The 97,617-nt window shown below is 73.0% G+C and carries 87 protein-coding genes and 1 riboswitch (1 of these 88 only partly in view); of the genes, 47 read left to right on the top strand and 40 right to left on the bottom strand.

The features are described 5' to 3' along the window. Positions 1-1,161, bottom strand: partial view of a tetratricopeptide repeat protein gene (locus J4709_RS35700; protein ID WP_208247632.1) — the 5' end (the start) only. It extends 1,530 nt beyond the left edge of the window; the window shows 1,161 of its 2,691 coding nt (coding positions 1-1,161); the start codon lies at positions 1,159-1,161; its stop codon lies off the left edge, out of view. After that, positions 1,158-2,942: an HSP90 family protein gene (locus J4709_RS35705; RefSeq protein ID WP_208247634.1), complete on the bottom strand. Its 1,785-nt coding sequence runs from the start codon at positions 2,940-2,942 to the stop codon at positions 1,158-1,160. The genes J4709_RS35700 and J4709_RS35705 overlap by 4 nt, the downstream gene beginning before the upstream one ends. Positions 2,943-3,057: 115 nt before the next feature. Here J4709_RS35705 and J4709_RS35710 point away from each other — a divergent pair, with 115 nt between their 5' ends. Continuing rightward, positions 3,058-3,669: a hypothetical protein gene (locus J4709_RS35710; RefSeq protein WP_208247636.1), complete on the top strand. Its 612-nt coding sequence runs from the start codon at positions 3,058-3,060 to the stop codon at positions 3,667-3,669. A gap of 77 nt (positions 3,670-3,746) precedes the next feature. On the opposite strand, the gene J4709_RS35715 is transcribed toward J4709_RS35710, so the two are convergent. The 3 genes from J4709_RS35715 to J4709_RS35725 all read right to left on the bottom strand — a co-directional run bounded on the left by J4709_RS35715 (position 3,747) and on the right by J4709_RS35725 (position 6,771). Continuing rightward, positions 3,747-4,736 (bottom strand): malate dehydrogenase, encoded by a 990-nt coding sequence (locus J4709_RS35715; RefSeq protein ID WP_208247638.1) that lies wholly within the window; start codon positions 4,734-4,736, stop codon positions 3,747-3,749. A gap of 249 nt (positions 4,737-4,985) precedes the next feature. Then, positions 4,986-6,203 (bottom strand): NADP-dependent isocitrate dehydrogenase, encoded by a 1,218-nt coding sequence (locus tag J4709_RS35720; protein WP_208247641.1) that lies wholly within the window; start codon positions 6,201-6,203, stop codon positions 4,986-4,988. A gap of 139 nt (positions 6,204-6,342) precedes the next feature. Then, positions 6,343-6,771: a DUF3017 domain-containing protein gene (locus J4709_RS35725; RefSeq protein WP_208247643.1), complete on the bottom strand. Its 429-nt coding sequence runs from the start codon at positions 6,769-6,771 to the stop codon at positions 6,343-6,345. Between the two features lie 269 nt (positions 6,772-7,040). Between J4709_RS35725 and J4709_RS35730 the strand changes: the two genes are divergently transcribed. After that, complete coding sequence (locus tag J4709_RS35730) at positions 7,041-7,781, top strand: FHA domain-containing protein (RefSeq protein ID WP_208247645.1); 741 nt, start codon at positions 7,041-7,043, stop codon at positions 7,779-7,781. 167 nt (positions 7,782-7,948) lie between these two features. Here the strand turns inward: J4709_RS35730 and J4709_RS35735 are convergent, their stop codons facing one another. Further along, positions 7,949-8,794, bottom strand: a complete 846-nt coding sequence (locus J4709_RS35735; protein WP_208247647.1) for a bifunctional methylenetetrahydrofolate dehydrogenase/methenyltetrahydrofolate cyclohydrolase — start codon at positions 8,792-8,794, stop codon at positions 7,949-7,951. Positions 8,795-8,840: 46 nt separating this feature from the next. Beyond that, positions 8,841-8,926: riboswitch (ZMP/ZTP riboswitch) on the bottom strand. Positions 8,927-9,032: 106 nt separating this feature from the next. Between J4709_RS35735 and J4709_RS35740 the strand changes: the two genes are divergently transcribed. Further along, a complete protein-coding gene (locus tag J4709_RS35740) occupies positions 9,033-9,626 on the top strand; it encodes a GNAT family N-acetyltransferase (RefSeq protein ID WP_208247649.1) in 594 nt (197 codons plus the stop codon). 28 nt (positions 9,627-9,654) lie between these two features. Here J4709_RS35740 and J4709_RS35745 read toward each other — a convergent pair whose 3' ends face one another. The 3 genes from J4709_RS35745 to purN all read right to left on the bottom strand — a co-directional run bounded on the left by J4709_RS35745 (position 9,655) and on the right by purN (position 12,395). Next, entirely contained in the window at positions 9,655-9,831 is a 177-nt protein-coding gene (locus J4709_RS35745; RefSeq protein ID WP_173098675.1) for a hypothetical protein, read from the bottom strand. Between the two features lie 297 nt (positions 9,832-10,128). Next, positions 10,129-11,694 (bottom strand): bifunctional phosphoribosylaminoimidazolecarboxamide formyltransferase/IMP cyclohydrolase, encoded by a 1,566-nt coding sequence (gene purH / locus J4709_RS35750; RefSeq protein ID WP_208247650.1) that lies wholly within the window; start codon positions 11,692-11,694, stop codon positions 10,129-10,131. Further along, positions 11,691-12,395, bottom strand: a complete 705-nt coding sequence (gene purN / locus J4709_RS35755) for a phosphoribosylglycinamide formyltransferase (RefSeq protein WP_232384549.1) — start codon at positions 12,393-12,395, stop codon at positions 11,691-11,693. Before purN ends, purH begins: the two co-directional genes overlap by 4 nt. Positions 12,396-12,628: 233 nt before the next feature. On the opposite strand from purN, the gene J4709_RS35760 reads away from it, so the two are divergent. After that, positions 12,629-13,012, top strand: a complete 384-nt coding sequence (locus tag J4709_RS35760) for a hypothetical protein (RefSeq protein ID WP_208247654.1) — start codon at positions 12,629-12,631, stop codon at positions 13,010-13,012. A 25-nt stretch (positions 13,013-13,037) separates the two neighbouring features. Here J4709_RS35760 and J4709_RS35765 read toward each other — a convergent pair whose 3' ends face one another. The 3 genes from J4709_RS35765 to sucC form a co-directional block, all read right to left on the bottom strand. Next, positions 13,038-14,846 carry a cell division protein PerM gene (locus J4709_RS35765; RefSeq protein ID WP_307801836.1) on the bottom strand — a complete coding sequence of 603 codons (1,809 nt, stop codon included), beginning with the start codon at positions 14,844-14,846 and terminating at the stop codon, positions 13,038-13,040. A gap of 159 nt (positions 14,847-15,005) precedes the next feature. Further along, complete coding sequence (gene sucD, locus J4709_RS35770; protein ID WP_208247656.1) at positions 15,006-15,893, bottom strand: succinate--CoA ligase subunit alpha; 888 nt, start codon at positions 15,891-15,893, stop codon at positions 15,006-15,008. A gap of 2 nt (positions 15,894-15,895) precedes the next feature. Further along, positions 15,896-17,074, bottom strand: coding sequence for an ADP-forming succinate--CoA ligase subunit beta (gene sucC / locus J4709_RS35775; protein WP_208247658.1), 1,179 nt, complete (start codon positions 17,072-17,074; stop codon positions 15,896-15,898). A 238-nt stretch (positions 17,075-17,312) separates the two neighbouring features. Between sucC and J4709_RS35780 the strand changes: the two genes are divergently transcribed. Then, positions 17,313-18,830, top strand: coding sequence for a glycoside hydrolase family 15 protein (locus J4709_RS35780; RefSeq protein ID WP_232384550.1), 1,518 nt, complete (start codon positions 17,313-17,315; stop codon positions 18,828-18,830). A 16-nt stretch (positions 18,831-18,846) separates the two neighbouring features. Here J4709_RS35780 and J4709_RS35785 read toward each other — a convergent pair whose 3' ends face one another. Then, the gene (locus J4709_RS35785) at positions 18,847-19,590 is read right to left on the bottom strand and encodes a sulfite exporter TauE/SafE family protein (RefSeq protein ID WP_208247788.1); all 744 of its coding nucleotides are present in this window, start codon (positions 19,588-19,590) and stop codon (positions 18,847-18,849) included. 97 nt (positions 19,591-19,687) lie between these two features. Further along, the gene (locus tag J4709_RS35790) at positions 19,688-20,230 is read right to left on the bottom strand and encodes a GNAT family N-acetyltransferase (RefSeq protein ID WP_208247660.1); all 543 of its coding nucleotides are present in this window, start codon (positions 20,228-20,230) and stop codon (positions 19,688-19,690) included. 54 nt (positions 20,231-20,284) lie between these two features. On the opposite strand from J4709_RS35790, the gene J4709_RS35795 reads away from it, so the two are divergent. Together J4709_RS35795 and J4709_RS35800 are read left to right on the top strand one after the other, a co-directional pair. After that, entirely contained in the window at positions 20,285-20,881 is a 597-nt protein-coding gene (locus J4709_RS35795) for a TetR/AcrR family transcriptional regulator (RefSeq protein ID WP_208247663.1), read from the top strand. Between the two features lie 139 nt (positions 20,882-21,020). Next, positions 21,021-21,461, top strand: coding sequence for a hypothetical protein (locus J4709_RS35800; RefSeq protein WP_208247665.1), 441 nt, complete (start codon positions 21,021-21,023; stop codon positions 21,459-21,461). On the opposite strand, the gene J4709_RS35805 is transcribed toward J4709_RS35800, so the two are convergent. Next, a complete protein-coding gene (locus J4709_RS35805; protein WP_208247668.1) occupies positions 21,448-22,824 on the bottom strand; it encodes an MFS transporter in 1,377 nt (458 codons plus the stop codon). The two genes, J4709_RS35800 and J4709_RS35805, sit on opposite strands and share 14 nt — an antisense overlap. A 116-nt stretch (positions 22,825-22,940) precedes the next feature. Here J4709_RS35805 and J4709_RS35810 point away from each other — a divergent pair, with 116 nt between their 5' ends. Then, complete coding sequence (locus tag J4709_RS35810) at positions 22,941-23,951, top strand: Lrp/AsnC family transcriptional regulator (RefSeq protein WP_208247791.1); 1,011 nt, start codon at positions 22,941-22,943, stop codon at positions 23,949-23,951. Here the strand turns inward: J4709_RS35810 and pcrA are convergent. From pcrA to dhaK, 4 genes are all read right to left on the bottom strand, one after another. Continuing rightward, positions 23,908-26,217 (bottom strand): DNA helicase PcrA, encoded by a 2,310-nt coding sequence (gene pcrA / locus J4709_RS35815; protein WP_208247670.1) that lies wholly within the window; start codon positions 26,215-26,217, stop codon positions 23,908-23,910. The two genes, J4709_RS35810 and pcrA, sit on opposite strands and share 44 nt — an antisense overlap. A 64-nt stretch (positions 26,218-26,281) precedes the next feature. Then, positions 26,282-26,665 carry a dihydroxyacetone kinase phosphoryl donor subunit DhaM gene (dhaM, locus tag J4709_RS35820; RefSeq protein ID WP_208247672.1) on the bottom strand — a complete coding sequence of 128 codons (384 nt, stop codon included), beginning with the start codon at positions 26,663-26,665 and terminating at the stop codon, positions 26,282-26,284. A 4-nt stretch (positions 26,666-26,669) separates the two neighbouring features. Continuing rightward, the gene (gene dhaL, locus J4709_RS35825; protein WP_307801839.1) at positions 26,670-27,332 is read right to left on the bottom strand and encodes a dihydroxyacetone kinase subunit DhaL; all 663 of its coding nucleotides are present in this window, start codon (positions 27,330-27,332) and stop codon (positions 26,670-26,672) included. After that, positions 27,329-28,324 carry a dihydroxyacetone kinase subunit DhaK gene (gene dhaK, locus J4709_RS35830; RefSeq protein WP_208247674.1) on the bottom strand — a complete coding sequence of 332 codons (996 nt, stop codon included), beginning with the start codon at positions 28,322-28,324 and terminating at the stop codon, positions 27,329-27,331. The genes dhaL and dhaK overlap by 4 nt, the downstream gene beginning before the upstream one ends. 105 nt (positions 28,325-28,429) lie before the next feature. On the opposite strand from dhaK, the gene J4709_RS35835 reads away from it, so the two are divergent. Further along, a complete protein-coding gene (locus J4709_RS35835; RefSeq protein WP_307801840.1) occupies positions 28,430-29,395 on the top strand; it encodes a nucleoside hydrolase in 966 nt (321 codons plus the stop codon). Between the two features lie 27 nt (positions 29,396-29,422). On the opposite strand, the gene J4709_RS35840 is transcribed toward J4709_RS35835, so the two are convergent. Then, a complete protein-coding gene (locus J4709_RS35840; protein ID WP_208247676.1) occupies positions 29,423-31,165 on the bottom strand; it encodes an outer membrane protein assembly factor BamB family protein in 1,743 nt (580 codons plus the stop codon). 107 nt (positions 31,166-31,272) lie between these two features. Between J4709_RS35840 and J4709_RS35845 the strand changes: the two genes are divergently transcribed. From J4709_RS35845 to J4709_RS35860, 4 genes are all read left to right on the top strand, one after another. Beyond that, positions 31,273-32,016: a PIG-L deacetylase family protein gene (locus J4709_RS35845; RefSeq protein WP_208247678.1), complete on the top strand. Its 744-nt coding sequence runs from the start codon at positions 31,273-31,275 to the stop codon at positions 32,014-32,016. A 103-nt stretch (positions 32,017-32,119) separates the two neighbouring features. Next, positions 32,120-32,509: an SRPBCC family protein gene (locus tag J4709_RS35850; RefSeq protein ID WP_208247680.1), complete on the top strand. Its 390-nt coding sequence runs from the start codon at positions 32,120-32,122 to the stop codon at positions 32,507-32,509. A 140-nt stretch (positions 32,510-32,649) separates the two neighbouring features. After that, positions 32,650-33,549, top strand: coding sequence for a serine hydrolase (locus J4709_RS35855; protein ID WP_208247682.1), 900 nt, complete (start codon positions 32,650-32,652; stop codon positions 33,547-33,549). 108 nt (positions 33,550-33,657) lie between these two features. Further along, the gene (locus J4709_RS35860; protein ID WP_208247684.1) at positions 33,658-34,851 is read left to right on the top strand and encodes an FAD-dependent monooxygenase; all 1,194 of its coding nucleotides are present in this window, start codon (positions 33,658-33,660) and stop codon (positions 34,849-34,851) included. 53 nt (positions 34,852-34,904) lie between these two features. On the opposite strand, the gene J4709_RS35865 is transcribed toward J4709_RS35860, so the two are convergent. Next, positions 34,905-35,600, bottom strand: coding sequence for a DUF4190 domain-containing protein (locus J4709_RS35865; RefSeq protein ID WP_208247686.1), 696 nt, complete (start codon positions 35,598-35,600; stop codon positions 34,905-34,907). A 238-nt stretch (positions 35,601-35,838) separates the two neighbouring features. Between J4709_RS35865 and J4709_RS35870 the strand changes: the two genes are divergently transcribed. Then, positions 35,839-36,174 carry a hypothetical protein gene (locus J4709_RS35870; protein WP_208247688.1) on the top strand — a complete coding sequence of 112 codons (336 nt, stop codon included), beginning with the start codon at positions 35,839-35,841 and terminating at the stop codon, positions 36,172-36,174. Continuing rightward, the gene (locus tag J4709_RS35875; RefSeq protein WP_208247690.1) at positions 36,171-36,605 is read left to right on the top strand and encodes an acyl-CoA thioesterase; all 435 of its coding nucleotides are present in this window, start codon (positions 36,171-36,173) and stop codon (positions 36,603-36,605) included. Before J4709_RS35870 ends, J4709_RS35875 begins: the two co-directional genes overlap by 4 nt. 33 nt (positions 36,606-36,638) lie before the next feature. Here J4709_RS35875 and J4709_RS35880 read toward each other — a convergent pair whose 3' ends face one another. Then, positions 36,639-37,268: a LuxR C-terminal-related transcriptional regulator gene (locus tag J4709_RS35880; RefSeq protein ID WP_232384577.1), complete on the bottom strand. Its 630-nt coding sequence runs from the start codon at positions 37,266-37,268 to the stop codon at positions 36,639-36,641. A gap of 62 nt (positions 37,269-37,330) precedes the next feature. After that, complete coding sequence (locus J4709_RS35885) at positions 37,331-38,509, bottom strand: ATP-binding protein (RefSeq protein WP_372442194.1); 1,179 nt, start codon at positions 38,507-38,509, stop codon at positions 37,331-37,333. A 164-nt stretch (positions 38,510-38,673) separates the two neighbouring features. Here J4709_RS35885 and J4709_RS35890 point away from each other — a divergent pair, with 164 nt between their 5' ends. The 8 genes from J4709_RS35890 to J4709_RS35920 all read left to right on the top strand — a co-directional run bounded on the left by J4709_RS35890 (position 38,674) and on the right by J4709_RS35920 (position 45,832). Then, positions 38,674-39,354, top strand: coding sequence for a tyrosine-protein phosphatase (locus tag J4709_RS35890; protein WP_208247695.1), 681 nt, complete (start codon positions 38,674-38,676; stop codon positions 39,352-39,354). Positions 39,355-39,447: 93 nt separating this feature from the next. Further along, positions 39,448-40,692, top strand: a complete 1,245-nt coding sequence (locus J4709_RS35895; protein WP_208247697.1) for a PspC domain-containing protein — start codon at positions 39,448-39,450, stop codon at positions 40,690-40,692. After that, positions 40,685-40,891, top strand: coding sequence for a hypothetical protein (locus tag J4709_RS35900; RefSeq protein WP_208247699.1), 207 nt, complete (start codon positions 40,685-40,687; stop codon positions 40,889-40,891). The genes J4709_RS35895 and J4709_RS35900 overlap by 8 nt, the downstream gene beginning before the upstream one ends. A 43-nt stretch (positions 40,892-40,934) precedes the next feature. Continuing rightward, a complete protein-coding gene (locus tag J4709_RS56225) occupies positions 40,935-41,036 on the top strand; it encodes a putative leader peptide (protein ID WP_372442188.1) in 102 nt (33 codons plus the stop codon). 68 nt (positions 41,037-41,104) lie between these two features. After that, positions 41,105-42,454 carry a dicarboxylate/amino acid:cation symporter gene (locus J4709_RS35905; protein ID WP_208247701.1) on the top strand — a complete coding sequence of 450 codons (1,350 nt, stop codon included), beginning with the start codon at positions 41,105-41,107 and terminating at the stop codon, positions 42,452-42,454. 143 nt (positions 42,455-42,597) lie between these two features. Next, positions 42,598-43,299, top strand: coding sequence for a TetR/AcrR family transcriptional regulator (locus J4709_RS35910; protein WP_208247703.1), 702 nt, complete (start codon positions 42,598-42,600; stop codon positions 43,297-43,299). Positions 43,300-43,490: 191 nt separating this feature from the next. After that, entirely contained in the window at positions 43,491-45,386 is a 1,896-nt protein-coding gene (locus J4709_RS35915; protein WP_208247705.1) for a Vgb family protein, read from the top strand. Between the two features lie 26 nt (positions 45,387-45,412). After that, positions 45,413-45,832, top strand: coding sequence for a hypothetical protein (locus J4709_RS35920; RefSeq protein WP_208247706.1), 420 nt, complete (start codon positions 45,413-45,415; stop codon positions 45,830-45,832). Between the two features lie 40 nt (positions 45,833-45,872). On the opposite strand, the gene J4709_RS35925 is transcribed toward J4709_RS35920, so the two are convergent. Continuing rightward, on the bottom strand, positions 45,873-46,259 hold the full coding sequence (locus tag J4709_RS35925; RefSeq protein ID WP_232384551.1) for a cupin domain-containing protein: 387 nt from the start codon (positions 46,257-46,259) through the stop codon (positions 45,873-45,875). 289 nt (positions 46,260-46,548) lie between these two features. On the opposite strand from J4709_RS35925, the gene J4709_RS35930 reads away from it, so the two are divergent. From J4709_RS35930 to J4709_RS35945, 4 genes are all read left to right on the top strand, one after another. After that, positions 46,549-48,087, top strand: a complete 1,539-nt coding sequence (locus J4709_RS35930) for an alkaline phosphatase D family protein (RefSeq protein ID WP_208247711.1) — start codon at positions 46,549-46,551, stop codon at positions 48,085-48,087. Between the two features lie 177 nt (positions 48,088-48,264). Next, positions 48,265-48,642, top strand: coding sequence for a hypothetical protein (locus tag J4709_RS35935; protein WP_208247713.1), 378 nt, complete (start codon positions 48,265-48,267; stop codon positions 48,640-48,642). Positions 48,643-48,713: 71 nt separating this feature from the next. Continuing rightward, positions 48,714-49,226, top strand: a complete 513-nt coding sequence (locus tag J4709_RS35940) for an RNA polymerase sigma factor (RefSeq protein WP_208247715.1) — start codon at positions 48,714-48,716, stop codon at positions 49,224-49,226. Continuing rightward, on the top strand, positions 49,223-50,302 hold the full coding sequence (locus tag J4709_RS35945; protein ID WP_208247717.1) for a CU044_5270 family protein: 1,080 nt from the start codon (positions 49,223-49,225) through the stop codon (positions 50,300-50,302). Before J4709_RS35940 ends, J4709_RS35945 begins: the two co-directional genes overlap by 4 nt. Positions 50,303-50,363: 61 nt before the next feature. On the opposite strand, the gene J4709_RS35950 is transcribed toward J4709_RS35945, so the two are convergent. After that, on the bottom strand, positions 50,364-51,089 hold the full coding sequence (locus tag J4709_RS35950) for a TetR/AcrR family transcriptional regulator C-terminal domain-containing protein (RefSeq protein ID WP_208247719.1): 726 nt from the start codon (positions 51,087-51,089) through the stop codon (positions 50,364-50,366). 111 nt (positions 51,090-51,200) lie between these two features. Between J4709_RS35950 and J4709_RS35955 the strand changes: the two genes are divergently transcribed. The 8 genes from J4709_RS35955 to J4709_RS35990 all read left to right on the top strand — a co-directional run bounded on the left by J4709_RS35955 (position 51,201) and on the right by J4709_RS35990 (position 59,614). Continuing rightward, positions 51,201-52,706, top strand: coding sequence for an MFS transporter (locus J4709_RS35955; protein ID WP_208247720.1), 1,506 nt, complete (start codon positions 51,201-51,203; stop codon positions 52,704-52,706). Between the two features lie 197 nt (positions 52,707-52,903). Continuing rightward, entirely contained in the window at positions 52,904-53,071 is a 168-nt protein-coding gene (locus J4709_RS35960; RefSeq protein WP_208247817.1) for a hypothetical protein, read from the top strand. Next, positions 53,068-53,775 carry a peptidoglycan-binding protein gene (locus tag J4709_RS35965; protein WP_208247723.1) on the top strand — a complete coding sequence of 236 codons (708 nt, stop codon included), beginning with the start codon at positions 53,068-53,070 and terminating at the stop codon, positions 53,773-53,775. Before J4709_RS35960 ends, J4709_RS35965 begins: the two co-directional genes overlap by 4 nt. Before the next feature lie 225 nt (positions 53,776-54,000). Continuing rightward, positions 54,001-54,510: a (2Fe-2S)-binding protein gene (locus tag J4709_RS35970; protein WP_208247725.1), complete on the top strand. Its 510-nt coding sequence runs from the start codon at positions 54,001-54,003 to the stop codon at positions 54,508-54,510. Further along, entirely contained in the window at positions 54,507-56,924 is a 2,418-nt protein-coding gene (locus J4709_RS35975) for a xanthine dehydrogenase family protein molybdopterin-binding subunit (RefSeq protein WP_208247727.1), read from the top strand. Before J4709_RS35970 ends, J4709_RS35975 begins: the two co-directional genes overlap by 4 nt. Continuing rightward, positions 56,921-57,778 carry an FAD binding domain-containing protein gene (locus tag J4709_RS35980; protein WP_208247729.1) on the top strand — a complete coding sequence of 286 codons (858 nt, stop codon included), beginning with the start codon at positions 56,921-56,923 and terminating at the stop codon, positions 57,776-57,778. The genes J4709_RS35975 and J4709_RS35980 overlap by 4 nt, the downstream gene beginning before the upstream one ends. A 177-nt stretch (positions 57,779-57,955) precedes the next feature. Beyond that, the gene (locus tag J4709_RS35985) at positions 57,956-58,792 is read left to right on the top strand and encodes an SRPBCC family protein (RefSeq protein WP_232384552.1); all 837 of its coding nucleotides are present in this window, start codon (positions 57,956-57,958) and stop codon (positions 58,790-58,792) included. Between the two features lie 120 nt (positions 58,793-58,912). Beyond that, positions 58,913-59,614 carry a class I SAM-dependent methyltransferase gene (locus tag J4709_RS35990; RefSeq protein WP_307801844.1) on the top strand — a complete coding sequence of 234 codons (702 nt, stop codon included), beginning with the start codon at positions 58,913-58,915 and terminating at the stop codon, positions 59,612-59,614. A gap of 66 nt (positions 59,615-59,680) precedes the next feature. Here the strand turns inward: J4709_RS35990 and J4709_RS55865 are convergent, their stop codons facing one another. The 3 genes from J4709_RS55865 to J4709_RS36005 all read right to left on the bottom strand — a co-directional run bounded on the left by J4709_RS55865 (position 59,681) and on the right by J4709_RS36005 (position 67,969). Next, positions 59,681-63,256, bottom strand: coding sequence for a bifunctional glycosyltransferase/CDP-glycerol:glycerophosphate glycerophosphotransferase (locus J4709_RS55865; RefSeq protein WP_208247734.1), 3,576 nt, complete (start codon positions 63,254-63,256; stop codon positions 59,681-59,683). Between the two features lie 75 nt (positions 63,257-63,331). Further along, positions 63,332-66,778, bottom strand: a complete 3,447-nt coding sequence (locus J4709_RS36000) for a bifunctional glycosyltransferase/CDP-glycerol:glycerophosphate glycerophosphotransferase (RefSeq protein ID WP_208247736.1) — start codon at positions 66,776-66,778, stop codon at positions 63,332-63,334. A gap of 276 nt (positions 66,779-67,054) precedes the next feature. After that, positions 67,055-67,969, bottom strand: coding sequence for a LysR substrate-binding domain-containing protein (locus tag J4709_RS36005; RefSeq protein WP_307801845.1), 915 nt, complete (start codon positions 67,967-67,969; stop codon positions 67,055-67,057). A 142-nt stretch (positions 67,970-68,111) separates the two neighbouring features. Between J4709_RS36005 and J4709_RS36010 the strand changes: the two genes are divergently transcribed. From J4709_RS36010 to ahpD, 5 genes are all read left to right on the top strand, one after another. Continuing rightward, a complete protein-coding gene (locus tag J4709_RS36010) occupies positions 68,112-68,705 on the top strand; it encodes a SigE family RNA polymerase sigma factor (RefSeq protein ID WP_307801846.1) in 594 nt (197 codons plus the stop codon). Beyond that, a complete protein-coding gene (locus tag J4709_RS36015; RefSeq protein ID WP_208247738.1) occupies positions 68,702-69,790 on the top strand; it encodes a TolB-like translocation protein in 1,089 nt (362 codons plus the stop codon). Before J4709_RS36010 ends, J4709_RS36015 begins: the two co-directional genes overlap by 4 nt. Positions 69,791-69,889: 99 nt before the next feature. Further along, positions 69,890-70,378, top strand: coding sequence for an SRPBCC family protein (locus J4709_RS36020; RefSeq protein WP_208247741.1), 489 nt, complete (start codon positions 69,890-69,892; stop codon positions 70,376-70,378). A 308-nt stretch (positions 70,379-70,686) separates the two neighbouring features. After that, positions 70,687-71,241 (top strand): peroxiredoxin, encoded by a 555-nt coding sequence (locus tag J4709_RS36025; protein ID WP_208247743.1) that lies wholly within the window; start codon positions 70,687-70,689, stop codon positions 71,239-71,241. A 124-nt stretch (positions 71,242-71,365) separates the two neighbouring features. Continuing rightward, positions 71,366-71,908 carry an alkylhydroperoxidase, AhpD family gene (gene ahpD / locus J4709_RS36030; RefSeq protein WP_208247744.1) on the top strand — a complete coding sequence of 181 codons (543 nt, stop codon included), beginning with the start codon at positions 71,366-71,368 and terminating at the stop codon, positions 71,906-71,908. A gap of 209 nt (positions 71,909-72,117) precedes the next feature. Here ahpD and guaA read toward each other — a convergent pair whose 3' ends face one another. Beyond that, positions 72,118-73,692: a glutamine-hydrolyzing GMP synthase gene (guaA, locus tag J4709_RS36035; RefSeq protein WP_173098626.1), complete on the bottom strand. Its 1,575-nt coding sequence runs from the start codon at positions 73,690-73,692 to the stop codon at positions 72,118-72,120. Positions 73,693-73,913: 221 nt separating this feature from the next. On the opposite strand from guaA, the gene J4709_RS36040 reads away from it, so the two are divergent. Beyond that, entirely contained in the window at positions 73,914-74,999 is a 1,086-nt protein-coding gene (locus J4709_RS36040; RefSeq protein ID WP_307801848.1) for a zinc metalloprotease, read from the top strand. Positions 75,000-75,068: 69 nt separating this feature from the next. Here J4709_RS36040 and J4709_RS36045 read toward each other — a convergent pair whose 3' ends face one another. Continuing rightward, positions 75,069-75,803, bottom strand: a complete 735-nt coding sequence (locus J4709_RS36045; RefSeq protein WP_208247747.1) for a DNA alkylation repair protein — start codon at positions 75,801-75,803, stop codon at positions 75,069-75,071. A gap of 247 nt (positions 75,804-76,050) precedes the next feature. Between J4709_RS36045 and J4709_RS36050 the strand changes: the two genes are divergently transcribed. Then, positions 76,051-76,959, top strand: coding sequence for a zinc metalloprotease (locus J4709_RS36050; protein ID WP_208247749.1), 909 nt, complete (start codon positions 76,051-76,053; stop codon positions 76,957-76,959). Between the two features lie 325 nt (positions 76,960-77,284). After that, positions 77,285-77,530: a helix-turn-helix domain-containing protein gene (locus J4709_RS56230; RefSeq protein WP_372442195.1), complete on the top strand. Its 246-nt coding sequence runs from the start codon at positions 77,285-77,287 to the stop codon at positions 77,528-77,530. Positions 77,531-77,724: 194 nt separating this feature from the next. Here the strand turns inward: J4709_RS56230 and J4709_RS36060 are convergent, their stop codons facing one another. Both J4709_RS36060 and J4709_RS36065 read right to left on the bottom strand, forming a co-directional pair. Next, positions 77,725-79,482 carry a GMC oxidoreductase gene (locus tag J4709_RS36060; protein WP_232384553.1) on the bottom strand — a complete coding sequence of 586 codons (1,758 nt, stop codon included), beginning with the start codon at positions 79,480-79,482 and terminating at the stop codon, positions 77,725-77,727. Positions 79,483-79,484: 2 nt separating this feature from the next. Next, positions 79,485-81,065 (bottom strand): succinic semialdehyde dehydrogenase, encoded by a 1,581-nt coding sequence (locus J4709_RS36065; RefSeq protein ID WP_208247752.1) that lies wholly within the window; start codon positions 81,063-81,065, stop codon positions 79,485-79,487. Positions 81,066-81,641: 576 nt separating this feature from the next. Here J4709_RS36065 and J4709_RS36070 point away from each other — a divergent pair. Further along, the gene (locus J4709_RS36070) at positions 81,642-82,499 is read left to right on the top strand and encodes a TetR/AcrR family transcriptional regulator (RefSeq protein WP_307801850.1); all 858 of its coding nucleotides are present in this window, start codon (positions 81,642-81,644) and stop codon (positions 82,497-82,499) included. Positions 82,500-83,178: 679 nt separating this feature from the next. Here J4709_RS36070 and glpD read toward each other — a convergent pair. The 3 genes from glpD to guaB form a co-directional block, all read right to left on the bottom strand. Then, the gene (glpD, locus tag J4709_RS36075) at positions 83,179-84,915 is read right to left on the bottom strand and encodes a glycerol-3-phosphate dehydrogenase (protein ID WP_208247753.1); all 1,737 of its coding nucleotides are present in this window, start codon (positions 84,913-84,915) and stop codon (positions 83,179-83,181) included. A gap of 98 nt (positions 84,916-85,013) precedes the next feature. Then, complete coding sequence (locus J4709_RS36080; protein WP_208247808.1) at positions 85,014-86,129, bottom strand: GuaB3 family IMP dehydrogenase-related protein; 1,116 nt, start codon at positions 86,127-86,129, stop codon at positions 85,014-85,016. 154 nt (positions 86,130-86,283) lie between these two features. Then, positions 86,284-87,780: an IMP dehydrogenase gene (gene guaB, locus J4709_RS36085; RefSeq protein WP_173098617.1), complete on the bottom strand. Its 1,497-nt coding sequence runs from the start codon at positions 87,778-87,780 to the stop codon at positions 86,284-86,286. Between the two features lie 275 nt (positions 87,781-88,055). Here guaB and J4709_RS36090 point away from each other — a divergent pair, with 275 nt between their 5' ends. Continuing rightward, on the top strand, positions 88,056-88,445 hold the full coding sequence (locus J4709_RS36090; RefSeq protein WP_151545009.1) for a DUF5319 domain-containing protein: 390 nt from the start codon (positions 88,056-88,058) through the stop codon (positions 88,443-88,445). A gap of 69 nt (positions 88,446-88,514) precedes the next feature. On the opposite strand, the gene speB is transcribed toward J4709_RS36090, so the two are convergent. The 5 genes from speB to groES form a co-directional block, all read right to left on the bottom strand. Continuing rightward, the gene (gene speB, locus J4709_RS36095) at positions 88,515-89,726 is read right to left on the bottom strand and encodes an agmatinase (RefSeq protein WP_208247754.1); all 1,212 of its coding nucleotides are present in this window, start codon (positions 89,724-89,726) and stop codon (positions 88,515-88,517) included. 124 nt (positions 89,727-89,850) lie between these two features. Continuing rightward, positions 89,851-90,783, bottom strand: a complete 933-nt coding sequence (locus J4709_RS36100; protein WP_208247755.1) for a hypothetical protein — start codon at positions 90,781-90,783, stop codon at positions 89,851-89,853. Further along, positions 90,780-91,367: a sigma-70 family RNA polymerase sigma factor gene (locus J4709_RS36105; protein WP_208247810.1), complete on the bottom strand. Its 588-nt coding sequence runs from the start codon at positions 91,365-91,367 to the stop codon at positions 90,780-90,782. The genes J4709_RS36100 and J4709_RS36105 overlap by 4 nt, the downstream gene beginning before the upstream one ends. 402 nt (positions 91,368-91,769) lie before the next feature. Continuing rightward, positions 91,770-93,389 carry a chaperonin GroEL gene (gene groL, locus J4709_RS36110; protein ID WP_208247756.1) on the bottom strand — a complete coding sequence of 540 codons (1,620 nt, stop codon included), beginning with the start codon at positions 93,387-93,389 and terminating at the stop codon, positions 91,770-91,772. Positions 93,390-93,475: 86 nt separating this feature from the next. Beyond that, entirely contained in the window at positions 93,476-93,784 is a 309-nt protein-coding gene (gene groES / locus J4709_RS36115) for a co-chaperone GroES (RefSeq protein WP_151542705.1), read from the bottom strand. Positions 93,785-94,050: 266 nt separating this feature from the next. On the opposite strand from groES, the gene J4709_RS36120 reads away from it, so the two are divergent. Further along, entirely contained in the window at positions 94,051-95,310 is a 1,260-nt protein-coding gene (locus J4709_RS36120) for a DUF8688 domain-containing protein (protein WP_208247758.1), read from the top strand. Between the two features lie 612 nt (positions 95,311-95,922). Further along, on the top strand, positions 95,923-97,572 hold the full coding sequence (locus J4709_RS36125) for a hypothetical protein (protein ID WP_307801851.1): 1,650 nt from the start codon (positions 95,923-95,925) through the stop codon (positions 97,570-97,572). Positions 97,573-97,617 lie beyond the last annotated feature (45 nt).

Here is a 97,617-nt window from a genome sequence, read left to right on the forward strand (position 1 = left end):
CGGCTCCTCCTCCTGCGGGACGGCCGGCGCCGGCGCCGGGGCCTGGGACGGACGGCGGTGGTGCGCGGCCAGCGGGACGAACCCGAAGTCCGGCTCGGCCGCCAGCAGCTCCCGCACCTTCTCGCCCTGGTGGGACGTGCCGTTGCGGGCGTCGAACCGTGCCGCCAGGTCCGTCGCACGGCCCTCCAGCTCGGCGCGCAGCTCCGCGACCGGCACGTCCGCCGCGGGACGCCCGCCCGACGCCGGACGGCGGACCGTCACCCCGTCCCGCCCCGACGCCGCGACCCGGCCCAGCACCGCGGCCGCCGCCGCGGCGAACATCATCTCCGCGTGCGCGTGCGGCGCCCGGTCCAGCCACCCGAGATGCCGCTGCACGATCTCCAGCCCCCGCGCGTCGTTCCCGGTCAGCGCGCAGAACTCCAGATGGTCGGCGATGTCCCCGAGATCGGCGACCTGCCGCCGGTGCGCCCGGTACGCGCGGCGGTGCGCGTCGGCCGCCGCCTCCGGACGGCCCGTGCGCAGGTACACCGGCAGCATCGCCGTCTGGATCCCCTGCGGCTGCTCCTTGCACGACAGCTCGGACGTCAGCACCGGCGCCGCGATCTCCGCGGCCTCCTCGTACCGGCCCGCGTCCGCGAGATGCGCCACCATCCCGGTCGGATCGCAGCCCTCGCAGTCCGACAGCTGATCCCGCTGCGCCGCCCGCCACTTGGCGAACCACTCGTCCGCCGACGGGTCGCCGAGATGCCGCGCCACGATGTGCCGCCGCCGGTACACCGCCTGGAGGCTGTGACCGCCCGCCCGGTAGCGGCGCTCCATGTCGTCCAGCACCGCCCGCGTCCGATCGAGGGGGATCTCCGGGAACTTCGTCAGGGAGCTCACCACCGCCTTCATCTGCCACAGCAGGATCAGCGGCTCGTCGAACCGGCCGGGATCGCGGTCGTGCTCGGCCAGCGTCCGCCCGAACGTCGCGAACGCCTTCGCCGGCTCCCCGCCGAACTGGTACGCGTCGGTCAGCCGGACCCGCACCCGGAACGCCAGGACCTCGTCGGCGGCCTCCTCCGCGCGGCGCAGCGCGTCCTCCGTCAGGACCGTCCGCGCCTCCCCGTACGGAAGCTCCTGCGCGCGCGCCATCAGCGCGTACACGTCGTCAATACTCACTGGCCCGCCTCCGGAGGATGGGTGGCCCACTCCAGCAGGCCAATGAACGAACGGTTCAGCACCGCCGTGTCCGCCGGACGCAGCGGATGGTGCCCGAGCAGCAGCGCCTGCCCGTACAGCGCCTGCACGGCCGGCTCCACAGGCCCGTCCACGCCGAGCGCCGTGACGCGCCGCGTCAGCGGGTTGCGGTAGTTCAGCACCAGCTGCGGACGCTCCACCCCCGCCGACGCGCCCACCGCGCCGAGCACGTCCGCCCACAGCTCGCCGGCCTCCTCCCGCGCCCGCGACAGCTCCTCCCGGAACTGCGCGTCCCGGCTGGTCAGGTACAGCGCCGGCAGCGACGCCGGATCGAAGTCGCGGACGACCACCTCGCAGCCGAGCCGCTCCACCGCCCGCTGCGCCGCCGCCAGGAACGGCCGCAGCGCCAGCTCCGCCGCCGGATCCAGCAGCCCGAACGTCGTCGCCAGCTCCGAGGCGTCCAGCCGGGTCAGCCGGACGTCCGGATCGAGGTCCGGCAGCCGCTCGATGATCTCGGTGTCGTGCACGTAGCCGCCGTTGACCAGCCCGACGCCCTGCGCGCCCGCCACCGCCGACAGCCGCCGGAACTCCTCCACGCTCCCGGTGAACCGGCCGTCCGGATGCCGCCGCCGGAACTCGTGCAGCGTCACCGGGCCCGCCGACGTCTCGAACTCCATCCACCGGTCGACGATCCGCAGCATGTCGTCGTCGTGCAGCGCCATCGCCTTCACGCCGAGCTGGTGCAGCCGCAGGAACGCGCGCAGCCGCGGCGGATCGGTCTCCGCCAGCCGCACCAGCCACTGCCGCAGCACCTCGCCGAGGCCCTGCCGCGCCGACTCCAGCAGCTCGTCCTCGAACAGCGCCTCCCGGCTCGCCGTCGGGCGCAGCTCCCCCGCGTCCACCACGCACCGGACGAAGAACGCCCACTCCGGCAGCAGCCCCTGCACGCTCTCCGCCAGCAGCATCCGCTTCAGGTAGACGCGGTGCGCGCCGCGGGCCGACGGCGACACCGGCTCCGGCAGGACGAACGCGACGCCGGTCAGCCCCGCCTCCGCCACCTCCAGGTCCACCACGTCGAACGGCGTGAACCCGTACAGCCCCTCGCAGTACCGCTCCAGCGCGCGGCGCCGCGCCCCCGGATCGGGGTGGGACGCCCGCCACGGCGGGCCCTCATCCGTGACCGTGACACCGTCCACGACCAGCTCGATCGGAAGCAGCGACCCGTAGGTGCGGGCCAGCTCCGCCACGACCGGCGCGCTCAGCAGCTCCGCCGACCCGGGCCGCGGCCGCAGCGTCACCGTCGTTCCCGGCCCGTCACGCCGTGCCTGATCTTCCGTGACCGGCTCGACCCGGTAGCTGCCCTCCGACCGGCCCGTCCACCGGACCGCGTCGCCGCCCTTCGCCGACCGCGACACCACCTCGATCTCGTCCGCCACCAGGAACCCCGACAGCAGCCCGATCCCGAACTGGCCGAGGAAGTCGTGCCGCGCGAACCCCAGCTCGTCGCGCTTGGACGACCGGCCGATCGTGGCCAGCAGCGTGTGCACCTCGTCCGCCGTCAGCCCGACACCGTCGTCGTGCACCCGCAGCGCCCCGCCGCCGGTCTCGATCACCACCCGGCCGCCGCCCTCGCCCCGCGCCGTGATCGCGTCCACCGCGTTCTGCAGCAGCTCCCGCAGGTACACCCGCGGGCTCGCGTACAGATGGCGGCTGAGCAGATCCACCACCCCGCGCAGATCCACCTGGAAAGCCTGATCCGCCACCCGCGTTCCTCCCCGTCGTCTTCGAAGCGATCACACCTTAACGACCGGTACCGACGCCTTCAGGGGTTTTTCGGGCCGCTACCGTCCAACGAGCACACCCATCCGTGGAGGACGCATGCCCGCCGCCCTCGCCGCCCCGTGGCGCGCCGCCCGCACGCTCGGCATCGCCGTGCTCGGCCTGCTCGCGGCCTCGGCCGCCTACCTGTGGTGGAGCCTGACCGCCGCGGCGCTGCTGGCCATCGCCGGCATCGTCTGCGGAGTCGTCGCGCTGGCGGCGCTGTACGAGTCGCGGCGGCCGCTCCGCTTCAAGGGCGTCCCGCTGGTCCTCGGCTGCCTCGCGCTGATCGCCCTGTACGTGGTCGGCGTCGTCGCCGCGCGGGACGTCGCGCTGACGCTGGCCGGCACCGAGGACAACGCCGTCGTCGCCAAGGTCTGGAAGACCCGCGACCCCAAGCGGACCAGTCCGGAGTACCACTGCACGCTGCACCGCTCCGACGGCACCGCGATCCCGCGCGAGTTCGCGTCGAACTGCGAAGGACTCGAAGCGGGCGACACCCTTCCGGTCGTCCTCGACCCCGGCGGACGGCTCCCGCCCGTCCGCGGCCCCAAGTCCGAGATGAGCACGACCGGAGAACTCCAGGCGATGGCGGTCGCGGGGCTCGTCGTCCTGGTCGCGGTCGCCGCCGGCAGCCCGCCCGCCCGCGAACGAGCGGCCCGCAGAACGTGAGCCCGGACGCGGACGAGCCCCGGACCACGCAGGTCCGGGGCTCGTCCGTGCAGTTGCGGGCGCTCAGATCAGGCCGCTCAGATCAGGCCGAGCTTGCGGACCGCGTCGCGCTCCTCCGCCAGCTCGTTCACCGACGCGTCGATCCGCGCGCGGGAGAAGTCGTCGATCTCCAGGCCCTGGACGATCTCCCACTTCCCGTCCTTGGTGGTGACCGGGAACGAGGAGATCAGGCCCTCCGGCACGCCGTAGGAGCCGTCCGACACGACCGCCATCGACGTCCAGGTGCCCTCGGCGGTGCCGTTCACCCAGGTGTGCACGTGGTCGATCGCCGCGGACGCCGCCGACGCCGCCGACGACGCGCCCCGCGCCTCGATGATCGCGGCGCCGCGCTTGGCGACGGTCGGGATGAAGTCGTTCTCCAGCCAGTTCTGGTCGTTGACCGTCTCGGCCGCGTTCTTGCCGTTGATCTCGGCGTGGAAGATGTCCGGGTACTGGGTGGCGGAGTGGTTGCCCCAGATCGTCATCTTCTTGATGTCGGAGACGGACACGCCCGCCTTCTTCGACAGCTGCGCGAGCGCCCGGTTGTGGTCCAGGCGGGTCATCGCGGTGAACCGCTCGGCCGGGACGTCCGGCGCGTGCGACTGCGCGATCAGCGCGTTGGTGTTGGCCGGGTTGCCGACCACCAGCACCTTGACGTCGTCGGCGGCGCCGGCGTTGATCGCCTCGCCCTGCGGCTTGAAGATGCCGCCGTTGGCCTCCAGCAGGTCGCCGCGCTCCATGCCCTTCGTGCGCGGGCGGGCGCCGACCAGCAGCGCCACGTTCGTCCCCTCGAACGCCTTGGCGGCGTCGTCGAAGATGTCGATGCCGCTCAGCAGCGGGAACGCGCAGTCGTCCAGCTCCATCGCGGTGCCCTCGGCGGCCTTCACCGCCTGCGGGATCTCCAGCAGCCGCAGGCGGACGGGTACGTCCGCGCCGAGCAGGTGCCCGGAGGCGATGCGGAACAGCAGCGCGTAGCCGATCTGGCCCGCGGCGCCGGTAACGGTGACATTGACTGGGGTGCGCGTCATGCGTCCTTCTCCTGCTGTGACCTGACGGGGCTCAGGCGGCCATCCTTCGAACCCGACCGCCGAAGAGCCGCCCATGGAACCGGTCGCCGCACGGGTTCTCTCGCCGTCGAGATATTTCCGACGCCAGGCTATCGCGCGCGGCCCTCCGGTCACCCGGCAGGTGCCCGCCCCGGCATGGCTCACACCCCGCCGATGCGAAAGGCCGCCCCGGTAGACCGGGACGGCCCTGCGACTCGAAGAGGAACGGGATCAGCCGTTGATCTTCTTCTGGAGGTTGGTGTCCAGCGCCTCGAGGAACTGCTCGCTGGTCAGCCAGGGGGTGTCCCCGCCGACGAGCAGGGCGAGGTCCTTGGTCATCTGGCCGCCCTCGACGGTCTCGACGCAGACCTGCTCGATCTTGCGCGCGAAGTCGATGACCTCGGGCTGGTTGTCGAGCTTGCCGCGGTGCTCGAGGCCGCGGGTCCAGGCGAAGATCGACGCGATCGGGTTCGTCGACGTCGGCTTGCCCTGCTGGTGCTGCCGGTAGTGCCGGGTCACCGTGCCGTGCGCGGCCTCGGCCTCGACGGTCCTGCCGTCCGGGGTCATGAGGACGGAGGTCATCAGGCCGAGCGAGCCGAAGCCCTGCGCGAGGGTGTCGGACTGCACGTCGCCGTCGTAGTTCTTGGCGGCCCAGACGAAGCCGCCCTCCCACTTGAGCGCCGCGGCGACCATGTCGTCGATGAGCCGGTGCTCGTAGGTGATGCCCTTGGCCTCGAACTCGGCCTTGAACTCGGTCTCGAAGATCTCCTGGAAGAGGTCCTTGAACCGGCCGTCGTAGGCCTTGAGGATCGTGTTCTTCGTGGAGAGGTACAGCGGCATCTCGCGGTTCAGCGCGTACCGCATGCTCGTCCGGGCGAAGTCACGGATCGAGTCGTCGTAGTTGTACATGCCCATGGCGACTCCGCCGCCGGGGAAGTCGGCGACCTCGATCTCCATGGGCTCGGAGCCGTCCTGCGGGGTGTAGGTGATCGTCACCTTGCCCGGGCCGGGGACCACGAAGTCGGTCGCCTTGTACTGGTCGCCGTGGGCGTGCCGGCCGATGATGATCGGCTTCGTCCAGCCCGGGACCAGGCGGGGGATGTTCGACACCACGATGGGCTCGCGGAAGATCACGCCGCCGAGGATGTTGCGGATCGTTCCATTGGGGGAACGCCACATCTTCTTCAGGCCGAACTCTTCGACGCGCGCCTCGTCGGGGGTGATGGTGGCGCACTTGACGCCGACGCCGTGCTCGGCGATGGCGTTCGCGGCGTCGATGGTGACCTGGTCGTCCGTGGCGTCACGGTGCTCGATTCCCAGGTCGTAGTACTTCAGGTCGACGTCGAGGTAAGGCAGGATCAGCTGGTCCTTGATGAATTTCCAGATGATCCGCGTCATTTCGTCGCCGTCGAGTTCGACGACCGGGCCCGCTACTTTGATCTTGGGCATGCTGTTGCTGTCCCTTTCCTACACCTGGCCAGCAGTCCTTGTAAGGCTCAACTGGCTAGGCTAGCCGAGGCCCGGAAGCGGTCTAGACCTGGCCTCCCGGGGAGAACGGTCATACCCCCGTCGACCTGCGGAAACATCGTTAGCCGGGCGAACCGTCGCGGCGCCGGACGAGCAGCAGCCGCACGCCGCGGCCCACCATGACCAGGGCGATCAGCGCACCGAACGCGCCGGCGCCGATGAGGCCGGTCTTGTTCATCGGCGGGATGCTGAGCGCGACGAACGCGACCATCTCGCCGAGGATGACGAGCGTCCAGCAGTCGATCTGGCGGCTGCGGTTGGCCAGCAGGCCGAGCTGGGACTCCGGGAGCAGCAGCCGCGCCAGCGCGCCGAACAGCAGCGCGGCCGCCATCAGGCCGGATCCCTTGCGGAAGTAGTTGAGGGCGCAGAGCGCCAGGCCGCCGCCCACGCCGCTGAGCACGATGAGGTAGGGCAGCCGCGCGAGCCACTGCGGGGCGGCGCTCTTGCCGCGCGGCGCCCTGCGCCGGCGCCGGTGCACCTGCGTGCTCATGGCTCCACGGTAATGCCGATCGGCGCGCGGTACGACATCGCGGCGCGGCGGGGCGGGCGGTCCGGGGCGGGGTGAGGGGTCCGGTGATCGTTCCGCCGGATCGGCGGCCGGAGTTGTGCTCCGGCGACGGAAACGCACCCGGTCCGGCTGGTGGCGAAGAGCCCCGAATGCCTTGCGCCATCGGTGCTACTCGCCAGTAGGAGGGTGTGACGGGGGTCCGCCCGGGTAACCCGGCAGACAGGGGTCGCTAACTAGCTGGGAGGACTGCCGTGGAGGGGCCGTTCATGCGGATCGAGGACAGCGGGCTGGTGGTGCCGCTGCGCCCCGACGTAACGACGGTCGGGAGAGGGAGAGGAGTCGACATCCGCCTCGACGACCCGAGTGTGTCCCGTTTGCACGCCGAGATCGTGCGGCGCGGCCCGTACGTCTACGTCGTCGACATGGGCCTGTCCCGCAACGGGACCCGTGTCAACGGCCGGCCGATCGCCCGCCGTGTGCTGGAGGACGGTGACGTCGTGAGCTTCGGCACGGCGCGCTGCCGGATGGGGGGCATCCCCCGTGAGGAGGTCGACCCGGACGTCGAGCTGCGGCGTGCCGTCGCCCCCGAGCTCACCCGCCGCGAGGTCGACGTGCTGACCGCGCTGTGCCGTCCCGCCCTGTCCGACGAGGCGTTCGTGGCCCCCGCCACGGCGCGCGACATCGCGGGGGAGCTGGTCGTGACCGAGGCCGCGGTGAAGCAGCACCTGCTGCGGCTCTACCAGAAGTTCCGGATCCCCGAGGGGGCCAACCGGCGCACCCGGCTGGCCAACGAGGTCATCGCGATGGGGCTGGTCCGGCCGCTGCCGCCGGTCCACGTGCCCCAGCAGGGCCGCCCCCCGATCGACGGGCGTCCGCCGGGGATGCGGGGCCCGGCGGAGGCGCGCCGCCCGGGCGCGCCCGGGCACGCCTCCGGGCATCCCGCGGGTCCGGCCCGCGCCGCGCACACCGCGGCGGGCCGCCGGGCCAGCTGAGCGTGCGGTCGCCCTCATCGGCAGCGCGAACGAGGGCGATCGCCAGGCCCGCCCGAGCGGGGCCGCGTTAGTGACGGCGCGGCTCCGCCCGGGAAAGGTCTTCGGCTCGTGCGTGAGGGCCGCCACCGCCGGTGTCGGTGGCGGCCCTCACGCATGTCCGGAACAGGTCAGGACCGCTCGGCGGCCTCGACGACGTTCTGCAGGAGCATCGCGCGGGTCATCGGGCCGACGCCGCCGGGGTTCGGGGCGACCCAGCCGGCGACCTCGCGGACGTCGGCGGCGACGTCGCCGGTGAGCTTGCCGTCGACGCGGGAGACGCCGACGTCCAGCACGGCGGCGCCGGGCTTGACCATGTCGCCGCCGATCAGCCCGGGGACGCCGGCGGCGGCGACCACGATGTCGGCGTTGCGGGTGTGCGCGGCGAGGTCACGGGTGGCGGTGTGGCAGAGGGTCACGGTCGAGTTCTCGGTGCGGCGGGTCAGCAGCAGGCCGAGCGCGCGGCCGACGGTGATGCCGCGGCCGACGACGGTCACCTCGGCGCCCTTGAGCGGGACGTCGTAGTGGCGCAGCAGCTCGATGATGCCCTTCGGGGTGCAGGGCAGCGGGCCGGGCTGCATGAGGACGAGCCGCCCGAGGTTCGTCGGGTGCAGGCCGTCGGCGTCCTTCGCCGGGTCGATCAGCTCCAGGACGCGCTGCTCGTCCAGGCCCTTGGGAAGCGGCAGCTGGACGATGTAGCCGGTGCAGGCCGGGTCGGCGTTGAGCTCGGCGACGGCGCGCTCGACGTCGTCCTGACTGGCGGTCGCCGGCAGGTCGCGGCGGATGCTCTCGATGCCCACCTCGGCGCAGTCGCGGTGCTTCATGTTGACGTAGGAGTGGCTGCCGGGGTCGTCGCCCACCAGGACGGTGCCGAGCCCCACGGACACGCCGCGGTCGCGCAGTGCCTCGACGCGGCGCTTGAGGTCGGAGCGGATCTCGGCGGCCAGGGCCTTGCCGTCCAGAATCTGTGCGGTCATGCATGCCTCCGCGGTGTCTCGCCAGGGACCGAGCCCGGCTCGAGGTCCCGTCCACCCAGGCGCGCGGTGTCCGGACTGTCGTTCGCTCCCCGGTGGTGATCCACCTTGACCGCGCCAGTCGCGTCGAGACCCCATGGTAGCCGTCCGCGCGGCCCGGGCGGCGGCGGCGAGTGGCTCGCGGAAATCGCCGTGAAGTGGCCCTGCCAGGCGCTGAGCGGCCCCGCATAGCGTGGACGCCATGAGCGACGAATGGTTCGACCAACCCGTGCTGACCGGGCGTTACGTGCGACTTGAGCCCCTTTCCCTGGACCATGTGGACGGGCTGTTCGAGGCGTCGAAGGAGCCGTCGATCTGGACGTGGAAGAACGAGCGGCAGCCGGAGACCGTAGACGCGCTGCGTGCCTGGGTCGAGAAGGCGCTGGAGGGGTGCGAGCGCGGGCTGCGGCTGCCGTTCGCGCAGGTCGACGTGGCGACCGGGGAGGTCGCGGGGAGCACGTCGTACTACGAGATCGCGCCGCACGACCGGGGGCTGTGCATCGGGCACACCTGGCTGGGGGCGCGCTGGCAGCGGACGGGGTTCAACACCGAGGCGAAGCTGCTGCTGCTCCAGCGGGCCTTCGACGACCTGGGGGCGATCCGGGTCGGCTGGCACACGCACGTCCGCAACGAGCGGTCGCGGGCGGCGATCGAGCGCCTCGGCGCGTCGTTCGAGGGGATCCACCGCAAGCACCGCGTCCGCGCGGACGGCTCGATCCGGGACACCGCCGTCTATGCGATGACCGACGACGACTGGCCGGAGGCGTCGAAGGCGCTGCGCGCCAAGCTGCACTGAGCGCGCGCCGGCGGCGGGCCGGGCTGCGCTAGTCGTCGGCGCTTTCGCGGCGGGCGAGGAGGCGGTCGGTGCCGTGCCAGCCGAGCTGCCCGGCGAGGATCGCGGCGAGCACCGCGGCCACCAGCCCGACGGCCTGCCGCGACTCCATCAGCAGCGCGTCGGCCTGGCCGATGTGGGCGACCAGGAAGGTCGTCAGCGAGTCCATTCGCGCCTCCCAACGGATGATCGCGCCGGGGTCAAGGAACGGTCATGGGGCGCGGCCAGCCAGAGGCTACCTCCCACCGTCCGATGCAAAAGACGGCCGGTGCGGGACCAACGTCCCGCACCGGCCGTCCTCAAGCCCAGCGGTCGACGGCCTCAACGTTGCGATCGCGAGCGAAGCCGGATTCGAGCTTGCGAGAATCCGATCGCGCAGCGAGCCCCCAGGGCGAGTCGGAGCGATGCAGCGATCGCCGATCATCCGTTGAAGGGAGGGCCTCCAGGGCCCGACCGCCGAGGATGATCAATGAAAGAAGTGCCGCGTGCCGGTGAAGTACATGGTGACGCCGGCCTTGGTGGCGGTCTCGATGGCCAGTTCGTCGCGGATGGAGCCGCCCGGCTGGACGACGGCCTTGACGCCGGCTTCGAGGAGCACCTCCAGCCCGTCCGGGAACGGGAAGAACGCGTCGGACGCGGCGACCGACCCGCGCGCGCGCTCGTCGCCGGCGCGCGCCACCGCGAGGCGGGCGGAGTCGACGCGGTTGACCTGGCCCATGCCGACGCCGACGGTGGCGCCGCCGGAGGCCAGCAGGATCGCGTTGGACTTCACCGCGCGGACGGCCCGCCACGCGAATGCCAGGTCGCGCAGGGTGTCCTCGTCGGCGGCGTCGCCGCACTTGAGCTCCCAGCCGGACGGGTCGTCGCCGGGCGCGTCGACCCGGTCGACGGTCTGCACGAGCAGGCCGCCGTCGATCCGCCGCGACTCGGTGGCGCCGCCGGGGGCGTCCGGGCAGATCAGCAGCCGGGTGTTCTTGAACCGGTTCTTCAGCACGGTGACGGCCTCGTCCTCGAAGGACGGGGCGACGACGACCTCGGCGAAGCTGCCGGTGATCTGCTCCGCCATCGCGGCGGTGACCGGCCGGTTCGCGGCGATCACGCCGCCGTAGGCGGACGCGGGGTCGCATTCGAGGGCGAGCCGGTGGGCGGTGGCGATGTCGGCGCCGACGGCGATGCCGCACGGGTTGGCGTGCTTGATGATCGCGACGCAGGGGTCGGTGAAGTCGTAGGCGGCGCGGCGGGCGGCGTCGGTGTCCACGTAGTTGTTGTAGGACATCTCCTTGCCGTAGATCTGCTCCGCGCCCGCGAGGCCCGTCTCGCCCGGCACCCGGTACAGGGCGGCGCGCTGGTGCGGGTTCTCGCCGTACCGCAGCGCGTTCGACCGCTCCCAGGTGGCGCCGATGAAGTCCGGCCACCGCGTCTCGGCGGCCTGCTCGTCGGGCGCGTACTCGCTCGCGAACCAGGACGCCACGGCGACGTCGTAGGACGCGGTGTGCTTGTAGGCGAGGGCGGCGAGGCGGCGCCGCTGCTCGATCGTGAACCCGCCCGCCTTCACCGCGTCGAGGACGTCGCCGTACGCGGACGGGTCGACGACGACGGCGACGGACGCGTGGTTCTTCGCCGCGGCGCGCACCATCGTCGGCCCGCCGATGTCGATCTGCTCGACGCACTCGTCGGGCCCGGCGCCGGACGCGACGGTCGCCGCGAACGGGTACAGGTTCACCACGGCCAGGTCGAACGGCTCGACGGCCAGGTCGTCGAGCTGCTGGAGGTGGTCCTCCTTGCGCCGGTCGGCGAGCAGGCCCGCGTGCACCTTCGGGTGCAGGGTCTTGACCCGGCCGTCCAGGCACTCGGGGAACCCGGTGAGCTTCTCCACCTTCATCACCGGCACCCCGGCGGCGGAGATCCGGCCCGCCGTGGAGCCGGTGGAGACGATCTCCACCCCGGCCTCGTGCAGTCCCCGGGCCAGCTCCTCCAGCCCGGTCTTGTCGTACACGCTGATCAGCGCCCGCTTGATCGCCACCCGACTCACCGGCCGAGCTCCCCTCGTTCCGTCTGACCTGGACTGCCGGACGGCCCGCCGTCCGGCGCGGCGCCGCCGGTCGTGCCGTCGCCGCAGGTTCTGCATTTCATCGAGACCCGCCGCCCCCGCGTGGTCCAGCCGTCGCGGGCCAGCCGTCCGACGACGTCGACCAGGAGCCGGCGCTCCACCTGCTTGATGCGCTCGTGCAGGGAGTCCTCGTCGTCATGCCAGCCCACGGTGACGGTCTCCTGGGCGATGACGGGTCCGGTGTCCACGCCTTCGTCGACGAAGTGAACCGTACAGCCCGTGACCTTCACCCCGTACGCCAGGGCGTCCCGTACCGCGTGCGCGCCGGGGAAGGAGGGCAGCAGCGCGGGGTGGGTGTTGACGATCCGGCCGCCGAACCGGGCCAGCACCGCCGGGCCGAGGATCTTCATGAACCCGGCGGACACCACCAGGTCGGGCTCGTGCTCGGCGATCGCGGCGGCGAGGGCCTCGTCCCACTGCGCGCGGGACGCGAAGTCGGGGATGCGGAGCGTGAACGCGGGCAGTCCGGCGCTCTCGGCGCGCTCGGTGCCGCCGATCCCGTCGCGGTCGGCGCCCACGGCCACCACTTTCGCCCCGTAGGCTGGATCTGCGCAGGCGTCGAGCAGCGCTTGTAGGTTGGTCCCCGCGCCGGAGACGAGGACGACGAGCCGGGCGGACACCATGACTCCCTTTGCGGACGGTGGGCTGGACGGTGGGGTTGTCGGCATTCGGCACGAAGCCTATCGGCCCTGTTCGGCGCGGTTGAATCCACGGTTGGGAGGAAGCGGACGTGAGCGAGCAGCCGGGAGGACCGGCCCATCCCGTCGAGCAGGGGCGGGATCCGGCGGGGCCGCCCCCGGGCCCTCCCATGGGCTTTCCCCAGGGCCCGATGGGCCCTCCGCCGGGGCAGCGGCCGGTGGAACGGTCGGGACGGCGGGCCCTGTGGCTCGGCATCGTCGCCCTGGTGACCTCGTTCTTCTTCTACCCGCTGGGGCTGGTGCTGGGCGTCGCGGCGCTGGTCATCGGGATCAGGGCGCGGCGGCGGGCGAAGGCGGCGCGGGGCACCGCGCCGGGCGCCGCGCCGGGCATCGCGCTCGGCTCGGTCGGGCTGGCGTTCTCGGCGCTGTCGGTGGCGCTCACGGTGTTCCTGTGGCCGGAGCTGAGCGGCTACCAGGAGTGCCTCGGCGCGTCGAACACGGGCACCGACAAGACGGCCTGCCGGCACGAGTACTACCCGAAGATCGAGAAGAAGCTCGACCTGCCCGCGGGCAGCATGGACAAGTACGGCGACCTGTTCTGACCCCTTGTGGCCCCTCTGCGGGCGGTCAGTCGCGGCGCGGCTCCTCGCGCAGGACATAGATCGCGCCGCCGCGGTTCTCGGTGCGCTCGGGGTCCTCGCGGGGCGGCGGGACGGGCTCCGGCTCGGGCTCGGGGTCCTCGACGATGTGGCCTTCGAGGACGACCTTGCCGTCCCGCTCGTCCGGTTCGGGCTCGCGCGGCTCGGGCTCCGGCTCGGGTTCGGGCTCGGGTTCGGGCGGCGCGGGCTCGTCGGCGATCAGCTCGGGCAGCGGGTCCGGTGCGCGGCGGCCGCGCGGCCTGCGCGGCGCGAGGACCGGCTCGGCCTCCTCGAACTCCAGCGGGCCGGGCGCGTACGGCGAGGGACGCGGCGCCGGCGGCTCCTCGGGCACCGTCCGGGGCTCCTCGGGGACGGGTGGGGGCGGCGGCACCGCGACCTCCGGCGTCCGGGCGGCGGCGGGCTTCGCCTTGCGCTTCCCGCGCCTGCGCCGCCGGACGGGCTCCTCCTCCCCCTCCGGCCGCCGCAGGATCCGCCAGTTGGCCGCCCACGCCGCGATCGCCGCGGAGATCCCGACCTCCAGCGCCGCCATCAGCCCGACCTGCCACGCCGACGGGCCGACCGTCGCCATCCGCCCGCCGCCGAGCGGGCCGCCCGACAGCGCCGCGAGCACCGCCACGACGGCGCCCGTCAGCGTCCCGGACATGAACCCCCACAGCGGCGCGGCCTCCGACGTGGCGCTCGGCATCGTCCGGATCGTCAGCACGCCGCCCACCGCGCCCGCGACGAACGGCGCCGCGAGCGCGAGCAGCGACACCGCGGGCGCGGGACCCGGCTCGGGCAGCGCCGCGAGCGGCGGGAACGCCGGGACCGTGTCGAGGAACACACCGGTCGGCGAGACGCTCGTCCCGGCGCCGACCGCGAACCCGGGGCCGACCGCGTACGCGATCCCCCAGATCACCGCGTTCGGCAGGAACGCCAGCTCCACCAGCAGCAGCAGGACGCCGCCCACGATGCCGGGCGCGAGCAGGTCGTACACGCGGTCGGACTCGGACATGTGCGTCGCCAGGGACCCGCCGACCAGGACCGCGCCCGCCGCCGCCAGCACCGCGACCGACCCGGCGACGCCGATCACCAGCGACCGGGGTCGGTCCGGCAGCAGCCGCAGCAGCGCCCCCAGCCCGGACCGGACGCGCCGTCCGCGCGCCTCCGCCGCGACCTGCGCGGCGACGACGGCCCGCGCGGCGCCGAGGCCGCCCGCGATGACCGCGACGAGGAAGCACGCGAGGAGCGCCTGCCACGCCGACGGGTGCAGCTCCGGCGCGGACACCGCGAGCGCCATCAGCATCGCCAGCAGCGCGTACGGGACGGCCAGCGCCGTCGCGACGTGCGCCACCGCGATCCGCGGCCGGTCCGGGAGGCCGAGCCCGCGGATCATCCAGGCGCCGCCGCGGTACAGCAGCGCGCCCGGCAGCACCAGCACGCCGAGGGGCAGCAGCCCGACCCGTCCGTGCCCGTAGGAGAACCCGGCGTGGTGGGAGACGAGCCAGAAGTTCACGGCCGTGCGGAACACCCCGGGCAGCCCGTGCCCGAGCGCGGTCTTCGGCGCGGCGACCCAGCCGAGCAGCGTCACGGTCGTCAGCACGGTGAGGCCGATCCCGACGCACCACAGCGCCGCGACGAGGCCCGTCACGTACAGCGGGCGGCCGTTGCCCGGGGGCGGCGGCGCCGGCCGCGCGCCGCGCGCCTTCCCCGGCCGCCGCGCGGCCTCGCCGCGCGCCCCCCTCGGGTCCCTGGCCGCCTCGGGGGTCGCGCGCTGTCCCGGCCTCACGTCGCTCACCCGCCCATGCTGGCACCCCGCCCCCGCGCGGCCCGCCCCCCGGCCCGGCGTGTCGCCTTTGTCGCCCGGCCGGGCGTCCCGGCGGCGACGACGAAAGACGCCCGGGCCGCGACAGGCGGCTCGGGCGTCTTTCGGTGCCTGATCAGGCGATCAGAACGCTCAGCGGTTCTTCATGATCTCCCGCATGAGGACGGCGGTCTCGCTCGGGGTCTTGCCCACGCGGACGCCGACCTTCTCCAGGGCCTCCTTCTTCGCCTGCGCGGTGCCGGCGGAGCCGGACACGATCGCGCCGGCGTGGCCCATCGTCTTGCCCTCGGGCGCGGTGAACCCGGCGACGTAGCCGACGACCGGCTTGGTGACGTTCTTCTCGATGTAGGCGGCGGCGCGCTCCTCGGCGTCGCCCCCGATCTCACCGATCATCACGATGGCGTCGGTCTCCGGGTCCTCCTCGAACGCCTTGAGGGCGTCGATGTGGGTGGTCCCGATGATCGGGTCGCCGCCGATGCCGACGCAGGTCGAGAAGCCGATGTCGCGCAGCTCGTACATCATCTGGTAGGTCAGCGTGCCCGACTTCGACACCAGGCCGATGCGGCCCGGCGTGGTGATGTCGGCCGGGATGATGCCGGCGTTGGACTTGCCGGGCGAGGCGATGCCGGGGCAGTTCGGCCCGATGATGCGGGTCTTGTTGCCCTTGGACTCGGCGTACGCCCAGAAGTAGGCGGTGTCGTGCACCGGGATGCCCTCGGTGATGACGACGCAGAGCGGGATCTCGGCGTCGATCGCCTCGACGACGGCGTCCTTGGTGAACTTCGGCGGCACGAACACGACGGACACGTCCGCGCCGGTCTCCCGCATCGCCTCCTTGACGGTGCCGAAGACGGGCAGCTCGGTGCCGTCGAAGTCGACGGTCGTGCCGGCCTTGCGGGCGTTCACGCCGCCGACGACCTGCGCGCCGGCGGCCAGCATGCGGCGGCCGTGCTTGGAGCCCTCGGAGCCGGTGATGCCCTGAACGATGATCTTGCTGTTCTCGGTGAGCCAGATGGCCATTGTCATGCACCTGCCGCGGCGAGTTCGGCGGCACGCTTGGCCGCGTCGTCCATGGTGTCGACCTGCTGCACGCCGCTCAGCGCGGCGTCGGTCAGGATCTTGCGCCCGAGTTCGGCGTTGTTGCCGTCGAGGCGGACCACCAGCGGCCGGTCGACGGCCTCCCCGCGGTCGGCGAGCAGCTTGTAGGCCGAGACGATGCCGTTGGCGACCGCGTCGCAGGCGGTGATGCCGCCGAAGACGTTGACGAACACCGACTTCACGGCCGGGTCCGACAGGACGATCTCCAGGCCGTTGGCCATGACCTCGGCGGAGGCGCCGCCGCCGATGTCGAGGAAGTTGGCGGGCTTCTGGCCGCCGAACTCCTCGCCGGCGTAGGCGACCACGTCCAGGGTGGACATGACCAGGCCGGCGCCGTTGCCGATGATGCCGACGGAGCCGTCGAGCTTGACGTAGTTGAGGTCCTTGGCCTTCGCCGCCGCCTCCAGCGGGTCGGCCGCGGCCTTGTCCTCGAGCTTGTCGTGCTCCTGGCGGAACCCGGCGTTGTCGTCGAGGGAGACCTTGCCGTCGAGGGCCTTCACCTGGCCGTCGGCGGTGAGGATCATCGGGTTGACCTCGACCAGCGTGGCGTCCTCGTCGGTGAACACCGCCCACAGCCGCTCGATGAGCTCGGCGGCGCCGTCGAGGGCCTCCTCGGGCAGCCGGCCCTGCTCGGCGATCGCGCGGGCCTTGGCCCGGTCCACGCCGTCCAGCGGGGAGATCGGCACCAGGCCGAGGCGGTCGTGCGGGACCTCCTCGATCTCCACGCCGCCCTCGACGGAGCAGATGGACAGGAAGGTGCGGTTGGCGCGGTCGAGCAGGAAGGAGAAGTAGTACTCCTGCGCGATCGCGGAGCCCTCCTCCACCAGGACCTTGTGGACCGTGTGGCCCTTGATGTCCATGCCGAGGATCTGGCCGGCGAGGGCCTCGGCCTCGTCGGCCGTGTCGGCGAGCTTCACGCCGCCGGCCTTGCCGCGGCCGCCGGTCTTCACCTGGGCCTTGACCACGACCTTCTTGCTGCCCGCGGAGAACAGTTCCTCCGCGATGGCGCGCGCTTCCTGGGGAGTAGAGGCGACCTTGCCGGTGGGCACCGGTACCCCGTACTCGGCGAAGAGTTCCTTCGCCTGATGTTCGAACAGGTCCACGAGGGCGTCCTTAAACGGATCGACAGCCAGATGACCACGCGAGTGGGGGTACACGGGTGTCCGTGCGGCCGGCACTCCGCGGTCCGCTCCGTCGATGCAGCCTAGTCAACCCCGGTCCGTGCTGCCGCCGCCGGGTCCATTTGTCGCCCCGAGTCCGGAAACCGCAGGTGCGGCCGGTACCGCGGCGGTGCGCGTACCCTCCTCACGACGACGTGCCGATTGGCATAGTTTGATGTACTTGCGCGAGGCCAGGGGGGAGGCGACGCCCGTGGGGCAGCAACTGGACGACGTGCGGACCGCCGCCGCTCCCGCGCCCTCCGGTCCCGCCCCCGTCCGGCGAAGGGGCTCGTCCGCGCGCCACCGCAGGCGCCGGGTGCGCCGCGCCGCCGCGTTCCTCGTCGTCGCCGCCCTCGTCGCCGTGGCCGGCGCGAACGTGCCGGAGCCGTCGGCGCCGGGGTGGGTGAGCCCCGGGCTGGTGGGCGGCGGCGGGTGGCCGTTCGCGGGCGTCCCGCTGGACCCGGACGACGCCGACGGCGCCGCGTACCTGCCGGACAGCTCGGCGGTGCGGCTCGCGGACGGCCGGGTGCGGCTGATCCCGTCGGGCGGGGCCGCGGCGGTCACGGTCGCGGCGGACGATCCGCGGGTGGCGCAGGCGGTGCGGTCCGACAGCGCGTGGCTGGCGTCCGGGACCGTCCCGGAGGGCCCGCCGGACTCCGGTTTCCGCGACATGGCGGCGCGCGCGCTGCTGGACCTGCGGCTGCTGACGCCGCCGAACGGCGCGTCGCTGGCCTCCTGGTACGGGGCGTGGCGGTACTCGTGGCCGCGCGACTCCGCCTTCGCGGCCGCCGCGTTCACGGTGACGGGCCATCCGTCGGAGGCGCGCCGGATCCTGCGGTTCCTCGGCCGCGTCCAGACGGGCGACGGGGTGTGGGCGGCGCGGTACAACGCCGACGGGACGGCCGTGATCGACGGCCGCCCACCGCAGCTCGACTCGCTGGGCTGGGTGCTGTGGTCGAGCTGGCTCTACCGGGCGCGGACCCCGGACCCCGACGACCTGCCCGGCCTGTGGCCGATGGTGCGGCGCGCCGCCGACCACCTCGCCGGCTCGCTGGACGCGGAGGGCCTGCCGCCCGCGTCGTCGGACTACTGGGAACGCGACCACGGCCGCGAGCAGGACCCGCGGCGCCCGACGCTCGGCGTGGTGGGGCCGGTGCTGGCGGGGCTGCGGTCGGCGGCGTCCCTCGCGCAGAGCTACGGCCAGGGCGCGGAGGCGGCGCGGTGGCGGGCGGCGGCGCAGCGGGTGTCGGAGGCGCTGGCGCGCCAGTTCGCGCCGTACGGGTACCCGCGCTCGCCCGTCGAGGACGGGCTGATGGACACCTCCGTGACGTTCATCGCACCGCCGTTCGCCCCCGCCGACCAGGCCGTGGCGGGCGCGATCGCGGACGCCGAGCGCAAGCAGGCGCTGCCGAACGGCGGCGTGCTGCCGGGCGAGAGGTGGGCCGGGGACCAGGACGTGGCGTGGACGCCGGAGACGGCGCTGTTCGGGCTGTCCGCGGCGTCGGCCGGGCGCAGGAGCGACGCGCTCGGCCGTCTCGGCTGGCTGTCGGCGCACCGGTCGTCGCTGGGCGCGCTGCCGGAGAAGGTCGGGGCGACGGGCCGCCAGGCGGGCGTGGCGCCGCTCGGCTGGACGGACGCCCTCGTCCTGCTGACGCTGGCGGCGCTGCGCGACCCGCTGCCGGTCCCGCCCGCGTCCTGAGTGCGGGCCGGCGCCCTCAGGCGAACTGCTCGTAGCCCATCTTGAGGACGAGCGCCGCGACGACGCACAGCAGGACGACCCGGACGAACCCGGCGCCGCGGTTGATCGCCATCCGGGCGCCGAGCTGCGCGCCGGCCGCGTTGCAGGCGGCCATGCCGAGGCCGAGCGCCCACAGCACGTGCCCCTGGGCGGCGAACACGATGAGCGCGCCGAGGTTGGTCCCGGCGTTGATGATCTTCGAGGTGGCGGAGGCGTCGACGAAGTCCAGGCCGAGCAGCGCGGTGAACGCGATGACCAGGAACGTCCCGGTCCCGGGTCCGACGAGCCCGTCGTAGAAGGCGATCGCGACGCCGGGCACGACGATCGCGAGGGCCACCCGGCGCCGCGTCCGCAGCACGAGCCGCGGGGCGCGGCCGAGGTCGGGCCGCAGCACCACGAGCGCGGCGACGGCGAGCAGCACCACCATGATCACGGGCTTGAGCACGTCGGACGAGATCGCCGCCGCGCACAGCGCGCCGCCCGCGGCGCAGCACACGGCGAGGGCGGCCGCAGGCCCCGCGACCCGGACGTCGGGCTTGGCCTTGCGGGAGTAGGCGATGGCGGCGGAGGCGGTGCCCGCGATCGAGCCGAGCTTGTTGGTGGCGAGCGACGTCGCGACCGGCTGGCCGGGGTTGAGGAGCAGCAGCGCGGGCAGCTGGATCAGCCCGCCGCCGCCCACCACCGCGTCGACCCAGCCGGCCGAGGTGGCGGCGGCCAGCATGGCGATCACCTGCGGGGCGTGCACGGAGGACTCCCGGGGGGGTAATGGGTGTTCAGAGTATGACCATAACGCCCCGGGAGTGCCAGGGGTGCGTGCGTCAGCCCTTCCACTCCCCCGCGAGGACCGCCCAGATCTGCTCGTCGCGGCGCTCGCCGGCCAGCACATACGCGTCCCGGAGCACGCCTTCGCAGGTCATCCCGAGCCGCTTCGCGACCGCCGCGCTCGCGGTGTTGCGCGGGTCGCAGATCCACTCCACGCGCGCCATCCCGCGCGCCCCGAAGGCCCAGTCGATCATGTGCCGGACCGCGGCGGTGATCAGTCCGCGGCCCCGGGCCTCCGCGCCGAGCCAGACCCCCGCCTCGCACACGCCGCGCGGCGCGTCGAACGTCCGGAAGACCGTGCCGCCCGCCAGCGCGCCGTCCACCCAGATGCCGTAGACGCGGCCCTCGTCCCGGGCCTGCTTCTCCGCGTAGCCCTGGAGGAACTCGCGCGCGGTCGCCTCGTCGACGACGGTCCGCGCCCACGGGATGTACTCGATGACGTCCTGCCGCACCCGGTCGGCGTGCGCGGCGAACTCGGCGGCCTGCCACGGCTCCAGCGGACGGAGCTCGGCGTCGTCGGCCAGCGTGACGGCGAACATGGGGGGCCTCCTCGGGGAGTACGTACCGAACGTTTGTTATGTACCCTACGGGACATGCCGGCCAGAGGTGATCACGACGCCCGCCGCCGCGACGTCTCCGCGGCCGTGTGGCGGGTCCTCGCCGACCGCGGCTTCGGCGGGCTGACGCTGCGCGCGGTCGCCGCCGAGATGGGCGCGTCGACCGGCCTGCTCACGCACTACTTCCCGAACAAGAAGGCGCTGGTCTCCTACGCCCTGGACGTCGCCGACGAGCGCACCTCGGGCCGCGCCGTGCGCACCACGCACGAGCCGGGCCTCGCCGCCCTGCGCGCCGCGCTGCTGGACGTCCTCCCGCTGACGCCGGAGGCCGCGGTGATGAACCGGGTGTGGGTCGGCTCCTGGGACGGCTCGCTCGCCGACCCCGAGCTGCGCGAACGCGAGATGCGGCGGTACCGGGGGTGGCGGGCCCGGCTGCGCGTCCACGTCGCCGCCGCCGTCGAGCGCGGCGAGCTGCCCGCCACGTCCGGCGCGGACGATGTGGACGACGTCACGGCCGCCGCGGCCGCGTTCGCACACGGGCTCGTCGTGCACGCCCTCTTCGATCCCGACCGGTACCCGCCGGAGCGGCAGGTCCGGATGCTCGACGCCTGGCTCGCCGCCCTCGCCCCCTGACCGCCGCCGCCCTCGCCGCTGACCGCCGCCGGCGAGCGCCCCTCATGCCGCCGTGACCCGAACGTGACGGCCCGTAGGCATGATCGGACGTCCGGCATGATCGGACGATCTGCGGCATCGGGCGAACGGGGGGCACGCCATGGGACGCGCGAAGACCACCGGCTACGGATGGGTCGGTTCGGTACTGCCCCTCCTCGCCCTGGTCCTCGGCGGATCGCTCGGCATCGCCGCCGGCTCCTGGCTGGAGGCCGAGGACGTCTTCGGGCCGCCCGCCATCGGCGTCCTGGTCTGCGAGCTCGCCGCCGCGGCGGTGGTGTTCCTCGTCGGCTTCCGCAAGAACAGCTCGTGGACGCCCGAGGGCCGGGTGTGGACGCGGGAGCACAGCTACGGCGGCCACGGCGTCCAGTGGCTCGGCGTCACCATCGCCCTCGCCATCGCGGTGCTCCCGTTCTCCATCGCGTTCGAGAAGCTGACCGCGCCCGGGCTGAACTGGGTCGGCCTCATGGCGGCGATGGCGCTGACGGCCGGCGTCAGCCGCCTGATCTACGTCAAGACCTGCGCGGACGTCATCGACCGATGAGAGCCGCGGTGCCCAGCGCCGACACCAGCAGGACGGCGGCGGCCCCGAACGCGGCCTCCGCCGCGGCCGCGGGCCCGTGCGGCAGCACACGGAAGAACGCGGTGCCGAGGACGGCGATGCCGAGCGTCCCGCCGAACTGCTGGACGGCGTTGAGCAGCCCCGCCGCCGACCCCGTCTCGTGCGGCCGCACGCGCCCCAGCGCCGCGGTGAAGAACGGCACGGTGAACAGCCCGTTTCCCGCCCCGACCAGGACGAGCGCGCCGAGCAGCGGCCACGGGCAGGCGTGCGGGAACGCGCGGTAGACGGGGATCGCCGCGCAGACACCGGCCAGCATGACCGCGAGCCCGGCGGGCATCAGCCGCGCGCCGAAGCGCGGGACGAGCCGGGTCCCGGCGAGCCAGGACGCCGCCGCCATCGCCGCCGACCAGGGCAGCAGCGTGAACCCGGCGCTCAGCACGTCCCGTCCGAGGCCGATCTGGACCTGCAGGACCACGACGACCATCAGCCCGTTCATCACCGCGAAGAACAGCGTCGAGGTCGCGAGCGCGGCCGGGAAGCCGCGGCCCGCGAACAGGCTCGGCTCGACGAGCGGCGCGGCGGCCAGGCGCTGGTGCAGGACGAACGCGGCGAGCACCGCGGCGCCGCCGGCGAGTACCGCCCACATCCATGACGGCCACCCGGCGGAACCGCCCTGGATCAGCGGGAACACCACCATCGCGGTGCCCGCGACGGCGAGCGCGGTTCCCGCGGCGTCCAGCCGGGGCCGCCGCTGCGCCCGGTCCTCGGCCAGCAGCGGCGCGGCCGCGAGCACGCCGGCGGCGATCGGCAGGTTCACCAGGAACGCGGCCCGCCACGACACCGCGTGCGTGAGGACGGCGCCGAGCACCGGCCCGCAGACCGCCGACAGCCCCATCACCGGCCCGATGCTCCCGAACGCCTTCGCCGTCTCCGGCCCGTCGAACATCGCGCGGATCAGCCCGATCGTCTGCGGGACGATCAGCGCCGCGGCCGCGCCCTGCACGGCCCGCGCCGCGATCAGCGCGCCCGCCGACGGCGCCAGCGCGCAGCACGCCGACGCGGCCGCGAACCCGGCGACGCCGAGCGCGAACACCCGCCGCCGCCCCGCGATGTCGCCGAGCCGCCCGCCGGTGATGAGCAGCACCGCGAACGGCAGCGTGTAGGCGGCGCTGAACCACTGGACGCCGGACTCACCGCCGCCGAGGTCCCGCCCGATCACCGGCGCCGCGACCTGCACGATCGTCGCGTCGAGCAGGTTCATCGCCTCGGCCGCCAGCAGCGCGCCGAGCGCCGCCCACCGCCACCGGTGGACCGCCCTGGCGCGCGTCTCCTCCTGTACCCGCATGGCACGTCTCCTTTCGGTTCCGTGCCTCAGCCTCGAAGGAACACCGCGCCATGTTCCAACCACGGCTCCGAGATAGCGGATACCTTCCATCAGAGCGGCCGAGATGAGGGATCGTGATGCTGGACGAGCTGGACCGCGCCGTCGTCCACGCGCTGCACATCGACGGCCGCGCCCCGTTCAGCCGCATCGCGGACGTCTGCGGCGTCTCCACGCAGACGGTGGCGCGCCGCTACCGGCGGCTGCGCGCCGGGGCGGGGCTGCGGGTCGTCGGCGTCCTGGACCGCGACACCGGCCCCGAGACGCAGTGGACCGTCCGGCTGACCTGCACGCCCGCGGCGGCGCAGCCGCTCGCGCACGCGCTCGCCGCGCGGCCCGACACGTCCTGGGTGAAGCTGACGTCCGGCGGGACGGAGATCTTCGCGATCGTGCACGTCCCGGACGACCCGGGGGACAAGGAGGGCACGGACGCCCCGCACGCGATGCTGCTGCGCGACGTCCCGCGCCGGGCGGGCATCACCGCGGTGTCGGCGCACTGCATGCTGCACACCTACCTCGGCGGCCCGACCGCCTGGCGCGGCATCACCCGCGCGCTCTCCCCCGGGCAGCAGGAACGGCTGAGACCGCCCGCCGCGGGCCCCGGCGACCCGCGGCCGCTGACCGCCGCCGACCGCGCGCTGCTGGAGGTCCTGCGGCACGACGGACGCGCCGGGTACGCCGACCTCGCCGCCGCGACCGGCTGGTCACAGGCGACGGCGGCGCGCCGCCTCGCCGGCCTGCGCGCCCGCGGCACGCTGTTCTTCGACGTCGAGGTCGACTCCGCCCTGCTCGGCGGCACCACGCAGACGCTGATCTGGATGTCGGTCGCGCCGGGCCGGCTCGACGACGTCGCGACCGCCCTCGCGGGGCACGACGAGCTCGCCGTCGTAGCCGCCACCACCGGCCCGACGAACCTGCTGGCGCAGGCGCTCTGCGACGGCCCCGCCGACCTGCACCGCTACCTCACCCGCGAGCTCGGCGCCCTGGACGGCATCCGGACGCTGGAGACCGCGCCCGTGCTGCGCACCCTCAAGCGCGCGGGCGCCGTCAGAGCTTCTCGACCGGGGCGAAGCGCAGGACGAGGCGCTTGACGCCGTACTCGCCGCCGAAGTCGACGCTCGCGGCGGCCTTGTCGCCCGCGCCGTCCACGGACACGACCGTGCCGAGGCCGAAGGAGTCGTGGGTGACCTTGTCGCCCGGCGACAGCGCCGGGACGGCGCGGTTGCCCGGCGACTTCACGCCGGGCCGCGCCGCCATCCGCGACATCGCCGGCGACGACGCCGACGACGCCTCCCGCTCCCAGTCGATCAGGGTCACCGGGACCTCGCCGAGGAACCGGGACGGCGGGTTGACCTGCGGCGCGCCCCACGAGCTGCGCATCGTGGCGCGGGACAGGTAGAGCCGCTGCCGCGCGCGCGTGATGCCGACGTAGGCGAGCCGGCGCTCCTCTTCGAGCTCCTTGGGGTTGCTCATGGCGCGCAGGTGCGGGAAGACCCCGTCCTCCATGCCGGTGAGGAACACGACCGGGAACTCCAGGCCCTTGGCGGTGTGCAGGGTCATCAGCGTGACGACGCCCTGGTCGGTCTCCTCGGGCTGCTCGCCCGGCGGGACGGGCCCGCCCTTCGCGCCGCCGGGGATGGAGTCGGCGTCGGCGACCAGCGCGACCTGCTCCAGGAAGTCGGGCAGCCGCCCCTCGGCGGACTCGCCGTCGAGGCGCTCCTCGAACTCGCGGGCGACGGCCTCAAGCTCGTGGAGGTTCTCGACGCGGGTCTCGTCCTGCGGGTCCTTGGAGGCCTGCAGCTCGGCGAGGTAGCCGGACTTGTCGAGGATCCGGACGACCAGGTCGGCGGGGGTGAGCGACTCGGCGGCGGCGCGCAGCTCGTCCAGCAGCAGGACGAACTCGCGGACCGCGTTGATCGACCGGGTCGCCATCCCGGGGACGTCCTCGGGCACCCGGAGGGCCTGCCAGAACGAGATGCGCTCGCGGGAGGCGTACGCCTCGACGCACGCCTCGGCGCGGTCGCCGATGCCGCGCTTCGGCACGTTCAGGATGCGGCGCAGCGAGACGGTGTCCTCGGGGTTGGCGAGGACGCGCAGGTAGGCGAGGAGGTCGCGGATCTCCTTGCGCTCGTAGAAGCGGACGCCGCCGACGACCTTGTACGGCAGGCCGACGCGGATGAACACTTCCTCGAAGACGCGGGACTGCGCGTTGGTGCGGTAGAAGACGGCGACGTCGCCGGGGCGGGCGTCGCCCGCGTCGGTGAGCCGGTCGACCTCGTGCGCGACGAACGCGGCCTCGTCGTGCTCGTTGTCGGCGACATAGCCGGTGATCTTGGCGCCCTCGCCCTGGTCGGACCAGAGCCGCTTCGGCTTGCGGTCGGCGTTGCGCTCGATGACCGCGTTCGCCGCCGACAGGATCGTCTGCGTGGAGCGGTAGTTCTGCTCCAGCAGGATCGTGGTGGCGTCGGGGTAGTCGCGCTCGAACTCCAGGATGTTGCGGATCGTCGCGCCGCGGAACGCGTAGATCGACTGGTCGGCGTCGCCGACGACGCACAGCTCGGCCGGGCCGACGCCCTCGACCTGCGCCTCCTGGGGGGACGACCCCCCAGACCCCCCGGCAACCGCGATGGGAGCGGTCAGCTCGCGGACCAGCTCGTACTGCGCGTGGTTGGTGTCCTGGTACTCGTCGACGAGGACGTGCCGGAACCGGCGCCGGTAGTGCTCGGCGGCCTCCGGGAACACCTGCAGCAGGTTGACCGTCATCATGATCAGGTCGTCGAAGTCCATCGCGCCGGCCTGCTGGAGGCGCGCCTGGTACATCTCGTACGCCTCGGCGAGCGTCTGCTCCATGTGCGTGGACGCGCGGTTCTTGAACGTCTCGTAGTCGATCAGCTCGTTCTTCAGGTTCGACACCTGGGCGCTGAACGACTTCGGCGGGTACCGCTTGGGGTCGAGGTCCAGCTCGCGGCAGACCAGCGCCATCAGCCGCTGCGCGTCGGCCTGGTCGTAGATCGAGAAGCTGGTGGGGAAGCCGAGCCGCTTGGCCTCGCGGCGCAGGATCCGCACGCAGGCCGAGTGGAACGTCATCACCCACATGGCGCGCGACCGCGGCCCGACGAGGGCGTCGACGCGCTCCTTCATCTCGGCGGCGGCCTTGTTGGTGAAGGTGATCGCGAGGATCTGGCCGGGGTGCGCGTCGCGCTCGCCGAGCAGGTGGGCGATGCGGTGGGTGAGCACGCGGGTCTTCCCCGACCCGGCGCCCGCGACGATGAGCAGGGGTCCGCCGGCGTGCACGACGGCGGCGCGCTGCTGCTCGTTCAGGCCGTCGAGCAGGGGATGGGGTTCGGTCTTCGACATCACGTGCGAGTGTACGGCGCGGGGCGGACGTTTTCGGCTCCGTCGCCGCACAACCCCGCGCCGGTCAGGTCTTGCGGTGCTCGCGGGCGGACTCGGCGGCGGCGTGGACGGCGGGAAGGTCCGCGCCGGCCGCGGCCATGGACGCGGCGGCGACGGCGCCCTCGACCAGCGGCGCGTCGGCGAGCAGGAGCTGCTCGCCCTCGGCGTCCTCGATGAGCATCTTCGCGGTGAGGACGGAGCTGCCGATGTCGGCGAGCAGCAGCACGCCGTCGCCGCCGTCGGCCCGCCGCACGGCGTCCTCGGCGGCGTCGATGCTGGTGCCGAGGCCGCCGTCGAGCGCCCCGCCGGCCGGCTCGACGACGATCTTGCCGACGCCCATCGCGCGGGCCACCTCGGCGACGCCCTCCGCCAGGGCCCGGCTGTGCGAGATGATCACAAGTCCGACCATGGGGTCACTCCCGTCCGGTGACGTCGGCGAGGGCGCGCAGGACGAGCGCGGTGGACGCGGCGCCGGGGTCCAGGTGGCCGGTGCTGCGCGGGCCGAGGTAGCTGGCGCGGCCCTTGCGCGCCTGCATCGGGACGGTCGCGTCGGCGCCCGCCTCGGCGGCGTCGGCGGCGGCGCGGGCGCAGGCGGCGAGGCCGGCGCCGGAGGCGAGCGCGTCCCGGTAGGCGGCGGCGGCCGGGGCCAGCGCGTCGATCATGGTCTTGTCGCCCTCGTTCGCCTGGCCCAGCTCCTGGATGCCGTCCAGGGCGGCCTTCAGCGCCTCGCCGACCGCGGCGGCGTCCGCCTCGGACGCGTCGCCGAACGCCTTGCCGGCGCGGCGCAGCGCCGTCCCGTAGAGGGGGCCGGACGCGCCGCCCGTCTTGGACACGATGGCCCGCCCGGCGGCGATCAGCACCTTGCCGGGCCGCGTGCCGGCGAGCTCCGCCTCGTCCGGGAGCGCGGCGACGGCGGCGGTGAACCCGCGGTCGAGGTTGTGGCCGTGGTCGCCGTCGCCGATGGCCGCGTCGAGCCTGGTCAGCCGCCCGGCGTCGGCGGTCACCAGCTCGGCGGCGTGCCGGATCCACGCCGCGGCGCCCCGCGCGTCCAGGTGCTCCCCCATCGGCGCGCTCACCGGTCCCACCGCAGCGCCGGCGTGTCGACCGGGGCGTCCCACAGCCGGGTCAGGTCGGGCGTCAGCCGGCACACGCTGATCATGCAGCCGGCCATCTCCAGACTGGTGACGTACGGGCCGACCAGCGGCCGGACGACGGTGGCACCGTGCCCTTCGAGCCACCGGGCGGCCGCCGCGTAGGCGATGTACTGCTCCATCAGCGGGGTGCCGCCCATCCCGTTCACCAGCACGAGCACCTCCGACCCGGACAGCGGCATGTCCGCGTCGATCGCGCTGAGGGAGGCGTCCACGATCGCGTCGGCGTCCGCCAGCGGGACGCGCTCGCGGCCGGGCTCGCCGTGGATGCCGATCCCGAGCTCCATCTCGCCGTCCTCGAGCTGGAACGTCGGTTCCCCGGCGGCCGGGACCGTGCACGGCGACAGCGCGACGCCGAACGAGCGGCTGCGCTCGTTGACCTCGCGGGCGATGCTCGCGACCGACGCCAGGTCGGCGCCCTCCTCCGCCAGCGCCCCCGCGATCTTCTCGACGAACAGCGTCGCGCCGGTGCCGCGCCGCCCGGCGGTGAACAGGCTGTCCTCCACCGCGACGTCGTCGTTGACGATCACCGACGCGACCTCGATCTCCTCGTCCTCGGCCAGCTCCGCGGCCATCCGGAAGTTGAGGACGTCGCCGGTGTAGTTCTTGACGATGTGCAGCACGCCCGCGCCGCCGTTCACCGCCATCGTCGCGGCGATGATCTGGTCCGGGACGGGCGAGGTGAACACCTGGCCGCAGCAGGCCGCGTCGAGCATGCCGCGGCCGACGAACCCGGCGTGCAGCGGCTCGTGCCCGGAGCCGCCGCCCGACACCAGGGCGACCCTGCCCGCCCGCGGCGCGTCCGCCCGCACGACCGTGCCGTTCTCGGGGTCGACCCGCAGCGACGGATGCGCGGCGGCCAGGCCGCGCAGCGCGTCGGCGACCACGTTCTCCGGATCGTTGATGAGTTTGCGCATGTCTCAGCTCTACCCCGGCACGGCGCCCCGTCCCAGGCCCAATCACGATCTTCCCGTCGCCCTCCGGGGATGCCGCGCCCGGCCCTCCCGGCATAGGTTGCCTCCGTGACGAAAGATCGCGTGATCCTGTTCGACTGCGACACCGGCATCGACGACGCCCTGACCCTGCTGTACCTGGCCTCCCTCGTCCGGGCGGGCGAGGCGGAGCTCGCCGGGGTCGGCACGGTGCACGGCAACATCGACCCGCTGACCGGGGCCCTGAACACGCTGCGCGTGCTGGAGGCGGCGGGCCTGGAGGCGGGCGAGAAGGGCGTGCCGGTCGCGGTCGGCGCCGCCCGCCCGATGGCGCAGGACGTCCACTACGCGCTCGACTGGCACGGCCGGGACGGCCTCGGCGACACGGACCTGCCCGAGCCGGCGGGGCGGCCGGCGGCCGGATCGGCCGCCGCGCAGATCGTCCGGCTGGCGCGGGAGCGGCCCGGCGAGCTGACCCTGCTCGCGACGGGCCCGCTGACCAACCTCGGCGCGGCGCTGCTGCTGGACGAGGAGCTGCCGTCGCTGGTCCGCGAGGTGGTCGTGATGGGCGGCGCGTTCGGCCACCCCGGCAACATCACCACGCACGCCGAGGCGAACATCTGGCACGACCCGGAGGCCGCCGACCTGGTGTTCGCGGCGGACTGGCCGGTCGTCCTGGTGCCGCTGGACGCCACCCACCCGACCGCCGTCCACGACGGCTGGCTCGACCGGCTCGCGGCGCACGACTCGTCCGTCGCCCGGTTCGCGACGCGGATCCTCGAGTTCTACGCCGACGCGTACACGCCGACGCTGCGGCGGCGGGGGGCCGTCATCCACGACGCGCTCGCCGCGATGCTGGCGGTCGACCCCCGCCTCGGCGAGTACGTGCAGCGGCCGGTGCGGGTGGAGCTGCGCGGCGAGCTGACGCGCGGCACGACGGTCTGGGACGCGCGGTCCCTGCCCGCCGACGACACCCGCCGCCCGGTCAAGGTCGCGGTCGGCAGCGACGTCGAGGCGTTCCAGGAGCGGCTGCTCGCCGCGGTGCTGTCGCTCTGACCCCGGGCCCGCTCAGGCCGGGTCCGCTCAGGCCAGCGCCTTGGCGACGGCGTTCTCCACCGACCGGTCGAACCCGGAGGTGTCGGCGCTCTCGAACGCGACGAGGAACCGGCCGGCCCGCATCAAGAGCTCGTAGCCGAGCTCGCCCTTGACCAGGCGCGCCTCGTCGCCGATGCCGCGGACCGCCGAGCCGCCCACGCCGTCCAGCAGCGTGTGGGCGTCTTCGGTCGTCCGCGCCACCCAGCCGATCCTGAACCTGAGCGCGTCCGGCCCCTCGACCCGGCACCCCCAGTGCGGGATCGAGGTCCGGCCGAGCCGCAGCGGCCGCCCGGCGAGGTCCTCCCGGGACCGGACGCCGGGCGCCTTGGCGGTGAGCGAGCAGGCGTCCGGCCAGTCCCGCGCCGGGACTCCCCCGGTCTCCACGGGCGCCGCGGCCTCGCCGGGCCCGTACGCGGTCAGCCGCAGCCCCGTATCGGACGGCCGGACCCGCAGCACCCGGTCGCCCTCGATCACCACCGGCCGGGGCAGCGCCTCCAGGGCGCGGGAGTCCAGCGCGAACGGCAGCGGGACGGTCGTCACCGCGCCGCGCACCGGGTCGATCACGTCCAGCGCGCCCGGCACGAGGCGGGGATCGTAGGCCGCTCCCCAGGTCTCGTACTCGCCGAGCCACTGCCGAACTCCGTACACGCGGCCGCCGCCGGTGGCGAGCCCGTCGTGCGTGCGCGCGTCGGCGCGGCCTTCCGCCTTGCCGGTGCGCAGGTTCACGAACTCCATCCGCAGGCCGTGGCCGCTGTCGTGGTCGGCGACGCCCACGACGGCGCGGTCCCCGGCCACCGCGATCTCCTCGGCGGCGAGGGGACCGGCGGACAGCTTCCAGAGCTCCCGGCCGTCGGCGCCGACGAGCACCGAGAGGTTTCCCCCGCCCGCGCCGTAGGTCGTCACGATCGTGGCACCGTCCCGTGTCACGACCTTGCTGGCGCCCGTGGCCCGCTTCCACCGGACGGCGCCGGACGCGGGGTCCAGCGCGTACATCCCCGAGCAGTCCGCCTCGACCACCAGCAGGCTGCCGTCGGTGTCCTGCGGCTTGAACGTGCAAGCGGCTCCGGCGGCATCCGAGGGCGCCCACGACCACCGCCGTTCGCCGTTGCGGGCGTTCACCCCGACGAGGCCGGGCTTCTTCTCGTCGGTGCTCGTGAGCACCACCGTGCCGGTCTTCGCGGACGGGAAGACCCGGCGGAGGGCGACCTGCTGCTCCAGCGACATGGTGTCGTCGGACACCCACAGGGTCCGGTCGTCGGTCCACAGCGTCCGGCCGGTGGCCGCGTCGAGCGCCGTCGAGCGCGCGCGCCGCCGCTCGGTGCCGGGCTCAAGCCCCGCGACCGTGCCGCTGGCGGCCGTGGTGAGGACGATCGTGTCGCGCGTGACCGTGTAGTCGGTGAGCGACCTCGACCGCTCCCGGTAGTGCCAGCGCGGCTGCCCGGTGCCCGCGTCGAGCACGTCCAGCCCGCGGTCGGAGAACACGACGACCTGGCCGGCGACGATCTCGACGCGCGTCCCGGCCGGGTTCGGCAGGTCCGGGACGTCCGCGCGCCACTGCTCGCGCAGCGGCCCGGCAGGCAGGCCGCGATCGGCCTCCGGCGCCGCGCCGCCGCTCGCGGTGGTGCGGTCCAGCTCGATGCCCGGCCGCTTCGGTTCCTCCGAGTCCGTACAGCCCGCGGCGAGGACGGCCATGCCGATGGAGGCGATCACAGCGGGACGGCGCAGTCTCATAAGGGGTCCTCCCGGGGGGTATGCGATTCACCCTCGGACGCACGTCCCCGCCGGGCCGTTCACGAAATGGCCGATCTTGGGTGTGCCCGTATCCGTACGGAGACTTTATGGTTGAAGATGTGACCAACGTTCTTGACGACAGCGGGCTGCAGCGGATCCTCGCCGTGATGGCGCATCCGGACGACGTCGACTTCGGCTGCGCCGGGTCGGTGGCGGGCTGGACCGACCAGGGCATCGAGGTCGTCTACCTGATGGTCACCGACGGCGACGCGGGCGGTTTCGACGACGGCGTCACGCGCGCGGAGATGGCGGCGCTGCGGCGCGAGGAGCAGCGCGCGGCGGCCAAGTGCGTCGGCGTCACCGACGTCCGGTTCCTCGGCTACCCCGACGGCCGGGTCGAGGCCACGCTGGACCTGCGCCGCGACATCGCCCGCGTGATCCGGCAGGTCCGCCCGGACCGGGTGCTGATGCCGAGCCCCGAGCGCAACTACGAGCGGATCTACCCGAGCCACCCCGACCACCGCGCGGTCGGCGCGGCGGCGCTCGACGCGGTCTACCCGGACGCGCGCAACCCGTACGCGTTCCCGGAGTTGCTGGCCGACGAGGGCCTGGAGGCGTGGACGGCCCGCGAGGTGTGGCTGAGCGGCGGCCCGGTCGTGAACCACTACGTCGACATCACCGAGCATTTCGACCGGAAGGTGAGCGCGCTGCGGGCGCACGCCAGCCAGACCGCCCACATGGGCGAGGAGCTGCCGAACATGCTGCGCGGATGGCTTTCCGGGAACGCGGCGGCGGCCGGGTTCGGGGACGGCCGGCTCGCCGAGGGCTTCCAGGTCGTCGACACCGCCTGAGCGGCGGCGCCGGGCGGTCACGCTGCAAATTCATTCCGTCACAAGCCGTAATCTCCCCTGAACCGGGCATACACCCTGCGTGTCCTGACTCAGGGGGGATGTCATGCCGCATGAGATCGAGGCCACCGCCACCACCTACGCCGCCCCAGAAGTGATCTTCAAGCATCTCTTCGTGGCGGACTCCTGGGACGAGTGGGCCGCGTTCTGGGCCCGTGCCCGGCACGAGGTCGTCGCCTACGACCCGCCGCGCCACTGCGGCTACGTCGCCCTGGCCGGCCTGCCGCGCGGGTACCGGGCCGACATCACGTTGGAACCGCACGGGGTGAACACGCTGATCCGCTGGCGCGCGTCGTTCGACGGCCGGATCCCGGGCGCCGCGCCGCTGAAGGGGGCGATGCTGCGCCGCCGGTTCGGCTCGTTCGCGCGCCGCGTCGCCTCGCACGCCGAGCGCTGCGAGCCGGGCTGCCCCGCCCGGCTGCCCGTGGAGTTCTGACCGAGTCCTGACCTGCTCGTGACCGGGGACGCGCACGCCACGGCCCGGTGCAGGTGATCTTCCCGTCGCGGCGGGTAGGAGCCGTCATGATCATGGCGGCCACCGGGGACGGGCCGCCGTCGCGCGAATCGGGGGATCGCATGCGACGCAGCCTCACCGTGCTCGGCATCGCCGCCGGCGCCGTGGCCGCCGGAACGGGAATCACCTGGACGATGACGCACGGGCACCCGCCCGGCGCCGCCCACCGGGTGGAGCGCGGGTCCGCGGGAGGACGGGTCGTGACGGTCGCGAAGGCACCGGTGTTCGATCCGCTGCGGCTGCGCGGCAACGTCCTGGCCTACCTGCGCGAGCGGCCGGGCCGCGCCGGCGTGATGGCGGCGGACCTGCGCAGCGGCCTGACGTTCGGGGTGAACGAGACGTCCCAGTTCGTCACCGCCAGCGTCATCAAGGTCGACATCCTCGCGGCGCTGCTGCTGCAGCACCAGCGGCAGGGCGTCGCCATGACCGGCGGCGAGCGGGCCCTCGCCGACCGGATGATCCGGCAGAGCGACAACTCGGCGGCCGACGCGCTGTACGCCGGCATCGGCCGCGACGCCGGGCTGCAGAGCGCCAACGCCGTCCTCGGCCTCGACCACACCGAGCCGTACCCGGTGTCGTGGGGGTCGTCGTGGACGAGCCCGGCCGACCAGGTCCGGCTGGTCCGCACGCTCACCGCCGGCCGCGGCCCGCTCACCCCGGCGAACCGCCGGTACGTCCTGCGGCTGATGGGCTCGGTGACGCCCGAGCAGGCGTGGGGCGTCAGCGCGGCGGCGCGTCCCGGCGAGCGGGTCGCGCTCAAGAACGGGTGGGTTCCGCTGCGGTACGAGGGCAACGGCTGGGCGGTCAACAGCATCGGCCGCGTCACCGGCCCCGGCCACGACTTCGTCGTCGCGGTGTTCAGCGGCGACAGCCCCACGATGAAGGCGGGCGTGACGACCGTCGAGCACGTCGCCGCCATGGTGGTCTCGACCCTGCGCGAAGCGGGCCCGCAGAACGGTTGAGCCGCGGCTCTCAGCCGGATCTCAGGCCGGTGAGCGGAGCGTCAGCGTTCTGTCAGCGCGTCCGGTGAGCCTTCGAGGGTCGGCATCGACCTTCGAAGGAGCGGCTCCATGCGCAACACGAACGTCCTGATCTCCGGTGCGAGCATCGCCGGACCGGCCCTGGCGTACTGGCTCGACCGGTACGGGTTCGCGGTCACGGTCGTCGAGCGGGCGCCCGGGCCGCGCCCGGGCGGGCAGGCGATCGACGTGCGGGGGCCGGCGCTGGACGTCGCCGACCGGATGGGGATCCTGCCCGCGCTCCGGGAGCTGCGCACCGACCTGCGCGGCATGTCGGTCGTCGGCCAGGACGGCACCGAGATCTTCCGCACCACCGAGCGCACCGCCAGCGGCGGCGACCTGGCGGGCCCGGACGTGGAGGTCCTGCGCGACGACCTCGCCGAGCTGATCGCCGGTGCGGGCGGCGACGGCGTCGAGTACCTCTTCGACGACTCGATCGCGGGGCTGCAGCAGCGCGACGACGGCGTCCGGGTGATCTTCCAGGGCGGCGCCACCCGCACGTTCGACCTGGTCATCGGCGCCGACGGGCTGCACTCGGGGGTCCGGCGGCTGGCGTTCGGCCCGGAGCAGGACTACCTGCGCCACCTCGGCGCCCACCTCGGCGTGTGGACGGCCCCGAACCTGCTCGGCCTGGACCGCTGGCAGATGATCTTCCCGGTGCCGGGGAACGCGTGGGGCGCGATGGCGATGAGCGCCCGCGGCAACACCGAGCTGCGCGTCTACATGGGGTTCGACTCCCGCGACCCGGTCGCCTACGACCCGCGCGACGTCCTGGACCAGAAGCGGCTGCTCGCGAGCCGGTTCGCGGACGCGACCGGGGAGATCCCGCGGCTGCTGGCGACGATGCGCGACGCCCCGGACTTCCACTTCGACGCGATGGCGCAGATCCGCATGGACCGCTGGTCGGCGGGGCGCGTCGCGCTGCTCGGCGACGCCGGGTACTGCGGGTCCCCCGCGTCCGGCCAGGGCACCAGCATGGCGATGGTCGGGGCGTACGTGCTGGCCGGCGAGCTGAAGGCCGCGGGCGGCGACCACCGCGCGGCGTTCGCCGCCTACGAGGCCGAGCTCCGCGACTTCGTCACCGCGAACCAGGACCTCGCGATCACCAACAGCGAGAGGCACCGGGAGCGGATCGTCGCCGAGGTGGGCGCGGCCGAGACGGGCGGCACCGAGACGGGCGCGGGCGGGGAGGGGATGGACGGCGTCCACGCCGTCACGAACTCCTACAAGCTGCGCGACTACTGAGGTCCGGGGTCGGGCTGAGCGGCGGGCCGGCCGCCCAGCGGAGACCGCCGGGGTCAGCCGCGGATGGGGCGGCTGAGCTTCTTGCCCTCGGCGGCGTTCACCGCGAGGCAGGTGACGGCCCGGTCGCCGTCCCGCCACGAGTCGGCCGTCGGGTAGTAGAACGACCGGCCGAGGTGCGCGGCGGCCGGGTCGCGGTCGAGTCTGCGCTGGATGCGCAGCTTGCACCCGGTGGAGGCGAGCCGGCTCATCTGCTGGTCGGTCGGCATCACCGCCTGCGTCAGCTTGAAGACGGCCAGCACCTCGCCGTCGTGCGGGCCGGTGCAGGGCACCTTCTTGACGCTCTCCACCTCGACCGGCGGGGCCGACTCGCCGGCGGGGGCGCCGGACGAGGCCGGATCGTTGATGCAGTCGCCGACCTTCATCGTGTACGCGTCGATCTTCTCCGGCTTGGTCGTCTTCGGCTTCGGCGTCCCGTCCGGGCCGGTGGCCGACGACGCGGAGTCCGAGCCGGGGATGACCAGGTAGCCGACCACGCCGCCCACGATCCACAGCGCGGACAGGGCGATACCGGCGATGGCGAGGCCGCGGCCCTTGCCGCCGCGGTCGCCGATCTGGCGGAGCGAGATGAAGCCGAGGACGGCGCCGGCGATGCCGCAGCAGCCGAGCAGTCCGGTCACGAACGCGGCGATGGCCAGGCCGTTCGTCTTGTCCTGTGCCGCCCCGGAGCCGTAGGCGGGCTCGGCCGGCATCGGCGGGGGCGGGGGCGGATAGGCCCCCATGGGATCGGGGCCCGGTCGCCCGGGCCCGGTAGGTGGATGACTCATGGGGAGCGACCCTCCCACACCCCGCGCACCGCTTGATCATGATGCCCGACATTCCGGACATTACATTTTGCTCACGCCCGTCACGGCTTCGTGGGCCCGGCGCGAGGTGGCCGCCACGACCCCGCATAGCTTAGCGATCGGTACCGATTGCTAAGCTATGCCCATGGAGTCGCCCACGACCCCGCCGAACCCGCGCGCGGACCGGATCGCCGCGGCGCTGCGCCAGATCAGCGCCGGGTTCGCCGCCCTGGCCGACGCCGTCGCGGCCGACCCGGCCGAGGCCACGCAGGAGAGCCGCTACCGCGCGATCATGTCCGAATGGGGCCGGCAGGGCCTGACCAGGGCGGAGGCCAGCGCCCTGTTCCGCAAGCACGGCTTCTCCCCGCAGGCCGCGGGCGGCTGGGTCCGCGGCGACTGGCTGGAGGTCCGTGACGACGGCCGCCGCTACCTCACCGAGCGCTCGCTGCGCTGGCGGGCCGAACAGGAGGACCCCGAATGACCCTCACCACCGAACCGTTCAGCGTCCGGATGGACGTCCGCGTCTACGAGATCGACCCGCAGCTGCACCTCAACGGGGGCTTCTACGTCCAGTACGCCGACCACGCCCGGTTCGCGTGCGTGGAGGCCGCCGGGGTGTCCGTCCAGCGGCTCATCGCCGACGGCTACGGGCCCGTCAACCTGGAGACCGTCATCCGGTACCACCACGAGCTGCGCGGCGGCGACCAGGTCGACGTGACCTGCGAATGGGAATGGGGCGACGGCAAGACCTACCGTGTGCGGCACGCGTTCCGGCGCCCCGACGGCACCGTCGCCGCCGAGGTCGCGCACGTCAGCGGCCTGCTCGACCTCGGGGCGCGGCGCCTCGTCGCCGACCCCCGCGAGGCGTGGCGCGCGAGGGCGGACAGGCCGGAGCTGCTCGGCCTCGCCTGAAGCCGCCCGTGAGACCGCCCGTGAGGCCGCCCGCTACACCAGCCGGCGGGCGGCCGCCCACCGCGACAGCTCGTGCCGGTTCGACAGCTGGAGCTTGCGCAGCACGCTGCTGACGTGCGTCTCCACCGTCTTCACCGAGATGAACAGCTCCTTGGCGATCTCCTTGTAGGCGTAGCCGCGCGCGATCAGCCGCAGCACGTCCCGCTCCCGCTGGGTGATCTGGTCCAGCTCCGGGTCGACCGCCGGGACGTCCGTCGCCGCGAACGCGTCCAGCACGAACCCGGCGAGGCGCGGCGAGAACACCGCGTCGCCGTCCGCCACCCGCCCGATCGCGTCCGTCAGCTCCGGACCCGAGATCGTCTTGGTGACGTAGCCGCGCGCGCCGCCGCGGACCACACCGATCACGTCCTCCGCCGCGTCCGACACCGACAGCGCCAGGAACCGCGACGGCACCACCCCGTTCAGCCGCCGCAGCACCTCGATGCCGCCGCCGCCCGGCAGGTGCACGTCCAGCAGCACCACGTCCGGCGTCGTCGCGCGGATCACCGACACCGCCTCGTCGACGTCGCCGGCCTCCCCGACGATCTCGACGCCGCCGCCGAGCTCCGCCTTCACCCCGGTCCGGAACATCTGGTGGTCGTCGACCAGCACGACCCGCTTCAGCTCGCTCACGCCCTGCTCCTTCGAGGGGGGCCGACCCCCCACGCCCCCCGGTTCGCTCTCGCTCACGCCTTCTCCATCTCCAGCCGGACCTCGGTGCCTTCCCCTGGGGCGGTGCGAACGGTGGCCTTGCCGCCGTTGCGCTCCATACGTCCGATGATGGACCCCCGTACGCCCATCCGGTCCTCCGGGACCTGATCCAGGTCGAACCCCTTCCCCCGATCCCGGACGAAGATGGCCACCTTCTTCCCCTCGACCTCCGCGTACACCGACACCGACGGCGACTCCGCGTACTTCGCCGCGTTCACCATCGCCTCCCGCGCCGCCTGCAGCGCCGAGCCGAGCCGGTCGTCCAGCTCGGTGTCGCCCACGCACACCACCTCGATCGGCACGCCGTGGTCGTCCTCGACCTCGCCCGCCGACGCCTTGATCGCCGCGGCGAACGTCTGGTCCGGGTCCGAGCGCGGCTGGTAGAGCCACGACCGCAGCGTCCGCTCCTGCGACCGGGCGAGCCGCTGCACCTCCCGCGCGTCCTGGGCGTTGCGCTGGATCAGCGTCAGCGTGTGCAGCACCGAGTCGTGGATGTGCGCCGCGAGCTCCGCCCGCTCCTGCGAGCGGACGCGCTCGGCCCGCTCGGTGTCGAGATCCTGCCAGAGCCGCACCACCCACGGCGTCACGATCAGCGTCACCCCGGTCAGGATGATCAGCATCGCGATGATCACCGACCGGGCCTGCCCGACGTCCACCCGCTGCGCGACGAACCCGCCGATGCCGCCGACGACCAGCAGCAGCCCGAGCAGGCTGCGCAGCCACCGCTGCCGCAGCGGCAGCACCCACCGCTGCCGCTGGTCCCGGTCGGCCTGCTGCCACAGGATCGCGACGCCGACGCCGCCGAGCACGAACGGCCAGACCGCCCACTGCATCAGCCCGCCCGCCTTGCCCGCCGCCCCCCAGGGCAGCGCCGCGAGGCCGACCGTGACGACGCCGTAGACGGCGAGCTGCCCCCAGTCGCGGCCCCGCCGCCCCGCCGTCCCCTCACGCGCGGGCACCAGGATCCAGAACGCGCCGTACGCGGCGATCCCGAGCCCGCTCGCGATCGTCAGCAGCACGAACGCCGCCCGGACGATCATCACGTCCACGCCCAGGTGCCCGGCGAGGCCGCGCGCCACGCCCGCGACGAGCCGCCCGTCCGGCACCCGTTCGAGCCGCGCCCCCTCGGGCGCGGCCGGCGGCGCGGCCGTCACCCCGCCCGCCGCCCCCGCGTCCTGCGGGCCTTCGCCACGTACTCCCACGTCACCGATCGTCACACGCCCGCGCTCCCGCCGCATCAGGGCCGCACCCCGAATTCCCTCAGGGTCGCCCCGCCGGGCCGCCGAACTCCGGCGCGCGGAGGCGTGTCTCACCGGGCATGGGGATCGACTGGGAAGGCGCCATCAACGTCCGCGACCTCGGCGGCCTGCGGACGCGGGACGGACGGGTCACGCGGACGGGGGCGGTCGTGCGGTCGGGGATGCTCGATCGGCTCACGCCGCGCGGCTGGGACGGGCTGGTCGGGTTCGGGGTCCGGACGGTCGTCGACCTGCGCGAGGAAGCGGAGCGGAGCGTCGTGCCGCCGCACCCGGTGACCTTCGTCAACGTCCCGCTGGACGACAACGCGGACACCGCGCTGTGGGATCACATCAGGGCGAACGATCTGGACGGGACGCCGCTCTACTATCCGGTCTTCCTGGAGCGGAAGGCCGAGCGTTGCGCGGCGGCGATCAGGGCGGTGGCGCAGGCCGAGCCGGGTGGAGTCCTCGTCCACTGCGCGGGCGGGCGCGATCGGACGGGTCTCGTCAGCATGCTGCTGCTCCTGCTCGCGGACGTCCTGCCCGAGGAGATCATCGCCGATTACGAGCTGAGCAACCGGAACGCCGCGAGGACGAATCCGCGCTATTGCACGTTGAGGGTCTTGGAACGGCATGGCACGACGGAGCGGGACGCGTTGATGGCCGTTCTCGCCGGGCTGGACGCCGTCGACTATCTGCGTTCGGCCGGTTCGACGGCCGGCGAGATCGAGGCCGTCCGGGCGCGCCTGCTCGGCGGATAACGCCCCGGGCCGGCCGCGCGGCGGGGCCATATCCGGGACGGGTCAGGGTCGTCCCTGATACCGCGGAGGCCGCCGGGCGGTCACGATGGTGGCATGGCTGAGGAGCGGAACGCCGGCAGGTACCGGCGGCTGGCGCGGAATCCGGAGCGGCGGGTGCTGGCCGGAGTGTGCACGGGGCTCGGGCGGTACACGGGGATCGACCCCGTCGTCTTCCGCGTCGGGTTCGCGCTGCTCGTGCTCGCGCACGGGCAGGGCGTCTTCCTCTACATCGTCGCGGCGCTGCTGATGCCGGCGAGCCCGGACGAGTCGTCGGCGGCGGAGCGGCTGTTCCGGCGCTGGTTCGACGCGCCCGCGGTGCTGACGGCGCTCGGCGCGCTGCTGTGCGTCGGCGTCGCGCTCAGCCTGTTCGGCGGGGTGTCCACGGACGCGATCGCGGTGCTGGTGGTGTTCGGCCTGGTCATGCTGGTCGCGCATGCGCGGGGCGTCGACCTCGTCGGCGCGGCCAGGTCGATGCCGGAGCGGTTCGCCGGGCACCCGCCGGGCCCGTCCGGCGAATGGGCCGGGACCGGGCCCGTCTCGCTGGAGAAGGAGGCGCCGAAGTTCGCGGGCGGCGGCCTCCCCGAGGGAATGATCGACCTCGCGACGTACGGGCGGGCCCGCGCCGCCGCGCCGCCGGTGGAGCCGCGGGACGACGCGCCCCCGCCGCAGCGGCGGCACGAGAGCGGCAAGTCGCCCGCGGCGACGATCACGCTGCTGGCGGCGATGGCCGCGGGAGCCGCGCTGATCCCGGTGGCGCGCGGTTACCCGGGGCCGGAGGCGGCGCTGATCGTGATGGCGCCCGCGCTCGCGGTCGTCGGGCTCGGACTGATCGTCGGCGGCTGGTTCCGGACGCGCGGCCTCGCCGCCGCGGGAACGCTGCTCGCCCTGTCGCTGCTGGCCACCTCGGTCGCGGCGGACCTTCCGGAGAACGTCAAGTACGGCGACATGGAGTGGCGGCCTGTGAACGCGACCAGCTTGCATCAGGAGTACCGGATCGGCCTCGGGCAGGGCACCCTCGACCTGACCGCCCTGCCGCTGGCGACGGGCGGGCGCGTCTCGGTCGAGGCGAGGCTCGGGGTCGGCGGGATGGAGGTCAAGGTGCCGCAGGGCGTGCGGGTCCGGGTGGACGCCCGGATCGCGCTCGGGGACCTGCGCATCGAGCACCGCACGACGAGCGGCCCCAACGCGAAGGTGGTGCGGGTGCTGGAGCCCGAGGGAGCGGCGGCGGCGAAGAACCCGCCCGAGATCGACCTGCGCATCCGCGGCAAGGTCGGGGACGTGGACGTGCACCGTGTCTGAGCGCCGTCGCAGGTTCGATCCGGCGGGGCCGGTCACCGGGATCTTCTTCCTCGCGCTGGCGGGGGTGTTCCTCGCGGACGGTCTGTCGCGCGGGCGGCTGCTGGAGGCGGCGGTGATGGTGCCGGTGGTGCTGATCGGCCTCGGGGTCGTCGGGACCGTCCGGGTGCTGACCCGGTCGCGCCGCCGCACCCTGAGGTGACCGGCATCACCCTCCTTGTCGGGAATGTCCGGTCAGTCGGGTGATGTTCGAAGAGTTCGTGAAGTTCTCCGGGAAGAGCGTCCTGCTCGTGGCACGGCTGCACGTGGACCTGTGCCGCCTCGCCAGCGTGCTGTGTAGCCGCTGAAGCCTCTCCGCGCCCACCGCTCGTCCCCTTCGCACAGCCGGATCCCGGCTGCCCTGGAGAACCCCTCGATGAACCCGCGTGTCTGGAAATGGCAGTTCTGGCAGCAGATCGTGCTGTCGCTGGTGCTCGGCGTCGCCGCCGGCGCCCTGATCAACAACTTCGGCGGCGGCGAGAAGACCGCCGCCGACTGGCTCGACCCGTTCGGCGACGTCTACGTCAGCCTGCTGAAGGTCGTCGTGGTGCCGCTGGTGTTCGCCGCGATCGTGGTGAGCGTCGGGCGGCTGCGGGGCGTCGGCAGCGTCGCGCGGCTGACCGGCAAGACCCTCGGCTGGTTCGTGGTCACCTCGGCGATCGCCACCGCGATCGGGCTGACCGTCGCGCTGCTGATCAAGCCCGGGCAGGGGCTCGGGAAGCTCGCCAGCGAGTCCGCGACGACCGACCCCGTCACCTGGACGCAGGTGCTGCACAACCTGTTCCCGTCCAACATCGTCAAGGCGATGGCGGACGGCAACGTGCTCGGCGTCGTGACGTTCGCGGTGCTGTTCGGCGCGGCGCTGGTCGCGATCGGCGACCGCGGCGCGCGGCTGACGAGCCTCATCGACGACCTGTACGTCGTCATGCAGAAGGTCGTGTGGTGGGTCGTGCGGCTCACCCCGATCGGGTCGTTCTTCCTGATCGGCTCGGTCGTGGCGACCTACGGGCCGAGCTCGCTCGCGCCGCTGGCCAAGTTCACCGGCGCCATCTACCTGGCCGTCGCGATCATGCTGCTGGTCGGGTACCCGGTGCTGCTGCGCGTGTTCGGGCGGGTGAACCCGCTGAAGTTCCTGCGCAACTCCTGGCCGGCGATCCAGTTCGGCTTCGTGTCGTCGTCGTCGCTGGCGACGCTGCCGATCGCGCAGCGGGTGTCGATCGAGCGCAACGGCGTCCAGCGCGAGTACGCCAACTTCGCGCAGCCGCTCGGCGCGACGATCAAGTTCGACGGCTGCGGCGCGATCTACCCGGCGGTCGCGGCGGTGTTCGTCGCCCAGTACACCGGCGTGCACCTCGGCATCGCCGACTACGCGCTGATCGCGCTGGCCGCGGTGATCGGGCAGCTCGGCACGGGTGGCACGCCCGGCCCGGCGCTGGTCGCGCTGACGCTGACCCTCACCACGGTGGGGCTGCCGCTGCAGGCCGTCGGCTACCTGATCGCGATCGACAAGGTCATCGACATGGCTCGGACGGCGCTGAACGTCACCGGCCAGCTGACCGTCCCGGTGCTGGTCGCTCGGTCCGAGGGGCTGCTGGACGAGGCGGTCTTCAACGGGCCGCCGAAGGAGCTGACCTCCGGCCCGGACGAGCCGGCGGAGCAGGGCACGCCGGACGCCTCCGGCGAGGCCCCGGCCCGCGAGCGCGCCGCCGAGCCCGTGCCGGCCTGATCCGATTCGCGCCCAGGACGCCCGTGCCGGGTCCGGCACGGGCGTCCTGCGTGTGACGGGTGCCGCACCGCCAGGGCATCCCCGTCCGGCGGGAACGCGAAGTAGTGTGATCCCAACGGCAGGTGATCGCGGATCGAGGTGTGATGGCAGGGCAGCCGGGCGCTCCGGACGCCGGCGGCACGGACGTGCTGCCGGGCTCGCGGTCCGCCCTGGACCCGGGCCGGGCGATCAAGCCGGGCCGGCACGGCCTGTCCCCGGAGACCGTCGCGGGCATCCAGCGCGAGCGGCTCATCGACGCGTTCGTGCAGGTGGTGTCCGAGCGCGGGTTCGCGCACACGACGATCGGCCGGGTGACCGAGGGCGCCGGCGTCACCAAGAAGACGTTCTACACGCACTTCACCGACCTGGACGACTGCTTCCTCGCCGCCTACCAGCGCGGCATGGACATCCTGCTGCGGCGGATGACGGAGGCGTACGAGGCGGCGCCGTCGTGGCCGGACGGGATCCAGGCGGCGCTGCGGCGCATGCTGGCGATCCTCGCCGCGGAGCCGCGGTTCGCGCGGGCGTCCCTGGTGGAGGTGAACGCGGCGGGCCCGCAGGTGCGGCAGGCGCGGATCGACAACCTCGCCCGGTTCCGCGCGTTCTTCGCCGACCCGTCGCTGCCGCAGGTGCCGGTCGCGGTGATCGACGCGATCGTCGGCGGCATCTACAGCGCGATCCACGTGCAGGTCGAGACGGGCGAGGCGGGAGAGCTGCCGGCACTGCTGCCGGCCCTCACCTACTTCGCGCTGCTGCCCCTGGTCGGCCGCGAGGCGGCCTCCCCTTACCTGACCGGCGAATACTGACACGGTCTCTTTCCGTGCAGGTCGGGACACCCGTCCCGCGTTCCCGGTTGTCCCGATGGCCGGATGAGGACGAAGATCGTCCATCCCGTTGACCTGAAAAACCCGCGGGTTTCTAGTGGCAGTGGATCTTGTCGGTCCGCGAGCACTTCTTCGCCGCGTCGGGGGATTTCTTGTCAAAGGGAGGCGATGGCATGCGCCATCGGCACAGCAGGACCGGGTCGCTGGCGGTGGCCGCGGTCCTCGGCATGGGCGCCCTCACCGCGCTGACGGCGTCCCCGGCCTCGGCCGACACCAGTGGCGTCACCGAGAGCGCGCTGCCCGTCGCGGACGTCACACCCGTCGGCATCACCGCCGGCGCCGACGGCGGCGCCTGGTTCGCCGCGAACGCCGGCGGCATCGGGCACGTGGACGCGAACGGCAAGATCACCGAGTACGCCGTCCCGCAGAACTCGCAGCAGCTGGACGGCATCCCCGACGGGATAGCCACCGGCTCGGACGGCTCGGTCTGGTTCACCGACCTGTCCACCACCGTGCCGCGCGTCGGCCGCGTCGACACCGCCACCGGGAAGTTCACGCTCTACGAGCTCCCCACCACCGGCACCGTGAACTTCGCGAACGCGCAGGTCTCCGGCATCACCGCCGGGCAGAACGGCACGATGTGGTTCACCGGCGGCTACTCCGGCGCCATCGGCAGGATCGACGCGTCCGGGAACGTCACCGCCTACGCCACCGGCCTCTCCCCCTCGACGATCACCCTCGGCCCCGACCAGGCCGTCTGGTTCACCGACAGGAACGGGAGCATCGGCCGGCTCGACCCGGCGACCGGCGCCGTCGACACCTACCTCGCCCCGTCCGCCCCCGGCGGATCGCCGTCCTTCGGCGACATCACCACCGGCCCCGACGGCAAGCTCTGGTTCACCGAGCCCGGCGTGAGCAAGGTCGGCAACATCGACCCCGCCACCAAGGCGGTCACCGAGTACGGCGTCCCCACCACCGACTCCCGCCCCTTCGGCATCGCCAAGGGCAAGGACGGCAAGCTCTGGGTCACCGAGTCCGCGACCAGCAACGTCGCCAGCGTCGACCCGGTGAGCGGCGGCGTCCAGGAGTACGGGCTGCCGAAGACGCTGTCCGCGCCCGCCGTCATCACCGCCGCGCCCGGCGGCGACCTGTGGCTCACCGAGCCCGGCCGCGGCCTCATCGGCCGGTTCGACCCGTCCGCGCCGCCGTCCGCGCCCCCGAACCCGGCCGTCCCCGCGTTCACCCCCGGCGTCTACCCCAACGGCGCCGCCTCGTTCCAGAACCGCTGCCCGGCCGGGCAGATCTGCCAGACGCAGGTCACCACCGGCGGCACCGTCACGATCGGCTCGTTCAAGCAGACGCTCCCGGCCGGCGCGATCCGCATCAGCGGCTACCTCGGCGCCGCCGACGAGACCGGCGACCCGCTGCTCGTCCCGCCGGTCAACGGGAAGCAGCTGGAGTCCGCGCCGGTGGACGTGCCCGGCGGGCTCATCGGCCAGCTGCCGCTGGTCGGCCCGATCCTCGGCAAGTCGCCCGCCGCGATGTGGGAGGTCAACAAGCTCTCGGTCACCCAGACCCTCAACGGGCCGGTGCACGTGACGCTGTCCGGCGGCGGGTTCGGCGCCAAGGCGTCGCTGAACATCCACCTCAACAACCAGCTGCTCGGCTCGTCGTGCGTGATCGGGCCGCTGGACGCCGGCCTGTCCCCCACGTTCACCGCCGGGTCCCCGACCTACGACGACGCGGTCTCCTGGATCGTCGGGAAGGTCTCGATCAGCGCGCCCGTCGCGGTGCCCGCCGCGAAGGGCTGCGGCCCGTTCGGCATCCTCGACGGCGTCATCAACCAGATGATGGCGCTGCCCTCGCCCGCGTCGAAGAACTCGATGGCGCTCACCGGCGTGCTGAGCCTCGCCGGTGGCATCAACCCGAGCAACGTCCCCGAGGGGCTCGCCCCGTCCGCCGCCGCCAAGGCGAAGGCGTCCAAGCTGCTCAAGCGGACCGCGAAGAAGCCCGCGCGGGTCGCCAAGGCCCCGAAGAAGGTCACGCTCCGGCTCAAGGCCCGGCGCTGAGCCGGCGAATCCCCGAAGGAGCGCACATGCGGAGGTACGCCCTCGCCGGCCTGGCCGTGCTGGCCCTGCTGGCGTCCGGCTGCAGCGGCTCGGACGACGGCGCCGCGCCGTCCGGCGGGGGCACCGCCCGCAGCGCTCCGCTCCCGACCAGGCCCGGGGCGGTCGTCACCAACGGCGTCCGCCCCGGCGCGGAGAAGAAGACCACGCTGGACGGCACCTGGACGTCCGCGGCGGGCGGCGAGAAGGTCGCCCTGTACCTCTACCGGGGCGCCGCCGCGCTGAACTCGCCCGGGTTCTGCACCGGCACCATCGACGCGTCCGCGCAGATCAAGCTGACGTGCGCGAAGGGCTCCCGGGCCCGGACGAGCGGCCGTGCGGTGCTGCGTTCCGGCGCCCTGGTCGTCAGCTGGCAGAACGGCCCGAAGGACACCCTGCACCGCCACTGACCCGTGCGTTCTGAGCCGCTCGCGCACCCGCGCGGGCGGCTCAGGCGGCGTGGAGGCTGACGGCGAAGGCGGGGCCGGGGTTGGTGAACGTCTGCGGGCCGGCGTGCACGCGGACCCGGTTGGCCCGCAGCGGCCGCTCCGTGACGCCGTCCGCCCGGATCGCCACCTCCGCCAGCTCGCCGGCGATGAGCGTGCTGACCTGCCCGTGCACGGTGGCACCGTGCCCGGGAGGCCACGTGGTCAGCCACACCTCGGCGCCGTCCGCGGCGTACAGCGGGACGCGGACCGGGCCGGAGCCGTCGAAGACGACGCTGTGCCACCAGTCGGACGGGCGGGCCGCCAGTTCGCGGACGCGGTCGGCGAGCTGCCCGACGGTGGGCGGGCGGGCGGTGACGGTGCGGCCGTGCGGGTCGTCCTGGCCACGCATAGTGAGATCGGGAACCATGTCCTGGATGTCCTGAATGTGAGCCGGATCCGGGTGAACGCCACCCGGGAGCATCTGATGATCAGCGGCTACAGGCAGGACACAGCGCGCTGGCCACGCGGCGGAGGGCCACGGGGCTGTCGGCGGGAACGCGCGCTGGCATGGCATCAAGGAGACACTCCGTGACCGACGGTTGTCAAGCCGAACGCCCGCGTTCACCCGCCGTGCACCTGTGATCCGTCCTGGTCCGTCACGATCCGTCCCGGTAACGGATCAAGGAACGGAGTCTGCGATGGACCGGCGAACCGTGCTGCGCGGTGGTCTCGTGACGACCGCGGGAGCGGCCCTTGCCCTGCTGAACGACGGCCCGGCGCGCGCCGCCGGACTGCTGCGCAGCGGCCGCCCGCGGCTCACCCACGGCGTGCAGAGCGGCGACGTCACCGCGAACGAGGCCGTGATCTGGGCGCGCTCCGACCGGCCCGCGCGGATGCTCGTCGAGCTGAGCGACCGCCCCGACTTCCGGCACGCCCGGACCGTCCGCGGCCCCGTCCTCACCCCGGACACCGACCTGACCGGCAAGGCGTTCCTGCGCGGCCTGCCGCCCGGCCGCGAGCTGCACTACCGCGTCCGGCTCGACGGCCTGGACCGGCACCTGGCGTCCGAGCCCGTCGCCGGCCGCCTCCGCACGGCGCCGCGCACCCGCCGCGACATCCGGTTCGTGTGGTCCGGCGACCTCGCCGGGCAGGGCTGGGGCATCAACCCCGACCTCGGCGGCTACCGGATCTTCAAGGCGATGGCCGCGGTCGACCCCGACTTCTTCCTGTGCAGCGGCGACCTGGTCTATTCGGACGGCCCGCTCTCCGAAACGGTGAAGCTGCCCGACGGCTCCACCTGGCGGAACCTCACCACGCCGGAGAAGTCGGCCGTCGCCCAGACCCTCGCCGAATACCGCGGCCAGTTCCGCTACAACCTCCAGGACGCCAATCTCCGCGCGTTCAACGCGCAGGTCCCGATGCTGTACCAGTGGGACGACCACGAAACGCTCAACAACTGGTACCCGGGCGAGATCCTCGACCTGCCGCAATACACCGAGAAGCGCGTGGACGTACTGTCGGCCCGTGCCCGCCGGGCCGCCTTCGAATACACGCCCATCGCCATTCCCGCGGCCAAGGGCGGGCGCATCTACCGCAAGATCTCCTACGGTCCGCTGCTCGACGTGTTCATGCTGGACATGCGCACCTACAAGTCGCCGAACGACGCCGACGACTCCCCCGCCCAGCGCGACGGCCTGCTCGGCGCCGAGCAGGCCGCCTGGCTCAAGCGCGAGCTCCGCCGTTCCCGCGCCACCTGGAAGATCATCGCGAACGACCTGCCGATCGGCCTCGTCGTCCCCGACGGCACCGCGCAGGAGGCGGCCGCGCAGGGCGACGGCGGCGCGCCGCTGGGCCGCGAACGCGAGATCGCCGGCATCCTCTCCGACATCAAGAAGCACCATGTCCGCAACACCGTCTGGCTGACGGCCGACGTCCATTACACGGCCGCGCATTACTACGACCCGTCCAAGGCCGCGTTCAAGGACTTCGATCCGTTCTGGGAATTCGTCTCCGGGCCCCTGAACGCCGGCGCCTTCGGCCCGAACGCCCTCGACGGCACGTTCGGCCCGGTGGCCAAGTTCGTCCAGGCGCCGCCGCACGCGAACACCTCGCCGGCCGAGGGCTACCAGTTCTTCGGCGAGGTCGACATCGACGCGCATTCCGCGTCCCTCACCGTCCGCCTCCGCGACCTCGACGGGAGGACCCTGCACACCGAGACGCTGACCCCCGTCCGCTGACCGGCGACAGCGCCCGCCGCCGGCGGATCCGCGGTCCGCCCGGCGGGGCGGTCAGCGGGTGATCAGGACGTAGGCGACCAGGGTGAGGAGCGCCGTCACGATCAGGTACCTGGTGAACACGTACCGCACATACCCCGCAGATCGGGACACAGTCCCCGGCCTGGGATGATCGACCGTGTGAACCCTGCGCGCACCCTCGTCCCGCCCGCGGCGGCCCTCGTCCTGTGCCTGCTCGTCCCCGGCTGCTCCGGCGGCGGCAGCGGCGGCGGTGGCGACCACCGCAAGGCCGACTGCGCCGCGATCACCGGGGCCTTGCGCACCCCCGCGAAGTCCGACGACGTCCAGGGGATCATCGACGCCCTCCGCCGCGTCCGCCCGAAGCTGAAGGACGACCACCTGGCGAAGGAGGTCGACGTCGTCCTGGACGTCGGCGACAAGCTGAGGAAGCGCGGCGGCGACGAGAGCGGCAAGAACCTGCTGTCCGACTCCGAGGCGGTCCGCTTCACCAAGGCGACCGACGACATCACGACGACCTGCGGCAGCGCCTCCCCGTGACGGCCGCGGTAACCGGGGCCGCATCTCCGGACCTTTAAGGGTCGGATGCCCACATCTCGGTTGGAGTCGGAGTGGCGGACGATGCGGCGGAGCGGTTCACGGTGCTGTTCAGACGGCACCACGCGCGGGTGCGGGCCTATGTGCTGCGCCGAACGGACGAGGAACGCGCGGACGACGTGGTGGCGGAGGCGTTCACCGCGGTGTGGCGGCACATCGACCGGCTGCCGGACGATCCGCTGCCCTGGCTGTACCGGGCCGCGCACAACTGCCTGAACAACGACCGGCGGTCCCGGGCGCGCCGCGCGCGGCTGGCCGGACGGCTGGCCCAGCACCACCGGGACGCGCCCGACCACGCGGCGGGCGTGGTCGAGGAGGTCCGGCTGCGGGAGGCGCTGTGGCGGCTGCCGGACGCCGACCGCGAGGCGCTGATGCTCGTCGCCTGGGAGGACCTCGACCACCGTTCGGCCGCCTACGTGGCCGGATGCTCGGCGGCGGCCTTCAAGGTTCGGGTGCACCGCGCCCGCAAACGGCTGGCCGCGCTGCTGACCGACGACATCAGCCCGGCAGAGGAGGCCGCACGATGAACGACCTGGACGGCCTGCTGGCCGCCGCGAACCCGGTGCGCGCGGACGACCTGGAGTACGGCGAGCGGGAGGAGGCGGTGCTGCGGAGCATCACCGCCCGGCCGCGCGGCGGCCGGAGCCCGAGGTGGAGGCCAGGATGGGCGCTGCCCGGCGCGGCGGCGGCCCTGGCGGCGGTGGCGGCCGTGGCGCTGGTGGTGTGGAACGCGGTGACGCCCGAGCCCATCCCGAAGCAGCGGTACGTGACGTCCGGGCCGGCGCACGCGGTGCTGATGGCGGCGGCGGAGAAGGCCGACCGCACCGAGCCGAAGCGGTTCTGGCACGCGAAGGGCGAGGTCGGCCAGCTGATCCAGCGCGACCACCGCGGCCACCGGTACACGCTGCTCGCGTCGTTCCCGACGGAGACGTGGCTGCCGCGCGACCGTGCCGACGGTTTCGGCGTGTACTCCAACGACATCGGCGGCGTGCGGCTGCGGCCGCTGACCCCGGCCGACGCCCGGCAGTACCGGCTGGACGGGTCGCCGCAGCCGAACGAGAACGCGGACGCGGGCATCGTCATCCCCGACGTGCCGGAGGGCCCCCGGCCCGAGGACCGGATCTTCGAGGGCGACCCGGCGCGGCTGCCGGCGGACCCGGTCCGGCTGCGGACGGCGATGCTGACGTGGATCCGCGACCACGGCGGCCTGCCGAAGGACCCGGACGCGTGGCTGTTCCGGGAGGCGCCGAAGCTGCTCAGCGACCCCGTCGAGCAGCCGTCGCAGGCGCTGCGGGCCGCGGTGTACCGGATGCTCGCGGGGCTGCCGGGCGTGCGGAACCTCGGCACGGTCCGCGACCCGCTCGGGCGTCCGGCGCTCGGCGTCGCGATGGACGAGACCAGCCGCGACCTCGGCACCCTGCAGTGGCAGCTCATGCTCAGCCCGTCCGAGGACTTCCTGATGGCGAGCCGCGCCGTGGTGGTGCGGCCGGGGACGGCCAACAGCCGGGTGCCCGCCGGGAGCGCCCAGTACTACACGGTGCAGCGGACGGCGGGGTGGACCGACACCCCGCCGGCGCAGAAGCTGCCCGGCGCCCGGCGGTGAGCCGCGGCCACGGCCTGCGCGCCGGTCGGGTTCTCCGCGGCCGTCGGGTTCTCCGCGGCGGTCACGGCCTGCGGTCGATCCAGGACTGCAGGCCGTCGAGGATGCGGTCGAGGGCGAACTCGAAGCCGGCGTCCGGGTCGAGGTGGAGCGGCATGTTCTGCCGCCAGTAGTCGGAGTAGGCGGGAAAGTCGTCGGCCATGCGCTCCACGAACGGGCGGAGCTGCTCGATCAGGTCGGCCGGCGACTTCTCGCCGCCGCGGGTGGCGCGCTTCATCGCGGCGTCGGACGTCGCGTAGCCGATGGCCTGCGACACCAGCAGGGAGCTGGCCCAGCCGATCTCCGCGCCGGACAGGCCGGCGGCGGACAGCAGCGCGATGGTGCGGTCGCTGACGCGCATCGCGTTCGGGCCGAGGGCGGGATGGGTGCCGAACAGCGCGATCACCCAGGAGTGGCGCAGCAGCACCGTCCGGAAGCTGCGGGCGAGCCCGGCCGCCGCCTCCCGCCAGCCGACCTCCCCGGCGTCCGGGATCTCGACCTCGCCGAGGACCTCGTCGACGACGAGTTCGAGCAGCTCGTCCTTGTTCGCGACGTAGAAGTACATCGAGGTCGCGCCCGCGCTGATGCTCGCGCCCAGGCGCCGCATGCTGAAGCCCTCGAGGCCCTCGGCGTCCAGCAGCGCGACGGCGGCGGCGACGATCTCCTCGCGGCTGAGCTGCGGACGGCCCCGCCGCGGACGGCCCGGGCGCATCCAGACCGACTCGGTGAAGGGGTCGTTCTCGCTGGCCATGCGCCGTCCTTGTGACCTGGGATGCTCCGGCGCCCAGATTATCGGTTGACGAACGACGTACCAAAGTTAGTACAGTGTGCGAAAATTCGATCGCCGTACGAACGGGGAGCCATGTCCGCCCGCCATCCGCGCCGCTGGGTGATCCTCGGCGTGCTCTGCCTCAGCCTGCTCGTGGTCGTCATCGACAACACGGTGCTGAACGTCGCGATCCCGTCGCTGGTGAAGGACCTGCACGCGAGCAACGCCGACATCCAGTGGATCCTGGACGCCTACATGCTGGTGTTCGCCGGGCTGCTGCTCACCGCGGGCGCCCTGTCGGACCGGTTCGGGCGCCGCCGCGGCCTCGTCACCGGCCTCGTGCTGTTCGGCGGCGCGTCCGGGCTCGCCGCGCTCGCCGACTCCTCCGGCGAGCTGATCGCCGCACGGGCGCTGATGGGCGTCGGCGGCGCGTTCCTGATGCCGGGCACGCTGTCGATCCTCACCACCGTCTTCGACGACGAGGAGCGCAAGAAGGCCCTCGCCATCTGGAGCTCGGTGCTGATGGTGGGCGCCGTCGCGGGCCCGCTCGTCGGCGGCGCGCTGCTGCGCGACTTCTGGTGGGGGTCGGTGTTCCTGCTGAACGTCCCGATCGCGGTGCTCGGGATCATCGCCGCCCTGCTGATCATCCCCGAGTCGCGCGGCCCGGCCGTCCGCCCGGACGTGCTCGGCGCCGTGCTGTCGACCGCCGGGATGACCGCCCTGGTGTGGGGCGTGATCGAGACGGCGCGGGACGGCTGGGCGTCCGGCCGGACCATCGGCGGGTTCGTCGTCGCGGTCGTCATGATCACCGCGTTCGGGCTGTGGGAGCGGCGCTGCGCGGAGCCGATGCTGCCGATGGGGCTGTTCCGCGACCGCAACTTCAGCGGCGCGAGCCTGTCGGTCGTGCTGATGTCGTTCTCGGCGGGCGGGCTGCTGCTCGCGCTCACCCAGTACCTGCAGTTCGTCCTGGACTACAGCCCGCTGAAGGCGGGCGCCGCGTTCATCCCGCTGATGGTCGCCGCGATGGCGTTCAACGGGATCGGCGTCGTCGTCGACAAGAAGCTCGGCGCCCGCGTCGCGGTGGCCGCGGGCCTGCTGCTGCTCGCGGTCGGCTTCGGCGTGCTGGCCACGCTGTCGCCCGGTGACGGCTACCCCAAGCTCGCGATCGCCCTGGTCATCATGGGGATGGGCAGCGGGACGATGGGCCCGGCGGCCTACGGGACGCTGCTCGGCGCGCTGCCGCCCGAGCGCGCTGGCGTCGGCTCGGCGGTCAACGACACCGTCCAGCAGCTCGGCCAGGCGCTCAGCGTCGCGATCCTCGGCAGCGTCCTGTCGGCGGCGTTCTCCGACCACATGCCCGACGCCGTGACCGGCGAGGCGCGCAAGTCGATCGGCGACGCCCTGGCGGTCGCGGCGGCCAAGGGCGACGCGGGCCTCGCCGCGGCGGCGCGCAACGCGTTCACCGACTCGATGGCGACCATCGCGATCGTCGGCGTCGTCGCCGGCATCGCCGCGGCCGCGCTGGCGTTCCTCGTGCTGCGCCCGACCCCGGCGACGCAGCCGGAGTCCCCGTCCACCCCGGTCGACGTCGCCCCCTGACCGCCCCTCGGACCGGCGCCCGCGTACGGCGCGGGCGCCGTCCGCTTACCCGGGGGCGACGATCGGGCGGCTCTTGGGCCAGGTCAGACGGGGTTGATGTGAATAGGGCGGAAATCCGGAAAAGTAAGGGGCATCCGATTACGGTCGGTTGGTGATCGCCCACGGAACGGGGCGGCCGCGACCGGCGAGGAGTGACAGTGACCCCCGAAGCACGAACCGACGCCACCGAGGCGTCGCATATGGACAGGGTCGACGTGAACCCCGGCGTCGACCGCGCCACGGAACCCGACGAGGAGCAGGTCCTCCGGGAGCTGTACGGAGAGCCGGACCAGAACGGGATCTTCCGTGGGGAGGGCTCGGCATGACCGCGGCGAGCATGCTGGCGGAGGCCCGCAAGTCCCTCGGCATGTCGGGCCGCCCGAACGCGATCACCAAGGAGTACGCCGCCAGGCACGGCGACGAGTTCCTCAAGGCGTCCTGGTGCGACATGGCGATCACCTACTGGGCGCGGCACAGCGGCAACGCCGCCGCCGTCCTGCCCGCCGGCGACCGCGCCTACACGCCGTGGCACGCCGAGGACTTCCAGAAGGCCGGGCGCTGGCACACCGGCACGACCGCGCAGGTCGACGCCGCCGAGCCCGGCGACATCGTGTTCTTCGACTGGGGCTCGTCCAACAGCATCTCCGCGATCGACCACGTCGGCGTGGTCGAGAAGGCGCTGGGCGGCGGACGGGTCCAGACGATCGAGGGCAACACCTCCGACGCCTGCAAGCGCCGGGTGCGGGGCGCGGACGTGATCGCGGGCTACGGACGGCCCGACTACAGCGGGGACGACTGGACGGAGGCCATCGTGAACAAGCTGCCGCAGGTGGGCAAGGGCGACACCGGAGAGGGCGTCGAGACGGTGCAGGGGCTGCTGCTGGCGCGCAGCCACCCGGAGGTCGCCGTCAACGGGCGCTTCGACGACGCCACGGAGGCGGCGGTGAAGGCCGTCCAGAAGTGGGGCGGCGTCACCGCGGACGGGATCGTCGGGCGCGACACCTGGCCGGTCCTGCTGCGGGTGCACTAGCGGCCAGAACTCCCCCAGTCCAGGGTAAATAAGCCACGTCAGGGTCTAGTACGCGATTCAACCGCGGCATACCTTCGTAAGGTCGCATGTCGCGGAGCGGTTCCGGCAGGCACGCCGCGGAGTGCTCCAGAGAGGCGGGGCCCCGATGACGTGGCCGGATCAGCGTGCTCCGCCCAGGGACGTCCCCTCTCCGGATCCACCCCGAGACGTCCCTGGGAGAAACGCATGCCACGTATCCGTGTCGAGGTCGACGGTGCGACGTACGAGGACGACGTCGAACCGCGGCTTCTTCTCGTCCACTATCTGCGCGACCGGCTGGGCAAGGTCGGCACCCCGGTGGGGTGCGACACCAGCAACTGCGGAGCCTGCACCGTCCTGATGGACGGGATGAGCGTGAAGAGCTGCTCCGTGCTCGCCGTCCAGGCCGACGGCCGAGACGTCACCACCGTCGAGGGGCTCGGGATCGGCGGCGACGAGCATCCGATGCAGCGCGCCTTCCACGAGGAGCACGCGCTCCAGTGCGGCTACTGCACCCCCGGCATGATCATGGCGTCGATCGACCTGCTGCGGGAGAACGCCGACCCGTCCGAGGAAGAGGTCCGCGACGGGCTCGAAGGCAACCTGTGCCGGTGCACCGGCTACCAGAACATCGTGAAGGCGGTGCGGCGCGCCGCGGCGGAGATGCGCACGCCTTCACCTGAACCCGAGGGACGCGAGCCGGAGGTGATGTCATGACCGCGACGGCCGAGGGCCCCGCGAAGGAGATGGGGTCGCCCCGCAAGCGGTCGGAGGACGCCCGGCTGATCACCGGGCGGACGAAATGGACCGACAACATGGCGCCGGCGGGCACGCTGTACGTGGCGTTCCTGCGCAGCCCGCACGCGCACGCGCGCATCACCGGGGTGGACGTCGGGCAGGCGAAGAGCCGCCCGGGAGTGGTGGCGGCGTTCAGCGGCGCCGACTTCGCGGACGAGCAGGGCGCGCTGCCGTGCGCGTGGGTCGTCACCGAGGACATGAAGCACCCGCACCATCCGCCGATGGCGGTGGACGAGGTCCGGTACGTGGGCGAGCCCGTGGCGTGCGTGGTGGCGCGGGACCGGTACGCGGCGTTCGACGCGCTGGAGGACATCGACGTCGACTACGAGCCGCTGCCCGCCGTGGTCGACATGGAGGCTGCCGTCGCGGACGGCGCGGACCTGGTCCATGAGGGACTCGGGACGAACACCTCCTACACGTGGGTGTTCGAGAACGGCGACCTGGACGCGGCGATGCGGGACGCGCCGGTCGTGCTGGAGCGCCGGTACGTGCAGCAGCGGCTGATCCCGACGGCGATGGAGCCGCGGTCGGTGCTGTGCGTCCCGGAGGGCGACGAGTTCACGCTGTACTCGGCGACGCAGATCCCGCACATCCTGCGGCTGATGCTGGCGACGGTCACCGGGATCGGCGAGCACCGCATCCGGGTCGTCGCGCCGGACGTGGGCGGCGGGTTCGGGTCGAAGCTCCAGGTGTACGGCGAGGAGGTCCTCGCGCTGCTGCTGGCGCGGCGGCTGGGCCGTCCGGTGAAGTGGACGGAGTCGCGCAGCGAAGGGAACATGACCGTCCACCACGGCCGCGACCAGATCCAGCGGCTGACGCTCGCGGCGGAGCGCGACGGGCGGATCCGCGGCCTGAAGGTGGAGCTGCTCGCCGACATGGGCGCCTACCTGATGCTGGTGACGCCGGGCATCCCGCTGCTGGGCGCGTTCATGTTCAACGGCATCTACAAGATGGACGCCTACTCCTTCACCTGCTCCGGCGTGTTCACGACGAAGACGCCGACGGACGCGTACCGGGGCGCGGGACGTCCCGAGGCGACGTTCGCGATCGAGCGGCTGATGGACGAGCTGGCCGCCGAGCTGGACATGGACCCGATCGAGGTGCGGCGCCGCAACTGGATCGCGCACGAGGAGTTCCCGTACGACACGATCGCGGGCCTCACCTACGACAGCGGGAACTACGAGGCGGCGACCGACAAGGCCCTCGAACTGTTCGAGTACGACAAGCTCCGCGCGGAGCAGGCCGACCGGCGCGAACGCCATGACCCGGTGCAGCTCGGCATCGGCGTGTCGACGTTCACGGAGATGTGCGGGCTGGCGCCGTCGCGGGTGCTCGGATCGCTGTCGTACGGCGCGGGCGGCTGGGAACACGCGTCGGTCCGGATGCTGCCGTCCGGGAAGGTCGAGGTCGTCACGGGGTCGTCCGCGCACGGGCAGGGCCACGAGACGGCGTGGGCGCAGATCACCGCGGACCGGCTCGGCGTCCCGTTCGAGGACGTGAAGGTGCTGCACGGCGACACCGCCGTGTCGCACAAGGGCATGGACACCTACGGGTCCCGGTCCCTGGCCGTCGGCGGTGTGGCGCTGTACTCGGCGTGCGACAAGGTCGTCGACAAGGCGCGGAAGGTCGCGGCGCACCTGCTGGAGGCGTCCGAGCAGGACCTGGAGTTCGAGAACGGGCGGTTCAGCGTCCGGGGCGTCCAGCAGGAGGGCCGGACGCTGCAGGAGGTCGCGCTGGCCGCGTTCGCCGCGCACGACCTGCCGGACGGGATCGAGCCGTCGCTGGACTCCGACGCGACCTACGACCCGGGGAACTTCTCCTTCCCGCACGGCACGCACCTGTGCGCGACCGAGGTCGACACCGAGACCGGGATGGTGAGGATCCGCAAGTACGTCGCGGTCGACGACGTCGGCAAGGTCGTGAACCCGCTGATCGTCGAGGGGCAGGTGCACGGCGGGCTCGCGCAGGGCATCGCGCAGGCGCTCTACGAGGAGGCCGTGTACGACGCGGACGGCAACCTCACGACGACGACGATGGCCGACTACCTGATCCCGTCCGCGGCGGACCTGCCGTCGTTCACCACCGACCGCACCGAGACGCCCGCGACGTCCAACCCGATGGGCGTGAAGGGCGTCGGCGAGGCCGGCACGATCGCCTCGACCCCTGCGGTCGTCAACGCGGTCGTGGACGCGCTGCGCCCGTTCGGCGTGGACGACGTCGAGATGCCGTGCACGCCGGAGCGCGTGTGGCGCGCGCTGCGCTCGGAGTCCCAGCCCGACACGGCCGAACCCGGAGCGGGCGGCGGCCTCGGAACGGCCGGAGGTGCCCAGTGATCCCCGCGACGTTCGACTACGTGCGGCCCGCGTCGGTGGACGACGCCGCGCGGGCGCTCGCCGACGCGGGCGAGGACGCGAAGGTCCTCGCCGGCGGGCAGAGCCTGATGCCGCTGCTGCGGATGCGGCTCGCCTACCCCGACGCGCTCATCGACCTCGACCGGCTCGACGGGCTGCGGGAGATCCGCGACGACGGCGGCTCCGTCGTCATCGGCGCGATGGCGACGCACCACCAGGTGATCGGCGACCCGCTGGTGCGCGAGCACCTGCCGCTGATCGCGCGGGCCACCGCGACGGTCGCCGACCCGGCCGTCCGGCACCGCGGCACGTTCTGCGGGTCCCTCGCGCACGCCGACCCGGCGGGCGACCTGCCGGCCGTCGCGCTCGCGCTGGACGCGGTGCTGCTGGCCCGGTCGGTGCGCGGCGAGCGGGAGATCCCGGCGGCGGAGTTCTTCGTCGACTGGATGACCTCCGCGCTGGAGCCGGACGAGCTGCTCGTCGGGGTCCGGGTGCCGAAGCTCGGCGCGGGCTGGGGCGTGCACTACGAGAAGTTCCACCGGACGGCGCAGGCGTGGGCGATCGTCGGGGTCGCGTGCGCGGTGCGCCGGTCGGGCGACACCGTGGAGGACGCCCGCGTCGCGCTCACCAACATGGGTCCGGCGCCCGTCCGGGCGAGCGGGGTCGAGGAGGCCGTCCGGGGCCGGGGCGCGTCGCGGGAGGCGTTCCAGGCCGCCGCCGGGCACGCCGCCGAAGGCACCGAACCACCCACGGACCTGCACGGATCCGCCGAATACCGGGCGCACCTGGCGTCCGTGCTGACCGCGCGGGCGCTCAGCGCGGCGGCCGGGATCTGAGCCGCGGCTCGCGCGGCCGGGCCCCCGCGCCCCGGGGCCCGGCCGCGCGGCCCGCACCCTCTCCCGCACGTCCCGGCCCGTTTCCGCGCGTCCCGCCGGGGCACCCCCGCACTGGCGGCGCCAGGGTGATCGCCGTAAGGTCGCGAGGAAGCACATCGGACGATAAGGACCATGATCATGGAGCTCGACCACGAATTCACCGTTCCGGTACCGGTGGATCAGGCCTGGTCGGTGCTGCTCGACGTGGAGCGCGTCGCGTCGTGCATGCCGGGCGCGACCCTCGACTCGGTCGACGGCGACGAGTACGCGGGCCGGATGAAGGTGAAGGTCGGCGCGATGACCATCACCTACCGCGGCACCGCGCGCATCGTCTCGGCCGACGAGTCGTCCCGCACCGTCACGATGGAGGCGGCCGCCAAGGAGGCGCGCGGCTCCGGCACCGCGTCGGCGACCGTCCAGGCGAAGCTGCACCCGCAGGACGACGGCACGACCCGGGTGGCGGTGCGCACCAAGCTGAACGTGACGGGGCGTCCCGCGCAGTTCGGCCGCAACATCCTGTCCGAGGTCGGCTCGAAGATCATCGCGCGGTTCGCGAAGGCGCTCGCGGCGGAGCTGGAGTCGCCGGCCGAGCCGGAGGCACCGGTGGCCGAGGCCGCGGTTGCCGAGGCGGTCGCGGCCGAGGCGCCCGTCCAGGAGGTCATGCCGGAGCCGGAGACCCCAGCCGAAGAGCCGAAGGCAGAGCCCGCGAAGGCCGAGCCGGAGAAGGCCGGGCCCGCGAAGGCCGCGGAGCCGGAACCGGCGAAGGCGGAGGTGGCGCGGCCGGTGCCGGCCGCACCGCCGCGGCACCCGGCGCCGTCCGAGCGGCCGCCGCTGCGGCTCGCCCGCGAGGACGACGCGATCGACCTGCTGGAGGTCGCGGGGCCGTCGCTGGTGAAGCGGGCCGTCCCGGCCGCGGGCGGGCTCGTCGTGCTGCTGCTGGTGATCCGCTGGCTGGTGCGCCGCCGCAAGCGCTGACGGCTGCGCGGCCCCGATCCCGGTGCACGAGCCCGGGGCCGGTTCAAGCGCGGGTCAACGATCGGCATGCGATCGGCGACGACGGTGGAACGCGCCGCCGCGATGGCGTGGCCTTGTCCCGTGGACACGATCGAACTGCAGCGGATCGCGGAGATCGAGAGCGACAACTGGTGGTACCGGGAACGGCGCGCGATCGTCTCCGGTGAGCTGCTGCGGTTCAGCGCGCCCGGCACGGCCGCCGACATCGGCGCCGGGGCCGGCGCGGACGCGCGGCTGCTCGCCGCGCACGGCTGGCAGGCGACCGCCATCGACCTGAACCCCGGCGCGGTCACGCTCGCGCGCGCGCACGGCATCGAGGCGTACGAGGGCGACGCCCGCTACCTCCCGCTTCCCGGCGGCGAGTACGACCTCGTGCTGGCGATGGACGTGCTTGCGCACATCGACGACCACGAACGCGCCGCCGCCGAGATCGCGCGAGTGCTGCGGCCTGGCGGGACGGCGCTCGTGTGCGTCCCGTGCGACATGGGCCTGTGGTCGGCGCACGACGTCGCCCTCGGACGCGTCCGCCGCTACACCCGCGACGCCCTCGCCGAGCTGCTCGAAGGCGCCGGGCTGCTGCTCGACCGGCTGTGGGCGCGGGGCGTGCTGCTGCGCCCCGTCCTGCGCCGGCTCCGGCACCGGACGACGCGCCGCGAGGACCTCGCGCCCCTGCCTCCGCCGGCGAACGAGGCGCTGCGGCTGACGATGGCGGTGGAGCGGCGGCTCCCGCTGTGGTCCTGGCCGGGGACCTGGCTGTTCGCCCGCGCCCGCCGCCCCGGCTGACCGAACCACGTTCACTTGCGGCGTGTCGTCCTTAAAAGGCCCGCCATAAGGACGACACGCCGCAAGTCAACGAGGGAAGACGTGGTCGATGACGCGGGCGGACGCGTCGCCGTCGTCGTGCGGGCAGTACTTCACGAAGAAGTCGTCGTACCTGCCGCTGTAGTCGTCCTCCATGTCGGGCGCCTCGCGGACGGCCTCGGCGACCTCCTCCGACGTCGCGACGAGCGGCCCCGGCGCCTCCGCCTCCAGGTCCAGGTAGAAGCCGCGCACATGGTCGCGGTAGCGCTCCAGGTCGTAGGTGTAGAAGACCATCGGACGCCCTAGGACGGCGTAGTCGAACATGGCGGACGAGTAGTCCGTCACCAGCACGTCGGACGCCATGTAGAGGTCGGCGATGTCGGGGTAGCGGGTGACGTCGATGACGAAGTCGTCGGACGGGACGTGGGCGCGGTCGGTGATGAGGTGGTGCGCGCGCACGAGCATGACGTGGTCCTCCCCGAGCGCGCGCCGCATGGTCTCCACGTCCAGTTCGAGGTGGAAGCCGCGGCGGTCCGGGGCGTGGTGCTCGTCGTCCCGCCAGGTCGGCGCATAGAGCACGACCTTCTTGCCTTCCGGGATGCCCAGGCGCTTGCGTATGTCGGCTCCTACGCGCTGCCATTCGGGGGCGCTCATGACGTCGTTGCGCGGGTACCCGGTCTCCAGGATGTCGCCGCTGAAGTGGAACGCGTGCCGCATGACCTGCGTGGCGAACGGGTTGGGCGACACCAGGTGGTCCCACCGGGGTACTTCGCGCTGGATCCAGTCGAGCTTCTCTGTACGCCGGTAGGGCATGTCCTTCAGGTCGTAGCCGAGCCGCTTGAGCGGGGTGCCGTGCCACGTCTGCAGGTAGGTCTGGCCCGGCCGCTTGGCGAACCAGTGCGGCGCCCCGTGGTTCGTGACGATGTACCGTGCGCGCGCGAGCGTCCGGTAGTGCTCGCGTGTCCCAGCCTGGATGGTCCGTGCCTCGCCCTCCACGGCGAACTGGCCGTCCTGCGAGACCCACACGCATTCGAGGTCGGGCCTGCGCTTGGCGAGCTCCTCGTAGAGCGCGCGCGGGTTGCAGCTGTACTGGGACGCCCTGTAGCTGTCGAACACCACGACATCGGACAGGTTGCTGCGCAGGTAGACGGGATAGTCGTTCTGCTGCAGGAGCCGCTGCGCGTGCCGTCCGCGCTCGTCCTCCGACAGGGCGGGACGGCTGTGGATCTGCACGGCGTCGGTCTGGTGGACGCCGACCTCGAACTCGTGCGTGCCGACGCGCCGCCATTCGGGCAGCTCGGGGATGCCGGCGCGCTCGGCGACGACGGCGACGTCCCCGGACCGGGTGGGCGCGAGCAGGTCCCAGGCGCCCTCGGCGAGCGGCAGGTCCGTCCCGAACACCGGCAGCCGGGCGGGCGTGAACGCGGCCGTGAACCGGTTCTCCTCCCAGGTCAGGGGCACCTCGTGCGCCTCGCCGGAGCGGCTGTTGCGCAGCACGAGGCGGTCCGGCCGGTCCGCGGGGTCGGCGGCGTGGTCGCCGGTCAGCGCGAGCCGGCCCTCGGCGTCCCAGGCGGCGGCCGTGACGACGGGCCGGAAGCCGCGCTCGACGCCGCGCAGGTTGCCGTACGCGGTGCGGGTCACGACGAACTCGCGGCCCCGCCAGGCGAACCGCTCCTCGGCGAGGTGCACGGCCATGGCGAGCCGCAGCGGGCCGCCCTCCCCGCTCAGCCGGATGTCCCAGTCGATGGCGTCGAGGAGGTGCGCGCGGCACGCCGCCGGGTACGGGGCGCCGTCACCGTCCTGCTCCTCACCGGACGCGTCGGCGCCGGTCTCGGCGTCGGCGGGCTCGGGGAGCGGGAGGAGGCCGTCCAGCGGCAGCGTCGCGGTGAAGCTGAAGCCGGTCCCCTCCGCCGCCGGCGTCACCGCCGCCGGGCGGACCGTGACGGCGCCGAACACCTCCGCGCCGCCGTGCCGCCGCGCCGCCATGATCGCCGCGCCGGCGCCGAGGGCCCGGTTCGTCCACCCGGTCAGCTCCAGGGCGCCGTCCACCCGGCGGAACCCGGTGAGCACGGCCCGGGCGTTCTTCACGTGCACCGCGAACCCCTCGTCGCCGTCCGCGGGCTGCACGGCGACGTGCTCGGCCGGCTGCCGCGCGGCCGTCCACCGCACCCGCGGCGCCGCCGCCGTGACCCGCCGGACGGCCTTGTGCCCGGCCGTCGTCACCTCGGCCCACAGCTCCCACGCCGCGGTGCGCCACTCCTCGCCGTCGCGCAGCGCCTCCGGGTCCACCCGGACGGCGAACCCGGACCACTCGTAGGACACCAGCGCCTGCCCGGACCGGGCCGTGGCCTCGGGGCAGCGGGTCCGCTCCACGTCGAGGCGGACCTCCCGGCCGGTCCGGGCGTCGCGCAGCCACATCCGGATCCGGGAGTCGTGCGCCGACGACACGTCGAGCCGGGCGAAGTGCGCGTACCCCTCGATCGCCAGGACGTCCCCGTCCCAGCCGGCGCGCTCCACCCGCGTCCACAGCTCGAACTCGTCGGTGACGTCGTACACCTCGTCGGGCACCGCGCGGTGCGGGTCGCCGAAGAACGGGTAGCGGGCGTACCAGCGCTGCCGGAACCGGCCCTTGGCGACGAGCGGGACCTCGTCCAGCCCGCCCTCCTCGAACCGCAGCACCTCCAGCAGCTCCGGCAGCATCCGCTCGCCGAGCAGGTGCAGCTCCAGCCGCTTGATCGCCTCCAGCCCGGACGCGGCCGCCGGGTCCGCGCCCGCGACGATCTCGGCGCCGAGCTCCACGAGCCGGCGCCGCTCCTGCTCGGACGCGGCGGGCAGCGCGTGCACGAGCGCGCGGACGTCCAGGTCCAGCGCGTACATGTCGTAGGCGGCCAGGAGGTCCGGCACCCGGTCGCGCAGGACGCGGCGGACCATCCCGAGCGCGGCCATCCGGTCGATGATCTCGCCGAGCTCCGGCCGCTCCCGCTCGTAGGCGCCCGGGTGGTGGCGCCAGAAGTGGACGGTGGTGTCGAGGAGGTCGACGGAGGAGGCGAGGACGTGCGTCTCCATCGCCACGGTCAGGTCCCCGTACTGCATCGCGGGGAACTCGAACTGGTGGGCGTCCCAGAACGAGCGCCGGAAGACCTTGTTCCACACCGTCCGGTCCTGCAGGAGGGCGGGCTGCTGCGAGATGTGCGTGGACCGGACGGTCGCCGCATAGGGCTCGGCGTGCAGCCACGACGGCCAGACGCCCTCGTCGTCCAGGCACATGACGTTGCCGCCGGCGATGTCCGATCCGGTCGACTCCAGCGACCCGGCCAGCAGCTCGTACGCGTACGGCGGTAGCGCGTCCTCGCCATCCAGGAACGCGAGGTAGCGGCCCTCGGCGTGCCGGACGCCGGTGTTGCGCGCCGGCCCCGCGCCCGGGTCGGTGTGCGGCACCGACCGGAACCGCTCGTCGCGGCGCGCGAACGCCTCGGCGACGGCGGCGGCGCCGTCCGCGGCCCCGTCGTCCACCATGATCACTTCCAGGTCGCGCAGCGTCTGCCCGGCCAGCGACTCCAGGCATCCGGCGAGGTGCTCCCCCGCCGCGCGGAACGGTACGACGACGCTGATCTTCGGTGACACGGGTTCTCCAGGGGTTGCGGGGTGGTGCGCGCGGTGATGTGAAGCGGCGCCGCTCGGGACGGCGCCGCGCGGTCGTCAGAGCACGCGGTCGAGCACGCGGGCGGCGGCCCGGCCGTCGTCGTGCGGGCAGTACCGGGCGGCGAACGCCGCGCGCGCGCCGCGGTACCCGGACTCGATCGCCGCCGGCTCGGCGAGCGCCTCGACGACCTGCTTGGACGTGCGCAGCAGCGGCCCGGGCGCCTCGGCGTCGAAGTCGAAGTAGAAGCCGCGCACGTGGTCGCGGTAGCGCTCCAGGTCGTAGGTGTAGAACAGCATCGGCCGGCCGGTGACCGCGAAGTCGAACATGGCCGAGGAGTAGTCGGTGACGAGCACGTCGCTGATCAGGAACAGCTCGGAGATGTCGGGGTAGACCGACACGTCCATCACGCAGTCGCCGGGCCGCCACTTCGGCCGGTCCGTCACCAGGTAGTGGGTGCGCAGCAGCAGGACGTGGTCGCGGCCCAGCGCCTTCCGGAACCGCTCGATGTCGAGTTCGAGGCGGAACGCCCGCTTGCCGATGGCGAAGTGGAAGTCGTCCCGCCACGTGGGCGCGTACAGCACGACGCGCTTGCCGTCCGGGATGCCTAGTCGCCGCCGTACCGCCGTCGCCATCTCGTCGCGGTGCGGGCTGCTCAGGATGTCGTTGCGGGGATAACCGCTCTCCAGGACCTCCCCCTGGTAACCGAACGCGCGCCTGAACAGCGGCACCGAGAACGCGTTCTGCGACAGCAGCACGTCCCACTGCGGGACGTCGTGCTGCATCCAGTCCATGCCCTCGGTCCGCTTGTAGGGCATCTGCTTGACGTCGTAGCCGAGCTTCTTCAGCGGCGTGCCGTGCCAGCACTGTACGTACGTCTGGTCTTCGCGCTTGGCGAACCACTCCTGCTGCGTCCAGTTGCCGAACACATAGCGCGCCCTGGCGAGCGCCTCGTAGTGCTCGCGGGAACCGGCCAGGACGGTCCGCGCACCGGTGGGCTTGCCGAACTGGCCGTTCTCCGTGACCCACACGCAGTCGATGTCCAGTTCCCTACGGCGAAGCTCGTCGTAGATGCCGCGCGGGTTACACGCGTACTGGCGTCCCTTGTACGCATCGAACACGGCCAGGTCGCGCACGGGCAGGTTGAGGTGCCGCCTGTAGTGCCCTGAGCGGATCCTCGCCTGCGCGTAGGGGCCGCGCTCGTCGTCGTCGAGGGCCGTCTGGATGTGGAGCTGGAGCTGGTCGGTCTTGTAGACGCGGACGTCGACGCGGTGCAGGCCCGTCTCGGTCGGCTCCGGCAGGTTCCGCAGAGCATGCCGGCGGACGACCACCGGCCGCTCCGTCCCGCCGAGCGGCGCGAACACGTCCCACCGGCCGGACACCAGCGGCCGCGACAGCCCCAGCACCGGCATCCGCTCCGGCGCGAACTTCGCGGTGAACCGGTCGCTCTCCCAGCGCAGCGGGACGGTGTGCTCCTCGCACGACCGCCGCCGCCGCAGGACCAGGGCCTCCGGGCGGCCCGCCGGATCCGTGCAGGTCCCCGACAGCCGCAGCAGCCCGTCGGGCGACCACGACACCCGGTCGACGGCCGGTGCGCTCGCGCGCACGACGACCCGCACCTGGCTGCGCCGCGTCCGCGCGACCTCCAGCTCCCCGCAGGGCGCCGGGTAGACCGCGCCGGCCGCGTCCTCCTCCAGGTACGGGCGGACGCCGCCGGGCAGGCTGATCTCCCAGTCGCCGGGATGCCGCGCCAGCGCGCCGACCGGCAGCTTCGCGCGGAACCCGTACCAGCCGTCCGCCGCGCCCTCCGCCGGCTCGACCGGGCCCGCGACCGTGGCGCGGCCCGCCTTCGGCGCCGCGGTGATCCGCGTGCCCGCCTCGATCGGCGTGCGGCTCCAGCCGTCCAGCCACAGCTCGTCGCCCTCCAGGTGCGACCCGGTGACCGTCGCGGCCGTCCGGCGCACCTGCAGGACGAACCGGCGCTTGGCCGCCACGCCCTGCACCAGCACGCCCGGCGCGCACTCCCGGTCGTCCGGCCACTGGCGGGCGCTGAGGCGCGGGTTGGCGAACGTCCTGCGCCGCCGCAGGCCCCGGTTGACGATCTCCACGCACGGGATCCAGTCGACGTCCCGCCACCGGCCGAAGATCCGCAGCGCGGACGGGTCGATCTCCGCGACGAACCCCGACCAGTCGTAGGACACCACCGACTGCCGCGTCCGCGCCGTCACGTCCGGGCGCCGCACCCGCCGGATCGGCACCCGCATCAGCCCGCGCCGGTTGGACGCGAGCAGCCACAGCCGGATCCGGGAGCCGTCCTCGGTGGAGGAGTCCAGGTGCCGGATGTAGGCGTGGCCTTCGAGCCGCAGCCGCCCGCCCACCCAGGTCGCCCGGTCGATCGCCGCCGCCGGCTTCAGCTCGTCGGTCACGTCGTACACGTGCAGCGGGACGCCGCACTCCTCGTCCTCGAAGAACGGGTACTCGGCGTACCAGCGGTGCCGCAGCCCGCGCCGCACCCGCGCGGTGTCGTTGTGCTTGCCCAGCTGGACGAACCGGAGCACGTCCATCAGCTCGGGCAGCTTCTTGCGGCACAGCAGGTGCAGCTGCAGCCGCGTCATCGAGGGGAGCTTCTTGATGACGCGCGGGTTGACGCCCTCCGCGAGGGCCGCGCCCATGGCGACGAGCTCCTCGCGGTTGTCGTCATCGGTCCTGGGCAGGGCGTCGAGGACGACGCGCAGCTCGATGTCGACGAGCACGTGCTCGTCGTAGGTGGCGACGAGCTGCGGCGCGTACGAGGCCAGGCCCTCCCGCACCGTGCGCGCGGAGCGGAGACGCTGGCAGAGGTTGTCCCAGTCGTAGCGGTCCTCGGTGATGGACCCCGGACGCTTGCGCCAGTAGTAGACGGTGTCGCTCAGCACGTCCACAGACTTGGCCAGCGCGTGCGCGCGCGCCGTCACCGGCGGGTCCTCATAGAAGCCGGTGGGGAACTTCAACTCCGCGTGGTCCCAGAACGCCCGCCGGTACACCTTGTTCCAGGGCGTACGGTCACGGATCAGCAGTCCATGCGACGACACATGCGTCCTGGTACGGGTCTCGGTGAAAACGCCGGTGTGCAGCACCGACTGCCACGTCCGGTCGACGTCCATGCGCTCGACGTTCCCGGACGCCATGTCCGAACCAGTGCGCTCCAGCGAGCCGACCATCCTGCTGTAGGCATCGCGTTCCACCACGTCGTCGGCGTCGGCGAACGCCAGGTACTCGCCCTTGGCCAGCCGCACACCCGCGTTGCGGGACGGACCGGGCCCCTCATGGTCGCGCCCCACCAGCCGGAACCGCGGGTCGCGGTCGCACATCTCCTTGGCGATCACCGCGCCGTTGTCGTCCGACCCGTCGTCCACCATGATCACTTCAAGGTCGCGCAGCGACTGCCCGGCGATCGACTCCAGGCACGCGCGCAGATACTCCTCGGTGTTGTGGAACGGGACGACGACGCTGAGCTTCGGGGACATGCGGCCTCCTAGGGACGGGGGGCCGAACCCCCGCACCCCCCGCTTCGCTTCGCTCATGCCAGTAGGTCGGTTGACGGGGGCCGCCGCCGAGCGAGAGCGGAAACCCCGCCACACCGAGCATGGTGACACGAAGTGATCAGACGAACGCGGATCGCTATTGCCAGGCCGTCCCCTGACGCAGACTTGACCCGCCCTGCCGTCCCTTTACCGCGCCCTGACCGCGACCGCCGAGGCCGATACCGCCCTCCGACCGGGCCGTCCGTCCCGAAGGAAGGGTCAGGCGGGGCGGATGCCCGGCGTGCCCGTGCCGAGCTCCGCGATCGCCGCGCGGACGCCCTCCGCCAGCGCCTCGAACTCCGCCGCCCGCGGCGACGTCGACCGATACCCCAGCCCGATCCGCCGGAACGGCGCCGGGTCGGCGAACCGGTGCAGCGCCAGGTTCGGCGCCCGCCGCGTCTCCACCGGCAGCGCCGTCTCCGGGACCAGCGTCACGCCGAGCCCGCCCGACACCAGCTGGACGAGCGTCGCGAGGCTCGTCGCGTACGTCGCCGACGGCGCCCGCGCGCCCACCTCGCGGCACACGTCCAGCGCCTGGTCGCGCAGGCAGTGGCCCTCGTTGAGCAGGATGACGTCCAGCTCGTTCAGCGCGTCGCGGGGCACGTCCTCGCCCTTCAGGTCGAACGACGCGGGGGTGACGAGCACGAAGTCCTCGTCGTAGAGCGGCAGCTCGGTGACGCCCTGCGCGGGCGCGGGCAGCGCGAGCAGCACCACGTCGAGCCGCCCGGCCATCAGCTCGGCGACGATGTGATCGGTCTGCTCCTCGTGCACCGACAGTTCGAGGGCGGGGAACTCCCGCGCGAGCCGCGGCAGGATGACGGGCAGCAGGTACGGCGCGACGGTCGGGATCACGCCGACGCGCAGCGGCCCGACCAGCGGGCCGCGCACCGCCCTGACCTCCTCGACCAGCCGATCCAGCTCCGCCAGCACGTTCTCGGCCCGCCGCGCGACCCGCTCGCCCGCCGGGGTCAGCAGCACCTTGCGGGTCGTCCGCTCGACGAGGCGGGTGTCGAGGCTCTCCTCCAGCGCGGCGACGGAGCCCGACAGCGCGGGCTGGCTCATCCGCAGCGCGGCAGCGGCGTCCCGGAAGTGCAGGTGCTCGGCGAGGGCCAGGAACGCCCGGAGCTGCGACACCGTCGGCCTGCTGATAACCGTCTCCTATCACCGCGACACCGATACATAACCGCGACCTCACAATACCCGGCGTCCCCAGGGGCTCCTCGACATCGCCGCCGCCCGGCGGGCAACGGACGCGGGGCTCGTGAGTGTAAGAGGCGTGGAAACCGACATAGTGGCGAACATGCGCCACCCCCGCCGCGCGTCCGGCGCCCCCGGGACGGACGTCCCCGTGGCCGGCGGCGCCGCGGCAGACGACCGCGCAGCGGCCACCGCCGCCCTCGTGGCCCTGTTCCGCGAGCACCAGCTCGCCCTGGCCCGCACCGCCCTGATGATCGTCGGGGACCGGGCCACCGCCGAGGACGTCGTCCAGGACGCCTTCGTCGACCTCTACCGCCGGATCGACCGGCTCACCGACCACCACCGGATGCTGCCGTACGCCCGCGCCGCGGTGGTCAACAAGTGCCGCACGGTGCTGCGGCGGCGCAAGCTGGCGTTCCGCGCGGGGCGCACGCACGAGCCGCCGGTGTGGTCGGCGGAGTCGGCGGCCATGCTCGGCGAGGAGCGCCGCGAGGTATTCCTCGCACTGCGGCGCCTGCCGCAGCGCCGCCGCGAGGCGCTGGTGCTGCGCTACTACCTGGACCTGGACGAGCGCGAGATCGCCGAGACCATGGGGATCGGCGTCGGCACGGTCCGGTCCACCGTCTCGCGGGCGCTCGCTTCGCTCGCCGATCTGCTCGGGGAAAAAGCATGACCAGGACCGAAGAGAGGCTCCGCGACGCGTTCGGCGCCGCCGCCGCAGGCATTCCGGACGGCTCGCTCGTACCGCTCACCGTCCCGTCCCGGCGCCGGCACCGCCCCTGGTTCGCGCCCGCGGCCGTCGCGGCCGGGCTGGCCGCCGTCGTGGTCGGCGGCGCCGCGGTGGGCGGCGTCGTGCCGCACACGACCCGCAGCGGTCCCGCCGCGCCGGCGGGCGCACCTCGGCATGTCGTCGCGATCCGGGACGGGCGCGCGGTCGTCGAGGACGCCGCCGGCGGCGGACTCACGCAGGTGGCGGCCCTGCCCGGCCGCTACGACGCGGTCGCCGCGACGGGCGACCGGCGGACGTTCTTCCTCGCCGGCAAGGCGGGCGGCGACTCCTACGCCTTCTACAGGCTCGCCCTCGGCGCGGACGGGAAGCCGTCGGCGCCGCAGCGGCTCCCCGGCGGGACCGTCCGGCTCGACTCGGGATTCGGCAAGCCCGAGAACCTCGCCGCCAGTCCCGACGGCTCCCGGCTCGCCGTCGTCGGCACCGCCGCCGGACGGTCCGAGGCCGTCGTCATCGACGTCCGCACCGGCGGCCACCGCACCTGGAGCACGCCCGGCGCGGGGACCGTCACCAGCGCGACGTGGGCGCCCGACAACCGCGTCCTCGGCTTCCTCCAGAGTCCCGGCGACGCGTCCGAGCACGCGGTGCTGCGGCTCCTCGACACCGGCCGCCCCGGCTCCGACCTGCTGTCCTCCCGCGTCGTCCGCCCCGCCGAGGTCACCGGCACGCGGGTGGACGGGCTGATCAACGTGTTCGTCCTCAACCCCGACGGACGGACCGCGACGGCCCAGATCCAGGGGCCCAAGCACGGCCGGAACGACGACGCCTCCTTCGTCCTCGCGACGCTGTCGACGGGGACCTGGCAGCCGACGGGACGGGCCGTCCGGCTGCCCGGCGACTCCTTCTTCGTCAAGGCCGACGGGTCCGGCGCGCACTTCCTGCAGCTCGTCGACGGCCGGCCCGGACGCGTCGACGGCGACGCGTTCACCTGGCTGAGCGGGGCCGCCGACTACGACGACGTCGCCTGGTGACCCGTCCCGGCCGCCTTCGGACGCCCCTGACGGCTGACGCACGCCCGCCGGCACTGGTGTAATCAGTGCTCACTTGCACCGGAAGTCAGGGGCTCCCCGATGCCGTTCGAGCAGCCGATCGCCACGGGCCACATCACCGTGAACGCCTCCCCCGCCGCGGTCTACCGGATCGTCAGCGACCCGCCCGTCATGATCACTTTCGCCGAGGAGGCGTACCGCGCCCGCTGGCTCGGCCGCGCGACCCGCGCGGCCGTCGGCGCGCGCTTCCGCGGCTACAACCGCAAGGGCCGCCGCCGCTGGTTCACCAACTGCACCGTCATCGCCGCCCGCGAGGACGAGCGGTTCGCCTACGACGTCGACGCCCCGCTCGGGGTGCCGATCTCCCGCTGGCAGTACGACATCGAGCCCGCCGAGGACGGCCGGGCCTGCACCGTCACCGAGACGAACTGGCTGCGCGTCCCGGTCTGGCTCATCCCGTTCGCCATCGCGCTGACCGGAACCGTCAACCGGCCCGCGCACAACCGCCGCAACATCGCCACCACCCTCGAACGCCTCAAGGCGCACCTCGAAGGCGCCCGCACGTCCTGACCGCGGTGGAGATCCTCTATGCTCGTCCACTACGGAGAGTGTCCATTATCCGGGGCGCGGATGTGATCTCCATCTACATCGGGCGCCTGCCCGGGCCTTGGATCGGAGCCTTTGCGCCGGTCCCGTAGGGTCTGCGGAGATTCAATAAGAACCTCCTATCAATCCGTTGTGATAGATCGATTTCTCTTTTCTTTGCCCGTGCGGCACGCTGAGTGACATCAGCCGCCGGGCGCGCGTCATCGCCGCAGGCGGCCTTCCACGCCTCTCCGGACCGAGAGGCGACCCTTTTCCGTCACAGAGGAGAATGCGTGCTTACCGTCGGTGACCAGTTCCCCGAGTACGAGCTGACCGCCTGCGTCTCGCTGGACTCGGACAACGCCTTCGAGACGATCAACCACAAGTCCTACGAGGGCAAGTGGCGCGTCGTGTTCTTCTGGCCCAAGGACTTCACCTTCGTCTGTCCGACCGAGATCGCCGAGTTCGGCCGCCTGAACGAGGACTTCGCCGACCGCGACGCCCAGGTGCTCGGCGCGTCCGTCGACAACGAGTTCGTCCACTTCGCGTGGCGCAAGGACCACCCGGACCTGCGCGAGATCCCGTTCCCGATGCTGTCGGACCTCAAGCGCGAGCTGTGCGAGTCCCTCGGCATCCTCACCGAGGACGGCGTCGCGCAGCGGGCGACCTTCATCGTCGACCCGAACAACGAGATCCAGTTCGCCATGGTCACCGCGGGCTCCGTCGGCCGCAACGTCAAGGAGGTCCTGCGGGTCCTCGACGCGCTGCAGAGCGACGAGCTGTGCCCCTGCAACTGGAACAAGGGCGAGGACACCCTCGACGCCGCCAAGCTGATGGCCGGCGCCTGATCGTCCCGGTTCACCCCGCCGGCCGGCCCGCGCGGCGCCCCTGCGCGCCACCCGCGGCCGGCCCGGCCCCGACGGCCGGCCCCGCGTCGCGCGGCCGGCCGTCCGCACGAAAGGACACAAGATCATGAGCGTTGACGCGCTGAAGGGCGCCCTCCCGGGCTACGCCAAGGACACCAAGCTCAACCTCGGCTCGCTGACCTCCACCTCGCAGCTCTCCGAGCAGCAGCTGTGGGGCACGGTGCTCGCCTGCGCCCTCGCCACCCGGAGCGCCACCGTCATCCGCGAGCTGGCCGAGGAGGCGGGCGACTACCTGTCCGCCGAGGCGTTCGAGGCCGCCAAGGGCGCCGCCTCGATCATGGCGATGAACAACGTGTACTACCGCGCCACGCACCTGATCGGCGACGAGACGTACGCGACCCTGCCCGCCAAGCTGCGCATGTCGATCATCGGCAAGCCCGGTGTCGACAAGGTCGACTTCGAGCTGTGGTGCCTGGCCGTCTCGGCGATCAACGGCTGCGGCCGCTGCCTGGAGTCGCACGAGAAGGTCGTCCGCGAGGCCGGCCTGTCGCGCGAGCTCGTCCAGGAGGCGCTGCGGATCGCCGCGGTCGTCAACGCCACCGCCGCGACCCTGGACGCCGAGGCCGCGCTGGCCCCCGCCACGGTCTGACCCCTCCGCGCCCGCGCTCGCGCGGGCCCGAGGTCGCAACGGAGAGGCCCGGGTGCGTTCACCGCACCCGGGCCCTCTCGCGTCTCCGGCCGTTATCGCCCCCGCCCACCGGCAGGATCGCTCCCGCCCACCGGCAGGGTCGCACCCGCCCTCCGGCGGGAGCCGCTCCCGCCCACCGGCGGGAGCCGCTCCCCACCGTCAGGCGGAGATCACTCCCACTCGATGGTGCCCGGCGGCTTGGACGTGATGTCGACCGCGACCCGGTTGACCTCGCGGACCTCGTTGGTGATCCGCGTCGAGATCCGCTGCAGCAGGTCGTACGGGAGCTTCGCCCAGTCCGCCGTCATCGCGTCCTCGCTGGTCACCGGGCGCAGCACGATCGGGTGGCCGTACGTCCGGCTGTCGCCCTGCACGCCCACGGACCGGACGTCGGCCAGCAGCACCACCGGGAACTGCCAGATGTCGCGGTCCAGGCCCGCACGCGTCAGCTCCTCGCGGGCGATCGCGTCCGCGTCGCGCAGGATGTCCAGCCGGTCGCGGGTCACCGCGCCGATGATCCGGATGCCGAGGCCCGGGCCCGGGAACGGCTGCCGCCACACGATCTCCGACGGCAGGCCGAGCTGCTCGCCGAGCGCCCGCACCTCGTCCTTGAACAGCGTCCGCAGCGGCTCCACCAGCTTGAACTGCAGATCCTCGGGGAGCCCGCCCACGTTGTGGTGCGACTTGATGTTGGCCGCGCCGGTGCCGCCGCCCGACTCCACCACGTCCGGGTACAGCGTGCCCTGGACGAGGAACTCGACCGGCTCCGCCGCGTCCGCGCCGACGATCTCCCGGGCCGCCTCCTCGAACACCCGGATGAACTCGCGGCCGATGATCTTCCGCTTCTCCTCCGGGTCGCTCACCCCGTCCAGGGCGGCGAGGAACCGGTCCTGCGCGTCCACGACGTGCAGGTTCACCCCGGTCGCCGCGACGAAGTCCTTCTCCACCTGCTCCGGCTCGCCCTTGCGCAGCAGCCCGTGGTCCACGAACACGCAGGTCAGCTGGTCGCCGATGGCACGCTGGACGAGCGCCCCGGCCACCGCCGAGTCCACGCCGCCGCTCAGCGCGCAGATCGCCCGCTTCCCGCCGACCTGCTCCCGCACCGCCTCGATCGACTCCTCGGCGATGTTCACCATCGTCCAGTTCGGCCGGCACCCCGCGCCCTCGTAGAGGAACCGCCGCAGGATCTCCATGCCGTTCTCGGTGTGCAGCACCTCGGGGTGGAACTGCACGCCGAAGAAGCCGCGCTCCCGGTTCTCCATGCCGGCGACCGGCGTCACGTCCGTGCTGGCCGTCACCGTGAACCCGGCGGGCGCCTCGCGGACGAAGTCGCGGTGCGACATCCACACCGCCTGCTCGCTCGGCAGCCCCGCGAACAGCATCCCGGGCGAGGTCACCGCGACGGTCGCGCCGCCGTACTCGGCGACGTCGGAGTTCTCCACCGTCCCGCCGAGCGCCTGCGCCATCACCTGATGGCCGTAGCAGATCCCGAGCGTCGGCACGCCCAGCTCGAACAGGCCGTCCGGCGCCGCCGGCGCCCCCTGCTCGTACACCGACGCCGGCCCGCCCGACAGGATGATCGCCTTCGGCCGCTTCGCGAGCATCTCCGCCGCCGGCATGCTGGACGGCACGATCTCGCTGAACACATGGCACTCACGGACCCGCCGCGCGATCAGCTGCGCGTACTGCGCGCCGAAGTCGACGACGAGAACGGTGTCAAAGGACTGGTCTACGACCACCGACAACGCCTTTCGAACTGGCCTGGAAAGGACTCCAGTCTACGGGGCCCCATGCAGGGCCGATGCGCCCGCCCGGGTCACGGCGGTCACATTGGGCGACTGGCCGAAAACGGTCGGCATCCGTTTACCTTGATCACACGCGCAGGAGGACTTCTCTCTGATACGTCTTGATAACGCCCTGTGTCCACTCGCTGTCCGTACGCATTCAGCGTGCTCCTAGGAGTGTCGTGAAGCTGCTCGCCGCCGCCGCCCTCGTCGCCGCCCTCGTCCCCGCCGTACCGACCGGTCCGGCCGGCATGGGCGCCGCGGCCGCCGGGCGGGCGCACCCCGCCGCACGACCCGGCGCGCACACCCCCGCCGCGCAGACGTCGGGCGCGCAGGCCTTGGGCGCGCAGGCCTCGGGCGCACGGGCCCTGCGCACCCAGGCCCTGGGTGCGCAGGCTCGCCCCGCCGACCCGAACGCCTGCACGACCCCCGCGGACGCCCGGCTGCGCCGCCCCGACGCGCACGTGCGCGAGCGCAACGTCCTCACCCGGGCGGAGACCGCGAGCGTCGAGCAGCGCCTCGGCCAGGTCCTGAAGGGCCTCGGCCTCGGCGCCATGGAGCGCCCGGACGACCAGTCCACCCCGTCCGACCTGCGCGCCGCCGGCACGATCAGCGTGCCGGTGTACTTCCACGTCCTGCACGACGGCTCCACCGGCAACGTCCCCACCTCGGTGGTCAAGCGGCAGATCAGTGTGCTGAACGCCTCCTACGGCGGCCGGTACGGCGGCGCGAACACCCGCGTGTCGTTCCACCTCAAGAAGATCAGCCGCACCGACAAGGCGTCCTGGTTCAACGAGCCGGAACGCTACGAGGGCACCTACAAGCCGAAGCTCCGCAAGGGCGGCAAGGGAACGCTGAACCTCTACAGCGCCCGTATCGGCGGCGACCTGCTCGGCTGGTCCACGTTCCCGTGGAAGTACAAGGCCGAGCCCAAGATGGACGGCGTCACCGTCCACTACGGCAGCATGCCAGGCGGCCCCATCGACAACTTCAACCGCGGGTTCAGCGCGACCCACGAGGTCGGCCACTGGCTCGGGCTCTACCACACCTTCCAGGACGGCTGCGGCGGCAAGGGCGACCGGGTCTCCGACACCCCGGCCGAGCGCGACCCCACCAACGGCTGCCCGTCCGGCAAGGACACCTGCCCGGCCCCCGGCAACGACCCCGTCCACAACTTCATGGACTACAGCTACGACACCTGCATGACCTCCTTCACCGCGGGCCAGGGCGCCCGCATGCACAAGGTATGGGCCGCCTACCGCCGCTGACCCCCACCGCACAGGGCGCCGGACCCGCACAGGGCGCCACGCCGCGCAGCCCGGACAGACGAGCGGGCGTCAGCGGGCCTTGTAGGCGGCGAGCAGACGGTCGGCGTCGGTGGACGGCAGGCGGCGGACGGCCTCGCGGAACGTGACGCCGGAGACGTCGGCGATGTGCCCCTCCACCCATGCCGTCACCCAGGCCGGGTCCTTCTTAGACAGCTCTCGCAGCACCCACCCCAACGCCTTGCGGATGAAGAACTCCTTCTCGTCTACGAGAACGTCCCCGTACCTGGTGAGCCGGTCCAGGTCCGGGCTCCCTGCGCGGACGCCCGGCAGTAGCGCCAGAAGCGACGTGCGCCGTATCCACATGTAGGGATCGTCGACCCACACGTCCAGCACCGCGCCCAGATCCGGGTGGCGGACGACCAGGCGGCCGGCGACCTTCTCGGCGAGATGGTCCACGTGCGCCCAGCTCACCGAGTCGCGGATGAGGCGCTCAGCCACGGCGAGGTCCTCGGGCTCGAGCAGCTCCACGCGCCTGACCAGTACCTCGACGGCGGCCATGCGGGCCTCGTGGACGGGCCGTCCGGCGTCCGTCACGATCCACAGCGCGTCCACGAGCCCGAGCAACTCGTCGCGCGCAGGGGCCGTCCTGACCGCCGACAGGGCGATCTTCCGCAGCACCGGGACGGTCACTCCGATGTGCGCGAAGTCGCTCTTCAGGTAGCGCTTCTCGCTGTCGGCCCGCACCGGGTCCGCCTGGGCGCGCAGCTCGCCCAGGATCCGCGCGGCCTCGCCCTCGGGGTCCATGCGACGACGCTACGCCGCCCGTCCGACATTCCGGCGCTCCCACCGGCGGTCGATCGATCCGGCGTCCACGTTACGTCGCCGGTCTGACATTCCAGCGCTCGCGCTACGGCGCCGCATTCAGCATTTCTCGTCCCTGTTCGTCCAGGTTTGCCAAAGACGCGCCTCTTGTCGGCAATCACCCTTGTTCCAGCGATGACTCCGCTCCCCCGCGCGCCCTCCCCGGGGCGCGCCGCCCCCAAGGAGTTCCATGAAACGCGCTGGAATCGCCACCGTCATCGGCATGCTCGCCGCGTTCACGGCCTACGCGCCCGCAGCCGCCCCCGCCCTCTCCGCCCCCGTCCCGGGCGCGAAGTGCAGCCCCCAGTCGACCGCCGCGCAGGCCCGCGTCCGCGCCGGCTCCCACACCACCGAGCGGCACCAGCCCGGCGCCGCCAAGGCCGCCGCGATGGAGAAGGACTTCCGCAACCGCCTCGGGAGCCTCGCGACCTCCGGGCACCTCAAGGCCGCCGCCACGATGACCGTCCGCGTGCACTTCCAGGTCATCACCAGCGGCAGCACGGGCTCGCTGACCGACGCCACCCTCAACAAGCAGCTCAAGGTCCTCAACGACGCCTACGCGCCGAGCGGCGTCTCCTTCACGCTCGCCTCCATCAAGCGGACGAACAACGCCTCATGGTTCTCCGACCCCGAGGGCAACGAGACCGCGATGAAGAACGCGCTTCACACCGGCGGCACGCAGGACCTCAACCTCTACACCGCCGACCTGGGCGACAGCCTCCTCGGCTGGGCCACGTTCCCCAGCGACTACCGCTCCAAGCCCAAGCTGGACGGCGTCGTCATCCACTACCAGAGCGTCCCGGGCGGCCAGCTCACCAACTACAACCAGGGCGACACGGCCACCCATGAGGTCGGCCACTGGATGGGGCTCTACCACACGTTCCAGGGCGGCTGTAGCGGAAAGGGCGACTACGTCTCCGACACCCCGGCCGAACAGAGCCCCGCCTCGGGCTGCCCCACCGGCCGCGACACGTGCTCCACGTCCGGCCTGGACCCCATCCACAACTTCATGGACTACAGCTACGACTCCTGCATGACCGAGTTCACGCCCGGTCAGACCCAGCGCATGCGCGACCAGTGGGCCGCCTACCGCGCCTGATCCGGCCCGGTTCCGGCGCCGGAGACCCACCCCCTCCGGCGCCGGGCACGCCCCTTCACGGCGCCATACGCGAGTCCACTACGTCATACGCGAGCGAAGGTGTCGGCACTGGTCAGGACGGCATACGCCCATCACAGTCCGCCCAGCTCGGGCGCCCGCCCCGGCAAGGGCGGCTTCACCGCCGAGCCGAAACCCATCTGCCACACCGCCTCCAGCCGTCCGTGAGGCGAACCTGCACAGGCCGATCATCATCGACGAGTTCGCCGCGCAGGCCGCCGTCTCGCCGCGCCTGATCGCGCGCCTGATCGCGCGCCTGATCGGGCGCCTGCTCGCGCGTCTGATCGACCGTCGTCTCGGCACCACGCCGAGCCGATGGCTGCTTCGCCGCAGCGTCCAGGAGGCCGGCGCCCTGCTCGAACGGACGGACGCGACCATCAAGTCCGTCGCCCCGCCCGCCGGGTCCACGGACCCGTCGAACTTCCACCGCCGCTTCGCCGACGAGATCGGCACGACCCCGAGCGCCTGCAGGCGGACATTCTCCGCCCCCTGCCGGGGCATTCCAAGATCATGAGCGGCCCGGCGATGGCCGCGCTGCCGCAAAGACACGCGCCGCCGACCGCGGAGCCGGCGGGAGGTTATCCACAGAATGGCGTTCCACTTCCGCGGCCGTGAGCGGGACGTGAGCATGGGACGCGGTGGGCCTGCCATGAGGTGCCGGCCCGCGGTCCCGGTCCGGAGGCGGGGACGGACCGGACCGCGAACCGGTCAGGTGATCTCGGCAATAGGAAGGTGGAGTGCCGCTGGAGCATTCGCTGGAACGACGGGATTCTTCGGAAGGACGGGGGTGATTCTCCGGTAGGTGTCGCCCGGCTCGGGGCGGGTGTCGGCCTCGCCCCGGTTGGGCCAGAGGGACATCGCGCGTTCGGCCTGCGCGGTGATCGTGAGGGACGGGTTGACGCCGAGGTTGGCGGAGACCGCCGAGCCGTCCACGATGTGCAGGCCGGGGTGCCCGTACACCCGGTGGTAGGCGTCGATGACGCCGGATTCGGCGGAGTCGCCGATGGCGCAGCCACCGAGGAAGTGCGCGGTCATCGGGACGTCGAACAGATCCCCCCAGGTGCCGCCGGCGATCCCGCCGATCTCCTCGCCGATCAGCCGGGTCGCCTGGTGCCCCTCGGGGATCCAGGTGGGGTTCGGCTCCCCGTGCCCCGCGGACGCGCGAACGTCCCAGCCGAACGGGCCCTTCTTCGGGCCGAGCGTGATCGAGTTGTCCCGGGTCTGCATGACCAGCGCGATCACCGTGCGCTCCGACCAGTGGCGCACGTCGAACAGCTGGAGGAGGTCCCGGGGACGGCGCACCGCCTCGCGCGCGAACTTCAGGATCCTGGGGGTGTGCCGCTCACCGGGCCGGTCCCCGTCGATCAGCAGCGTCTGCAGCCCGGCGAGGAGGTTGGACCCGCGGCCGTAGCGGACCGGCTCGATGTGGGTCTCGGGAGTCGGATGGAAGGAGGAGGTGATCGCCACGCCCTTGGAGAAGTCCGGGCCCGGTGTGCCGTTCCCGCGGCCGCCGCCGAGGATGGCCTCGGAGTTCGTGCGGGTCAGCGCGCCGAGCCGGTCGGACAGGCGCGGCAGCAGGCCGGTGCTCTTCAGCTTGTGGAGCAGCTTCTGCGTGCCGTAGGTCCCGGCCGCGAACACCACCTGCTCGGCGGTGAGCGTCCTGCGGTTGCGCCCGAACGAGCCGGTCCGCACGATCTCGACCGCATAGCCGCCGCCCGCCAGCGGCTTCACCGAGGTCACGCGGCTGAGCGGCATCACCCGGGCGCCGGCCTTCTCGGCGAGGTACAGGTAGTTCTCGGTGAGCATGTTCTTCGCGCCGTGGCGGCATCCCACCATGCACTCGCCGCACTCCAGGCAGCCGCGGCGGCGCGGACCGGCGCCGCCGAAGAACGGGTCACCGCTCTCCACGCCCGCACCGCGGCCGAAGTAGACCCCCACCGGGGTCTTGACGAAGGTGCCGCCCGCGCCCATCCGGTCGGCGACCTTCTTCATGACCTTGTCCGCATCGGTCGTGGTCGGGTTCTCCACGACGCCGAGCATCCGCTTGGCCTGGTCGTAGTACGGGGCCAGCTCGTCCTGCCAGTCGGTGATGTGCGCCCACTGCCGGTCCTGGAAGAACGGCGCGGGCGGCACGTACAGCGTGTTGGCGTAGTTGAGCGACCCGCCGCCGACGCCCGCGCCGGCCATCACCAGCACCCGGCTGGACTTCGCACCGCGGATCAGGTGCAGCCGCTGGATCCCGGTGAGGCCGAGCGCGGGCGCCCACAGGTAGCGGGAGACGCGCCAGTTCGTCTTCGGCAGGGCGGGGTACCGTGCGCCGGGCGCGGCGGACGGGGCGGTGTCGAAGCGGCGGCCCGCCTCGATCACGCCGACCCGGTAACCCTTCTCCGTCAGCCGGAGCGCCGAGACGCTGCCGCCGAACCCGGACCCGACGACGAGCACGTCGAAGTCGTGCTTCACGGCCATCCTTACTTGATCCGCAGCTTCTTCATCAGCTTGATGCCGGTGGCCATGAAGTCGGCGAACTTGTCGTAGCCGATCGAGCCGGGCGGCTCGAGGTCCATGATGTGCTGGCTCGCGACGGTCTGCACCTCGGTGAACTTCAGCATGCCCTCGGCGCCGTGCCGGCGGCCCACCCCGGACTGCTTCATCCCGCCCATCGGCGAGTCGTAGGACGCGTAGGCGGCGCCGTACCCGTCGTTGATGTTGACGGTGCCGGCCTGGATCCGGGCGGCGAGCCGGCGCCCCCGCGCGGGGTTCTTCGTCCACACCGAGGCATTCAGCCCGTAGGCGGTGTCGTTGGCGCGGGCGACGACCTCGTCCTCGTCCCGGTACTTGTAGATCGCCACGACGGGGCCGAAGGTCTCGCTGGCGCACAGGTCCATGTCGCCGTTGACGTCGGCGAGGAGGGTCGGCTCGTAGAACAGCGGGCCGATGTCCGGGCGCGCCTTGCCGCCGGCGAGGACGGTCGCGCCCTCCTTGACGGCCTGGTCGACGTGCCGGGTGACCGCGTCCAGCTGGCGCTGGTAGGTCAGCGAACCCATCTCGGCCTCGAAGTCGAGCCCGGTGCCGAGCCGCATGCCCTTGACCAGCTCGACGAGGCGCGGGACGAACCGGTCGTAGACGTCCTCGTGGACGTACATCCGCTCGATCGAGATGCACAGCTGCCCGGCGTTGGTGAAGCACGCCCGGACGGCACCGCGCGCGGTCCGCTCGACGTCGGCGTCCGCCATCACGATCATCGGGTTCTTGCCGCCGAGCTCCAGCGAGTACGAGACCAGCCGGGGCGCGACGCGCTCGGCGATCGCCTTGCCGCCCCGGGTGGAGCCGGTGAACGACACGTAGTCGGCGTTGTCGATCAGCGGGTCGCCGATCTCGCCCGGGTCGCCGACGACGATCTGCCAGATGTCGCGCGGCAGCCCCAGCGCGACCAGCAGGTCCAGGACCCACAGGCTGGACAGGCACGTCTGGGTGTCGGGCTTGTGGATCACCGCGTTGCCGGCCATCAGCGCGGGCGCGATGTCGCTGGCGCCGAGCGCGAACGGGTAGTTCCACGGCGAGATCAGCGCGACGACGCCCTTCGGGTGCCGCAGCTCCTGCACGCGGGTGAGGCCCGGCATCATGCCCTGCCTGCGGTGCGGCTTCAGCAGCTTCCCGGCGCGGCGCGCGTAGTAGAGCGAGCAAAGCGCCACGTCGAGGAACTCCTCCATCGCGTGGCGGCGGGCCTTGCCGGTCTCCAGCTGGATGACGTCCAGGATCTCCTCGCGCCGGTCGACCAGCGCGTCCGCGAGCCGCAGGAACGGCTTGACGCGCTCGCTCACCGGCAGCGCGGCCCATGCGCGCTGCGCCTTGCGGGCCCGCTCGTAGGCGGCCTGGACGTCGTCCGGGCCGGAGACCGGGACCGTCGCGAGCGGTTCGCCCGTGAACGGGCTCGGGATCGTCACCGTCTCGGCGCCGCCCGAGGCGACATGGGAGGCCAGCCGGTCGATCAGGGACTGCGGGAGCTCGTGCTCTGCCTCGCCTTTGGCAGGGACCGTCGGGGATGCCATGCAGGCAGGGTATGACCCCCTGGCCATTTTTGCTACCCGCAGGTAACAGGGCACTTGCCGTGAAATGCCCCACCTTCCATGGGTTTCTCCGTCCAGCAGTGACAACCGCCCACCGAACGGACCGTTCCAACCCCGGCGGAGTTGCGCAACTCCGGGACTGACCGCGTCCGACCGGTGTATTCCGAGAACAGGAGGAGAATCCGGCGCCCATCCCGCCGCTCCCGGACGTTCGCTGCCGCGCGTCAGGAGCGCCGTGGACGCGCGCCATGGCAGCGGAGGGAACAGCACATGAACGACGCCCACGGCGACCTACGGCCCGAGGGTGACCCGACGGACGCGAGCGACCCCCGCACCCCGCGCCCGCCCACCGGCGGCAGCACCACCCCGTCCGCACCCCCCGGCACCCCGGCGAGCACAGCGAGCACCCTCACCCGCGACATGACGCCGGCGAGCGCGTCGTCTCGCAGTGTGGCTTCGGGGCCCGCCCCCGCCGGCTCGGCAACACCCGCGAACGGGGGCCCGGGCGGCTCAGGAACCGGGAGTACGTCCAAGGTCCTCAACGGCCAAGCCGGCGCAGTGAACGGGCTCACCGGAAATTCGCCCCCCGGCAGCAACGGCGGCGGGGCGATCGCCACCGCGGCCCGTCCCGGCGAGGCCCCCGCGGAGGGTACGACCGAGCGCGCCACGGTCCCGCCCGCCAGAGTGGGCGAGTCGGAGGGCGGCCCCCTGCCGCCGGGCGTGCCCGGTGGGACCCCGCCGCCGGGCTTCGGCGCCGGGCCCGCGCCAAAGGAGCCGCGTGCGTGCCAGGAAGGTCGCCAGCCCGCCCGCACGACTGGACGAGCGGGCTATGCGAACGCGCGACAGGAACGCCGCGAGCAGACACGGACCGCCCTGCTCTCGGCCGCCGAGCGCCTGTGGGCGGAACGCGGCATCCACGGCGCCTCGCTCGACGACATCGCCGCGGCGGCCGGGCTCACCAAGGGCGCGGTCTACTCGAACTTCGCCGGCAAAACGGACCTGCTGCTGGCCCTGCTCGAACGCTTCACCAGCGACCGGCTCGGCACGGACGTCTGCGACGAGCTGCGGTCCGCCGACCAGGGGCGCGGCGACGCCGAGCCCGCAGGCCGCAACGCCTCGCGCGACGGCTCCGACGACCGCGCCCGCCGGCTCGCGCTCCTCCTCGTGGAGTTCTGGCTGTACGGCATGCGCGACTACGCGGCGGGCTGGCGGATCGCCGACTGGTATGCCGAACGCCGCGCCCACATGGCCAGCGAACTGCGCGACGTCGACGGCATCGCGCCGACCGAGCGCGCCGCCCTGGCCATGGCGCTCGACTTCGGCCTCGCCTTCCAACACCTGCTCGACCCCGACCGCGTACCCGCCGACCTCTATTCGACGGGCATCGACCTGATGCTGGGCCGCGCCGCCAGCTGACCCCCGAGCAACCCCACCAACGCCCTGAACACCCGGCGGGTGGCCCACCACCCCAGGGCCACCCGCCACCAACCCAAGCCCCCACAGAACCGTCCACAGGACCTTCCCTCTGCCCCCCACCCCCACAACTCGCCGAAACGACCTGCAAGCTGGCCAGGGCCAGCGCCCAAGACCGTCCACAGGCGCTCCACAGGCACTCAGCAGATCGCCGCGCCCACGACTAGCTGCGGCAACCGAAGCCGAGCCGAGGCTACGCAAGACCGTCCACACGAGGCTCCAGGTGCACCCAATGGCCGCCGCACCCGCGACTGGCCGGGGGCAGTCTGAAGGCGGGCTGAGGGCTGCGTAAGGCCACCCGCAGGACGCTGCTGCTGGCCCCCGGCGGGCCGCTGCGCACGCGATCCGCGGGCAGGGCGACTTGAAGGCGTGCGAAGGGCTGTCCTAGACCGGCCGCAGGACGCTCCAGGCCGCCCAGCCGGTCGCCCGCATCACGGACCGGCTGGGGCCTGGGGGCGGGCACAGGGCGTTCAGGGGCGGGAGCTGGGTGCCTCGTTGGCTAGCAGGGTGGTCTGAGGCGGGCTCGGGTGGTGGTCGGGGGCTGGTCGTGGGCGCGATGGTGGGGTGTGGGGTTGCAGGCCCCCGGGGTTGGTCTTTGGGCGGGGGCCTGCGGGTGGGCGGGTCAGATTGCGGTGGGGACGATGTCGGGGGCGCCTCGGCGGCTGGCGTCGGCTTCCTGGTCGTCGTCCTGGGTCTGGGAGGCGCGCTCGGCCTCGACGCGCTTGCGGTAGTACTCGATCTCCCGGTCGCGCTGCTTCTTGGACCAGCCGAGGACGGGCGCGAGGAGGTCGGCGGCCTCCTGGGCGACGCCGACGCCGCGGTCCCACGTCTCGATGGAGATGCGGGTGCGGCGGGCGAGGACGTCGTTGAGGTGGCGGGCGCCCTCGTGGGTGGCGGCGTAGACGACCTCGGCGCGCAGGTAGTCGTCGGCGCCGCTGAGGGGCTTGCCGAGGTCGGGCTTGTCGGAGATGAGCTCGAGCAGGTCGTCGGTGAGGGTGCCGTAGCGGTGCAGGAGGTGCTCGACGCGGGCGACGTGCACGCCGGAGCGGGCGGCGAGGCGGTGGCGGGCGTTCCACATGGCCTGGAAGGCGTCGCCGCCGACGAGCGGGACCCGGTCCGTGCAGGACTCGGGGATCTTGCCGTCGAGGCCGTGGGCGACGGCGTCGATGGCGTCCTTGGCCATGACGCGGTAGGTGGTGTACTTGCCGCCCGCGACCAGGACGAGTCCGGGGACGGGGTGCGCGACGACGTGCTCGCGGGACAGCTTGGACGTCTCCTCGGTCTCGCCGGTGAGCAGCGGCCGCAGGCCCGCGTAGACGCCTTCGACGTCGTCGTGGGTGAGCGGCGTGTTCAGGACGGCGTTGACGTGGTCGAGGACGTACTCGATGTCGGCCTTGGACGCGGCGGGGTGGGCCTTGTCGAGGTCCCAGGCGGTGTCGGTGGTGCCGATGATCCAGTGCCGTCCCCACGGGATGACGAACAGCACGGACTTCTCGGTGCGCAGGATGATCCCGGTCGAGGAGTGGATGCGGTCCTTCGGGACGACGAGGTGGATGCCCTTGGACGCCTTGACGTGGATCTGGCCGCGCCCGCCGACGAGCTCCTGGATGTCGTCGGTCCAGACGCCGGTGGCGTTGACGACCTGCTTGGCGCGGACCTCGCTGGTCGTGTTGCCCTCGAGGTCGCGGATGCGCAGCCCGGTGACGCGCTCGCCCTCGCGCAGGAGGCCGAGGACCTGGGTGCGGGAGGCGATCTGCGCGCCGTACTCGGCGGCGGTCCGCAGCACCGTCATGACGAAGCGGGCGTCGTCGACCTGCGCGTCCCAGTACTGGATGGCACCGGTGAAGGCGTCCTTGCGCAGGGACGGCGCGAGCCGCAGCGCGCCGCGGCGGGTCAGGTGCCGGTGGTGCGGGACGCCGCGCGACATGCCCATCTGCAGCGACAGCAGGTCGTAGAGGGCGACGCCGGCGCCGAAGTAGGCGCGTTCCCACACGTGGTGGGTGGTGGGCAGCAGGAACGGGACGGGACGCACCAGGTGCGGCGCGATCTGCTGGAGCAGCAGGCTGCGTTCGGTGAGCGCCTCGCGGACGAGGTCGAAGTTGTACTGCTCCAGGTAGCGCAGCCCTCCGTGGATCAGCTTGGACGACCGGGACGACGTCCCGGACGCGAAGTCGCGCGCCTCGACGACCGCGACCGTGAGGCCGCGGGTCGCCGCGTCCAGTGCGGCACCGGCGCCGACGATCCCGCCGCCGACGACCACGACGTCGAATTCCTCGCGGCCCATCCGGTCGAGCGCGGCGGCCCGTTCGGCGGGGCCGAGCCGTGAGCTGCCGAGGCCGGTCACCGGTGATCCCGTCATCGCGATTCCCCCCAGATCGGTTCGTTATACGAGCAGTACCTACCCCACAGTAGGGACGGGTCCACCCGCGGAACGCCCGATTCGGCGTGGGGTCGCTCTCAGTCGGTGGACCGGCGCGGCGCCACCACGACCTGTACCCGCTGGAACTCCTTCAACTCCGTGTAGCCGGACGTCGCCATGGCGCGGCGCAGCGCGCCGATCAGGTTCATGGAGCCGTCGGCGACGTGCGAGGGGCCGTGCAGGATCTGCTCGAGGGAGCCGATGGTGCCGAGGTTCAGCCGGGTGCCGCGCGGGACGTCGCCGTGGTGGGCCTCGCTGCCCCAGTGGTAGCCGCGGCCGGGGGACTCGCTGGACCGGGCGAACGGGGAGCCGACCATGACGGCGTCGGAGCCGCAGGCGAACGCCTTGGCGATGTCGCCGCTGTTGGTCATGCCGCCGTCGGCGATGACGTGCACGTACCGGCCGCCGGACTCGTCCATGTAGTCGCGGCGGGCGGCGGCGACGTCGGCGACGGCGGTGGCCATCGGGACGGCGACGCCGAGGACGGTGCGGGTGGTGTGCCCGGAGCCGCCGCCGAACCCGACGAGGACGCCGGCGGCGCCGGTGCGCATCAGGTGCAGCGCGGCGGTGTAGGTGGAGCAGCCGCCGACGATGACGGGGACGTCGAGGTCGTAGATGAACTGCTTGAGGTTCAGCGGCTCGGCGCGCCCGGACACGTGCTCGGCGGACACGGTGGTGCCGCGGATGACGAACAGGTCGACGCCTGCGTCGATGACGGCCTTGTGGAACTGGGCGGTGCGCTGCGGGGACAGCCGCGCCGCGACGGTGACGCCGGCGTCGCGGATCTCCTGGATCCGGCGGCCGATCAGCTCTTCCTTGATCGGCGCGGTGTAGATCTCCTGGAGCCGCTGCGTGGCGCGGGCGTCGTCCAGCTGGGTGATCTCGGCGAGCAGCGGCTCGGGGTCCTCGTAGCGGGTCCAGAGCCCTTCGAGGTCGAGCACGGCGAGGCCGTCCATCCGGCCCATGGCGATCGCGACGGCCGGGCTGACGACGCTGTCCATCGGCGCGACGACCAGCGGCATCTCGAACCGGTAGGCGTCGATCTGCCAGGCGACGCTGACCTCCTCGGGGTCGCGCGTGCGGCGCGACGGGACGATGCCGATGTCGTCGAAGGCGTACGCCCGCCGACCGCTCTTGCCCCGGCCGATCTCCACCTCAGCAGCCACTGCGCCCTTCCTCCACCTCGCGGACAAGCGTGGTGTTCCCGCCGTCGGCGGGAACAAGCCCCGCAAGAGCTTACGGCAGGTGGCGGCGCGCCCCGCGACCAGGACGGATCCCGTCCCGGCCGGGGCGTGCGAAGGGGGCGGGTCAGCGGCCCTGGTAGTTGGGGGCCTCGACGGTCATCTGGATGTCGTGCGGGTGGCTCTCGCGCAGGCCGGCGGGGCTGATCCGCATGAGCTGGCCGCGTTCCTGCAGCTCGGGGATGGTGCGGGTGCCGGCGTACCACATGGACTGGTGCAGGCCGCCGACGAGCTGGTGGGCGACGTTGGCGAGCGGACCGCGGTAGGGCACCTGGCCTTCGACGCCTTCGGGGATGAGCTTCTCCTCGGCGGAGACGTCGGCCTGGGCGTAGCGGTCCTTGGAGTAGGACGCGCCGCGCTCGCGGTTGCGCATCGCGCCGAGCGAGCCCATGCCGCGGTACGACTTGTACTGCTTGCCGTGCACGAAGATCAGCTCGCCGGGGGACTCCTCGACGCCGGCGAGCAGGCTGCCGAGCATCACCGTGTCGGCGCCGGCGACGAGCGCCTTGGCGATGTCGCCGGAGTACTGCAGGCCGCCGTCGCCGATCACCGGGACGCCGGCCTCCTTGGCGGCGCGGGCCGCCTCGAAGATCGCGGTGAGCTGCGGGACGCCGACGCCGGCGACGATCCGGGTGGTGCAGATCGAGCCGGGCCCGACGCCGACCTTGACCGCGTCGGCGCCCGCGTCGATCAGCAGCTTCGCGCCCGCGTAGGTGGCGACGTTCCCCCCGACGACCTGTACGGACGCGTTGGTCTTGATCGTGGCGATGGTGTCGGCGACGCCCTTGGAGTGGCCGTGCGCGGTGTCCACGACGACCACGTCGGTGCCGGCGTCGATGAGCGCCTGCGCGCGCTTGATGGCGTCGTCGCCGACGCCGACCGCGGCGGCGACGAGCAGCCGGCCGTCGGCGTCCTTGGTGGAGTCGGGGTACTGCTCGCTCTTGGTGAAGTCCTTGGTGGTGATCAGGCCCTTGAGGCGGCCGTCGGCGTCGACCAGCGGGAGCTTCTCCACCTTGTTGCCCGCCAGCAGCCGGAACGCCTCGTCGCGCGACACGTCCACCGGCGCGGTGACCAGCGGCATCGGGGTCATGACCTCGCGCACCGGACGGGAAAGGTCGGACTCGAAGCGCATGTCGCGGTTCGTCACGATGCCGACCAGCACGCCCCGTACGTCCGTCACGGGCACGCCGGAGATCCGGTAGCGGGCGCACAGCGCCTCGACGTCGGCAAGGGTCGCGTCCGGCAGGCACGTCACCGGGTTGGTGATCATCCCGGCCTCGGACCGCTTCACCCGGTCGGCCTTGCCGGCCTGCTCCTCGATCGACATGTTGCGGTGCAGCACACCGATGCCGCCCTGCCGTGCCATCGCGACCGCCGTGCGGGCCTCCGTCACCGTGTCCATCGCCGCCGACACCAGCGGGATCCGCAGCGAGATCTCCCGGGTCAGCCGGGTGGTGGTGTCGGCCTCCCCCGGCTGCAGGTCCGAGTAGCCCGGCAGCAGCAGCACGTCGTCGAAGGTCAGGCCCTGCGGGAGGAATTTGGCGGGCTCGGCGGCGGGGTTCATGGTTGCCTTCCGTAGTGGTGGCGGTATCCGGCCAGGTCACGGCGACCCTGTCCCCATGGTAGGCCGTGGTTCCCTATCGGGACGGGCGGTTGCGGACACCGGGCACGTGGCCTTGATGACACCGCGTAACGCGCGCCGGACGGGCCCGCATTCCCCTGCGCGACGGGTGTTCCGCGCCTCCCGCGGACGCGGCGGCGGACACGGAAAGTGATTGTTCGCGCACAGAGGAGAGCGGGGGGTGCACCTGGCGGGGCGGCGCGCAGTAGCGTAAGGGTGTGCACGACGATGCCCCGCTCGACCCGTTCGCCGGCGATCCGGAGGATCCGGCGGCGTCGCTCGGCGACCCCGGCGAGGACGCCGCGCCGCTGAGCGTCGCCGAGCGCGAGGACGTGCTGGCCGACCTCGCCGACCTGGAGGTCTTCCGGGCGCTGCTGGAGCCGCTCGGGGTGCGCGGGCTCACCGTCGACTGCGCCGACTGCGGCAAGCTGCACTACATCGACTGGGAGCTGCTGCACGGGAATCTGCGCCACCTGCTCGACCAGGGGCTGCCCCGGGTGCACGAGCCCGCCCTGTCCCCCGACCCCGTCGACTACGTGAGCTGGGAGTACGCCCGCGGGTACGTCGACGGCGTGATCGACAGCGAAGAGGGCCGCGACGAGAACTGACCCGGCGGGTCCATCGAGCACGGCGGCTACGGCCGCCGACTCGACCGCGGCCAGGGCGACTCCGAAGCTCTAGTCGGACGAGCCGGTGTCCGGGCGTCCGTCGAACTCGCGGGCCCACTCGGTCTGCGGTGCGCCGGACCGGTCACGTCCGAGCCTGCCCTCGCGCACCGAGGTCGCCAGCACCTCGCAGATGAGGCGCACGCCGAGCAGGCTGGTGACGTCGGAGGAGTCGTAGGGCGGGGAGACCTCGACGACCTCCATGCCCAGAAGCCCCTCGGCGGCGACGGCCCGCACCAGCTTGAGCGCTTCGCGCGGGTACAGGCCGCCCGGCTCCGGCCAGCCGGTGCCCGGCGCGAAGCCGGGGTCGACGGCATCGATGTCGAAGGACAGGAAGACGCCCTCCACGCCGTTGCTCCAGGCGACCTCGAGGGCGAGTTCCGCGGCCTTGTCCTCGCCCATGCGCTCGACGTCCTCCGTGGTCATCACGAGGGTGCCGCCCTTGCGCGCCTCGTCGACGCCGGGACGCGGGACCTGCCAGCCGCCGATGCCGATCTGCACCAGGTTCCCCATGTCGAAGTGGTACTCGTGCGCGGCCCAGTACCAGGGGGTGGTGTGCATCCGCTCGTCGAGGTCGAGCCTCTGGGTGTCCAGGTGCCGGTCGAAGTGGATGACGCCCATCTTGCGGCCGAAGGCGTTCATCACCCCGCGCAAGGTCGGGAAGCCGATCGAGTGGTCGCCGCCGAGGATCACCGGAAAGGCGCCGGCCTCGACCAGGTGCTGGACGCCCTTGGTGATCTGGTCGAACGACTTCTCCAGGTTGCCCGGGGTGATGAAGATGTCGCCGACATCGACCATGTCGAGCTGTTCGCGCAGGTCGATGCCCATCTCGTAGTAGTAGGGCGAGTACAGCGCGGAGATCCGGCGCATCGCCTCGGGGCCGAAGCGGGGACCGGGCCGGTAGGTGGCGCCGGTGTCCAGCGGCACCCCCACGACGGCGACCTCGTGGCCGGCGACCTGGTTGACGTCCTCCAGGAAGGGCGCTCTGAGGAAGGTGTCGATGCCGGAGAAGTGCGGCAGTTCGCCGCGCTGGAAGGTGGACGCGACCTCCTTCTCCTCGATGGAGTCGGCGGGCGGCAGTCCGTGCGCGTGAATGCGCCTCAGTTCCTCCTGGTGCCGACGGTCGGTCAACTCCGTCTCGTACCGTTTGGCCTTCTCGCCCTGCAGGTCGGCGATGCGCTCGTCCCGGCTCCCCTCCGCCGTGGGCTCGTCGGGTCCAGGCATCACAACCCCGCTTCCAGGTGGTGGATGGTCCGCAGGTCTCCGTCACCACTCCCCGGCGTGCGTCCCGGCAAAGGCCCACGGGAGCAAAAGCGCGGTCAGGATTGCTCGCGGATCACCCGCCGCCCTAGGGCTCTGTGCCGGGGTTCTCGTACTGGGCGAGGCGTCTCTCCGCGCGCTTGCGGATGTCCTCGATGGTGCGGCGCGGGTCGCCGTCGGACGGCGGCGCCGGGAGGACCGGGCGGATCGCCGGGACGGCGGGCGAGGTGTCCGGGCGCTTCGGCGCGGACCGGCGCGGGCGGTCGGGGGTGCGGAGCAGGTGCTCCAGGTGGCGCTTGATGCGGTCGTAGTCCTGCCGGCCGGGGTCTTCGGCGGCGGGCGCCTTGGCCGCGGGACGGTCGGGAGCGGGCGCCGAGGGCGGGGACGCCGGCGCGGGGGAAGCCGTGCGCGGGACGGGCCGGGTGCCCTCGGCGGTGTCCTTGGCGTGCGGTTCGGCGGGCCCCGACACGCCGGTGCCGGCGGGCGGTGACGCCGCGGCGCGCTCGGTGATGCCGCTGCCCGCGGCGGCGACGCCGGTGCTGGCGAGCACGGCGCCGGCGACGCCGAGCGCGACGATCGTGCGGGGGCCGCGGCGGCGCGGGCCCGGCCCGGGCGCGGTCGGCGGTGTGCGCGGTCCGGGTTCGGCGGGGCCGGCGGCGTCGCGTCCGGCGTCCTGGTCGTCGACGTCGGCGATCAGCGCGCGCAGCAGCCGGACGGCGGGGTCGGCCGCGGCCTCGTCGCCGTCGTCGGCGGCGCGGGCGCGCTCCCCGGCGCCCCGGCCCACCGCAGGACGTTCGGTCCCGGGACGGTCGGCGGCAGGACGTTCAGTCGCGGGGCGGGCGGTGGAGGCGGCAGCGCGCCGCGCCGCCAGCGCGTCGATGATCGCGTCGGTACGGCGCACCGCGCCGAGGTCGGCGAGCAGGGTGACCGCCGGGGCCGGCGGCCGGCTCCCCGGCTCGCGGGTCCCGCCGGAGTTCGAAGGCCCGACCGGATCCGGGGCGCCAGGGCTCCGCTCCGTCAAGCGATCGACTCCTCTCTGGCCATCGCGCGGAGCCGGGCCAGGGCCCGGTGCTGCGCGACCCGTACCGCCCCCGCGGACATGCCCAGCACATTACCGGTCTCCTCCGCCGACAGGCCCGCCACCACGCGCAGCAGCACCAGCTCGCGCTGGTGCTCGGGAAGCCGCGTGAGCAGGTCGCGGGCGCGCTGCGCCTCGATGTAGCGGACCACCGTCTCCTCGGGTCCCGGACGGTCGTCCGGGCCGTCGGGCAGGTCCTCGGTGGGCACGGCCGCGCGGACCGCGCTGCGCAGCGCGTCGGCGATCTTGTGCGCGGCGATGCCGAAGACGAAGGACGCGAACGGGCGCCCCATGTCGCGGTAGCGGGGCAGCGCCGACAGCACCGCGATGCAGACCTCCTGGGCCACGTCGTCGGCGATGTGGTACTGCCCGGAGACCCGGCCGAGGCGGGCGCGGCAGTAGCGCACGATCATCGGGCGGACCTCGGCGATCAGCACCTCGATCGCGCCCGGGTCGCCCTGGACGGCGAGGTTCGCCAGTTCCCGGAGGTCGCCGTCGCCCTCGTTCGCGGCGCGGAGCACGCGCATGCGGCGGCCGGTGTCGTGGTGCGGCGGAGGGGCCGGTCCCCCCGAGGGTTCCATAGCGCGCGCGGTCATGGTCCCGGCGTAGCTTCCCTCGGTCACGTCAAGCATGATGCCCAGCACCGCCGGGCGTGTCGCCACTGTCGTCGGCAACGGAATGGTCACAGTGCGGGGACGAGCCCGGAAATACCACGCATTGCTGTCAGCCGACCGCCCAGAGTGCCGATCCGATCCGCTCCGCGCCGCGGAAACGGCGCCGCGAGGAAGATCATCGGCGCCGGGGCCCCGAAACGGCGCGTCCCGGAAACGGCGAGCCTCCCGTAACGGCGAAGGCCCCCGTCCGGTACCGGACGGGGGCCTCGGTGATCTCCGCGGCGGGCGAGCCGCTCGCCCGCCGAGATCGGACGATCAGTGGCCGTGCCCGTGCCCGTGGCCGCCGGCCGCCGGCTCCTCCTCCTCGGGCTTGTCCACGACGAGCGCCTCGGTGGTGAGCAGCATGCCGGCGATCGACGCGGCGTTGGTGACGGCCGAACGGGTCACCTTGACCGGGTCGATGACGCCCTGGGCGATCAGGTCGCCGTACTCGCCGGACGCGGCGTTGTAGCCGTGCCCCGGCTGCAGCTCCTGCACCTTGGAGACGACGACGTAGCCCTCCTGGCCGGCGTTCTCGGAGATCCAGCGCAGCGGCTCCACCAGCGCGCGGCGCACCGCGTCCGCGCCGGTGGCCTCGTCGCCGGACAGGCCGAGGGCGTCGAAGCCCTCCTTGGCCACGTGCACCAGCGCGCTGCCGCCGCCGGACACGATGCCCTCCTCGATCGCCGCGCGGGTCGCCGAGATGGCGTCCTCGAGGCGGTGCTTCTTCTCCTTCAGCTCCACCTCGGTGGCGGCGCCGACGCGCAGCACGCAGACCCCGCCGGCCAGCTTGGCCAGGCGCTCCTGCAGCTTCTCGCGGTCCCAGTCGGAGTCGGAGTTCTCGATCTCGACCTTGATCTGGTTGACCCGCGCGGTGATCTCGTCCGCGGAGCCCTCACCGTCGACGACGGTGGTGGCGTCCTTGGTGACGGTGATGCGGCGGGCGCGGCCGAGGTCCTCGAGCCCGATCGAGTCGAGCTTGAGGCCGATGGCCTCGCTGACGACCTGGCCGCCGGTGAGGGTGGCCATGTCGCCCAGCATCGCCTTGCGGCGGTCGCCGAAGCCCGGCGCCTTGACGGCGACGGAGGTGAAGGTGCCGCGGATCTTGTTGGCGACGAGCAGCGCCAGGGCCTCGCCCTCGACGTCCTCGGCCACGACCAGCAGCGGCTTCTTGGTCTGGGCGACCTTCTCCGCCAGCGGCAGGAACTCCTGCACGTTGGAGATCTTGCCGTCCACGATCAGCACGTAGGCGTCGTCGAGGACGGCCTCCATGCGCTCGGGGTCGGTGACCATGTGCGGCGACAGGTAGCCCTTGTCGAACTGGAGGCCCTCGGTGAACTCCAGCTCGAGGCCCATGGTGTGGGCCTCCTCGACGGTGATGACGCCGTCCTTGCCGACCTTGTCGAACGCCTCGGCGATCAGCTCGCCGATCTGCGCGTCCTGCGCCGAGATGGTGGCGACGTGCGCGATCTCGCCCTTCTCGTCGACCTCGCGGGCCGACTTCAGGAGCTGGTCGGACACGTACTGGGCGGCGGCGTCGATGCCGCGCTTGAGGCTCAGCGGCGAGGCGCCGGCGGCCACGTTGCGGGTGCCCTCCCGGACCATCGCCTGGGCGAGGACGGTCGCGGTGGTGGTGCCGTCGCCCGCGATGTCGTTGGTCTTGGTCGCCACTTCCTTGGCGAGCTGGGCCCCGAGGTTCTCGTAGGGGTCCTCCAGCTCCACCTCGCGGGCGATGGTGACGCCGTCGTTGGTGATGGTCGGCGCGCCGAACTTCTTGTCGATGACGACGTTGCGGCCGCGCGGGCCGATCGTCACCTTGACGGCGTCCGCGAGAGCGTTGACGCCGCGCTCAAGAGCCCGGCGAGCGTCCTCCTCGAACTCCAGGATCTTCGCCATGGGGTTTCTCCTATGTCACGCGATCCGCCCCGGCCGCCCCGCCGGTGGGCGGCGCGGGCCGGGGCGGGCGCATCACGTCTCGGTGATTACTTCTCGATGACCGCGAGCACGTCGCGGGCCGAGAGGACGAGGTAGTCCTCGCCGTTGTACTTGACCTCGGTGCCGCCGTACTTGCTGTAGAGCACGACCTCGCCGACCTTGACGTCGACGGGGACGCGGTCGCCCTTGTCGTCGACGCGGCCCGGGCCGACGGCCAGGACGGTGCCCTCCTGCGGCTTCTCCTTGGCGGTGTCCGGGATCACCAGGCCGGAGGCGGTGGTGGTCTCGGCCTCAAGCGGCTGGACGACGATGCGGTCCTCGAGCGGCTTGAGAACAACCTTGGTGGCGGTCGTCACGATCTGACCTCCCCTTCGATTGGTCCTCGGCGGCCATGAGCGGCCGCCGGCACATGTGACAGAGAGAGGCGACCCTGGACCGGCCTGTCGTCGCGGGTGCCAGACCGACCTTGTCGCTGTGTTGGCACTCTCGCGGTGAGAGTGCCAGTCAGTGAGACTATGCCGTGCCCGTTGACCCGTCAACACGGACACGGAGGCGCGCCCCGCGGCGTTCCGGACCGTTCACCCGGAGATCACCGGAACGCCCCGGCCGCTACCGTCCAGGCATGGACATCGCGGCGTTCCGGGAGCTGCTCACCCCGCCCGGCCAGGCACTCCTCGCGGAAGCGGGCGAAGCGGACGTCTCGGAGGCCGGGCTGCTCGGCACCGCGTCGCGGCTGCGCGAGCGGTACGGCGCGGACGTCGTGGGGGCGGCGCTGACGCAGGTGCGGCTGCGGCGGCGCGCGGAGGCCAAGTTCGGTTCCGACGCGGCCCGCATGTACTTCACCCAGGCCGGCTTGGAGCAGTCGACACGTGCGGGCGTGGCGGCGCATCGCGCTCGGCGGTTCGCCTCCGGGTTGCCCGCGGGCGCGCGTGTTCTGGAACTGGGGTGTGGCATCGGCGCCGACCTTATGGCGCGTTCCCGCATGGGTCTTACCGGCGACGGTGTGGAACGCGACCCATTGACGGCCGAGGTGGCCGAAGCCAACGTGACGGCTTTCGACTTGGGCGGCCTCGCGCGCGTGCGCGTAGGCGACGCTCTGGACGAGACCCCGGACGGGTACGACGCCGTCTTCGCCGACCCGGGCCGCCGCACAGCCCGGGGCCGCGTCTTCGACCCGCGCTCCTACGAGCCGCCGCTCGACGCCGTCCTCGACCTAGCCGGACGGACGCCCGCCGCGTGCGTCAAGGTCGCGCCCGGCATCCCGCACGAGGCCGTTCCGGACGGCGCGGAGGCGGAGTGGGTGTCGGTCGGCGGCGACGTGAAGGAGGCCGCATTGTGGCTGGGCCGCCTCGCGGGGGACGTCGGCCGCCGCGCCACGCTCCTGCCGGCCGGCGGCCCCGCCGCCGGGCAGGCGGTCACGCTGACCCCGGCGGGACTGGACGACCCGGACGTCCGCCCCTGGGGCCGCTACCTCTACGAACCGGACGGTGCCGTCATCCGGGCGCATCTCGTCGCGGAGGTCGCCGAGCTGGTCGGCGGTGGCCTCGCCGATCCGCACATCGCCTACGTCACGTCCGACGAGCTGCGCCCGACGCCGTTCGCGTCCGCGTACGAGATCGACGAGGTGCTGCCGTTCTCGGTGAAGCGGCTCAAGGCCGAGCTGCGGCGCCGCGGGGCGGGCGTGCTGACCGTCAAGAAGCGGGGGTCGGCCGTCGACGTGGACCGGCTGCGCCGCGATCTCGGCTTCGGCGGCCGCCGGGGCGGGTACGGCGGCGCCGAGGCCACGGTGGTGGTGACGCGGGTCGGCAAGGACCCGGTCGCGCTGCTCGCCCGCCCCGTGCGGGCGGTCGCCGACCCGCCCGCGCCGGGCCGCGCCCGTTAAACGGTCCAAAGATCTTCCGCGCGGCACCGCAACGCCAAGGACGTCCGCGCGACGCACCATGCCCGTGCAAATCATTCGCACTTTCCGGCATTGCGTTCACCAGGGTTTCCGGGGACTCGGCAAGGGGAGCGCGGTGCCACGCGAATCGGTGCAGAGAGATCAACGGGCGGGGAATCACCAAGGCGGGTTCAGCGGCCGGGTCCCGGGCTCCCGCGAATACCGGCGCAAAATGGCGGCGGAACGGGAACGGCGCGGGCCCGGACGCACGGCCGCGCGCCGGCGCGCCGCGCCGGGAGGGCGGCTCGGGAACTGCCGATGTTGGACGAGATGTACGGACAGAGCCCCCGCCGCGGGCGGTCCGGCGGCGTCCGGGCGCGGCCTCGGCGACGGAACGGACCACCACGAGCACCGTGAAGCGCTCAAGCCATACAAATCGGCTTATGGCTGGCGCTCACCGTCAATTCGCGCCAACGGGATAACAGGCGCATTCCGCAGAACCCGCGACGTTCCCTGCTACCCGTTATAGCCGCGCTTCACACGCACTACAGTGGCGACTTCACGATTCATTGCCGTGCGCCATTTCGACGCGTCCGGCACACGAAGGAGCATCGGGTGGAAACGAATCACAACTTCCTGCAGACGGGGGGTCAACCGGTCTCGGATCGGATGCGGGAGTTGCTCGCCCGTGCGGCGCAGGACCACGTCTATGAACAGCGCTCACAGGGTCAGGTCCTGGACGAGATCCGCCAGCGGCTGGAGGGTATGGAGTGGCTGCTCCGCGAGGTCCGCGAGCGCGAGCTCAGCGGGCTGACCGGGCAGCTGGACAGCGTCCGCGGCCAGGTCGACGAGCTGGTCGGCAAGCCCCCCGAATGGGCCGAGGGGCTGGCCGAGCACATCGACGGCCTCGGCGAGCGGGTCAAGCCGGTCGCCGAGCTGCCGGCGCTGTGGGCCGACGTCGGCGTCGTCGCCGAGAACGTCGACGAGGGCCTGACCCGGATCCAGGCCGTCCTCGACTCCGCGCAGCACATCACCGACGCCACGCAGCAGGCGTCGCAGCGCATGGAGGAGATGACCAAGCGGCTGGACAAGCTCCAGGGCAGCATGGAGGCCGCGTCCGTCCGCTTCAACCGGCTGGACAAGTCGCTGGCCGAGCTCGGGCACCGCTCCGAGCGGCTGGAGCACTCGATCACCGGTGTCACGGCGCGGGTCGACCAGTCGCTCGGCGAGATGGCCGAGCGGATGGAGCAGGGCCTCGAGGCGGTCAACGGCCGGGTCGAGGGCGTCGGCGGCCGGCTGGACGGGCTCGACGGCCGGCTGGACGGCGTCGACGGGCGGCTCGAGGGCGTGTCGGGCAAGCTGGAGGGGCTGGACGGCCGGTTCGAGAGCATCGACGGCCGCATCGACGGCGTGGGCGAGCGGATCGGCCGGCTCCCGGCCACGCTGGAGATCGCCGAGATGCACCGCGTGCTGGGCGAGCTGGCGCGGCGCCCGCCGATGGACCACAGCGACCGGTTCGACGCCCTGGAGAAGCACCTGGCCGACGCGGTCGACCCGCTGATCGAAGAGCTGCGCGCCCGCCCGGACCGCGACGAGGTCAAGGCCACGATGTCGCAGATCGCCGAGACGGCCTACAGCGACGTCGCCAAGCGCATGGACGAGTTCTCCCGCCGGTTCGAGGACGTGCACGACGACGTCCGCAAGCGGATCGAGGGGATCCACGAGGAGGTCGCCAAGCGCGTCGACGTGGCGCTGGAGGAGTTCACCGCGCAGGTCGACCTCGTCTCCCGCCGGATGGAGTCGGTGCACGCCGACGTCACCAAGCAGGTCGAGTCGGTGCACAGCGAGGTGGTGCGGCAGGTGAGCGGGGTGCACGACGACTTCGGCAAGCGGATCGGCGACATCCACGAGGACGTCAGCCGGCAGGTCGGCGCGATCCACGAGGGCGTCGCCAAGCAGGTCGCCGGGATGCAGGAGGACGTGGCCCGGCAGGTCGGCGGCGCGCAGGAGGAGTTCGGCCGCCGGGTGGACGGGGTGCAGGACGAGGTGACGCGCCGGGCCGAGGCGGTGCAGGCCGAGTTCGTCAAGCGGTTCACCCGCGTGGAGGACGAGGTGGGCCGGAAGGTCGACGGCGTCCACGACGATGTGTCCAAGCAGGTCAACGCGGTGCATGAGGACGTGCTGAAGCGGCTGTCCACGCTGGAGGAGACGATGCTCGCGCTGGCGGAGGCGCTGCTGCGCCCCCGCCGCGACGGCAAGGACTGACGGCCGGGACGGGGCCCGGGAAGGCATGGCGGGCGGGGTCGCGCA

Source organism: Actinomadura violacea (genome assembly GCF_017573465.1).
GTDB lineage: Bacteria > Actinomycetota > Actinomycetes > Streptosporangiales > Streptosporangiaceae > Spirillospora > Spirillospora violacea.

Excerpts from the sequence above, each read along its gene's own strand:
- J4709_RS35920 (WP_208247706.1), top strand. The coding sequence starts at position 45,413 with ATGCGGAGGTACGCCCTCGCCGGCCTGGCCGTGCTGGCCCTGCTGGCG.
- J4709_RS35855 (WP_208247682.1), top strand. The coding sequence starts at position 32,650 with ATGCGACGCAGCCTCACCGTGCTCGGCATCGCCGCCGGCGCCGTGGCC.
- J4709_RS35790 (WP_208247660.1), bottom strand. The coding sequence starts at position 20,230 with ATGTTCGCCGTCACGCTGGCCGACGACGCCGAGCTCCGTCCGCTGGAG.
- dhaM (WP_208247672.1), bottom strand. The coding sequence starts at position 26,665 with ATGGTCGGACTTGTGATCATCTCGCACAGCCGGGCCCTGGCGGAGGGC.
- J4709_RS36045 (WP_208247747.1), bottom strand. The coding sequence starts at position 75,803 with ATGGACCCCGAGGGCGAGGCCGCGCGGATCCTGGGCGAGCTGCGCGCC.
- guaB (WP_173098617.1), bottom strand. The coding sequence starts at position 87,780 with ATGAACCCCGCCGCCGAGCCCGCCAAATTCCTCCCGCAGGGCCTGACC.
- dhaK (WP_208247674.1), bottom strand. The coding sequence starts at position 28,324 with ATGCGCAAACTCATCAACGATCCGGAGAACGTGGTCGCCGACGCGCTG.
- J4709_RS36000 (WP_208247736.1), bottom strand. The coding sequence starts at position 66,778 with ATGTCCCCGAAGCTCAGCGTCGTCGTCCCGTTCCACAACACCGAGGAG.
- J4709_RS36050 (WP_208247749.1), top strand. The coding sequence starts at position 76,051 with ATGAAACGCGCTGGAATCGCCACCGTCATCGGCATGCTCGCCGCGTTC.
- ahpD (WP_208247744.1), top strand. The coding sequence starts at position 71,366 with ATGAGCGTTGACGCGCTGAAGGGCGCCCTCCCGGGCTACGCCAAGGAC.
- J4709_RS35985 (WP_232384552.1), top strand. The coding sequence starts at position 57,956 with ATGGAGCTCGACCACGAATTCACCGTTCCGGTACCGGTGGATCAGGCC.
- J4709_RS35800 (WP_208247665.1), top strand. The coding sequence starts at position 21,021 with ATGGGACGCGCGAAGACCACCGGCTACGGATGGGTCGGTTCGGTACTG.
- J4709_RS35905 (WP_208247701.1), top strand. The coding sequence starts at position 41,105 with ATGAACCCGCGTGTCTGGAAATGGCAGTTCTGGCAGCAGATCGTGCTG.
- J4709_RS35890 (WP_208247695.1), top strand. The coding sequence starts at position 38,674 with ATGGGGATCGACTGGGAAGGCGCCATCAACGTCCGCGACCTCGGCGGC.
- J4709_RS35970 (WP_208247725.1), top strand. The coding sequence starts at position 54,001 with ATGCCACGTATCCGTGTCGAGGTCGACGGTGCGACGTACGAGGACGAC.
- pcrA (WP_208247670.1), bottom strand. The coding sequence starts at position 26,217 with ATGTCGAAGACCGAACCCCATCCCCTGCTCGACGGCCTGAACGAGCAG.
- J4709_RS35975 (WP_208247727.1), top strand. The coding sequence starts at position 54,507 with ATGACCGCGACGGCCGAGGGCCCCGCGAAGGAGATGGGGTCGCCCCGC.
- glpD (WP_208247753.1), bottom strand. The coding sequence starts at position 84,915 with ATGACGGGATCACCGGTGACCGGCCTCGGCAGCTCACGGCTCGGCCCC.
- J4709_RS35965 (WP_208247723.1), top strand. The coding sequence starts at position 53,068 with ATGACCGCGGCGAGCATGCTGGCGGAGGCCCGCAAGTCCCTCGGCATG.
- J4709_RS35725 (WP_208247643.1), bottom strand. The coding sequence starts at position 6,771 with ATGAGCACGCAGGTGCACCGGCGCCGGCGCAGGGCGCCGCGCGGCAAG.
- J4709_RS35915 (WP_208247705.1), top strand. The coding sequence starts at position 43,491 with ATGCGCCATCGGCACAGCAGGACCGGGTCGCTGGCGGTGGCCGCGGTC.
- J4709_RS35710 (WP_208247636.1), top strand. The coding sequence starts at position 3,058 with ATGCCCGCCGCCCTCGCCGCCCCGTGGCGCGCCGCCCGCACGCTCGGC.
- speB (WP_208247754.1), bottom strand. The coding sequence starts at position 89,726 with ATGCCTGGACCCGACGAGCCCACGGCGGAGGGGAGCCGGGACGAGCGC.
- J4709_RS35840 (WP_208247676.1), bottom strand. The coding sequence starts at position 31,165 with ATGAGACTGCGCCGTCCCGCTGTGATCGCCTCCATCGGCATGGCCGTC.
- J4709_RS35865 (WP_208247686.1), bottom strand. The coding sequence starts at position 35,600 with ATGCCGGCCGAGCCCGCCTACGGCTCCGGGGCGGCACAGGACAAGACG.
- purN (WP_232384549.1), bottom strand. The coding sequence starts at position 12,395 with ATGGTGTCCGCCCGGCTCGTCGTCCTCGTCTCCGGCGCGGGGACCAAC.
- J4709_RS36020 (WP_208247741.1), top strand. The coding sequence starts at position 69,890 with ATGCCGTTCGAGCAGCCGATCGCCACGGGCCACATCACCGTGAACGCC.
- J4709_RS35925 (WP_232384551.1), bottom strand. The coding sequence starts at position 46,259 with ATGCGTGGCCAGGACGACCCGCACGGCCGCACCGTCACCGCCCGCCCG.
- J4709_RS35745 (WP_173098675.1), bottom strand. The coding sequence starts at position 9,831 with ATGGACTCGCTGACGACCTTCCTGGTCGCCCACATCGGCCAGGCCGAC.
- J4709_RS36120 (WP_208247758.1), top strand. The coding sequence starts at position 94,051 with ATGGACATCGCGGCGTTCCGGGAGCTGCTCACCCCGCCCGGCCAGGCA.
- J4709_RS36060 (WP_232384553.1), bottom strand. The coding sequence starts at position 79,482 with ATGGCCGTGAAGCACGACTTCGACGTGCTCGTCGTCGGGTCCGGGTTC.
- J4709_RS35895 (WP_208247697.1), top strand. The coding sequence starts at position 39,448 with ATGGCTGAGGAGCGGAACGCCGGCAGGTACCGGCGGCTGGCGCGGAAT.
- J4709_RS35945 (WP_208247717.1), top strand. The coding sequence starts at position 49,223 with ATGAACGACCTGGACGGCCTGCTGGCCGCCGCGAACCCGGTGCGCGCG.
- J4709_RS35850 (WP_208247680.1), top strand. The coding sequence starts at position 32,120 with ATGCCGCATGAGATCGAGGCCACCGCCACCACCTACGCCGCCCCAGAA.
- J4709_RS35845 (WP_208247678.1), top strand. The coding sequence starts at position 31,273 with ATGGTTGAAGATGTGACCAACGTTCTTGACGACAGCGGGCTGCAGCGG.
- J4709_RS35810 (WP_208247791.1), top strand. The coding sequence starts at position 22,941 with ATGCTGGACGAGCTGGACCGCGCCGTCGTCCACGCGCTGCACATCGAC.
- J4709_RS35785 (WP_208247788.1), bottom strand. The coding sequence starts at position 19,590 with ATGCTGGCCGCCGCCACCTCGGCCGGCTGGGTCGACGCGGTGGTGGGC.
- groL (WP_208247756.1), bottom strand. The coding sequence starts at position 93,389 with ATGGCGAAGATCCTGGAGTTCGAGGAGGACGCTCGCCGGGCTCTTGAG.
- J4709_RS35930 (WP_208247711.1), top strand. The coding sequence starts at position 46,549 with ATGGACCGGCGAACCGTGCTGCGCGGTGGTCTCGTGACGACCGCGGGA.
- J4709_RS35955 (WP_208247720.1), top strand. The coding sequence starts at position 51,201 with ATGTCCGCCCGCCATCCGCGCCGCTGGGTGATCCTCGGCGTGCTCTGC.
- J4709_RS35870 (WP_208247688.1), top strand. The coding sequence starts at position 35,839 with ATGGAGTCGCCCACGACCCCGCCGAACCCGCGCGCGGACCGGATCGCC.
- J4709_RS35735 (WP_208247647.1), bottom strand. The coding sequence starts at position 8,794 with ATGACCGCACAGATTCTGGACGGCAAGGCCCTGGCCGCCGAGATCCGC.
- sucD (WP_208247656.1), bottom strand. The coding sequence starts at position 15,893 with ATGGCCATCTGGCTCACCGAGAACAGCAAGATCATCGTTCAGGGCATC.
- J4709_RS35795 (WP_208247663.1), top strand. The coding sequence starts at position 20,285 with ATGCCGGCCAGAGGTGATCACGACGCCCGCCGCCGCGACGTCTCCGCG.
- J4709_RS35875 (WP_208247690.1), top strand. The coding sequence starts at position 36,171 with ATGACCCTCACCACCGAACCGTTCAGCGTCCGGATGGACGTCCGCGTC.
- J4709_RS56225 (WP_372442188.1), top strand. The coding sequence starts at position 40,935 with ATGTTCGAAGAGTTCGTGAAGTTCTCCGGGAAGAGCGTCCTGCTCGTG.
- J4709_RS35720 (WP_208247641.1), bottom strand. The coding sequence starts at position 6,203 with ATGCCCAAGATCAAAGTAGCGGGCCCGGTCGTCGAACTCGACGGCGAC.
- J4709_RS36105 (WP_208247810.1), bottom strand. The coding sequence starts at position 91,367 with ATGCGCGTGCTCCGCGCCGCGAACGAGGGCGACGGCGACCTCCGGGAA.
- J4709_RS35860 (WP_208247684.1), top strand. The coding sequence starts at position 33,658 with ATGCGCAACACGAACGTCCTGATCTCCGGTGCGAGCATCGCCGGACCG.
- J4709_RS36015 (WP_208247738.1), top strand. The coding sequence starts at position 68,702 with ATGACCAGGACCGAAGAGAGGCTCCGCGACGCGTTCGGCGCCGCCGCC.
- J4709_RS36065 (WP_208247752.1), bottom strand. The coding sequence starts at position 81,065 with ATGGCATCCCCGACGGTCCCTGCCAAAGGCGAGGCAGAGCACGAGCTC.
- J4709_RS35740 (WP_208247649.1), top strand. The coding sequence starts at position 9,033 with ATGAGCGACGAATGGTTCGACCAACCCGTGCTGACCGGGCGTTACGTG.
- J4709_RS35715 (WP_208247638.1), bottom strand. The coding sequence starts at position 4,736 with ATGACGCGCACCCCAGTCAATGTCACCGTTACCGGCGCCGCGGGCCAG.
- J4709_RS35805 (WP_208247668.1), bottom strand. The coding sequence starts at position 22,824 with ATGCGGGTACAGGAGGAGACGCGCGCCAGGGCGGTCCACCGGTGGCGG.
- J4709_RS35950 (WP_208247719.1), bottom strand. The coding sequence starts at position 51,089 with ATGGCCAGCGAGAACGACCCCTTCACCGAGTCGGTCTGGATGCGCCCG.
- J4709_RS35910 (WP_208247703.1), top strand. The coding sequence starts at position 42,598 with ATGGCAGGGCAGCCGGGCGCTCCGGACGCCGGCGGCACGGACGTGCTG.